Annotated in this window: 106 protein-coding genes and 1 riboswitch (2 of these 107 cut by a window edge); of the genes, 51 read left to right on the top strand and 55 right to left on the bottom strand. The window is 60.3% G+C overall.

Going from position 1 to position 112,327, the window contains the following annotated elements:
• Both CKW16_RS02440 and CKW16_RS02445 read left to right on the top strand, forming a co-directional pair.
• A protein-coding gene (locus CKW16_RS02440) for a TetR/AcrR family transcriptional regulator (protein WP_095127066.1) crosses the window boundary here: on the top strand, positions 1-432 show its 3' portion. Its footprint begins 240 nt before the window's first position; the window shows 432 of its 672 coding nt (coding positions 241-672); the start codon falls outside the window, past its left edge; the stop codon is at positions 430-432.
• Positions 433-465: 33 nt separating this feature from the next.
• Positions 466-1,320, top strand: coding sequence for a sulfurtransferase (locus CKW16_RS02445; RefSeq protein WP_095127067.1), 855 nt, complete (start codon positions 466-468; stop codon positions 1,318-1,320).
• Between the two features lie 135 nt (positions 1,321-1,455).
• Here CKW16_RS02445 and CKW16_RS02450 read toward each other — a convergent pair whose 3' ends face one another.
• The 5 genes from CKW16_RS02450 to CKW16_RS02470 all read right to left on the bottom strand — a co-directional run bounded on the left by CKW16_RS02450 (position 1,456) and on the right by CKW16_RS02470 (position 6,811).
• The gene (locus tag CKW16_RS02450) at positions 1,456-2,295 is read right to left on the bottom strand and encodes an AraC family transcriptional regulator (RefSeq protein ID WP_095127068.1); all 840 of its coding nucleotides are present in this window, start codon (positions 2,293-2,295) and stop codon (positions 1,456-1,458) included.
• 4 nt (positions 2,296-2,299) lie between these two features.
• The gene (locus CKW16_RS02455) at positions 2,300-3,298 is read right to left on the bottom strand and encodes a hydrolase (protein ID WP_095127069.1); all 999 of its coding nucleotides are present in this window, start codon (positions 3,296-3,298) and stop codon (positions 2,300-2,302) included.
• A gap of 63 nt (positions 3,299-3,361) precedes the next feature.
• Positions 3,362-3,973: a 16S rRNA (guanine(966)-N(2))-methyltransferase RsmD gene (gene rsmD / locus CKW16_RS02460; protein WP_033060498.1), complete on the bottom strand. Its 612-nt coding sequence runs from the start codon at positions 3,971-3,973 to the stop codon at positions 3,362-3,364.
• Positions 3,973-5,463, bottom strand: coding sequence for a pitrilysin family protein (locus CKW16_RS02465; RefSeq protein WP_095127070.1), 1,491 nt, complete (start codon positions 5,461-5,463; stop codon positions 3,973-3,975). Before CKW16_RS02465 ends, rsmD begins: the two co-directional genes overlap by 1 nt.
• A complete protein-coding gene (locus tag CKW16_RS02470) occupies positions 5,456-6,811 on the bottom strand; it encodes a pitrilysin family protein (RefSeq protein ID WP_095127071.1) in 1,356 nt (451 codons plus the stop codon). The genes CKW16_RS02465 and CKW16_RS02470 overlap by 8 nt, the downstream gene beginning before the upstream one ends.
• 344 nt (positions 6,812-7,155) lie before the next feature.
• Between CKW16_RS02470 and ftsY the strand changes: the two genes are divergently transcribed.
• The 4 genes from ftsY (at position 7,156) to rpoH (ending at position 11,334) form a co-directional block, all read left to right on the top strand.
• Positions 7,156-8,679 (top strand): signal recognition particle-docking protein FtsY, encoded by a 1,524-nt coding sequence (ftsY, locus tag CKW16_RS02480; RefSeq protein WP_095127072.1) that lies wholly within the window; start codon positions 7,156-7,158, stop codon positions 8,677-8,679.
• A complete protein-coding gene (gene ftsE / locus CKW16_RS02485) occupies positions 8,676-9,347 on the top strand; it encodes a cell division ATP-binding protein FtsE (RefSeq protein ID WP_056738938.1) in 672 nt (223 codons plus the stop codon). Before ftsY ends, ftsE begins: the two co-directional genes overlap by 4 nt.
• A complete protein-coding gene (gene ftsX / locus CKW16_RS02490) occupies positions 9,344-10,366 on the top strand; it encodes a permease-like cell division protein FtsX (RefSeq protein WP_008152652.1) in 1,023 nt (340 codons plus the stop codon). The genes ftsE and ftsX overlap by 4 nt, the downstream gene beginning before the upstream one ends.
• Before the next feature lie 113 nt (positions 10,367-10,479).
• Entirely contained in the window at positions 10,480-11,334 is an 855-nt protein-coding gene (gene rpoH / locus CKW16_RS02495; protein WP_007897890.1) for an RNA polymerase sigma factor RpoH, read from the top strand.
• Between the two features lie 190 nt (positions 11,335-11,524).
• Here the strand turns inward: rpoH and mtgA are convergent, their stop codons facing one another.
• Positions 11,525-12,247 (bottom strand): monofunctional biosynthetic peptidoglycan transglycosylase, encoded by a 723-nt coding sequence (mtgA, locus tag CKW16_RS02500; RefSeq protein ID WP_095127073.1) that lies wholly within the window; start codon positions 12,245-12,247, stop codon positions 11,525-11,527.
• Between the two features lie 74 nt (positions 12,248-12,321).
• Here mtgA and CKW16_RS02505 point away from each other — a divergent pair, with 74 nt between their 5' ends.
• The 4 genes from CKW16_RS02505 to trmB all read left to right on the top strand — a co-directional run bounded on the left by CKW16_RS02505 (position 12,322) and on the right by trmB (position 14,574).
• Positions 12,322-12,693, top strand: a complete 372-nt coding sequence (locus CKW16_RS02505) for a DUF423 domain-containing protein (protein WP_074871674.1) — start codon at positions 12,322-12,324, stop codon at positions 12,691-12,693.
• A gap of 90 nt (positions 12,694-12,783) precedes the next feature.
• Entirely contained in the window at positions 12,784-12,984 is a 201-nt protein-coding gene (gene thiS, locus CKW16_RS02510; protein ID WP_008026157.1) for a sulfur carrier protein ThiS, read from the top strand.
• Between the two features lie 60 nt (positions 12,985-13,044).
• Complete coding sequence (locus CKW16_RS02515) at positions 13,045-13,839, top strand: thiazole synthase (RefSeq protein WP_095127074.1); 795 nt, start codon at positions 13,045-13,047, stop codon at positions 13,837-13,839.
• Positions 13,840-13,848: 9 nt separating this feature from the next.
• Positions 13,849-14,574: a tRNA (guanosine(46)-N7)-methyltransferase TrmB gene (trmB, locus tag CKW16_RS02520; RefSeq protein WP_095127075.1), complete on the top strand. Its 726-nt coding sequence runs from the start codon at positions 13,849-13,851 to the stop codon at positions 14,572-14,574.
• 132 nt (positions 14,575-14,706) lie between these two features.
• Here trmB and CKW16_RS02525 read toward each other — a convergent pair whose 3' ends face one another.
• The 10 genes from CKW16_RS02525 to CKW16_RS02570 all read right to left on the bottom strand — a co-directional run bounded on the left by CKW16_RS02525 (position 14,707) and on the right by CKW16_RS02570 (position 21,700).
• Positions 14,707-15,030: a DUF3392 domain-containing protein gene (locus CKW16_RS02525; RefSeq protein WP_046045220.1), complete on the bottom strand. Its 324-nt coding sequence runs from the start codon at positions 15,028-15,030 to the stop codon at positions 14,707-14,709.
• A gap of 22 nt (positions 15,031-15,052) precedes the next feature.
• Positions 15,053-16,258 (bottom strand): radical SAM family heme chaperone HemW, encoded by a 1,206-nt coding sequence (hemW, locus tag CKW16_RS02530; protein WP_095127076.1) that lies wholly within the window; start codon positions 16,256-16,258, stop codon positions 15,053-15,055.
• Positions 16,255-16,851 (bottom strand): RdgB/HAM1 family non-canonical purine NTP pyrophosphatase, encoded by a 597-nt coding sequence (gene rdgB, locus CKW16_RS02535; protein ID WP_095127077.1) that lies wholly within the window; start codon positions 16,849-16,851, stop codon positions 16,255-16,257. The genes hemW and rdgB overlap by 4 nt, the downstream gene beginning before the upstream one ends.
• Positions 16,848-17,282 (bottom strand): DUF4426 domain-containing protein, encoded by a 435-nt coding sequence (locus CKW16_RS02540; RefSeq protein ID WP_095127078.1) that lies wholly within the window; start codon positions 17,280-17,282, stop codon positions 16,848-16,850. The genes rdgB and CKW16_RS02540 overlap by 4 nt, the downstream gene beginning before the upstream one ends.
• Positions 17,283-17,308: 26 nt before the next feature.
• The gene (gene metW, locus CKW16_RS02545) at positions 17,309-17,929 is read right to left on the bottom strand and encodes a methionine biosynthesis protein MetW (RefSeq protein ID WP_008152632.1); all 621 of its coding nucleotides are present in this window, start codon (positions 17,927-17,929) and stop codon (positions 17,309-17,311) included.
• Between the two features lie 7 nt (positions 17,930-17,936).
• On the bottom strand, positions 17,937-19,076 hold the full coding sequence (locus CKW16_RS02550; RefSeq protein WP_095127079.1) for a homoserine O-acetyltransferase: 1,140 nt from the start codon (positions 19,074-19,076) through the stop codon (positions 17,937-17,939).
• A gap of 187 nt (positions 19,077-19,263) precedes the next feature.
• Positions 19,264-19,554: a DUF167 domain-containing protein gene (locus CKW16_RS02555; protein WP_095127080.1), complete on the bottom strand. Its 291-nt coding sequence runs from the start codon at positions 19,552-19,554 to the stop codon at positions 19,264-19,266.
• A gap of 4 nt (positions 19,555-19,558) precedes the next feature.
• Complete coding sequence (locus tag CKW16_RS02560) at positions 19,559-20,149, bottom strand: YggT family protein (protein ID WP_095127081.1); 591 nt, start codon at positions 20,147-20,149, stop codon at positions 19,559-19,561.
• A 10-nt stretch (positions 20,150-20,159) separates the two neighbouring features.
• Positions 20,160-20,978 (bottom strand): pyrroline-5-carboxylate reductase, encoded by an 819-nt coding sequence (proC, locus tag CKW16_RS02565; RefSeq protein WP_095127082.1) that lies wholly within the window; start codon positions 20,976-20,978, stop codon positions 20,160-20,162.
• Between the two features lie 35 nt (positions 20,979-21,013).
• Positions 21,014-21,700 carry a YggS family pyridoxal phosphate-dependent enzyme gene (locus tag CKW16_RS02570; RefSeq protein ID WP_095127083.1) on the bottom strand — a complete coding sequence of 229 codons (687 nt, stop codon included), beginning with the start codon at positions 21,698-21,700 and terminating at the stop codon, positions 21,014-21,016.
• 55 nt (positions 21,701-21,755) lie between these two features.
• Here CKW16_RS02570 and CKW16_RS02575 point away from each other — a divergent pair, with 55 nt between their 5' ends.
• A complete protein-coding gene (locus CKW16_RS02575) occupies positions 21,756-22,790 on the top strand; it encodes a type IV pilus twitching motility protein PilT (protein WP_095127084.1) in 1,035 nt (344 codons plus the stop codon).
• A 122-nt stretch (positions 22,791-22,912) separates the two neighbouring features.
• Here CKW16_RS02575 and CKW16_RS02580 read toward each other — a convergent pair whose 3' ends face one another.
• On the bottom strand, positions 22,913-23,533 hold the full coding sequence (locus CKW16_RS02580) for a C40 family peptidase (RefSeq protein ID WP_095127085.1): 621 nt from the start codon (positions 23,531-23,533) through the stop codon (positions 22,913-22,915).
• A 250-nt stretch (positions 23,534-23,783) separates the two neighbouring features.
• Between CKW16_RS02580 and CKW16_RS02585 the strand changes: the two genes are divergently transcribed.
• On the top strand, positions 23,784-24,215 hold the full coding sequence (locus tag CKW16_RS02585) for a TM2 domain-containing protein (RefSeq protein ID WP_095127086.1): 432 nt from the start codon (positions 23,784-23,786) through the stop codon (positions 24,213-24,215).
• A gap of 109 nt (positions 24,216-24,324) precedes the next feature.
• Here the strand turns inward: CKW16_RS02585 and CKW16_RS02590 are convergent, their stop codons facing one another.
• The 7 genes from CKW16_RS02590 to gshB all read right to left on the bottom strand — a co-directional run bounded on the left by CKW16_RS02590 (position 24,325) and on the right by gshB (position 30,333).
• Positions 24,325-25,596, bottom strand: coding sequence for a dihydroorotase (locus CKW16_RS02590; protein ID WP_008152614.1), 1,272 nt, complete (start codon positions 25,594-25,596; stop codon positions 24,325-24,327).
• On the bottom strand, positions 25,593-26,597 hold the full coding sequence (locus CKW16_RS02595; protein WP_007897943.1) for an aspartate carbamoyltransferase catalytic subunit: 1,005 nt from the start codon (positions 26,595-26,597) through the stop codon (positions 25,593-25,595). Before CKW16_RS02595 ends, CKW16_RS02590 begins: the two co-directional genes overlap by 4 nt.
• 27 nt (positions 26,598-26,624) lie before the next feature.
• Positions 26,625-27,128: a bifunctional pyr operon transcriptional regulator/uracil phosphoribosyltransferase PyrR gene (gene pyrR, locus CKW16_RS02600; RefSeq protein ID WP_033060467.1), complete on the bottom strand. Its 504-nt coding sequence runs from the start codon at positions 27,126-27,128 to the stop codon at positions 26,625-26,627.
• A gap of 84 nt (positions 27,129-27,212) precedes the next feature.
• Positions 27,213-27,650, bottom strand: a complete 438-nt coding sequence (gene ruvX / locus CKW16_RS02605) for a Holliday junction resolvase RuvX (protein ID WP_005792259.1) — start codon at positions 27,648-27,650, stop codon at positions 27,213-27,215.
• Positions 27,650-28,222: a YqgE/AlgH family protein gene (locus CKW16_RS02610; protein WP_046045231.1), complete on the bottom strand. Its 573-nt coding sequence runs from the start codon at positions 28,220-28,222 to the stop codon at positions 27,650-27,652. Before CKW16_RS02610 ends, ruvX begins: the two co-directional genes overlap by 1 nt.
• Positions 28,223-28,402: 180 nt before the next feature.
• Positions 28,403-29,302, bottom strand: coding sequence for an energy transducer TonB (locus tag CKW16_RS02615; RefSeq protein WP_095127087.1), 900 nt, complete (start codon positions 29,300-29,302; stop codon positions 28,403-28,405).
• A gap of 77 nt (positions 29,303-29,379) precedes the next feature.
• The gene (gene gshB / locus CKW16_RS02620) at positions 29,380-30,333 is read right to left on the bottom strand and encodes a glutathione synthase (protein ID WP_095127088.1); all 954 of its coding nucleotides are present in this window, start codon (positions 30,331-30,333) and stop codon (positions 29,380-29,382) included.
• 234 nt (positions 30,334-30,567) lie between these two features.
• Here gshB and pilG point away from each other — a divergent pair, with 234 nt between their 5' ends.
• The 6 genes from pilG to CKW16_RS02650 all read left to right on the top strand — a co-directional run bounded on the left by pilG (position 30,568) and on the right by CKW16_RS02650 (position 40,532).
• Positions 30,568-30,972 carry a twitching motility response regulator PilG gene (gene pilG / locus CKW16_RS02625; protein WP_008152601.1) on the top strand — a complete coding sequence of 135 codons (405 nt, stop codon included), beginning with the start codon at positions 30,568-30,570 and terminating at the stop codon, positions 30,970-30,972.
• Between the two features lie 57 nt (positions 30,973-31,029).
• Positions 31,030-31,395 (top strand): twitching motility response regulator PilH, encoded by a 366-nt coding sequence (pilH, locus tag CKW16_RS02630; protein WP_008068134.1) that lies wholly within the window; start codon positions 31,030-31,032, stop codon positions 31,393-31,395.
• Positions 31,396-31,405: 10 nt separating this feature from the next.
• A complete protein-coding gene (locus tag CKW16_RS02635) occupies positions 31,406-31,939 on the top strand; it encodes a chemotaxis protein CheW (RefSeq protein ID WP_095127089.1) in 534 nt (177 codons plus the stop codon).
• A gap of 125 nt (positions 31,940-32,064) precedes the next feature.
• Positions 32,065-34,122 (top strand): methyl-accepting chemotaxis protein, encoded by a 2,058-nt coding sequence (locus CKW16_RS02640; protein ID WP_095127090.1) that lies wholly within the window; start codon positions 32,065-32,067, stop codon positions 34,120-34,122.
• A gap of 52 nt (positions 34,123-34,174) precedes the next feature.
• A complete protein-coding gene (locus CKW16_RS02645) occupies positions 34,175-40,081 on the top strand; it encodes an Hpt domain-containing protein (RefSeq protein WP_095127091.1) in 5,907 nt (1,968 codons plus the stop codon).
• Complete coding sequence (locus CKW16_RS02650) at positions 40,074-40,532, top strand: chemotaxis protein CheW (protein WP_095127092.1); 459 nt, start codon at positions 40,074-40,076, stop codon at positions 40,530-40,532. The genes CKW16_RS02645 and CKW16_RS02650 overlap by 8 nt, the downstream gene beginning before the upstream one ends.
• Before the next feature lie 68 nt (positions 40,533-40,600).
• Here the strand turns inward: CKW16_RS02650 and CKW16_RS02655 are convergent, their stop codons facing one another.
• Positions 40,601-40,975, bottom strand: coding sequence for a DUF6124 family protein (locus tag CKW16_RS02655; protein ID WP_095127093.1), 375 nt, complete (start codon positions 40,973-40,975; stop codon positions 40,601-40,603).
• A gap of 793 nt (positions 40,976-41,768) precedes the next feature.
• On the opposite strand from CKW16_RS02655, the gene mdcA reads away from it, so the two are divergent.
• The 9 genes from mdcA (at position 41,769) to madM (ending at position 49,030) form a co-directional block, all read left to right on the top strand.
• Positions 41,769-43,439: a malonate decarboxylase subunit alpha gene (gene mdcA, locus CKW16_RS02665; RefSeq protein WP_046053657.1), complete on the top strand. Its 1,671-nt coding sequence runs from the start codon at positions 41,769-41,771 to the stop codon at positions 43,437-43,439.
• Entirely contained in the window at positions 43,439-44,314 is an 876-nt protein-coding gene (locus CKW16_RS02670; RefSeq protein WP_095127095.1) for a triphosphoribosyl-dephospho-CoA synthase, read from the top strand. Before mdcA ends, CKW16_RS02670 begins: the two co-directional genes overlap by 1 nt.
• Positions 44,314-44,613 carry a malonate decarboxylase subunit delta gene (locus CKW16_RS02675; protein WP_046045241.1) on the top strand — a complete coding sequence of 100 codons (300 nt, stop codon included), beginning with the start codon at positions 44,314-44,316 and terminating at the stop codon, positions 44,611-44,613. Before CKW16_RS02670 ends, CKW16_RS02675 begins: the two co-directional genes overlap by 1 nt.
• Positions 44,606-45,460 carry a biotin-independent malonate decarboxylase subunit beta gene (locus CKW16_RS02680; RefSeq protein ID WP_095127096.1) on the top strand — a complete coding sequence of 285 codons (855 nt, stop codon included), beginning with the start codon at positions 44,606-44,608 and terminating at the stop codon, positions 45,458-45,460. Before CKW16_RS02675 ends, CKW16_RS02680 begins: the two co-directional genes overlap by 8 nt.
• Positions 45,457-46,260, top strand: a complete 804-nt coding sequence (gene mdcE / locus CKW16_RS02685; RefSeq protein ID WP_095127097.1) for a biotin-independent malonate decarboxylase subunit gamma — start codon at positions 45,457-45,459, stop codon at positions 46,258-46,260. Before CKW16_RS02680 ends, mdcE begins: the two co-directional genes overlap by 4 nt.
• On the top strand, positions 46,254-46,874 hold the full coding sequence (locus CKW16_RS02690) for a malonate decarboxylase holo-ACP synthase (protein WP_095127098.1): 621 nt from the start codon (positions 46,254-46,256) through the stop codon (positions 46,872-46,874). The genes mdcE and CKW16_RS02690 overlap by 7 nt, the downstream gene beginning before the upstream one ends.
• Complete coding sequence (mdcH, locus tag CKW16_RS02695; protein WP_095127099.1) at positions 46,871-47,782, top strand: malonate decarboxylase subunit epsilon; 912 nt, start codon at positions 46,871-46,873, stop codon at positions 47,780-47,782. The genes CKW16_RS02690 and mdcH overlap by 4 nt, the downstream gene beginning before the upstream one ends.
• A gap of 65 nt (positions 47,783-47,847) precedes the next feature.
• Positions 47,848-48,264, top strand: a complete 417-nt coding sequence (gene madL / locus CKW16_RS02700; protein ID WP_095127100.1) for a malonate transporter subunit MadL — start codon at positions 47,848-47,850, stop codon at positions 48,262-48,264.
• A gap of 1 nt (position 48,265) precedes the next feature.
• Positions 48,266-49,030 carry a malonate transporter subunit MadM gene (madM, locus tag CKW16_RS02705; protein WP_095127101.1) on the top strand — a complete coding sequence of 255 codons (765 nt, stop codon included), beginning with the start codon at positions 48,266-48,268 and terminating at the stop codon, positions 49,028-49,030.
• A 111-nt stretch (positions 49,031-49,141) separates the two neighbouring features.
• Here madM and CKW16_RS02710 read toward each other — a convergent pair whose 3' ends face one another.
• Complete coding sequence (locus CKW16_RS02710) at positions 49,142-50,056, bottom strand: LysR substrate-binding domain-containing protein (RefSeq protein WP_046045248.1); 915 nt, start codon at positions 50,054-50,056, stop codon at positions 49,142-49,144.
• Positions 50,057-50,194: 138 nt separating this feature from the next.
• Between CKW16_RS02710 and CKW16_RS02715 the strand changes: the two genes are divergently transcribed.
• Entirely contained in the window at positions 50,195-50,812 is a 618-nt protein-coding gene (locus tag CKW16_RS02715) for a hemolysin III family protein (RefSeq protein WP_095127102.1), read from the top strand.
• A 5-nt stretch (positions 50,813-50,817) separates the two neighbouring features.
• Here CKW16_RS02715 and CKW16_RS02720 read toward each other — a convergent pair whose 3' ends face one another.
• On the bottom strand, positions 50,818-51,726 hold the full coding sequence (locus CKW16_RS02720; protein ID WP_095127103.1) for a LysR family transcriptional regulator: 909 nt from the start codon (positions 51,724-51,726) through the stop codon (positions 50,818-50,820).
• A 107-nt stretch (positions 51,727-51,833) separates the two neighbouring features.
• Here CKW16_RS02720 and CKW16_RS02725 point away from each other — a divergent pair, with 107 nt between their 5' ends.
• Genes CKW16_RS02725 through CKW16_RS02735 form a run of 3 tightly spaced genes read left to right on the top strand, consistent with a single transcriptional unit; the run spans position 51,834 to position 54,374 of the window.
• Positions 51,834-53,075: a D-amino acid dehydrogenase gene (locus tag CKW16_RS02725; RefSeq protein ID WP_095127104.1), complete on the top strand. Its 1,242-nt coding sequence runs from the start codon at positions 51,834-51,836 to the stop codon at positions 53,073-53,075.
• Positions 53,076-53,093: 18 nt separating this feature from the next.
• Positions 53,094-53,444 (top strand): RidA family protein, encoded by a 351-nt coding sequence (locus CKW16_RS02730; protein ID WP_095127105.1) that lies wholly within the window; start codon positions 53,094-53,096, stop codon positions 53,442-53,444.
• Positions 53,445-53,471: 27 nt separating this feature from the next.
• On the top strand, positions 53,472-54,374 hold the full coding sequence (locus CKW16_RS02735; RefSeq protein ID WP_095127106.1) for a transporter substrate-binding domain-containing protein: 903 nt from the start codon (positions 53,472-53,474) through the stop codon (positions 54,372-54,374).
• A gap of 104 nt (positions 54,375-54,478) precedes the next feature.
• Here the strand turns inward: CKW16_RS02735 and CKW16_RS02740 are convergent, their stop codons facing one another.
• Positions 54,479-55,198, bottom strand: coding sequence for a 16S rRNA (uracil(1498)-N(3))-methyltransferase (locus CKW16_RS02740; protein WP_095127107.1), 720 nt, complete (start codon positions 55,196-55,198; stop codon positions 54,479-54,481).
• A gap of 83 nt (positions 55,199-55,281) precedes the next feature.
• Complete coding sequence (locus CKW16_RS02745; protein WP_095127108.1) at positions 55,282-56,688, bottom strand: adenosylmethionine--8-amino-7-oxononanoate transaminase; 1,407 nt, start codon at positions 56,686-56,688, stop codon at positions 55,282-55,284.
• 223 nt (positions 56,689-56,911) lie between these two features.
• On the opposite strand from CKW16_RS02745, the gene CKW16_RS02750 reads away from it, so the two are divergent.
• The 3 genes from CKW16_RS02750 (at position 56,912) to CKW16_RS02760 (ending at position 60,122) form a co-directional block, all read left to right on the top strand.
• A complete protein-coding gene (locus tag CKW16_RS02750; protein ID WP_095127109.1) occupies positions 56,912-58,681 on the top strand; it encodes a flavin monoamine oxidase family protein in 1,770 nt (589 codons plus the stop codon).
• 263 nt (positions 58,682-58,944) lie between these two features.
• Entirely contained in the window at positions 58,945-59,496 is a 552-nt protein-coding gene (locus CKW16_RS02755; RefSeq protein ID WP_095127110.1) for a cytochrome b, read from the top strand.
• Positions 59,496-60,122 (top strand): YceI family protein, encoded by a 627-nt coding sequence (locus CKW16_RS02760; RefSeq protein WP_176471502.1) that lies wholly within the window; start codon positions 59,496-59,498, stop codon positions 60,120-60,122. The genes CKW16_RS02755 and CKW16_RS02760 overlap by 1 nt, the downstream gene beginning before the upstream one ends.
• Positions 60,123-60,368: 246 nt before the next feature.
• On the opposite strand, the gene CKW16_RS02765 is transcribed toward CKW16_RS02760, so the two are convergent.
• The 5 genes from CKW16_RS02765 to ahcY all read right to left on the bottom strand — a co-directional run bounded on the left by CKW16_RS02765 (position 60,369) and on the right by ahcY (position 66,884).
• Positions 60,369-62,255 (bottom strand): DEAD/DEAH box helicase, encoded by a 1,887-nt coding sequence (locus CKW16_RS02765; RefSeq protein ID WP_095127111.1) that lies wholly within the window; start codon positions 62,253-62,255, stop codon positions 60,369-60,371.
• Positions 62,256-62,478: 223 nt separating this feature from the next.
• Entirely contained in the window at positions 62,479-63,294 is an 816-nt protein-coding gene (locus CKW16_RS02770; protein WP_095127112.1) for an ABC transporter substrate-binding protein, read from the bottom strand.
• An 88-nt stretch (positions 63,295-63,382) separates the two neighbouring features.
• On the bottom strand, positions 63,383-64,465 hold the full coding sequence (locus CKW16_RS02775; RefSeq protein ID WP_095127113.1) for a hypothetical protein: 1,083 nt from the start codon (positions 64,463-64,465) through the stop codon (positions 63,383-63,385).
• A 74-nt stretch (positions 64,466-64,539) separates the two neighbouring features.
• Entirely contained in the window at positions 64,540-65,385 is an 846-nt protein-coding gene (metF, locus tag CKW16_RS02780) for a methylenetetrahydrofolate reductase [NAD(P)H] (protein WP_095127114.1), read from the bottom strand.
• An 89-nt stretch (positions 65,386-65,474) separates the two neighbouring features.
• Positions 65,475-66,884, bottom strand: coding sequence for an adenosylhomocysteinase (gene ahcY / locus CKW16_RS02785; RefSeq protein WP_046045260.1), 1,410 nt, complete (start codon positions 66,882-66,884; stop codon positions 65,475-65,477).
• Positions 66,885-66,907: 23 nt separating this feature from the next.
• Positions 66,908-67,010: riboswitch (S-adenosyl-L-homocysteine riboswitch) on the bottom strand.
• Between the two features lie 198 nt (positions 67,011-67,208).
• Between ahcY and CKW16_RS02790 the strand changes: the two genes are divergently transcribed.
• Positions 67,209-67,610 (top strand): acyl-CoA thioesterase, encoded by a 402-nt coding sequence (locus tag CKW16_RS02790; RefSeq protein ID WP_008152010.1) that lies wholly within the window; start codon positions 67,209-67,211, stop codon positions 67,608-67,610.
• Positions 67,611-67,727: 117 nt separating this feature from the next.
• On the top strand, positions 67,728-68,615 hold the full coding sequence (locus CKW16_RS02795) for a formate/nitrite transporter family protein (protein ID WP_095127115.1): 888 nt from the start codon (positions 67,728-67,730) through the stop codon (positions 68,613-68,615).
• Here the strand turns inward: CKW16_RS02795 and CKW16_RS02800 are convergent, their stop codons facing one another.
• The gene (locus CKW16_RS02800; protein ID WP_095127116.1) at positions 68,616-69,881 is read right to left on the bottom strand and encodes a sodium:proton antiporter; all 1,266 of its coding nucleotides are present in this window, start codon (positions 69,879-69,881) and stop codon (positions 68,616-68,618) included.
• Between the two features lie 68 nt (positions 69,882-69,949).
• The gene (locus CKW16_RS02805; protein WP_095127117.1) at positions 69,950-71,119 is read right to left on the bottom strand and encodes an MFS transporter; all 1,170 of its coding nucleotides are present in this window, start codon (positions 71,117-71,119) and stop codon (positions 69,950-69,952) included.
• A 286-nt stretch (positions 71,120-71,405) separates the two neighbouring features.
• On the opposite strand from CKW16_RS02805, the gene CKW16_RS02810 reads away from it, so the two are divergent.
• Positions 71,406-72,239, top strand: coding sequence for an EamA family transporter (locus CKW16_RS02810; RefSeq protein WP_095127118.1), 834 nt, complete (start codon positions 71,406-71,408; stop codon positions 72,237-72,239).
• Positions 72,240-72,279: 40 nt separating this feature from the next.
• Positions 72,280-72,663: an MAPEG family protein gene (locus CKW16_RS02815; protein ID WP_095127119.1), complete on the top strand. Its 384-nt coding sequence runs from the start codon at positions 72,280-72,282 to the stop codon at positions 72,661-72,663.
• Between the two features lie 45 nt (positions 72,664-72,708).
• On the opposite strand, the gene CKW16_RS02820 is transcribed toward CKW16_RS02815, so the two are convergent.
• Positions 72,709-73,881, bottom strand: coding sequence for a murein transglycosylase A (locus CKW16_RS02820; RefSeq protein WP_095127120.1), 1,173 nt, complete (start codon positions 73,879-73,881; stop codon positions 72,709-72,711).
• 128 nt (positions 73,882-74,009) lie between these two features.
• On the opposite strand from CKW16_RS02820, the gene CKW16_RS02825 reads away from it, so the two are divergent.
• Positions 74,010-74,459, top strand: coding sequence for a cytochrome c (locus CKW16_RS02825; RefSeq protein ID WP_095127121.1), 450 nt, complete (start codon positions 74,010-74,012; stop codon positions 74,457-74,459).
• A 147-nt stretch (positions 74,460-74,606) separates the two neighbouring features.
• Here the strand turns inward: CKW16_RS02825 and CKW16_RS02830 are convergent, their stop codons facing one another.
• The 4 genes from CKW16_RS02830 to CKW16_RS02845 all read right to left on the bottom strand — a co-directional run bounded on the left by CKW16_RS02830 (position 74,607) and on the right by CKW16_RS02845 (position 79,150).
• Positions 74,607-75,002: a DUF1090 domain-containing protein gene (locus CKW16_RS02830; RefSeq protein WP_095127122.1), complete on the bottom strand. Its 396-nt coding sequence runs from the start codon at positions 75,000-75,002 to the stop codon at positions 74,607-74,609.
• A 99-nt stretch (positions 75,003-75,101) separates the two neighbouring features.
• The gene (ligB, locus tag CKW16_RS02835) at positions 75,102-76,775 is read right to left on the bottom strand and encodes an NAD-dependent DNA ligase LigB (protein ID WP_095127123.1); all 1,674 of its coding nucleotides are present in this window, start codon (positions 76,773-76,775) and stop codon (positions 75,102-75,104) included.
• Between the two features lie 170 nt (positions 76,776-76,945).
• Positions 76,946-78,136 carry a methionine adenosyltransferase gene (gene metK / locus CKW16_RS02840; RefSeq protein ID WP_046045269.1) on the bottom strand — a complete coding sequence of 397 codons (1,191 nt, stop codon included), beginning with the start codon at positions 78,134-78,136 and terminating at the stop codon, positions 76,946-76,948.
• Positions 78,137-78,154: 18 nt separating this feature from the next.
• Positions 78,155-79,150 carry a metalloregulator ArsR/SmtB family transcription factor gene (locus tag CKW16_RS02845; protein ID WP_095127124.1) on the bottom strand — a complete coding sequence of 332 codons (996 nt, stop codon included), beginning with the start codon at positions 79,148-79,150 and terminating at the stop codon, positions 78,155-78,157.
• Positions 79,151-79,423: 273 nt separating this feature from the next.
• Between CKW16_RS02845 and tkt the strand changes: the two genes are divergently transcribed.
• The 6 genes from tkt to fba all read left to right on the top strand — a co-directional run bounded on the left by tkt (position 79,424) and on the right by fba (position 85,788).
• Positions 79,424-81,421: a transketolase gene (gene tkt, locus CKW16_RS02850; RefSeq protein ID WP_095127125.1), complete on the top strand. Its 1,998-nt coding sequence runs from the start codon at positions 79,424-79,426 to the stop codon at positions 81,419-81,421.
• A 150-nt stretch (positions 81,422-81,571) separates the two neighbouring features.
• Positions 81,572-82,633, top strand: a complete 1,062-nt coding sequence (gene epd, locus CKW16_RS02855) for an erythrose-4-phosphate dehydrogenase (protein ID WP_095127126.1) — start codon at positions 81,572-81,574, stop codon at positions 82,631-82,633.
• 25 nt (positions 82,634-82,658) lie between these two features.
• A complete protein-coding gene (locus CKW16_RS02860) occupies positions 82,659-83,822 on the top strand; it encodes a phosphoglycerate kinase (RefSeq protein WP_095127127.1) in 1,164 nt (387 codons plus the stop codon).
• Between the two features lie 34 nt (positions 83,823-83,856).
• Positions 83,857-84,078, top strand: a complete 222-nt coding sequence (locus tag CKW16_RS02865) for a hypothetical protein (protein WP_095127128.1) — start codon at positions 83,857-83,859, stop codon at positions 84,076-84,078.
• A 56-nt stretch (positions 84,079-84,134) separates the two neighbouring features.
• Complete coding sequence (locus tag CKW16_RS02870; protein WP_095127129.1) at positions 84,135-84,467, top strand: MliC family protein; 333 nt, start codon at positions 84,135-84,137, stop codon at positions 84,465-84,467.
• A 256-nt stretch (positions 84,468-84,723) separates the two neighbouring features.
• On the top strand, positions 84,724-85,788 hold the full coding sequence (gene fba, locus CKW16_RS02875; protein ID WP_046045276.1) for a class II fructose-bisphosphate aldolase: 1,065 nt from the start codon (positions 84,724-84,726) through the stop codon (positions 85,786-85,788).
• A 206-nt stretch (positions 85,789-85,994) separates the two neighbouring features.
• Here fba and CKW16_RS02880 read toward each other — a convergent pair whose 3' ends face one another.
• On the bottom strand, positions 85,995-86,663 hold the full coding sequence (locus CKW16_RS02880; protein WP_095127130.1) for a polysaccharide lyase family 7 protein: 669 nt from the start codon (positions 86,661-86,663) through the stop codon (positions 85,995-85,997).
• 324 nt (positions 86,664-86,987) lie between these two features.
• On the opposite strand from CKW16_RS02880, the gene CKW16_RS02885 reads away from it, so the two are divergent.
• From CKW16_RS02885 to CKW16_RS02895, 3 genes are read left to right on the top strand one after another with little or no spacing between them, the layout of a single operon-like run.
• Positions 86,988-89,111 carry a bifunctional diguanylate cyclase/phosphodiesterase gene (locus tag CKW16_RS02885; RefSeq protein WP_095127131.1) on the top strand — a complete coding sequence of 708 codons (2,124 nt, stop codon included), beginning with the start codon at positions 86,988-86,990 and terminating at the stop codon, positions 89,109-89,111.
• Between the two features lie 45 nt (positions 89,112-89,156).
• On the top strand, positions 89,157-89,648 hold the full coding sequence (locus CKW16_RS02890) for a M48 family metallopeptidase (RefSeq protein WP_008151965.1): 492 nt from the start codon (positions 89,157-89,159) through the stop codon (positions 89,646-89,648).
• Between the two features lie 31 nt (positions 89,649-89,679).
• A complete protein-coding gene (locus tag CKW16_RS02895; protein WP_008151963.1) occupies positions 89,680-89,976 on the top strand; it encodes a helix-turn-helix domain-containing protein in 297 nt (98 codons plus the stop codon).
• A 123-nt stretch (positions 89,977-90,099) separates the two neighbouring features.
• On the opposite strand, the gene CKW16_RS02905 is transcribed toward CKW16_RS02895, so the two are convergent.
• Positions 90,100-90,552, bottom strand: coding sequence for a GNAT family N-acetyltransferase (locus CKW16_RS02905; RefSeq protein ID WP_095127133.1), 453 nt, complete (start codon positions 90,550-90,552; stop codon positions 90,100-90,102).
• Positions 90,553-90,809: 257 nt separating this feature from the next.
• On the opposite strand from CKW16_RS02905, the gene CKW16_RS02910 reads away from it, so the two are divergent.
• Positions 90,810-91,547, top strand: a complete 738-nt coding sequence (locus CKW16_RS02910; protein ID WP_095127134.1) for an ABC transporter substrate-binding protein — start codon at positions 90,810-90,812, stop codon at positions 91,545-91,547.
• Positions 91,548-91,683: 136 nt separating this feature from the next.
• Here CKW16_RS02910 and yccS read toward each other — a convergent pair whose 3' ends face one another.
• The 9 genes from yccS to betI all read right to left on the bottom strand — a co-directional run bounded on the left by yccS (position 91,684) and on the right by betI (position 105,575).
• Positions 91,684-93,867, bottom strand: coding sequence for a YccS family putative transporter (gene yccS / locus CKW16_RS02915; protein WP_095127135.1), 2,184 nt, complete (start codon positions 93,865-93,867; stop codon positions 91,684-91,686).
• Between the two features lie 234 nt (positions 93,868-94,101).
• Positions 94,102-95,280 (bottom strand): NAD(P)/FAD-dependent oxidoreductase, encoded by a 1,179-nt coding sequence (locus tag CKW16_RS02920; protein ID WP_095127136.1) that lies wholly within the window; start codon positions 95,278-95,280, stop codon positions 94,102-94,104.
• A 159-nt stretch (positions 95,281-95,439) separates the two neighbouring features.
• Positions 95,440-96,777, bottom strand: a complete 1,338-nt coding sequence (gene dbpA / locus CKW16_RS02925) for an ATP-dependent RNA helicase DbpA (RefSeq protein WP_240056880.1) — start codon at positions 96,775-96,777, stop codon at positions 95,440-95,442.
• Positions 96,778-97,007: 230 nt separating this feature from the next.
• Positions 97,008-98,435 (bottom strand): multidrug transporter subunit MdtD, encoded by a 1,428-nt coding sequence (gene mdtD / locus CKW16_RS02930; protein WP_095127138.1) that lies wholly within the window; start codon positions 98,433-98,435, stop codon positions 97,008-97,010.
• Positions 98,436-98,492: 57 nt separating this feature from the next.
• Entirely contained in the window at positions 98,493-99,830 is a 1,338-nt protein-coding gene (locus tag CKW16_RS02935) for a TldD/PmbA family protein (RefSeq protein WP_095127139.1), read from the bottom strand.
• The gene (locus CKW16_RS02940; RefSeq protein ID WP_095127140.1) at positions 99,830-101,272 is read right to left on the bottom strand and encodes a TldD/PmbA family protein; all 1,443 of its coding nucleotides are present in this window, start codon (positions 101,270-101,272) and stop codon (positions 99,830-99,832) included. Before CKW16_RS02940 ends, CKW16_RS02935 begins: the two co-directional genes overlap by 1 nt.
• Before the next feature lie 269 nt (positions 101,273-101,541).
• Positions 101,542-103,245 carry a choline dehydrogenase gene (gene betA, locus CKW16_RS02945; RefSeq protein WP_095127141.1) on the bottom strand — a complete coding sequence of 568 codons (1,704 nt, stop codon included), beginning with the start codon at positions 103,243-103,245 and terminating at the stop codon, positions 101,542-101,544.
• A 155-nt stretch (positions 103,246-103,400) separates the two neighbouring features.
• Complete coding sequence (betB, locus tag CKW16_RS02950) at positions 103,401-104,873, bottom strand: betaine-aldehyde dehydrogenase (protein WP_095127142.1); 1,473 nt, start codon at positions 104,871-104,873, stop codon at positions 103,401-103,403.
• A 108-nt stretch (positions 104,874-104,981) separates the two neighbouring features.
• Positions 104,982-105,575 carry a transcriptional regulator BetI gene (gene betI, locus CKW16_RS02955; protein WP_033060362.1) on the bottom strand — a complete coding sequence of 198 codons (594 nt, stop codon included), beginning with the start codon at positions 105,573-105,575 and terminating at the stop codon, positions 104,982-104,984.
• 379 nt (positions 105,576-105,954) lie between these two features.
• Between betI and CKW16_RS02960 the strand changes: the two genes are divergently transcribed.
• Positions 105,955-107,904 (top strand): BCCT family transporter, encoded by a 1,950-nt coding sequence (locus tag CKW16_RS02960; RefSeq protein WP_256580440.1) that lies wholly within the window; start codon positions 105,955-105,957, stop codon positions 107,902-107,904.
• A gap of 197 nt (positions 107,905-108,101) precedes the next feature.
• Here the strand turns inward: CKW16_RS02960 and choV are convergent, their stop codons facing one another.
• The 3 genes from choV to CKW16_RS02975 form a co-directional block, all read right to left on the bottom strand.
• The gene (gene choV, locus CKW16_RS02965) at positions 108,102-109,280 is read right to left on the bottom strand and encodes a choline ABC transporter ATP-binding protein (RefSeq protein WP_095127144.1); all 1,179 of its coding nucleotides are present in this window, start codon (positions 109,278-109,280) and stop codon (positions 108,102-108,104) included.
• Complete coding sequence (gene choW, locus CKW16_RS02970; RefSeq protein ID WP_064680189.1) at positions 109,277-110,122, bottom strand: choline ABC transporter permease subunit; 846 nt, start codon at positions 110,120-110,122, stop codon at positions 109,277-109,279. The genes choV and choW overlap by 4 nt, the downstream gene beginning before the upstream one ends.
• Before the next feature lie 66 nt (positions 110,123-110,188).
• Complete coding sequence (locus tag CKW16_RS02975; protein WP_095127145.1) at positions 110,189-111,136, bottom strand: choline ABC transporter substrate-binding protein; 948 nt, start codon at positions 111,134-111,136, stop codon at positions 110,189-110,191.
• 435 nt (positions 111,137-111,571) lie between these two features.
• Between CKW16_RS02975 and CKW16_RS02980 the strand changes: the two genes are divergently transcribed.
• On the top strand, positions 111,572-112,327 hold the 5' portion of the coding sequence (locus tag CKW16_RS02980) for an L-serine ammonia-lyase (protein ID WP_046045295.1). 621 nt of this gene lie beyond the right edge of the window; 756 of the gene's 1,377 nt are visible here — the first part of the coding sequence; the start codon lies at positions 111,572-111,574; its stop codon lies off the right edge, out of view.

Consider the following 112,327-nt stretch of genomic DNA (forward strand, 5'->3'; position numbering starts at 1 on the left):
GACAAGCGCTTCTACCTTCAGGAATTGCTGGCCGCCATGTGGCGCTACCGGTTTTTGCACCGCGACCTGGAACATTTGCTCGACAGTGATCCGGAGCTGGCCGCCCGTTATCGGCGCTTTTCCCAACGCTGCCTGATCCATGGCACGCACATCTACGCGGGCTTCGTCGAGGCCGGCATCCTGCAAATGGACAAGGTTCAGATCGAATCCCTGACGCTCAATGCCTGGATCATCCTGACGTCCTGGGTGCGTTTTCTGTGCACCACGCGTGAAAATTCCAATCACCTGAGCGAGCAAGCCATCAAGCGAGGCGTGTATCAGGTGCTGGTGCTGGAGGCCGGTTTCGTCACGGATCAATCTCGCGCCGCGGTAAACGCGCTGTTCGAGGAGTTTTACGTGCCGCTGGCCCAAGCGCTGGAAGAAGTGCAGTAGGATTCAAAACAGACTTAATCACAGGAGCCCGTTATGCCCATTGCGCAACTGATCAGCCCGCAAGCGTTGGACCTGAAAAAGGAGCAGCCGGGGCTGGTGATTCTGGATTGTCGTTTTGCCCTCGAAGACCCGGATTACGGTCAACGCAGCTATGCCGAAGGGCATATCGCAGGGTCGAGCTTTGCCGATCTTGAGCGTGATTTGAGCGGGACAGTGGTCAAGGGTGTGACCGGGCGGCATCCGTTGCCTGAACCTGAAGAGTTGATCGAACGTCTGCAAGCCTGGGGCGTCAACGCCGACAGCGATGTGATTTTGTACGACGACGGTCCGGGTGCGTACGCGGCGCGGGCCTGGTGGTTGCTGGCTTGGCTGGGCAAACGTGACGGCGTGTTCATTCTGGATGGCGGGCTCAAGGCCTGGCACGCGGCCGGGTTGCCCCTGAGTCTTGATGCGCCGCAGATTGAGCGTGGCACCTTCACGGGGGCGCCGGACAACGCGCTGGTCTTGAGCGCCGAACAGCTCCAGAAACGTCTCGGCCAGCCTGCGCTGACCCTGCTCGATGCCCGCGGCTTGCCGCGTTTCAAGGGCGAAGTAGAACCGATCGACCCGATTGCCGGGCACATCCCTGGCGCGCAATGTGCGGCGTTCACCGACAACCTGGGCAGCGACGGGCGTTTTCTGCCGGCAGATCAGCTCAAACAGCGTTTTGCCGAGAAGCTTGGTGATCGTTCGCCGACCGATCTGGTGGCGTACTGCGGTTCTGGCGTGACGGCCTGTCACAACCTGTTCGCGTTGTGCCTGGCGGGTTATCCGTTGGGCGCGTTGTATGCCGGTTCATGGAGCGAATGGATCAACGATCCTGCGCGGGGCGTCGCCAAGGGCGAGTAAACCTCAACCCAATGTGGGAGCGGGCTTGCTCGCGAATGCGGTGGGTCAGTCAACATAAGTTTCGACTGAAGCACCGCTTTCGCGAGCAAGTCGAATCGTCGCACCGCCGCTCCCACATTTGGATCGTCGTCGTCATCAAAGTCCGGGGAGTTGCCGGGCGCTGCGATACGCGCCCGGGCCCACGCCGTAAACCTGCTTGAACTGCCGACTCAGATGACTCTGGTCAGCAAACCCCAGCTGCGTCGCCACTTCAAGCGGCAAACAACCGCTCTGTAACAGCGCCCGCGCCCGAGCGATGCGCTGCTGCATCAGCCAGGTGTGCGGCGGCATGCCCGTGGCGCGGCGGAACACCCGGGCGAAGTGGAAGGGCGAAAGATTGACTGCCGCTGCCAGTTCTTCCAGCGAAGGCGGCGTCGCCAATTGTGCTTGCAGCAGATCCTTGGCCAGTGTCACCGCGCGATGTTCCTTGCCCGGCTTGCCGGCAATCGGCACGGCTGCGTGCCGTTGCAACAGCGACAGCATCATTTCCCGCCAGACCGTTTGTTGTTGCAGGGCCGTGGACGGACTCTCCAGCAGATGATGCAGTTGGCAGAAACCCTTCACCAGATCCGGATCGCGATACAGCGTGGCGCCAAATGCTGGCAAGTCGTTGGTCGGCAGTTCCAGTTCATCGAGTAGCGACAGAATCTGACCGCTGTCCGGATAGAACGCCCGATACAACCAACCCTCCTCAGTACCTTTATGGCCGGTGTGCAGTTCGTCCGGATTGATCAGCACCAGCGTGCCGCTACCGGCCAGGTGTTCGGCACCGCGATAGCGATAGCGTTGGGCGCCCGCCATGATCATGCCGATCACGTAACCGTCATGCACATGGGGCGCGAAACGGTGATCGATGTAGCGCGCGGACAATAACTCGACGCCGGCCAACGGCGCTGTTTGCCAGAATCGGATCGACTCGCCCTGATCGACGTCCATGGCCTTACTGACGACCCACGGCGGTCAGCCACTGCGGGATGCGGCGTTCCAGGTAGTAACCCGGTTGCCTGAACGAACCATCGACGAAGCCGACATGCCCACCCTTGGTCTGTAACTCGAATTGAGTGCAGGCGGACAATTCGTCGGCGTGCGGCAGGCTATGAGGAAATATAAACGGGTCATCGGTCGCTTGAATGATCAGGGTTGGCGTACGAATTTCGCCAAGGAAATAGCGACTTGAGGCGCGGTCATAGTAATCCTTGGCATCGGCAAAACCGTTCAGCGGCGCGGTGACTCGGCCATCGAAATCCCAGAACGTGCGCATGTTCTCCAGCGAGCCCAGCGCGGCCAATGCCGCCAGTCCTTCCTCGCGCCCATCGTGCTGGAACTGGCGCTGCTTGTTTTTAATGTAGGCCACCATCTCGCGCATGAAATGCGCCTGATAGACCTTGGAGAAACCCTGGCCGATACGGTCGGCGCATTGATCGAGACGAAACGGCACCGACACCGCCACCGCACCGACCACGCCACTATTGCTGCCGGATTCGCCCAAGTGCTTGAGCAACACATTGCCGCCCATGGAATAGCCGACCGCATACAACGGCGCGAGCGGTCGTTGGGCCTTCAGGTGTTTGATGGTTTCGGCCAGGTCTTCACTGGCGCCGGAATGGTAGCTGCGCGGCAACAGATTTGGCTCGCCGGAACAGCCGCGCCAGTTCAGTGCGACGCTGGCCCAGCCTTGGGCACCCAGTGCTTTCTGCACCCCGGCCACGTAAGGCGAATTGGAAGAACCAGTCAGGCCGTGCAACACCAGTACCAGTGGTGCCTCGGCGTTGTGCGGGCCGTGCCAGTCGAGATCGAGAAAGTCGCCATCCTCAAGCCACAAGCGTTCGCGCTGGCGTTCGATGTGCGTGGTTTTGCGCCACAGCGGTCCCCACAAGGTTTGCAAGTGCGGGTTGCCGAGGCCGAAGGCGGGGGTGAAGCGTTCTGGCGTTTGGGGCACGATGGTTCTCGATGCAGCGGTGCGAGCCTCGCTTGAGGCGCGCACCTTTTTCAGGCCGGTTGGTTAACCGGCAATCTCTGCCATACGTTGCCACAACGCGTAATACACCCGCCCGGATTTCTGCTCCCGGTGCAGGCGCCAGTTGCCTGGTAAGCCAAGGCTCGATGGCGCATTCTCGCTTTCAGTGTAGATCCATGCTTCGTCGGCCAGCCACTGACGCTCTTCAAGTAATGCGCAAACGCCCGGCAACAGGTTCTGGTTGAACGGCGGGTCGAGGAACACCAGGTCGTAAGCAGTCGCCGTCTGGGTTTCCAGGTAGCGCAGGGCATCGGCGGTCTGAATCTGGCCGGTGGTGCAGCGCAGCGTGCCCAGATGTTCCTTGATACTGGCGACCGCGATGTTACTGGCGTCCAGCGCCTGACCCATGGCCGCGCCACGGGACAAGGCTTCGAGGAACAACGCGCCGCTGCCGGCGAACGGGTCCAGAACCTTGGCGCCAGCGACATAAGGCGCGAGCCAGTTGAACAGGGTTTCACGCACCCGGTCCGGGGTAGGGCGCAGCCCCGGTGCATCCGGGAAACTCAGCTTTCGGCTGCCCCATTCGCCGCCGATGATGCGCAGTTGGTTCACGCCGTTATGGACGTTGTGAACAGGTTTTTTAGGACGAGTGGCCATTAATGCTCCGGAACCCCGAGCGGTTGCTCGGCAGGTTTATCAGTTGGGGCCGGTAACGGCTTTTGCGGCACGGTCGGGCCAGCGCTGACGATGACCATTTTGTCCGTGCTCAAGTGTTTGTTCAGTGCGGTTTTGACCTGCTCGACCGTCAGGCTCTGGGACTCGCGCATAAAGTCATCCAGATAACTCAGCGGCAGGTTGTAGAAACCCATGGCGCCGAGTTGGCCGACGATATCGGCGTTGCTGGCGGTGGACAGCGGGAAGCTGCCGGCCAGTTCACGCTTGGCGTCGTCGAGTTCTTTCTGGGTCGGGCCGGTTTTAAGGTAGTCGGCGAGCACGTCCTGCACCAGTTTCAGCGTGCCTTCGCTCATCTCGGCGCGGGTTTGCAGGTTGATCATGAACGGGCCGCGAGCCTGCATCGGGGTGAAGCCCGAATACACGCCATACGTCAGGCCGCGCTTCTCGCGCACTTCGCTCATCAACCGCGTGCCGAAGCCACCGCCGCCAAGAATCTGATTACCCATGGACAGTGCCGCGTAGTCCGGGTCGTCACGGTCGATGCCCAATTGCGCGAGCATCAGGTTGGTCTGCTTGGACGGAAACTCGATGTGACCGATGCTGGCTTTCGGTTCCTCCGGTTGCGGGATTTTCGCCAGCTCCGGGCCTTTTGGCAGCGCGCTGGAGACTTGCGCAGCAATCGCCTCCGCCTCGGCACGAGACAGGTCGCCCACCAGCGCAATCACCACGTTGCCAGCCGCGTAGGCTTTCTCATGGAACGCTTTCAGTTGAGCCAGTGTGATCGCTGGAACGGTTTTCGCCGTGCCATCGCTGGAGTGCGCGTACGGGTGATCGCCGTACAGGCGGTTCATCAGCTCCAGGCTCGCGAGTTTGCCCGGGTTCTGCTTCTGGTACTCGAAACCGGCGAGCATCTGGTTCTTGATGCGTGCAAAGGAATCGGCAGGGAAGGTCGGTTTGCCGATGACTTCAGAGAACAACTTCAGGGCCGGTTCGCGTTTGTCCGCGGCGCTGAGGCTGCGTAGGGAAGCCAGTGCCATGTCTTTAAATGCGCCGTTGCCAAAGTCTGCGCCCAGGCCTTCGAAGCCCTGAGCAATGGCGCCGACATCTTTGCCGGCCACACCTTCGTTGAGCATGGCGTTGGTCAGCACGGAGAGGCCAGGTGCGTCGCCGTCCTGGCTGCTGCCGGCGGCGAAGATCAGGCGCATGTCGAACATCGGCAGCTCCCGGGCTTCAACGAACAGCACCTTGGCGCCCTCGGCGGTTTTCCAGGTCTGCACGTCCAGGGTGCGGTGGCTTGGCGCTTTGCCGTCGAGTTCGGCCAGCGATTGCAGCTTCTGACTGGCCTTGGCCTTGTCGAGGGCTTCGCTGGCCTTGGATTCGTCGGTCTTTGAAAAGTAAAACGCGGCAGACCCGATCAATGCGACAGCGATCAGGCCCATCAGGACCAGGCGCGGTTTTTTACGCTCACTCATGAGTCGTCTCCTCCGGCAATACATGGGCGACGCTGAGACGTTCGCGGGTGAAATACAGCTTGGCGGCTTTCTGAATATCTTCCGGAGTCACGCTTTCCAGCTCGGCGAGTTCGGTGTCCATCAGCTTCCACGACAGGCCGACAGTTTCCAGTTGGCCAATAGCGGTGGCCTGGCTGGTGATCGAGTCACGCTCGTAAACCAGGCCGGCGATGACCTGCGCGCGGACTCGCTCCAGTTCTTCAGCGGACGGCGCGGTGGTTTTCAGCTGTTCGAGCAGCTTCCACAGGCCCGCTTCGGCCTGGGCCATGGTTTTCTTTTTCTGGGTATTGGGCGTTGCCGACAAGGTGAACAGGCTGTCGCCACGGGTATAGGCGTCGTAACTCGACGAACCGCCGGAGACCAGCTCTTCGCCGCGCTCCAGTTGTGTCGGGATACGTCCGCTGTAGCCGCCGTCGAGCAGGGCGGAGATCAGGCGCAAGGCGTTGACCGAGCGTTTGTCTTCAGCGGTGGCGATGCTTGGCACGTTGAAACCCAGCATCAGGCTCGGCAATTGGGTCTTCACATGCAGGGTGATCTGCCGTTCGCCGGGTTCGGCCAGTTCCAGCGGTATTTTCGCCGATGGCACGTCACGTTTGGCGATAGGGCCGAAGTAACGCTGGGCGAGGGTTTTGACCTCGTCCGGGGTCACGTCACCGACCACCACCAACGTGGCGTTGTTCGGCACGTACCAGGATTGGTACCAGTGGCGCAGCTCTTCGACTTTCATGCGGTCCAGGTCAGCCATCCAGCCGATGGTCGGCGTGTGGTAACCGCTGGCCGGGTAGGCCATGGCCTTGAAGCGTTCGTAGGCCTTGGACATCGGCTTGTCGTCAGTGCGCAGGCGACGCTCTTCTTTAATGACTTCGATCTCGCGGGCGAACTCGTCGGCCGGCAGACGCAGGCTGGCCATGCGGTCGGCTTCCAGCTCGAAGGCCACGCCCAGACGGTCGCGGGCCAGCACCTGGTAATACGCCGTGAAGTCATCGCTGGTGAAAGCGTTCTCTTCGGCGCCGAGGTCGCGCAGGATCAGCGACGCTTCGCCGGGGCCGACTTTCTCGCTGCCCTTGAACATCATGTGTTCCAGAGCGTGGGACAAACCGGTCTGACCCGGGGTCTCGTAACTAGAGCCGACCTTGTACCAGACTTGGGAAACCACCACCGGTGCACGATGGTCTTCGCGCACGACGACCTTCAGGCCGTTATCGAGGGTGAATTCGTGAGTGGGTTGTGGATCGGCAGCCAGGGCCGAGAGGGGCAGACAAACTGTGCTGAGCAGCAGGCCTGCAGCGCGGCGGGCTAGAGCATTCATTCGTTTTTAAACCTTTGGGGCTGCCCGCTTGGTCTTAGCCTAGGCGGGCGAGGAGGTGCTAGGATACTGATCCGTTTTACTGGCGGCCACGCCTATCAGGCCTTTGATCGGTCAGCAGGTTGTTTGGGGTTACGGCGGTAGCTTTGAGTTTGTCAGCTAAACTCTGCGTTTTCGCCGACGATGCCGTTCCAGTCCTTCGTATTAGTCGACCTTTGAGGTGCTGTTTGCACCTCGACAAAATGTTGCGCGTGAACAAGCTGGGTCAATCGCAGTCTGTTCTGCATCGAATATTTATTTGCCGAGGCGCCCTTTGGCGCGTCGCTACCGTGAGATAGCCGTCCTCCATGTTTGGTTCCAACGACGACAAGAAAGCCCCAGCTGCGGCTGGTGAGAAGAAAAGCCTGTTCGGATGGCTGCGCAAAAAGCCGCAGGAACCCGTCGTCGAACAGCCACAGCCACTTCCTGAGCCCACGCCTGCGCCGGTAATAGAAGAACAGCCCGCGCCGGTTGTCCTGCCGATCGCCGAGCCGGTGCTGCAAACGGCCATCGAGCCTGAGCCTGATGTTGTCGCCGAAGTCGTGACCCAGGTGCCATTGACGCCCATTGCCGAGCCATGGCTGACGTTGCCCGTGGCGGAAGAGCCGGTGGCATTGGTCGTAGATGAGCTGGCGCCGCACGTTACACCGCCGATTCCAGCGCCGACTGCCTTCGCTCCTGAGCCCGTTCAAGCGCCAGTGGTTGAGCCGGTTGTCGCGCCAGTGGTGGTGGCCGAGCCTGAACCGGTTGTTCTGGAACCTGTAGTGCCCGCTTTTGTTGCTCCGGCTGCTCCGGTTGTCCAAGCGCCGACTCCGGTAGCCGCTCCCGTCGCCCCTGTTGCCGCTGCACCTGTCGTTCCCGTCGAAGCGCCTGCCGAGCCTGTGCGTACAGAAGAAACCAAAGCCGGTTTCTTCGCCCGCCTGAAGCAAGGTTTGTCCAAGACCAGCGCCAGCATCGGCGAAGGCATGGCCAGCCTGTTCCTGGGCAAGAAGCTCATCGATGACGAGCTGCTCGAAGACATCGAAACCCGCCTGCTAACCGCCGACGTGGGCGTCGAGGCGACTTCGGTGATCATTCAGCGTCTGACCCAGAAGGTCGCTCGCAAAGAACTGGCCGATGCCGACGCGCTGTACAAGTCCCTGCAAGCGGAACTGGCGGCGATGCTCAAACCCGTCGAGCAACCGCTGAAAATCACTTCGCAGAACAAGCCGTTCGTGATTCTGGTCGTCGGCGTCAACGGCGCCGGCAAGACCACCACCATCGGCAAACTGGCGAAGAAGCTGCAGCTCGAAGGCAAGAAAGTCATGCTCGCGGCCGGCGATACCTTCCGCGCCGCCGCCGTCGAGCAATTGCAGGTCTGGGGCGAGCGCAACAAGATCCCGGTCATCGCTCAGCACACCGGCGCTGACTCGGCTTCGGTTATCTTCGACGCCGTGCAAGCCGCCAAGGCCCGTGGCATTGACGTGCTGATCGCCGACACCGCCGGTCGTTTGCACACCAAAGACAACTTGATGGAAGAGCTGAAGAAGGTTCGCCGGGTGATCAGCAAGCTCGACGCCGACGCGCCGCACGAGGTGCTGTTGGTGCTCGATGCCGGCACTGGCCAGAACGCGATCAGCCAGGCCAAACAATTCAACCAGACCGTCGAACTGACCGGCCTGGCGCTGACCAAGCTCGATGGCACCGCCAAAGGTGGGGTGATTTTCGCCCTCGCCAAGCAGTTTGGCTTGCCGATTCGCTACATCGGCGTCGGTGAAGGCATCGATGATTTGCGTACTTTTGAAGCAGAACCCTTTGTCCAGGCACTGTTTGCCGAGCGGGAGCGTTCATGATTCGTTTCGAACAGGTCGGTAAGCGCTACCCGAATGGTCATGTCGGCTTGCATGAGCTGAGCTTTCGAGTCCGTCGGGGCGAGTTTTTGTTTGTGACCGGCCACTCTGGCGCCGGTAAAAGCACCTTGTTGCGCCTGCTGCTGGCGATGGAGCGTCCGACCACCGGCAAATTGCTGCTGGCCGGGCAAGACCTGAGCACCATCAGCAATGCACAGATCCCGTACTTGCGGCGGCAGATAGGCGTGGTGTTCCAGAATCACCAGCTGTTGTTCGATCGCACGGTGTTCAACAACATCGCGCTGCCCTTGCAGATCCTTGGGCTGTCCAAGGCCGAGATCACCAAACGCGTGGATTCGGCCCTGGAGCGCGTGGCGCTCTCGGACAAGACCGATTTGTACCCTGGCGACCTGTCCACCGGTCAGCAGCAGCGCGTCGGCATCGCCCGCGCCATCGTTCACCGCCCGGCCTTGCTGCTGGCGGACGAACCGACCGGTAACCTCGATCCACGTCTGGCGGCAGAAATCATGGGCGTGTTCGAAGACATCAACCGTCTGGGCACCAGCGTGCTGATTGCCAGTCACGACCTGGCACTGATCGCCCGCATGCGCCACCGCATGCTGACCCTGCAACGCGGCCGATTGATCGGTGACGGGGAGGCCGGCGTATGAGTGCGACACGCAGCCCCAAGGTTTCCGAGCGCGTGGCTCCGAAGGCCGCCGATCAGCAACCGCAGAAGAAAAAACGCGACGATGATGACGGCCCGGATTTCGCCACACTGTTCCGTGCCTGGGTCGAGAGTCATCGCGCCAGCCTGCTCGATAGCTTGCGTCGTTTGGGCAAGCAGCCAATCGGTAGCTTCTTCACCTGCATGGTGATGGCGGTTGCCCTGAGTTTGCCCATGGGCCTGTCACTTTTGCTAAGTAACGTCGAGCGTCTCGGCGGTTCCTGGCAGCGTGCGGCGCAGATTTCCCTGTACCTGCAAATCGAGGCCAGCCCCGCTGAAGGCGAGTCGTTGCGCGAGCAGATCAAAGGCATGCCTGGGGTAGCTGATGCTGAATATGTCGGCCGCGATCAGGCGCTGGAAGAGTTCCAGCAGCAGTCAGGTCTGGGTGAGGCGCTTAAGGAACTGCCGGAAAACCCGCTGCCGGGCGTGGTTTTGGTGACGCCGAACGAGGTCGATAAGCCCGCGCTTGAAGCATTACGACAAAAACTTTCCGAGCTGCCGAAGGTACAACAGGCGCAACTTGATCTAGTCTGGGTCGAGCGTCTGGCAGCCATCCTCAAGCTGGGTGACCGTTTTGTCTTCGGTCTGACCGTGCTTCTGGTTTCTGCATTACTTTTGGTGATAGGCAATACCATTCGTCTTCATATTGAAAACCGCCGCACAGAGATAGAAGTGATTAAACTCGTCGGCGGCACTGACAGCTATGTGCGCAGGCCCTTTCTGTATATGGGCGCGCTTTATGGCTTCGGTGCGGGGATTCTTTCCTGGGGCGTATTGGCGTTCGGCCTTGATTGGCTGAACGACGCGGTGGTTGGGCTGGCCGGTCTGTATGGCAGTGATTTTGCGCTGGCCGGAGTGCCAGTTGCCGACGGTCTGTCTCTCTTGCTTGGCGCGGTGCTGTTGGGGTATATCGGTGCATGGATTGCAGTCGCACGCCACCTGCGGGAGCTTGCGCCAAAGTAATATCATTTTGCTCGTATTGACCTTTCAGCGTTTATGGGAACTTGTCTTTCGGTTTCCGGTCAATTTTCGCAGTGCTGAACTGCACGAGTTATGTAAGTCGGAGGTTTTTTCGTATGACCAATTCTTTGCAACCTGCATATGCTCTGGTCCCGGGTGCGAACCTGGAGGCCTATGTGCACACCGTGAACAGCATTCCATTGCTGACGCCGGAGCAGGAGCGTGAACTGGCCGAGAGTCTCTATTATGAGCAGGATTTGGGGGCGGCTCGGCAGATGGTGCTCGCCCACCTGCGTTTTGTTGTACATATCGCCCGTAGCTATTCCGGCTACGGTCTGGCTCAGGCTGACCTGATCCAGGAAGGCAACGTCGGCCTGATGAAGGCGGTGAAGCGCTTCAACCCGGAAATGGGTGTGCGCCTGGTTTCGTTCGCTGTGCACTGGATCAAGGCGGAAATTCACGAGTTCATTCTGCGCAACTGGCGCATTGTGAAAGTCGCGACCACCAAGGCCCAGCGCAAGCTGTTCTTCAACCTGCGCAGCCAGAAGAAACGTCTGGCGTGGCTGAACAACGAGGAAGTTCACCGTGTGGCGGAAAGCCTCGGTGTAGAGCCTCGGGAAGTGCGTGAGATGGAAAGTCGCCTGACCGGCCATGACATGGCCTTCGACCCGGCCGCGGAAGCGGACGACGACAGTGCTTTCCAATCGCCGGCCAACTATCTGGAAGACCACCGGTATGATCCGGCCCGTCAGCTGGAAGATGCCGACTGGAGCGACAACTCCAACCACAACCTGCACGAAGCGCTTGAAGTGCTGGACGACCGCAGTCGTGACATCCTCTACCAGCGCTGGCTGGCAGAAGAAAAAGCCACGCTGCACGACCTGGCGCAGAAGTACAACGTGTCGGCCGAGCGTATTCGTCAGCTCGAGAAGAGCGCGATGAACAAGCTCAAGTTGTCGATTGCCGCCTAACCGCAGCTCAGGCATAAAAAAACGCCCCGATCATTGATCGGGGCGTTTTTGTTTGTATCCAATATTTCCGCCATACCACAAACCCCTGTAGGAGCAAGGCTTGCCCGCGAAGGCGGTGTGTCATTCAGCAGTGATGTCGGCTGGCACACCGCCTTCGCGGGCAAGCCTTGCTCCTACAGAGTGCGTCGAGTTAGGGAGCCCAAGGTACGCGGCGTGAATCATTGATTCCTACAAGGTAGCTATCGCCACCGAGCTGACTCATCTGCTGTCGAATCCATCCCGCTCGCCGTGCGACGTAGTTAGTTGGATGACTGGCACTCCACACTCGTGGGTTAGGCAGCACCGCAGCCAGCAAACTGGCCTGCTGCCGGGACAGCGAGCGAGCGCCGACGCCAAAGTGATGTCTGGCGGCTGCTTCAGCGCCAAACACACCGTCATCCCACTCAACGCTGTTGAGGTACACCTCGAGAATTCGCTGCTTGGGCCAGAACACTTCGATCAGCCCGGTAAACCAGGCTTCCAGGCCTTTGCGCAACCAGCTGCGGCCGGACCACAGAAACAGATTCTTCGAGACCTGCTGGCTCAGGGTGCTGGCGCCGCGAATCGTTCCGCCGAGTTCGTTGTGGGCCAGTGCGGCCTGGATCGCGCCAAAGTCAAAGCCCCAATGCTCCGGGAATTTCTGATCTTCGCCGGCAATCACCGCGACTTTCAGGTCGTCAGAGATTTCATCCCAGGGTTTCCAGGTGCGTTGCAGGTCGATGGGCTCGCCGTCGAACCAGGATTCGACCTTGCGCTCGACCATCAGCGCGGTTCCCGGTGGCGGTACCACGCGAAAGATCAGCACCAGCAATACGCTGCCACCCGCGAACCAGAGCAGGGCCTTCGTGAATCGTCGCAAAAATAAACGCAGCATAGAGATGGCTTGGCCGAACCCGTTGAGCGGGCCATTATACAGACCCTGTGGATCGAGTCTGACTGGAGTTCTTCATGCTGCGTGGCTTTCTGATGCTGGCCGCTTTCTTCGGCTTCACCGGCGTTGCCCTTGGCGCGTTCGCCGCCCATGGCTTGAAAAGCCGTCTGACGCCCGAGTACCTGGCAATTTTCCACACCGGCGTGACCTATCAGTTGGTGCACACATTGGCCTTGCTGGGCGTTGCACTGCTGGCCACGCAGATTCCCGGTCGCCTGATCACCTGGGCGGGAGCATCGTTTGTCGTCGGCATCCTGCTGTTTTCCGGCAGTCTGTACCTGTTGACCATGACCGGCGTCAGCAAGCTTGGGATCATCACCCCCTTCGGCGGGCTGGCATTTCTAGTCGGCTGGTTGTGCCTGGGGCTTGCCGCCTGGCGGTTGAGCTGACCGGGTGGTCCATTTCATGACGAATGGCTTGGGTCGCCAAGACTGATCGGGCTAGAATGCCAGCCCCTAAAAATGATGGCGGCATTCGGCATGCGCATTCAGTTGAACGGCGAATCCCTTGAACTGCCCGACGGCGAAACCGTTGCGGCCCTGCTGACCCGTCTGGAACTGACCGGGCGCCGGGTGGCGGTCGAACTCAATCTGGATATCGTCCCGCGCAGCCAGCACGCCGACACCACGCTGAACGACGGCGATTCGGTCGAAGTCGTTCACGCTATCGGCGGCGGCTAGTCGTCCGGCCCGCAAGGGCACAGAATTCTGCAAGAACCTCACCCCTACAGAGGATTTCCCATGAGCATCGTTCGTAGCGACAAGCCCTTCGTCCTGGCCGGTCGTACTTACCAGTCGCGTTTGCTGGTAGGCACTGGCAAGTACCGCGACATGGAAGAAACCCGCCTGGCCATCGAAGCCTCGGGTGCCGAGATCGTCACCTTCGCCGTGCGCCGCACCAATCTCGGCCAGAACCCGGGCGAACCGAACCTGCTCGAAGTCCTGTCGCCGGATCGCTACACCTTCCTGCCTAACACTGCCGGTTGCTTCGACGCTATCGAGGCTGTGCGCACCTGCCGCCTGGCCCGTGAGCTGCTCGGCGGCCACAACCTGGTGAAGCTGGAAGTGCTGGCGGATCAGAAAACCCTGTTCCCCAACGTGATCGAAACCCTCAAGGCCGCCGAAGTGCTGGTCAAGGAAGGCTTCGACGTGATGGTTTACACCAGCGATGATCCGATCATCGCCCGTCAACTGGCGGAAATCGGCTGCATCGCGGTGATGCCGCTGGCCGGTCTGATCGGCACGGGCCTGGGGATCTGCAACCCGTACAACCTGCAGATCATCCTCGAAGAAGCCAAGATTCCTGTGCTGGTGGATGCCGGTGTCGGTACCGCCTCCGACGCCACCATCGCCATGGAACTGGGTTGCGAAGCGGTGCTGATGAACTCGGCCATCGCCCACGCCCAGCAGCCGATCATGATGGCTGAAGCCATGAAACACGCCATCGTGGCAGGTCGCTTGGCCTACCTCGCCGGCCGCATGCCGAAAAAACTCTATGCCAGCGCCTCCTCGCCGCTGGATGGTCTGATCAAGTAAGAGCCATTGATGACTGAATCAAACGAAACGCCTATCCAGCCGGAAGAAGGCGAAGAGCGCCAACACCGCCGCATCAAGAGTTTCGTGATGCGCGCCGGGCGCATGACTGAAGGCCAGCAAAAAGGTCTGGAGCAGGGCACGCCGCTGTTCGTGTTGCCTCTGGCCGATGCGCCGGTGGACTTCGATCAGGTGTTCGGTCGTTCGGCACCGCGCTCGCTGGAAATCGGTTTTGGCATGGGCCATTCGCTGCTGGAAATGGCCGCGGCCTCGCCGGAGCAGGATTTCATCGGCGTGGAAGTGCACCGTCCGGGTGTTGGTGCGCTGCTCAATGGCGTGCTGACTCAGGGCCTGACTAACCTGCGGGTCTACGATTGCGATGCGATCGAAGTTCTCAACCGCTGCGTGGCCGACAACAGCCTCGATCGCCTGATGCTGTTTTTCCCGGACCCATGGCACAAGAGCCGCCACCACAAGCGTCGCATCGTTCAGGCGTCGTTCGCTGAACTGGTGCGCAGCAAGTTGAAGGTCGGCGGTGTGCTGCACATGGCCACCGACTGGGAACCGTACGCCGAGTACATGCTGGAAGTGATGAACGTCGCGCCGGGTTATCGCAACCTGGCCGAAGACGGCAACTGCGTCCCGCGCCCGACCGAACGCCCGATCACCAAGTTCGAACGCCGCGGCGAACGTCTTGGACATGGCGTGTGGGACCTGAAGTTCGAAAAACAGTCTTAAGCCGTTACGCAATACCAAATGTGGGAGCGGGCTTGCTCGCGAAGGCGTCGTATCAGTCAACATCACTGTTGAATGATCTACCGCTTTCGCGAGCAAGCCCGCTCCCACATTTGTTTTGTGTTGTGGTTGGAGTCAGCGGCGGTCGGCTACGACGCCAATCAACACCAGCACCACCAACAACACCGGCGCCAGGCTGTAGTTGTTGAACTGGCTCAGGCCTTTGATGATCCACGGCGTGGCGTAAATCAGCGCGACGCCGCTGCCGATCATGCACAGCAGGGCCATCAGCGGGACGCGCAAGGCGCCGGCGATGCTGCCCAAACGTTGGTCGACCCAGCCTTTGATATCGGCGCCAAACAACACCAGCAGGCAGCCCACCAGTGCCAGAGCGATTTCAGACAGGTTGCTACGGCTCCAGCGGGACGCGGTGGCGAGCAGGTCGAGTATCAAATCCATTCGTTTTCCCTTAAGGCTGAAATCAGCTCAAAAATGTCTGCAGCAAGTCATTGAGGAAGAGTTGTCCGCGCTCGGTGGCCGCCAGACGTGACGGTTCGACCTGCAACAAGCCGCTTTGTTCGGCTTCGCGGCGGTGTTCGGCGAGGCTTTCCAGGGTCATCCCGGTGCGTTCCGGATACAGCCGCGATTCCACGCCCTCGGTCAGGCGTAGCGCGTTCATCAGGAACTCGAACGGCATCTCATCATTGGTCAGCGCTTTCTCGCCGGCCTTGAAGCTTTTGGCCGGGTTGAGGTAGTCCTTCGGCAGACGGGTCTTCCAGGTACGGACGATGCGCCCGTCCGGGTGGCTGAGTTTGCCGTGAGCCCCGGCGCCGATGCCGATGAAGTCGCCGAAACACCAGTAATTCAGGTTATGCCGCGCCGGACGGCCGGGCTGGGCATACGCCGAGACTTCGTATTGCGCGTAACCGTGCTCGGCCAACAGCGCCTGCCCGGCCTCCTGAATGTCCCACAATGTGTCGTCTTCCGGCAGCGTCGGCGGCTGGTTCCAGAACACCGTGTTCGGCTCCAGGGTCAGCTGATACCAGGACAAATGGGTCGGCTTCAGGGCGATGGCCTGGCGCAGGTCGCTCAGGGCGTCGTCCAGGGACTGATCGGGTAAACCGTGCATCAGGTCCAGATTGAAGTTGTCGAACCCGGCCTGACGGGCCATGCCGGCGGCACGTACCGCTTCGTCACCGTTGTGAATCCGCCCCAGCGCCTTGAGTTTCTCTTCCTGAAAGCTCTGGATGCCGATCGACAGGCGATTGATGCCCAGCGTCCGGTAGGCGACGAACTTCTCTTGCTCGAACGTCCCCGGATTGGCTTCCAGGGTAATTTCGATGTCGCTGGCAAACGGGATGCGTTGCTCGACGCCTTTGAGCAAACGGCCCAGGGCTTCAGCGCTGAACAGACTCGGCGTGCCGCCCCCAAAGAAGATCGAACTCAGCTCTCGGCCGTAAACCGCATGCAGGTCCTGATCGAGGTCGGCCAGCAGCGCGTCCACATACTCTTCTTCCGGCAACACCGGGCTGGCGGTGTGGGAATTGAAGTCGCAATAAGGGCATTTGCGCACACACCACGGGATGTGGATGTACAACGCCAGGGGCGGCAGTACCGGCAGGGCGGCCCGAGGCGATTGGGCATCGCCGCCGAAGATCAGCGGCGATGCGGATGAGTCATGGATCATTTCAGGCCCAGACGCTGGCGCAGCAGATCCATTGCACGGGCGCGGTGGCTGATGAGGTTCTTGTCGCTCGGGCTCAACTCGGCACTGGAGCAATCGCGCTCCGGCACCCAGAACAGCGGATCGTAACCGAAACCGTGTTCGCCGCTGGCTTCCGGCAGGATGCGCCCGTGCCACAGGCCTTCGCAGATAATCGGCAACGGATCGTCGGCATGACGCACCAGCGCCAGCACGCAAACGAACTGCGCACTGCGCTCGGCTTCCGGCACGTCTTTCAATACGTCGAGCAGCTTGGCGTTGTTCGCCGCATCGCCCTGACCGTCGGCATAACGAGCCGAGTAGATACCCGGCGCACCGCCGAGGAAATCCACTGCCAACCCCGAATCGTCGGCCAGCGCCGGCAGGCCGGAGATGCGCGCGGCATTGCGGGCCTTGAGGATGGCGTTTTCGACGAACGACAGGCCGGTTTCTTCAGGTTCGACGCTGCTGAACTCGCCGATCGAGCGCAGTTGCACCGATTCGCCGAGCATGGCCTGAAGTTCCTTGAGTTTGCCGGCGTTGTGGCTGGCCAGTACGAGTTGCGTGAAGTTGATCATTCGCCGGGGAAGAGCTCTTGGTTGAAATTGATGGTGTTGATTTTATCGCCGTTCTGCACCTTGATGTCGAAGGTCCGGATTTCCTGCTGATCGACCGGGAACTGGGCGATGTAGTAGATCGCGCCTTGTTCGGTGATCTGTTTGAACTTCAACGGTACGATCTGGCTGGTGAGGTCTTTCACCGATCCGCTGACTTCAGCGGTCAGTGGCTTGCCATCCTTGAGCACGGAGACGTTTATCACACCCTGGTTCTTGCTCCGCGTCAGCCCGGCCGCTTTGGCGATGTCGGGTGTCAGGAAGGTGGAGTTGAAGGTGTTGTAGTGCACCGTTACATCGCCAAAGGTTTCCTTGCGCTCGCCTTTGATGACATCGGCGGCCATGGCGGTGACGCTCAGGCAGGCAGTGAGTAAAAACAGCGCTAGACGACCCATGTTCGTTCTCCTTGGAATGTCGTGGTTCAGACAGCGACCTTGTGATCCTGCAGCCCGGGGCTGCTGACACGGTAAATACCGATCTCACCTAACAGATTAGGCCATAGCTTACTGGCCCACCCGTGCCGATGCTGTTGATCCACGGCAAGCCGATCAATGACCCTGGCTTCACGTTCGCGACATAACGCTTCAAAGTCTTCGAAGGTGCAAAAGTGGATGTTCGGCGTGTTGTACCAGGTGTACGGCAGAAAATCGGACACCGGCATCCGGCCCTTGCTCGCCAGGTACCAGCGGCAGCGCCAGTGACCGAAGTTGGGGAAGGTGATGATGCACTGGCGACCGACGCGCAGCATTTCGTCGAGGATCTTGTCCGGGTAGTGCACGGCTTGCAGCGCCTGGGTCATGACCACGACGTCGAAGCTGTTGCTGGCGAAGTTGCCCAGGCCCTTGTCCAGGTCCTGCTCAATCACGTTGATGCCCTTGGCCACGCACTCGGCGATGTTGTCCGGGTCGTTTTCCAGGCCATAGCCGGTGACTTGCTTGTTATCGCGCAGCCAGGTCAGCAATTCGCCATCGCCGCAACCGAGGTCGAGCACGCGGCTGCCGGCGGGGATCCATTCCTGGATGATTTCCAGATCAGCTCTCATGGCTTTCTCACAACGTAATGCGGTTCATGTAATTGCTGAATGCCTGCAAGTAGCGCAGGATCGGAATCAGGAAGGCGTCGTGGCCTTGCGGAGCGTCGATCTCGAGGTAGCAGACGTCTTTCTTGGCCGCCATCAGCGCGTCCACCAGTTCCCGCGAGCGGGCAGGGGAGAAGCGCCAGTCGGTGGTGAAGGACATCACGCAGAACTTCGCTTGGGCGTTGGCGAAGGTTTTCGCCAGGTCATCGTCGAAGTTCGCCGCCGGATCGAAGTAGTCCAGCGCCTTGGTCATCAGCAAGTACGTGTTGGCATCGAAGCGCCCGGAGAACTCTTCGCCCTGATAACGCAGGTAGCTTTCGACCTGGAACTCGACGCTGTGGAAGTCGTAGTTGAGCTTTTCGCTCTTCAGGCCCCGGCCGAATTTCTCGCCCATGGAGTCGTCGGAAAGGTACGTGATGTGCCCGACCATCCGCGCCAGCATCAAGCCACGCTTGGGGATCACGCCCGCTTCCTGGAACGAACCGCCGTGGAACTCGGGGTCGGTCAGGATCGCCTGGCGCGCCACTTCGTTGAAGGCAATGTTCTGCGCCGACAGCTTGGGGGCCGAGGCGATGGCCAGGCAGTGGCGAATGCGATCCGGGTAGGTGATGCTCCACTGCATCGCCTGCATGCCACCGAGACTGCCGCCAATCACGGCGGCCCATTGGCCGATGCCGAGCAGGTCAGCCAAGCGCGCCTGGCTGTGAACCCAGTCTTCCACGGTCAACACCGGGAAATCGGCGCCGAAGGGCTTGCCGGTTTCCGGATTGACGCTGCTCGGGCCGGTGGAACCGTTGCAACCGCCGAGGTTGTTCAGGCTGACCACGAAGAATTTGTTGGTGTCGATCGGTTTGCCAGGCCCGATGCAGCTGTCCCACCAACCGGGTTTGCGGTCGTCGGGGCTGTGGAAGCCGGCAGCGTGATGGTGACCCGACAAGGCGTGGCAGATCAGCACGGCGTTGCTCGCCGCGGCGTTCAGCGTGCCGTAGGTTTCGTAGATCAGGTCATAAGCTGGGAGCGAACGGCCGCAGGCCAAGGCCAGGGGTTCACTGAAGTGCGCCACTTGCGGCGTCACCAGACCAACAGAATCGGGGGGAAAGGCAGCTGGCATCGACCCTGCTCTCGTTGAAATGAGGCGTAAGTCTAAAGACCGCTGACCCTAGCAGCAAGCTAACTTCCCTGTCGCTAACGATCGTTCCCACGCTCTGCGTGGGAATGCCTCACTGGACGCTCCGCGTCCGCTTCGGCAGGGACGCGGAGCGTCCCGGGCTGCATTCCCACGCGGAGCGTGGGAACGATCAGGGTGGGGTCAAGTCAGGTAACTCCGGCAGCTTCTTCGGCGAACAAATGCGAACGCGTTTCTGCCGATTCAACTCGCCGCTGATCAAGCTCACCTGACTCTTGGACACCCCAAACGCCTTGGCCAAAAACGCTTTCAAATACGCATTGGCCTTGCCTTCAACCGGCGGTGCCGTCAGGCGAATCTTCAATCGATCACCATGCAGCCCGCAGAATTCATCGCTGCGGGCCGCCGGTTGCAGGTGACATTCCAGAATCAGGTCGTCACCGTCCCAGCGAAAGTAGCTCACCGGGTCAGATCAGCAGACGCAGGATTTCCGGCATCATCGTCATGGCGGCGAGGTTGTTGATCACCAGCATGTCGATCAGCTTGAGTGCCATGAACGCCAGGATCGGCGAGATATCCAGGCCGCCGAGGTTCGGCAGGATCTTGCGGAACGGCGCCAGGGCTGGTTCGCAGATCTGGTTCACCAACTCGGCGCCAGGGTTATGGCTGCCCGGTGCGACCCAGGACAGGATCACGCTGATGATCAGGGCAAAGAAGAAAATCTTCAGGAACAGCGCGGTCACGCCGATCAGCGACCAGATCAGCAATTGCAGCGGGTTACCGATGGTGCCGTAAGTCAGCAGCAGGGTCAGGGCCATCAGCGCCAGTTGCACGAGGATCGCCAGCACCAGCGAGGACATGTCCAGGCCGAACATGCTCGGGATGATCCGACGCAACGGCTTGAGCAGCGGCTGGGTGGCTTTCACGGCGAACTGGCAGAGCGGGTTGTAGAAGTTTGCGCGTACCAGTTGCAGCACAAAGCGCAGCAACACGATCAGCAGGTACAGGCTGCCGAGGGTTTGCAGCACGTAGACCGCTGCAGTGTTCAATCCAATCATGTAAGGCTCCTTATTGACCCAATTGTTCGGCCATCTCGGCCGAGCGGTGCGCAGCGGCGCCGAGTGCTTTTTCTACCAGGGCTTCGAAGCCGCCGGCCTGGAACGACTTGATCGCCGCTTCCGTCGTGCCCGCAGGCGAGGTCACGCGGCGACGCAGTTCCGCAGCGTCGACGTCACTGGCCACGGCCATGTGAGCAGCGCCCAAAGCGGTTTGCAGGGTCAGTTGTGCAGCGATGTCTGCTGGCAGACCGAGCTTCACGCCAGCGGCGGTCATGGCTTCGATCAGCAGGAAGAAGTACGCAGGGCCCGAGCCGGAGACGGCGGTGACCGCGTCCAGTTGTTGCTCTTCATCCAGCCACAGTGCGATGCCGACGGCGGACAGCAGTTCTTGCGCCTGTTTACGTTGCTCGGTGCTCACTTCAGCGGTGGCGAACAAACCACTCACGCCCTGGCGCAGCAGCGCCGGGGTGTTGGGCATGCAACGCACGATCGGTTGGGCGCCGAGCCAGTTGTTCATGCTGGCGCAGGTGATGCCGGCCGCAATCGAGACCACCAGTTGATTCGGCTTGAGGCTTGGGCGAAGCGCTTCGCAGACGGCTTTCATCGCTTGGGGTTTGACCGCCAGCACGATCACGTCCACGCCCTGAATGGCGTCGGCGTTGTCGGCGAACACCTCGATACCGTGTTCAGCGTTCACGCGAGCGCGGGTTTCGGCGCCCGGATCGCTGGCGCGGATCTGCGCGGCGTCCAGACCTTTGGCGCGCAGGCCGCCGATCAGGCTGGCGGCCATGTTGCCGGCTCCGATAAAGGCAATACGAGTCTTGCTCATGTCAGGTCCTTATAAAGAGAGGAGTCAGCCATTTTTCAAGGCTGACCATAGTCGCGGGCGCCAAACAGGGCCGTACCGATACGGACCCAAGTGGCGCCCATGGCGATGGCCGACTCGAGGTCGTGGCTCATGCCCATGGAAAGTGTGTCGAGCGGCAGGTTCAGGCTGGCTTGCAGGCGCTGCACGGCAGCAAAAGCGGCATCCTGAGCAGCGCGATCTTCAGTCGGCTCGGGGATTGCCATCAGCCCACGCAGCTTGATGCGCGGCAGTTCGCTGATGGCATTGGCCAGCGCCGGAAGATCAGCCGGGGTGCAGCCGGACTTGCTGGCTTCACCGCTGACGTTGACCTGGATGCAAATGTTCAGTGGCGGCAAATCGGCAGGACGTTGTTCGGACAGGCGTTGTGCGATTTTCAAACGATCCACGGAATGCACCCAGGCGAAGTGCTCGGCGATAGCGCGAGTCTTGTTCGATTGAATGGGGCCGATGAAGTGCCAGATCAAGGGCAGGTCGGCCAATTCGAGCTGTTTGCTCAGGGCTTCCTGCAGGTAGTTCTCGCCAAAGTCGCGGAGGCCGGCGGCGTACGCTTCGCGCAGGGCCTCGGCCGGCTTGGTCTTGCTCACGGCCAGCAACTGGACGCTGTCTGTGTCGCGTTTTGCGGCGACGGCAGCGGCGTGGATGCGTGAACTAACCTGAGCAATGTTGTCTGCTATCGTGGACATCAAGAGGCGCCGGCGGCTGAAGGTTCGCGGCATTCTACTGGAATTGAGGAACGCTATGGATATCACTGAGCTGCTGGCTTTCAGCGCGAAACAGGGCGCGTCCGACTTGCATCTGTCTGCCGGCCTGCCACCGATGATTCGGGTCGACGGCGATGTGCGGCGCATCAACCTGCCGGCCCTGGACCACAAACAGGTGCAGGCGCTGATCTACGACATCATGAACGACACGCAGCGGGTGGACTTCGAGAAGCACCTGGAAACCGACTTCTCCTTTGACGTGCCCGGCGTGGCGCGTTTTCGGGTTAACGCGTTCAACCACAATCGCGGCGCTGGCGCGGTGTTCCGGACCATTCCGTCCAAGGTCCTGAGCATGGACGACCTCGGTATGGGGGAAGTGTTTCGCAAGATTACCGAAGCGCCGCGAGGGCTGGTGCTGGTGACCGGTCCGACCGGTTCCGGCAAATCCACCACCCTGGCAGCGATGATCGATCACCTGAACACCCATCGCCATCAGCACATCCTCACCATCGAAGACCCGATCGAGTTCGTCCACGAGTCGCGCAAATGCTTGATCAACCAGCGTGAAGTCCATCGTGATACGCGCAGCTTCGCCACGGCTCTACGCTCGGCCCTGCGAGAGGACCCGGACGTGATTCTGGTGGGGGAGATGCGGGATCTGGAGACCATTCGACTGGCGTTGACCGCCGCCGAAACCGGTCATCTGGTGTTTGGCACGCTGCACACGACATCGGCGGCGAAAACCATTGACCGGGTGGTGGACGTGTTTCCGGGGGACGAGAAATCGATGGTCCGTTCGATGCTGTCCGAGTCGTTGCTGGCGGTGGTATCGCAGACGTTGGTCAAGAAGATCGGCGGCGGGCGGATCGCGGCCCACGAAATCATGCTCGGCACGTCAGCGATCCGTAACCTGATCCGCGAAGACAAGGTGGCGCAGATGTACTCGTCGATTCAGACCGGGGGAAACCTGGGGATGCAGACGCTGGATATGTGCTTGAAGGAGCTGGTGAGCAAGGGATTGATCAGCCGCGAGCATGCGCGGGAGAAGGCGCGCACGCCGGATGGTTTTTGAGGGGGAGTCGATCGTTCCCACGCTCTGCGTGGGAATGCCTCAATGGACGCTCTGCGTCCGCTTCGGCAGGGACGCGGAGCGTCCTGGGCTGCATTCCCACGCAGAGCGTGGGAACGATCAGGTTAGCGCTGAACAACCTGCAGGGTGTTCTTCTCTTTCGGCATAACCCGCTTGGCAACCACGTAGTGGCTTTCCCAGTAGGGTTTCTTCAGCGTATCGATGGTCACCGACTTGCCACGACGTGGTGCGTGGATGAAGCGGTCGTTGCCCAGGTAGATGGCAACGTGATTGACCCGACGGCTCTTGATGTTGAAGAAAATCAGGTCGCCAGGCTTCAGATCCTTGCGATCGACTTTCTCCCCATGACCGCTGGCCATGGCGTTGGAAGTGCGCGGCAGGTCAAAGGTGGCGTCGTTAAACGCGTATTTCACCAGGCCACTGCAGTCGAACCCTTTACTTGGGCTGCTGCCGCCCCAACGGTACGGAGTACCCAGGACGTTTACGGCACGGCTCAGCACGTCGCTGCTTTCCTTGCTCGCCATTGGCGGTACAAGGCTGCTTTTGCTGCTGCTCAACTGGGGAGCGCGTTTTACGGTCTGTTTGTTTTTGCTCGAAGGAGCAGAAACATGGGATTTTTGGGTGTAACCATTAACGTTAGGAAGACGTTGCTCACGATTGGTGGCGTGGGCGGCCAGTGGCATCAAAAGGCAAATGGTTAGCCATGTCTTGAAAAATGGACGCATTAGGCAGGGCTCATATAAGTTAGCGCGCAACTTTATAACAGCTTTTTTGGCCCTTCCGAGGCCGTTGGTCGATTCAACCTTGGGGTCAACGGAACCAAATAAGCGGAAAATAGACGCGATTGTCGGACACAACGCCTGTGCTACAAGGCTTTGACGGGACACAAGGTAGCATTTGCCATACGTCGGCCACCTGTAAAAAAGTCACAAAGATTTAAAGAATATTTATCTATCGTGTGAATCGAGGACCTTCATGAACACCTATCAACAGCCTGTCTCGCATCAAGACACGCACAGCAAAGTGATTGGTTACCTGCTGTGGATTTTCGGTTTTACCGGCGCTCACCGCTTCTATTACGGCAAGCCGGTGACGGGGACGATCTGGTTCTTCACCTTCGGTTTGTTGGGGATCGGTTGGCTGATCGACCTGTTTCTGATCCCGGCCATGGATCGTGAAGCGGACCTGCGTTTTACCGCGGGGCCCATTGAGTACAACGTGGCGTGGATTCTGCTGACGTTTCTGGGGATATTCGGCGTACACCGGATGTATCAGGGGAAGTGGATCAGCGGATTGCTGTACCTGGTGACGGGCGGGTTGCTCTTTCTGGGGGTGCTGTATGACTTCTGGACGCTGAATGATCAGGTGTCGATTCGCAATGCTCAGAATCGAGGTGCCTTCCAGTAAGTCTTCGCGAGCAAGTCGAATCGTCGCACCGCCGCTCCCACATTGGATTTGCGTCGTTCACAGAACCAATGTGGGAGCGGGCTTGCTCGCGAATGCAGACGACGCGGTCTTACGCCTGGTGGCTAATGCGTCCATCCACCAGGGTGTAACGCACCACGCCCGGCAGGCTGTGCCCAATGAACGGGCAGTTTTCGCCTTTGGACAGCCAGGTCTCACCAGCCACGGTCGAAGCCGCCGGATCGAACAGCACGATGTCCGCCGGGCCACCTACCGCCAGTTTGCCCGCCGGAAGGCGCAACGCTTCGGCAGGTCCGGTGCTCAAGCGCGCCAACAGCGTTGGCAGGTCCAGCAAACCATCTTCCACTAGCGTCATTGCCAACGGCAGCAGCAGTTCAACGCTGCTGATGCCCGGCTCGGTGGCCCCGAACGGCGCCAGTTTGGCGTCCCGCTCGTGGGGTTGGTGATGGCTGGAGATGGCCGAGACCACACCCGATTTCACCGCTTCACGCAGGCCATCGCGGTCGGCGCGGGTGCGCAGCGGCGGCTGGACGTGATAGAGGCTGCTGAAGTCGATCAGCGCTTCGTCGGTCAGGATCAGTTGATACAACGCCACATCGGCCGTCACCGGCAGGCCGCGAGCCTGGGCCTGAGCGATCAGGGCCACGCCACGGGCGCTGGTGAGCTGGCTGAAGTGCGCGCGCACGCCACTTTGCTCGACCAGCAGCAGATCACGGGCCAAAGCCACGGTTTCGGCGGTTTCGGGAATGCCCGGCAAACCGAGGAAGCTGGCGGTCGGGCCTTCGTGGGCCAAGCCACCTTCGGCCAGGTCATGGTCCTGAGAGTTGAAAATCACCGTCAGGTCGAATGTCGCGGCGTATTCCAGCGCCCGGCACAGCGTGCGGGTGTTGCGGAAGCTGTCCAGGCCGTTGCCGAAGGCCACGCAACCGGCATCGCGCAAGGCGACCAGTTCGGCCAGCTGTTCGCCGTCCAGGCCTTTGCTCAGGGCGCCGATCGGGAACACCTTGGTGTTGCCGGCCTCGCGGGCGCGGTCGAGGATCAGTTCGGCCACGGCCGAGGTGTCCAGCACCGGTTTGGTTTTCGGTGGGCAGCACAGGCTGGTGACGCCACCGGCTGCGGCGGCGCGGGTTTCGCTGACGATTGAACCTTTACGGCTGTAGCCCGGCTCGCGCAGGGCGACGTTCAGGTCAACCAGCCCAGGGGCGGCGACCAGGCCTTTGGCGTCGAGGGTGTCGACGGCGACAAAACCGGCCGGCGCGGCGCCAAGGGCAATGATCTTGCAGGCTTCAATATGGATATCGGTAACTTGATCCAGGCCGCTGGCCGGATCGATGACGCGGGCGCCGAGAATGCTGAGCTTCACTGGGCGTTCTCCTGCTCGAATTGGCGCTGGGCAGTCTGCCCGCTCATGGCCATGGACAACACGGCCATACGAATCGCAATACCGTAGGTGACCTGGTTGAGGATCACCGAGTGCGGGCCGTCGGCCACCGCCGACTCAATCTCCACGCCGCGGTTGATCGGCCCCGGGTGCATGACGATGCAATCCGGTTTGGCCCCGGCCAGGCGCGCGGTGGTCAGGCCGAACAGGCGGTAGAACTCGCCTTCGCTCGGCAGCAGGCCGCCAGTCATGCGTTCACGCTGCAGGCGCAGCATGATCACCACGTCGACGTCTTTCAGGCCTTCGGTCATGTCGGTGTAAACCTTCACGCCGTATTGCTCGATGCCGATCGGCAGCAGGGTTTTCGGCGCGATCACGCGGATGTCCGGGCAGCCGAGGGTTTTCAGCGCAAGCATGTTCGAGCGCGCTACCCGCGAGTGCAGGATGTCGCCGACGATGGCTACGGAAAGGTTCTCGAAGCCGCCCTTGTGCCGACGGATCGTCAGCATGTCGAGCATGCCCTGGGTCGGGTGGGCGTGACGGCCGTCGCCGCCGTTGATGATCGCCACTTGCGGGCAGACATGTTCGGCGATGAAGTGCGCCGCGCCGGAGTCACCGTGACGCACGACGAACATGTCGGCGGCCATGGCTTCCAGGTTGCGCAGGGTGTCGAGCAGGGTTTCGCCCTTGCTCGCCGACGATGTGGACACGTTCAGGGTGATCACGTCCGCCGACAGCCGCTGGGCCGCCAGTTCGAAGGTGGTGCGGGTGCGGGTGGAGTTCTCGAAGAACACGTTGCACACGGTCTTGCCGCGCAGCAACGGGACCTTCTTCACCGCCCGGGCGCCGACTTCGAGGAACGAGTCGGCGGTGTCGAGGATTTCCGTCAGCAGCTCGCGGCGCAAACCGTCGAGCGAGAGGAAGTGGCGCAGCTGGCCCTGATCATTGAGCTGCAGCGGGCGCTTGGTTTCTAGAGGCGTCATCGCGAGGGGGACTCTCAATAGGGCGAATTAAAGGGCGAGGTCTTGCAGTTCGAGCTTGAGTTCCGGGCCGGACAGTTTCACCCGTTCGTGGGCGGCCAGCGACAGGGTCGCGCCGACCACATTCGGGCGAATCGGCAGCTCGCCGGCGTCCAGGTCCAGCAGGCACACCAATGTCACGCTGGCCGGGCGGCCGTAGTCGAACAGCTCATTGAGGGCGGCGCGGATGGTCCGGCCGCTCATCAATACGTCGTCGATCAGCACCAGGTGCTGGCCTTCGATCTCGAACGGCAGGGCGGACGGGCGCACTTGTGGGTGCAGGCCGTTCTGACTGAAGTCGTCGCGGTAGAAGGAGACGTCCAGGGTGCCGAGGGGCGAGTCGCTGCCCAGTTCATCGAGCAACGCCTGGGCGACCCAGACGCCACCGGTACGAATACCGATGTAGCGCGGTTCGCTGATGCCACGTTTGGCCAGATAGGCGTCAAGCCGGGTCGCCATCTGGCTGATCAGTTCAACGGGATTGGGCAGGCTCATGGTTGCTCCTTCTTGGGCCCGAGCCGGGTTCTGCTGGAGAGGTGGCTCGGGTTGTAGCTAAGTAGAGACGCTTGTTGCGGCTCTTCAGGATTCGAACAGTGCGGTGTTTTCGTCGAGCCAGCCTTGCAGCAGCAGGGCGGCGGCGATGGCGTCCACCGGGTTGTCGCGGTAGCTGCCCTTTTGTCCGCCACGATCACGTCGTTCACCCTTCGCTTCGAAGGTGGTCAGGCGTTCATCGTGGGTATAGAAGGGCAGGTTGTAGCGGCCGTTGAGGCGGCGGGCGAATTTCTCGGCGCGCAGGCACATGTCGCTCGGCGTGCCGTCCATGTTCAAGGGCAGGCCAACCACCACGGCATCGGGTTTCCACTCTTTAATCAGGGCTTCGACCTGATTCCAGTCGGGAATACCGTTTTGTGCCTTCAAGGTGCACAGCTCGCGGGCCTGGCCGGTAATCACCTGGCCGACCGCAACGCCGATCTGTTTGGTGCCGTAGTCGAAACCCAAAATCAGGCGCAGGGCCATCAGGCGTGTCCCGCTTGGCTGGTCAGCAGGCTGAGGTTGACGCCCAGGTGCTTGGCCGCTGCTTCCAGGCGCAATTCGCTGCTGGTGTTGAACAAAATATCGGCATCGAACGGGCAGGTCAGCCAGGCGTTCTGAGCCAGTTCGGCTTCCAGCTGCCCGGCTTCCCAGCCAGCGTATCCGAGGGCGATCAGGCTTTTCGCCGGACCGACGCCATCGGCGATGGCGAACAGCACGTCCTGGGAGGTCGACAGGGCCAGTTTCTCATCGAGCTCAACGGTGGCCTGATAGCTCTGCCCCGAGGGGTGCAGAACAAAACCGCGATCGGTCTGCACCGGGCCGCCGATGAAGATCGGCACATGCTGGCAGAGCACCGGCGGTTCGATGTCGGGGCGCAGTTGTTCGAGGATATCGGCCAGGTTGAGGTCTTGCGGACGATTGACCACCAGACCCATGGCACCATTGGCCGTGTGCTCGACGATGTAGGTCAAAGTGTGCGCAAAGTTCGGGTCGACCATGTGAGGCATGGCGATCAGGAATTGATGCTTGAGGTAGCTGGGGCTGACGTTCTTCATGAGCGCTAGTGTGGCGTTGGAGGGGCGAACTGACAAGCTGAGGATGGCGCAATTTGGCAGTCGGCACAGGTCAAATGTGGGAGCGGGCTTGCTCGCGAAGGCGTCGTGTCAGTCGACATCAATGTTGAATGATTGACCGCATTCGCGAGCAAGCCCGCTCCCACAGGGATTTGTGGGGTGTCAGTTGCTGGAGAGTCTGTCGCCGCGGGCAAACTTCCAGGTCCGGATGATTTCCAGACGATCGATATCCGACAAATCCCCGGTAAACGGTGAAAACGGTGCCGCCAGCCGCACGATGCGCTGCGCCGCCTGATCCAGCAGCGGTTGCCCGGACGACTCCAGCACCAGCACTTCAAAGAGCGAGCCGTCACGGTTGATCGAAACCAAAAGGCGCAAATTACCGTAGATCTGCTTGCGTCGCGCTTCGTCGGGGTAATTCAGGTTGCCGATGCGCTCGACCTTCTTGCGCCACTCGTCCTTATACCAGGCGCCCTTGTCGCGCATGGTCGACGCGGCGCTCAGGCGATGGATACGCGGGCGCTTGGCATACAGCTGTTGTTCGTTGGCCAGCTCCGCTTCCAGGCTGGCGATGTCGCTGGACAGCTGTTCACTGTCGAACGTCGGCGCGGCGACTGCGGGTTTGGTGACGGGTTTGGGTTCTTCGGTTTTGGCTGCGGCTTTTTTCGGCTTGGGCGCGACGGTCGTCACGGCTGCCTTCGGTGCGGCTTCCTTCAGTTCAGGCTTGGCCGCTGGCGGTGGCGTGACTTTCTGCACCTTGTTGTCCTGGAAAGGCGCGACCTCGGTGGTCTTGGGAATTGCCTTTTTATCCAGGGTGCCGCTGCCTTCCTGATTCTCTTGAGCAAGAAAATCGGCTTTTTCAGGCTTCTTTTCGCTTTTAAAGGTGGCGAGGGTAATTTCCAGGGTTTTGCTGATTTGCTTGGGTTCGACCATCGTAAAGCCGACGCCCAACAGCAAGGCCAGGTGAATCAGCGCCGCGAGAAACAGGGTAAAACCGAGGCGATCAGCCGGGCGCACGCCACGATGGGCGAGTTCAGCGGGCAGATCGGACGGGAGCGTCATGACAAAAAAACCAACATCGCGTTTTTCACAGGCCGCGGATGATAACGCAATGTTGGTCGTTTCTTGGCTGTTCTATATCAACGGGCCTTGAGCTTCTGATCGATGGCATCCATCAGCAGGCCGCCGATGTCGGTGCCAAACGCGTTATCAATCTCGCGAATGCAGGTCGGGCTGGTGACGTTGATTTCCGTCAGATGCTCGCCGATCACGTCCAGACCGACGAACAACAGGCCTTTTTCGCGTAAGGTCGGGCCGACTTGTGCGGCGATCCAGCGATCTTTCTCGGTCAGCGGACGGGCTTCGCCACGGCCACCGGCGGCGAGGTTGCCACGGGTTTCGCCAGCAGCCGGAATTCGTGCCAGGCAGTAATCCACCGGCTCGCCGTCGATCATCAGGATGCGCTTGTCGCCATCGATGATTGCCGGCAGGTAACCCTGAATCATGATCTGCTGTTTGCCATGCAAGGTCAGGGTTTCGAGGATCACCGACAGGTTCGGGTGGCCAGCGGTGTGACGGAAGATCGACGAACCGCCCATGCCGTCCAGCGGCTTGAGGATCACGTCGCCGTGGTGATCGGCGAATTCACGCAGTACGTCCGGGCGACGACTGACGATGGTCGGCGGCGTGCACTGCGGGAACAGCGTGGCGAACAGCTTTTCGTTGCAGTCGCGCAGGCTTTGCGGCTTGTTGACCACCAGCACGCCAGCGCGTTCGGCTTGCTCCAGCAGGTAAGTGGAGTAGACGAATTCCATGTCGAACGGCGGATCCTTGCGCATCAGGATCACGTCCAGATCGCTCAGCAGCGCGTCGGTCTCGGCGTCGAGTTCGAACCATTTTTGCGGGTTGGCGAAGACTTTCAACGGACACATCCGCGCCCGTGCTTCGCCTTCGGCCTGGTACAAATCGCCCTGTTCCATATAGAACAGTTCCCAGCCGCGCTTCTGTGCGGCCAACAGCATGGCCAGCGAGCTATCCTTTTTATAGGAGATGCTGGCAATAGGATCCATGACAATCCCGACGCGAACGCTCATGGGTTTTTCCTCGAAATTGGGTGGTCCGAATGGACACGAAAAAGTGGCGTCAGAGTGGCGCTGAGTGTGTTCCCGGTCAAGGAAAAACCACTCCGCAGGTCGGCCGATAGATTGGTGTTAGAGACTGTGCTAAAAAGGCTGCCATATCGCGCTGGCCCTTGAACATCAAGGGTTTCGAGCCTCCGGTTATCGGAAATGGACAATTTGATTCGCAAAGGCGACGGCAGAGCATTTATGGAACAGCATTCCAGCGCCTTGAAGGTCATGGTGATCGACGATTCGAAAACGATTCGCCGCACCGCCGAAACGTTATTGAAGAACGTGGGTTGTGAAGTGATCACCGCCATCGATGGTTTCGATGCTCTGGCCAAGATTGCCGACAATCACCCCGGCATCATCTTTGTCGACATCATGATGCCGCGTCTGGATGGTTATCAGACCTGCGCTTTAATCAAGAACAACAGTGCGTTCAAGTCCACGCCAGTGATTATGCTGTCGTCCAAGGATGGGCTGTTCGACAAGGCCAAGGGGCGCATCGTCGGCTCCGACCAGTTTTTGACCAAGCCTTTCAGCAAGGAAGAACTGCTGAACGCGATCCAGGCCCATGTACCGGGCTTCGCCGCCGTTTTGCCGCAGTAGGACACGCACAGTGACGCTCGGCCAGCGGGCCCGGCGTCGACAAGAATGGGGAAGACCATGGCACGTATTCTGATCGTCGATGATTCGCCGACCGAAATGTACAAACTGACCGGCATGCTGGAAAAGCACGGTCATGAAGTGTTGAAAGCCGAAAACGGCGCCGACGGCGTGGCCCTGGCCCGTCAGGAAAAACCCGACGCGGTGCTGATGGACATCGTCATGCCTGGCCTCAATGGTTTCCAGGCGACCCGTCAGCTGACCAAAGACCCGGAAACCGGGCACATTCCGGTGATCATCATCACCACCAAGGATCAGGAAACCGACAAAGTCTGGGGCACGCGCCAGGGCGCCAAGGATTACCTGACCAAACCGGTCGACGAAGAAACCCTGATCAAAACCCTGAACAACGTGCTGGCCGGTTGATCGTCCAGCCATGACCGAGTCGCTGACGGCTTTCGAACTGCTGCTGCAGATCGACCAGCGTTGTCGTCTGCTGGCGGCTGACTTGCCGTCCCAGCCGACCCGACAAGACAGTTGGAGCGGCATCGGTTTTCGCTTGGGCGAGCACTGGTACGTCGCGCCGATGGGCGAGGTCAGCGAAGTGTTGCACGAGCCGAGGTGTACCCTGCTGCCGGGGGTCAGACCCTGGGTCAAGGGGGTGGCCAATCTGCGCGGGCGCCTGTTGCCGATCATCGACTTGTGCGGCTTCTTCGGGCATGAGCTGTCAGCCGTGCGCAAGCAGCGCCGGGTATTGGTGGTGGAGCATAACGAGGTGTTCACCGGGTTGATGGTCGATGAAGTCTTCGGCCTCCAGCACTTTGCCCAGGACAGTCTTGAGCCGGTAGATACCTTGAGCGGCCCGATTGCACCGTTCATCAAAGGCCGGTTTCAGCGCGAGCAGACCTGGCAGGTGTTCAGCCCGTTTGCGTTGGTGCAGTCCCAAAGCTTTATGCACGTAGCGCTGTAATCCTTGTAGGAGCAAGGCTTGCCCGCGATGCAGGCGACGCGGTCTTGCAGGCACACCGCGTTATCGTTCATCGCGGGCAAGCCTTGCTCCTACAGGTACTCATTCAGCTGTTCAGGCGAGGACCGATGATAAAAGCAAAAACAGGCAAGCCAGAAGGGTCGCGCAGCCGGTCACAGATCATCGCGCTGTTCATCGCGCTGATCGTCTTCATCATGCTGCTGTTCGCCAACTTCGCGTACCTCAACACCCAGGCCACGTACGACAAACAGTACATCGGCCATGCCGGTGAGCTGCGCGTGCTGTCCCAGCGCATTGCCAAGAACGCCACCGAAGCTGCTGCCGGCAAGGCGGCGGCGTTCAAGCTGCTGAGCGACGCGCGTAATGACTTTGCCCAACGCTGGGGCTATCTGAAGAAAGGCGATCCCTCCACCGGCCTGCCGCCGGCGCCGTCCACCGTGCGCCCGGAAATGCGAGCCGTGCAACTGGACTGGGAACGCTTGCTGAAAAACACCGACGCGATCCTCTCCAGCGAACAGACCGTGCTGTCGCTGCATCAAGTCGCCGCGACCCTGGCCGAAACCGTGCCGCAGTTGCAGGTCGAGTACGAAAAAGTCGTCGAAACGCTCCTCCAGCGCGGTGCCCCGGCCGCGCAGGTGGCCATGGCGCAGCGCCAGTCGCTATTGGCTGAGCGGATTCTCGGTGCGGTGAACACCGTGCTGTCCGGCGATGAAAATTCGCAGCAGGCCGCCGACGCCTTCGGTCGTGATGCGGCGCGATTCGGCCAGGTGCTCAACGGCATGCTCCAGGGCAATCCGTCACTGAAAGTCAGCCAGGTTGAAGACCGCGATGCTCGCGCGCGGTTGATCGAGATTTCCGAGCTGTTCGAATTCGTCTCGGGTTCGGTGGATGAAATCCTCGAAACCTCGCCGGAGCTGTTCAAGGTCCGCGAATCGGCGACCAATATTTTCACCCTGTCGCAGACCCTGCTCGAAGAAGCCTCGCACCTGGCCGGCGGTTTCGAAAACATGGCTGGCGGGCGCAACACCGACACCATTGGCGGCTACGTGCTGGGCCTGTCGGCGCTGATGTCGATCATCCTCATTGGCCTGGTGATGGTCCGTGAAACCAATCGTCAACTGCGTGAAACGGCCGAGAAGAACGAGCGCAACCAGAACGCGATCATGCGCCTGCTCGACGAGATCGAAGACCTGGCGGACGGCGACCTCACCGTGACCGCCTCGGTGACCGAAGACTTCACCGGGACCATCGCCGACTCGATCAACTATTCCGTGGACCAACTGCGCGATCTGGTGGCGACCATCAACCTCACCGCTGGCCAGGTCGCTGCCGCCGTGCAGGAAACCCAGGCCACCGCCATGCACCTGGCCCAGGCTTCGGAGCATCAGGCGCAGCAGATTGCCGAAGCCTCCACCGCGATCAACGACATGGCCCAGTCCATCGATCAGGTCTCGGCCAACGCCGCCGAATCGTCGGCGGTGGCCGAGCGTTCGGTGGAAATCGCCAACAAGGGCAATGAGGTGGTGCACAACACCATCCACGGCATGGACAATATTCGCGAGCAAATTCAGGACACCGCCAAGCGCATCAAGCGCCTCGGTGAGTCTTCTCAGGAAATCGGCGACATTGTCAGCCTGATCGATGACATTGCCGACCAGACCAACATCCTTGCGCTCAACGCGGCGATTCAGGCCTCCATGGCCGGTGATGCCGGGCGCGGTTTTGCGGTGGTCGCCGATGAAGTCCAGCGGTTGGCCGAGCGCTCGTCCGCCGCCACCCGGCAGATCGAAACCCTGGTGCGGGCGATTCAGACCGACACCAACGAAGCAGTGATTTCCATGGAGCAGACCACCACCGAAGTGGTGCGCGGCGCGCGTCTGGCGCAGGATGCCGGAGTGGCCCTGGAAGAAATCGAAGGCGTGTCGAAGACTCTCGCCGCGTTGATCCAGAGTATTTCCAACGCAGCGCAGCAACAGACGTCTTCGGCCGGTCAGATTTCCCTGACGATGAACGTGATCCAGCAGATCACCACGCAGACCTCGTCCGGCTCCACCGCCACCGCCGAGAGCATTGGCAACCTGGCGAAAATGGCCAGTCAGCTGCGGCGTTCGGTGTCCGGTTTCACCTTGCCGGCCGCCAAGGCTGAGGTTGCGGATAAAGTGTGAAACGCCTGCGAGCGAATGCTTTTTTTGAGTAGAGCAGTGATTTGGAGTGGTTATGGGTGATCGGCACGACTATGTGGCCCTCGAGTGGGTCAAAGGCGAGATTGCCGAAACGCTGAAAGTGGCTCACCAGGCGATTGAAACGTTGCTTGATGACCCGCAGGCGACGCACGCCCTCAGTGAATGCCTGGCATGCGTCCATCAGGTTCACGGCAGTTTGCAGATGGTCGAGTTCTACGGCGCGGCGCTGCTCGCCGAAGAGATGGAACATCTGACCACTGCCTTGCAACAGAACCGCGTCAGTCATCGCGATGAGACGCTCCACCTGTTGCTGCAAGCCCTTGGGCAGCTGCCGATTTACCTCGACCGGGTGCAAGGTGCGCGCCGCGACTTGCCGCTGGTCGTGTTGCCACTGATCAACGATCTGCGCAGCGCCCGTGGCGAAAGCCTGTTGTCGGAAACCAGCCTGTTCAGCCCGCAATTGCCGGACCTGCCGCCACTGGACGAAGAGTCGCTGGCGCTGCTGGAGCCAGCGGATTTACCGAATGTGCTGCGCAAGTTGCGGCAGATGTTGCAGATGGCCCTGGTCGGATTGCTGCGTGAGCAGGACGGCGAAACCAATCTCGGTTACCTGACCAAAGTTTTTGCGCGCCTCGAAGGGCTGTGCGGCAACGCACCCCTGAGCCCGTTGTGGCAAGTCGCCTCGGCGCTGGTCGAAGGCATGCGCGGCGGCTCGATTGCTAACAGTCCGGCGTTGCGCAGTCTGTTTAAGGAGGCCGATAAAGAACTGAAGCGCCTGCTCGAACAGGGCATGCCCGGAATCAATCAGCCGGCGCCGCTGGAGTTGCTCAAGAGTTTGCTGTTCTACATTGCCAAGGCCGAACATCCCACCGGGCAGATGCTGACCATGAAAGATCGCTACGGACTGGACGACGCGCTACCTGACAGCGCGATGGTCGACGAAGAACGAGCACGGCTGGCCGGTCCCGACCGCGATGCCATGCGCTCGGTGTTGGCCGCTTTGTGTGAAGAGCTGGTGCGGGTCAAGGAGCGCCTGGACCTGTTCGTGCGCAGCGACCGCCAACACACCTCGGACCTCGAAAGCCTGCTGGCGCCGCTGCGGCAAATCGCCGACACCCTGGCGGTGCTCGGTTTCGGCCAGCCACGCAAGGTCATCATCGATCAACTGGCCGTGGTATTGAGCCTCGCCCAAGGCCAGCGAGAGCCCAACGACGCGATCCTGATGGACGTCGCCGGTGCCTTGCTCTACGTCGAAGCGACCCTCGCCGGCATGGTCGGCACCGTCGAGCCGGAAAGCCAGGAAGACAGCCGCCTGCCGACCACCGACCTGACACAGATCCATCAGATCGTGATCAAGGAAGCGCGCATCTGCCTGCAACAGGCCAAGGACATGATCGTCGACTACATCGACGCCGACTGGGATCGCCAGCACTTGCAGCCATTGCCGGCGTTGCTGACCCAGGTGCGCGGTGCGCTGGCGATGATCCCGTTGAGCCGTGCGGCGAGCCTGATCGAAACGTGCAACCACTTCATCCGCGAGCACCTGCTGCTGGATCCGGATCATCCCGGCTGGCAGGAACTGGACAGCCTGGCCGACGTCATCACCAGCATCGAGTATTACCTGGAGCGCCTCAGCGACGACCCCGAAGCACCGGGCGAAAAGTTGCTCGACGTCGCGGAAAAAAGCCTGGCCGCACTCGGCTTTTTCCCCATCGAGCAACAGGTGCCGGTGCTTGAAGATGTGCTTAGCCCGAGTGAAGCGCAGGTCATGCAGGATCTGCAGGAACTGGATGACCCTGAGACCGTCCAGTCACTGGCCGATGTATTGGCCAGCCCCGTGTCCTCCGTCAACCCGCCCGCCCTGACGACCCCGGGAAGCCTGTTGCCGCCGCCCACTGGTGAAGAACCGGTGGACGATGAGCTGCGGGAAGTGTTCCTCGAAGAAACCGATGAAGTCCTGGAAATCCTCCGGGAGTACCTGCCGCGCTGGTCGGCCGATCCCGAGAGTAAGTCGGCCCTGAGCGAACTGCGCCGGGCCTTCCATACGCTCAAGGGCAGTGGCCGGATGGTCCGCGCTTTGGTGCTGGGCGAACTGGCCTGGGCGGTGGAAAACCTGCTCAACCGCGTACTGGAACGCAGCGTTCCGCCGGGGCCGGCGGTGCAACAACTGCTGGGCGATGCGCTGAATCTGCTGCCGGAACTGGTGGCCGAGTTTGCCCACCATGCCCAGCGCCAGCGCAACGATGTTGACCAATTGGCCGCACGCGCCCACGCCTTGGCCAAGGGCAATGAGCCGATACCCGACGAGGACGCACAAGACGTCGCCGCCCTCGATCCGCTGCTGCTTGAGATCTTCCGCAACGAAGCCGAAACCCATTTGGGCAGCCTCAACCGTTTCCTCGATCAAGCCGCCGAGCACGTGCCATTGCAGGCCAGCGACGAGTTGCAGCGGGCGCTGCACACCCTCAAGGGCAGCGCCTCGATGGCTGGCGTATTGCCGATCGCCGAACTGGCGAAGCCACTGGATCATCTTACCCGGGAGTACAAGGCGCACCTGATCGCCCTGGACCTGGACGAAGTAGAACTGTTGCTGGAAGCCGAAGGACTGTTCCGTCTCGGGTTGCGACAGCTCAAGACTGATCCACTGGCGGAGATTCCCGGCGCCCGCTCCTTGATCGAGCGAACCCAGGCGTTGCTGGCCGAGCGTCTGGAAACGCTCCTGAGTTCACCGAACACCGGGTTGCGCATCAAGCGTGATCCGCAACTGATCAACAACTTCCTCGCGCAAGGCATGGACATCCTGCTGGACGCCGAAAGCCTGTTGCAACGCTGGCAGCAACATCCCGGCGAGCGGCAGGAACTCAGCGCATTGCTGGACGAATTGACCACCCTCGGCGAAGGCGCGCACCTGGCTGATCTGCATCCGGTGGATGAACTCTGCGAAACCTTGCTCGACCTCTACGGCGCGGTGGAAGAAAGCAGCCTGGCGGTCAGCGAGGCGTTTTTCCATGAGGCGCAAAGTGCCCATGAAGCGCTGATCAACATGCTCGACGAACTGGCCGCCGGCCAGGAAGTCAGTCCGCAACCGGAGCGCATCCGGGCCTTGCGCGGCTTGCTCGATGAGAGCCTGGATCCGTCGGCGATGGGGCTGATTCGCAGCGATGGCAGCCGCACGTTGAGCATCCGGGAACTGGGCAGTGCCACCGCCGAACTGGAACAGACCGCGACCCAGGTTGAGCTGGACGATGAGATCGTTTCGATCTTCCTCGAAGAGGCGGTGGATATCCTCGAAAGCGCCGGCCAGGCCTTGCAACGCTGGCTGAGCGACCCGGACAACGCCGCGCCGTTGTTGTCATTGCAGCGAGATTTGCACACCCTCAAGGGTGGTGCGCGGATGGCCGAGGTCGAGCCGGTCGGTGATCTGGCTCATGAACTGGAAAGCCTTTACGAAGGGCTGGTGGACCGCCGTTACGCCTACAGCGAAGCCTTGGCGCACCTGCTGCAACACAGTCATGACCGGCTCGCGCAGCTGCTTGATCAGTTGCAGAACCAGCGGCCATTGGGCGATCCGGGTGAGCTGATCGAGGCCATTCGCGAGTTTCGCCAGGGCAATGCCAGCGCTGTTGAAACGGTCGAACCGGCACGGAACGAGGATTCCCCAGGCCATGATCCGGAGCTTCTGGAAATCTTCCTCGAGGAAGGTTTCGACATCATCGAAAACTCCGGCGCGGCGCTGGTGCGCTGGCAGGCCGAGCCGTCGAATCGTCAGGAAGTGGAAACCCTGTTGCGTGACCTGCACACCCTCAAGGGTGGCGCGCGGATGGTGGAAATCGCGCCGATTGGCGACCTCGCCCATGAGCTGGAATTTCTCTACGAAGGCCTCTCGGCTGGCGTACTGCAACCCACCGCCGCGTTGTTCGGCTTGTTGCAAAGCAGCCACGACCGACTGGCGCAGATGCTCGACGCGACCCGTGCCGGTCAGCCATTGCCGCCCGCCGATCAACTGATCGACGCGATCAAGAACTTCAGTCATCCGGCAGTGCCCGAAACACCGGCACCGGCCGTGGTGTCCGCAACGCCGAAAATCGAGACGCCCGCAGCGCAACCCGATGCTGGCGCGGACATGGTCAAGGTCTCGGCAGAACTGCTCGACGATTTGGTCAACCTGGCCGGCGAAACGTCGATCTTCCGTGGCCGGATCGAACAACAGGTCAACGATGCGCGCGTGACCCTGAGCGAGATGGAGACCACCATTGAGCGCATGCGCGACCAATTGCGCCGGCTCGACACCGAAACCCAAGGGCGGATTCTCAGCCGGCAGCAAGTCGAAGCCGAACGCCTGGGCTACGAAGAATTCGACCCGCTGGAAATGGACCGCCACTCACAGTTGCAGCAACTGTCGCGCGCACTGTTCGAATCCGCCTCCGACCTGCTCGACCTCAAGGAAACCCTCGACCGACGCAATCAAGACGCGGAAAACCTGCTGCAGCAGCAGGGCCGCATCAACACCGAATTGCAGGAAGGCCTGATGCGCACGCGCATGGTGCCGTTCGAGCGGATGCTGCCGCGCTTGAAGCGGATCGTCCGTCAGGTCTCAAGCGAGCTGGGCAAGGACGTCGAATTCATCGTCGGCAATGCCGAAGGCGAGATGGACCGCAACGTCCTCGAACGCATGGCCGCGCCGTTGGAACACATGCTGCGCAACGCCGTGGATCATGGCTTGGAATCGGCCGAGGTGCGTATCGCGGCGGGTAAGCCGGCTCAGGGTCGAATCACCCTCGACCTGTCGCGAGAGGGCGGCGACATCATTTTCGACATCCGCGACGACGGTGCCGGTGTGCCGCTGGATGCGGTGCGGCGCAAGGCGATCAAGCGTGGGTTGCTGGCGCCGGACAGCGACATCAGCGACCGCGATGTCCTGCAATTCATCCTGCAACCGGGGTTCTCCACCGCCGAGAAAATCACCCAGATTTCCGGACGCGGCGTCGGCATGGACGTGGTGCATGAAGAGGTCCGGCAGCTCGGTGGCAGCATGAGCATCGACTCTGTGGCCGGGCAGGGCGTGCACTTCCGGATTCGACTGCCGTTCACCGTTTCGGTCAACCGGGCGCTGATGGTGCAGTGTTTTGATGATCAGTACGCGATCCCGCTGAACACCATCGACGGCATCGTTCGCGTGCTGCCCAATGAGCTTGAAGGGCATTACCGGCTCGATCCGCCGACCTACAAATACGCCGGGCAACACTATGAACTGTGCTACCTCGGCGAACTGCTGAAAACCAGCCACCGCCCGAAACTGCTGGGCCAGAGCCTGCCGTTGCCGGTGTTGCTGGTGCAGTGCAACGAGCGGCACATCGCGGTGCAAGTCGACTCCATGGCTGGCACTCGCGAGATCGTGGTCAAAAGCCTCGGCCCGCAGTTTGCAGCGGTGCAGGGTTTGTCCGGGGCCACGATTCTCGGCGATGGGCGGGTGGTGCTGATTCTCGATTTGCTGGCACCGATCCGTGCGATGCAGGCCCGCGTGCCGCAACAGTCAGCGACTCAGGAGGCGGAGGTCGAGCCGCACAAGCCACTGCTGGTGTTGGTGGTCGACGATTCGGTGACGGTGCGCAAAGTCACCAGCCGTCTGCTGGAACGGCACGGCATGAACGTGCTGACTGCCAAGGACGGTGTCGACGCGATGCTGCTGCTTGAAGATCACATGCCTGACCTGATGCTGCTGGACATCGAAATGCCGCGCATGGACGGCTTCGAAGTCGCGACCCAGGTACGCGCCGACGAACGTCTGCAGCACCTGCCGATCATCATGATCACCTCCCGCACCGGACAGAAACACCGCGACCGCGCCATGGCCATCGGCGTCAATGACTACCTCGGCAAGCCGTACCAGGAATCGGTGCTGCTCGAAAGCATCACCCTGTGGAGCAAAACCCATGCTTGAGCACCGCACCAGCAACCTCACCGGCCTGCTGCTGCCCTTGGCTGACCGCAACCTGATCCTGCCCAACGTCGCAGTTGCGGAGCTTATTGATTACCAACCCAGCGCCTTCGACCTCGACACTCCGCCGTGGTACCTCGGGCGGGTCATGTGGCGGAACCGGCAGATTCCGTTGCTGAGTTTCGAGTCGGCGTGTGGGCAGAAAATCGTGATCGGTGAGCGGGCGCGGATTGTCATCCTCAATGCTCTCGGTGGGCGACCTGATTTGAAGTTCATTGCGTTGCTGGTGCAGGGGATTCCGCGGTCTTACAAGCTTGATAGCCAGTTGAGCTATGTGGATGTGCCTTTATGTTCGCTGGAACAGGCGGCGGTGCAGGTTGGGGAGCAGGTGGCCAAGGTGCCTGACTTGCTGGCGCTGGAGGAGTTGCTCGTAAAGGCCGGTTTAGCCAATTGATCGCTGACTGGCCCTAACTGATCGTTCCCACGCTCCGCGTGGGAACGATCATGACAAGGGTTTCTGCGCTAAACCCCGGCCCGAATCTTCATCTGCAACGACTCATGATGATCCAGCGCCCGCTCCACCAACAACTGCACCCCATCCGCCATGCGGCTGAGCGCCAAGGCTACAGAGCGGCGTGAGCCTTCCACATCGTCCGCCAGATCGGCAGCAATGGCGCTGATGGACAGCAGGTCTTCGGAAGCATTGGTCAGAAGGGCTTCGGTGTCGATATCGGGGGAAACGCTGAAGAGGTGATGTTTGCGGCGCTTGCCCGGTTTTTCATGGGGTGGGAAGTAGTAGGAAAAGACGCGGTCGGCGGCTTCCTTGAGTTTTTCGGCTTCGAGGGATGCTTCGGAACCGGTGTCGGTTTCCGGCGGGTTGGGAGTTGGTTTGAACATGGCAAAGATCCTTGTAGTGATGGAGCTGCCGTTTTTCGTTTTCCAGACGAAAAGGGTGGCAGCTGTACGCGGACTGGAAAAACCGAGAAAGGATCAAACCCGGCAGACCCGAAGGTCTCCCACGCACAGCCGCCATAACTTAGAACTACGGAGCAAAAAAAGCGCCGCATTATGTCATGTGCATTGATCCTGTTCTTCGGGTTTTCCAGGCCCGGTCGCTGAATTGGCAGCGACACACAAACGATAAAGATCAACGCAAAACCGCACCAGTCAGCGGGTTCCGGCATTGCTGTAGGCAGCGACGTCAGACTGCGTAGCCTCACACCATTCCTGCGGACAAACTTTTAAACACAAAACCCCATTTGACTGGCGAAGGTTGAAGAGTCCCAAAAAGGGACCGATCGGTCCTATTTTGGGACTTATCGATCATTGCACTCCGGCATTGAAACCGGCGGGGATTGCTCTGGCCCCATCGCGAGCAGGCTCGCTCCCACAGGGGTGACGCGTTCCAATGTGGGAGCGAGCTTGCTCGCGATGGCGTCGGCACGGCCAACCATTAACTTCCTGATCGTTCCCACGCTCCGCGTGGGAATGCAGCCCGGGACGCTCCGCGTCCCATTCGAGAGCTGGAACGCGGAGCGTCCCTTGAGGCATTCCCACGCGGAGCGTGGGAACGATCGGGGCGGTGTTCGATCGTTACGGTCAGCGTAACGATCCGTCTCTCTGCTTGATTGATGCCCCCCACCCAACACTCCTAAGGTGACTCCCACGACAGCGAACCCGTGGAGTGGTCATGACAACAACAATATCCCCCGACTCGCGATGGACGCGGCGGCGCAGCGAAAAGCAGCGGCGTCTCGAGCTGGTACGGGGTCTCGCCGACGGTGTGGTCTTACCCACCGACAAAATCGTTGCGGCACTAGAGGCGTTGATTCTGCCCGGCGACCGTGTGGTGCTGGAGGGCAATAACCAGAAGCAGGCGGATTTCCTCTCCCGCTCCCTGGCCAAGGCTGATCCCGCGAAGCTGCATGATCTGCACATGATCATGCCCAGCGTCGGACGCTCCGAGCATCTGGACCTGTTTGAACGCGGCATCGCCCGCAAGCTCGACTTCTCTTTCGCCGGCACCCAAAGCCTGCGCATCAGTCAGTTGCTGGAAGATGGCCTGCTGGAAATCGGTGCGATTCACACCTACATCGAGCTCTATGCTCGGCTGGTGGTCGACCTGATTCCCAACGTCGTGCTCTCGGCCGGTTTCATGGCCGACCGCGCCGGCAACATCTACACCGGCCCAAGCACCGAGGACACCCCGGCATTGATCGAACCGGCCGCCTTCAGCGACGGCATCGTCATCGTTCAGGTCAATCAACTGGTGGACGATGTCAGCGAGTTGCCCCGCGTTGACATCCCGGCCTCCTGGGTCGATTTCGTGGTGGTGGCCGACAAGCCGTTCTACATCGAACCGCTGTTCACCCGCGACCCGCGCCACATCAAGCCTGTGCATGTGTTGATGGCGATGATGGCGATCCGCGGGATCTACGAAAAACACAACGTCCAGTCCCTGAACCACGGCATCGGTTTCAACACCGCCGCCATCGAATTGATCCTGCCGACCTACGGCGAATCCCTCGGCCTTAAAGGCAAGATCTGCCGAAACTGGACGCTCAATCCGCACCCAACCCTGATCCCGGCGATCGAAAGCGGTTGGGTCGAAAGCGTGCATTGTTTCGGCACCGAATTGGGCATGGAAAACTACATCGCCGCTCGGCCCGACGTGTTCTTCACCGGTCGCGATGGCTCCCTGCGTTCCAACCGGATGTTCTGCCAACTGGCCGGGCAATACGCGGTGGACCTGTTCATCGGCGCCACCCTGCAAGTCGACGGCGACGGCCATTCCTCCACCGTGACGCGCGGCCGTCTCGCCGGTTTCGGTGGTGCGCCAAACATGGGCCACGACCCGCGCGGCCGTCGTCACGGCACACCGGCCTGGCTCGACATGCGTCACGACGATGCGCCCGAAGCGCTGCTGGAACGCGGCAAGAAACTCGTGGTGCAAATGGTCGAGACCTTCCAGGAGGGCGGTAAACCGACCTTCGTCGAAACCCTCGACGCGGTGGAAGTGGCGAAGAAAAGCGGCATGCCGCTGGCGCCGATCATGATCTACGGCGACGACGTCACCCACCTGCTGACCGAAGAAGGCATTGCCTATTTGTACAAGGCGCGTTCGCTGGAAGAACGTCAGGCGATGATCGCGGCCGTGGCCGGAGTGACCGTCATCGGCCTGCGCCACAACCCGAAAGACACCGCGCGCATGCGCCGCGAAGGCCTGATCGCCTTGCCCGAAGACCTCGGCATCCGCCGCACCGACGCCACCCGCGAACTGCTTGCGGCGAAAAGCGTGGCTGATCTGGTCGAGTGGTCCGGTGGCCTCTACAACCCGCCCGCCAAGTTCAGGAGCTGGTAATGCACGCATTCAACCTGCAACCGAAAACCCTGTCGTTGGCTGAGCAGTTGGCGGATCTGGCCGTCGATGCGCTGATCGACGAAGCGGACCTGTCGCCGAAACCGGCGCTGGTCGACCGTCGTGGCAATGGCGCTCACACCGATTTGCACCTCGGGTTGATGCACGCTTCGGCGCTGTCCCTGTGGCCTGCGTTCAAGGAAATGGCGGAAGCCGCCATCGAAATCGGCGAAGTCGGTGTGCCGCTGCGTGAAGCCATTGGCCTGATCGGTCGTGAAAGCGAGGAAGTGATGCTCGCCACCACGAACGGGGTGAACACCCATCGCGGCGCCATCTGGGCCTTGGGTCTGTTGGTCGCTGCTGCCGCGCTGGAATCCACGAATACCAAGGCAAGCGCCGTGACGTTGCGCGCCGCACGTCTGGCCTTGCTCGACGACCGTTACGCGCCGCGTCCTCTGAGCCACGGTGCGCAAGTCGCCCAGCGTTACGGCGTCCGCGGTGCCCGCGAAGAAGCCCAGCTCGGCTTCCCGGCAGTGATCCAGCGCGCACTGCCGCAACTCAAACTCAGCCGCGCCGCCGGTCATGGCGAGCAGAACGCTCGCCTCGATGCCTTGCTGGCGATCATGACGAATCTGGCCGACACCTGCGTGCTCTACCGCGCAGGCGAACAAGGCCTGCAGACCATGCAACTCGGCGCCCAAGCCGTGCTCGATGCGGGCGGCAGTGCCAGCCTCGCCGGTCGCCGCCGTTTGCATGAGCTGGACCAACAACTCATCGCGTTGAATGCCTCGCCCGGCGGTGCTGCCGACTTGCTCGCAGCCTGCCTGTTCATCGACCGCATCGAGTCTGGCGACGGCCTCATCCAGGGAGCTTTCTGATGGAAACCTTATCTTTTGAATTCCCCGCCGGGCAGCCGCCACGCGGCCGGACGCTGGTGGGCTGTGTCGGCTCGGGCGATCTGGAAGTGCTGATCGAACCGGGACAGGCCGGCAAACTGACGATCAAGGTGCAGACCTCGGTCAACGGCGCCGAACAACGCTGGCAGCATCTGTTTGCGCGGATGTTCGACGGTCAGACACCGCCGGCGATGGCGATCGATATCCACGATTTCGGCGCCACGCCGGGCGTGGTGCGCTTGCGTCTGGAACAAGGCTTTGAGGAGATCGGCCATGAGTGATCTTCTGCGGCCATCCCTACAAAGACGTAGCTTCGTCGAACTCGGCGCCCGGCAACGGGCGAAAGCCTTGCTCGACGCCGGCACCTTCCGCGAATTGCTCGACCCGTTTCAACGCGTCATGTCGCCGTGGTTGTCGCGCCAGGGCGTGGTGCCGCAAGCCGATGACGGTGTGGTGATCGCCAAGGGCAGCATCGGTGGTTTGCCGGTGGTGATCGCCGCCATCGAAGGCGCATTTCAGGGCGGCAGCCTCGGTGAGGTCGGCGGGGCGAAGATTGCCGGTGCGCTGGAGCTCGCCGCCGAAGACAACCGCAATGGCATTCCCACTCGCGCCGTGTTGCTGCTGGAAACCGGCGGCGTGCGTTTGCAGGAGGCCAACCTTGGGCTGGCGGCGATTGCCGATATTCATGCGGCGATTGTCGATCTGCGCCAATACCAGCCGGTGGTTGGTGTGGTGGCCGGCAGCGTTGGCTGCTTTGGCGGGATGTCGATTGCCGCCGGGTTGTGCAGCTATTTGCTGGTGACTCAGGAAGCACGGCTTGGCCTGAATGGTCCGCAAGTGATCGAACTGGAAGCCGGGCTTGAGGAATACGACTCCCGTGATCGTCCCTTCATCTGGAGCCTGACCGGTGGCGAGCAACGTTTTGCCAGTGGTTTGGTGGATCGTTTTGTCGCTGACGACGTGGCGCAGGTTCAGCAGCAGGTCAGCGAATTGCTTAAGCAAGGTTTGCCGGAACAGCACCGCAGCCGTCAGGCCGAGCTGTTCCTGCAACGGCTGGCCCGTCTGGACGCCGAGCCGCAAATCGAGCCGGCGACGGTTCGCGATCTGTATCAAGGAGAGCGCTCATGAGTTCGTATTCCCTGAGAGGTTTGAACTGGTTCAACGCCTTGAGTGCTGGCGCGAAACCGGTCGACGGTTTGCCCGCTTCATTGAAGGTGGCCGACGGTGTCTTGGGTGACCAGCCCGTTCGTTTTATCGCGGTGGTGGCTGATCCTGACAACCGTTTCGTCCGCGCCCGCAATGGCGAGGTCGGTCTGCTGGAAGGCTGGGGGCTGGCCAAAGCTGTGGACGAAGTCATCGCAGCGGATCTGGATAAACCGCAGAAACGCGCCTTGATCGCCATCGTCGACGTGCCGAGTCAGGCCTACGGTCGGCGTGAAGAAGCACTCGGCATTCATCAGGCCCTAGCCGGCGCGGCAGACAGTTATGCCCGCGCCCGACTGGCCGGCCATGCCGTGATCGGTTTGCTGGTGGGCAAGGCGATGTCCGGGGCGTTTCTGGCTCATGGGTATCAGGCCAATCGGCTGATCGCCCTGCGCGATCCGGGCGTGATGGTTCATGCGATGGGCAAGGCTTCGGCGGCGCGGGTGACGTTGCGTAGCGTCGAAGAACTCGAAGCACTGGCCGCCAGCGTGCCGCCGATGGCGTATGACATCGACAGCTACGCGAGCCTTGGCTTGCTCTGGGAAACCTTGTCGGTGGAACAGATCGAGCAGCCGACAGCGGCGGATCTGACGCGGGTGTCTGAATGCCTGACCCAGGCGATTGGCGATGTCGCCACCAGTGGCCGAGACCTGAGCAGCCGCTTGGGCGCAAGCAACCGTGCGGCGTCGAGTCAGGTTCGCCAATTGCTGAGAGAGCAGTGGTGAACACGCTTCTGGCCCACGACCTGCTCTGGGGGCTGACTCCGGAGCAGTTGCCTGCGGATGCACCTTCGTGGGTGATCGAGTCGATCAGTGCGGGTCAACCGGTGGTGGTTCGGCGTGCGTTGAGCGCGGCGGATCACATCGCGGTCGGGGTGCGTGGGCGCTTGCGTGAGCAGCGTTTTGCAACGGTGATGTCGGTCGATGCGATCCAGCGTCAAGTTCGGCCAGAAGCGCTTTGCCATGTCTCGATTGATCGGGATTTGCCGGCAGTGCGCGCCCTCAATCAACTGCGGCCGATGCTCGATTCCTGTGAGTGGGTTTGGGGTGTCAGCGGCAGCGCCGGGTTTGAATTGGCCAGCGGTTTTCAGGCGTTGCATGAGGGCAGCGATCTCGACTTGATCCTGCGTACACCGCAGCCGTTGGATCATGCACAGGCGCAGGAACTGGTGAAACTTCTCGATGCTGCTGTCTGCCAGGTGGACATGCAGTTGCAGACTCCATTCGGTGCAGTCGCCTTGCGCGAATGGGCCGGCTCTGCACGTCGGGTTTTGCTGAAAAATGCGAGCCAGGCTGTTCTGGTGATTGACCCCTGGAACCCGCAGGAGCAAGCAGCGTGAGCAGTTTGCTGGTGTTCCCCGGCCAGGGCGCGCAGCAGCCGGGCATGCTCCATCGTTTGCCTGTGGAAACAGTGATCGAGGCAAGTGAAGTCCTCGGGGAAGACGCTTTTCTTCTGGATTCTGCCGAAGCGCTGAAGTCGACAAGAGCGGTTCAGCTCTGCCTGCTGATCGCCGGCGTCGCGGCTTCACGACAGTTGTTAATGACGGCGGATTACGTGGCGGGATTGTCTATCGGTGCCTATCCGGCAGCGGTGGTCGCCGGCGCCTTGAGTTTCAGCGATGCGTTGCATCTGGTCAGCCTGCGCGGCGAGCTGATGCAACAGGCTTATCCACAGGGCTACGGCATGACCGCGATCATCGGCCTGGATCTGGCCACGGTGGAAAGTTTGCTGGCGCAAGTTCACAGCGTCGACACGCCGGTTTACCTGGCCAACATCAACGCCGATAACCAGGTGGTCATTGCCGGCAGCGATGGCGCGATGAACGCGGTGGCCGAGTTGGCGAAAGGTCGCGGTGCAGGTCTGGCCAAACGTCTGGCCGTCAGCGTCCCGTCTCACTGCCTGCTGCTGGAAACACCCGCGAAAACCCTGGCCGAAGCCTTCGCCAAGGTGCAGCTGAAAACACCGACGCTGGGCTACCTGAGCGGCAGTCGCGCCCGGCCCGTTATCAACACGGAAGCCTTGCGCGACGACCTGGCGTTCAACATGTGCCGCGTGGTGGATTGGCGCGGCACGGTACAAAGCGCCTACGAGCGCGGCGTACGTCTACAGATCGAACTGCCGCCCGGTGCGGTGCTGACCGGGCTGGCGCGCCGGGTGTTCGAGCAGGGCACCGTGATTGCCTTCGACGGTGCGCGGGTCGATACCTTGCAGGCGCTGTTGCGTGAGGAGGGAAGCCGCCAACCCTAGAACACCGACTCAGGCCTTCGAACAACAAAAACAACATTCGACGATGCACTTTGAGGACAACAACAATGATTATTTACGGTGTGGCGCTGTTGGCGATTTGTACGCTGGCAGGGGTGATTGTGGGCGACATGCTCGGCGTGTTGCTGGGCGTGAAATCAAACGTCGGTGGCGTCGGGATCGCGATGATCCTGCTGATCTGCGCGCGGTTGTGGATGCATAAACACGGCGGCATGACCAAGGATTGCGAGATGGGCGTCGGTTTCTGGGGCGCCATGTACATTCCGGTAGTGGTCGCGATGGCCGCGCAACAAAACGTCGTCACCGCCCTGCACGGCGGCCCGGTGGCGGTGCTCGCGGCAATCGGTTCGGTGGTGATCTGCGGCTGCACCATTGCCCTGATCAGTCGGACTCACAAAGGCGAACCGTTGCCCGATGAACCGACGGACATAACGCCGGTTGGCACTCCAGTAGGAGGTCGCTGATATGTGGGATCTCATTGAAAAAGGTCTGGAGCATAACGGTCTGGTGACGGCGTTCGCGTTCGTTGGCGTGATCATGTGGGTGTCGGTGGTGTTGTCCAAGCGCCTGACGTTTGGGCGGATTCACGGTTCGGCGATTGCCATCGTCATCGGGCTTGTTCTGGCCTGGGTCGGCGGCACGATGACGGGCGGGCAAAAAGGCCTGGCGGATCTGACGCTGTTTTCCGGCATCGGTCTGATGGGCGGCGCCATGCTGCGGGACTTTGCGATCGTCGCCACGGCATTCGAAGTGCAAGCCACCGAAGCGAAAAAGGCGGGTTTGATCGGTGTGATTGCGCTGCTGCTGGGCACGATTCTGCCGTTCATTGTCGGGGCGAGCATGGCCTGGGCGTTCGGTTATCGCGATGCGATCAGCATGACCACCATTGGCGCGGGTGCGGTGACCTACATCGTCGGGCCGGTGACCGGGGCGGCGATTGGTGCCAGTTCGGATGTGGTGGCGTTGTCGATTGCCACCGGGTTGATCAAGGCGATTTTTGTGATGGTCGGCACACCGATGGCGGCACGCTGGATGGGGCTGGATAACCCGCGCTCGGCGATGGTGTTTGGTGGGTTGGCCGGGACGGTGAGTGGTGTGACGGCGGGGTTGGCGGCGACGGATCGGCGGTTGGTGCCTTATGGCGCGTTGACGGCGACGTTCCACACCGGGCTTGGGTGCTTGCTGGGGCCTTCGTTGTTGTACTTCATTGTTCGTGGGATTGTCGGTTAAGCCTGGATTTGTATCGCCGGTGATGGCCTCATCGCGGGCAAGCCATGCTCCTACAGGATGTGCGCGCTCTCTGTAGGAGCAAGGCTTGCCCGCGATGCAGGCGCCGCGGTCTCAAGCATTGCGGTTGGCGTACATCCGGCACTCAGCCAGCAACGCCAGCAGATTCGGATCCCGCTCCTTGGCCTTCAAAAACACCACCCCAATGTGCTGCTGCAACCGATACTTTTCCTGCAACGGAATCAGCTTCACCCGGTTCTCATATACCGCCGCAATCCGCCCCGGCAGCAACGCATAACCCACGCCCGAGCTGACCATGCTCAGCAAGGTGAAGATGTCGTTGACCTGCATCGCCACCTTCGGTTCGAACCCCGCCTGCTTGAACACCCGATTACCGTCCTGGTGCGTGGCAAAGCCCTGGGTCAGCGTAATGAATGTCTCATCGCGCACTTCGGCGAGATCAACTTCGGTCCGTTGGGCAAACTTTGAATCCGCCGGTGTGGCGAGAAAGATGTCGTCGGAAAACAGCGGAATCTGCTCGCAGTCCGGGTCGTTGACGCTCTCGTCCAGCGACACCAGGATCGCGTCGACTTCCATGTTCTTGAGCTTGTACAGCAGGTCGAAGTTCGAGCCGAGGATCAGGTCGATATTGAGTTCGCTGCGGCGGATCTTCAGGCCCATGATCAGCTGCGGCACGGTCTTCACCGTCAGCGAATACAGCGAGCCGAGCTTGAAGCGCTCGGCGGAGAACCCGGCGGCTTCGCGGGTCAGGCGCACGGTTTCGACCACGTCCTGAATCAGCTTCTGTGCTCGTTCTTCCAGCACATAAGCGCTTTCCAACGGCGTGAGATTGCGGCCTTCGTGCTTGAACAGCGGGCAGCGCAGGGCGCTTTCCAGGGAGTGGATCGCCCGGTGCACGCTGACGTTGCTGGTCTGCAACTCGGCGGCGGCACGGGCCAGGTTGCCGGTGCGCATGAAGGCCAGGAACACCTCGAGTTTTTTCAGGGTCAACTCTTCATCGATCAGCATGATGCAGACTCTTATTCGAATGGCTCGATTGTGCACGTATGTGGGTTCTTCGGGGATTTGTGTTTTGAAACATTGCGCTTTTAACCTTCAGGCCTGAGCCTTGCGCGATGTTGCAACGAATCTTGAGGTGAGCAACACATGTATCACGGGGAAAGATTGAACGCCTGGACGCATCTGGTCGGGGCGGTGGCAGCGGTTGTTGGAGTGGTGTGGATGCTGGTGATCGCCGGCATGGACGGCAGCCCGTGGAAGATCGTCAGCGTGGCGATTTACGGGTTTACCTTGCTGGTGCTTTACAGCGCGTCGACCGTTTACCACAGCGTGCGTGGGCGCAAGAAAGCGATCATGCAAAAGGTCGATCACTTTTCGATCTACCTGCTGATTGCCGGCAGCTACACACCTTTTTGTCTGGTGACATTGCGCGGGCCGTGGGGCTGGACGCTGTTCGGGATTGTCTGGGGGTTGGCGCTGATCGGCATCCTGCAAGAGATCAAACCGCGTTCGGAAGCGCGGATTCTGTCGATCGTGATCTATGCGGTGATGGGCTGGATCGTACTGGTGGCGGTCAAACCGTTACTGGCGGCGTTGGGCAGTACAGGTTTCGCCTGGCTGGCGTCGGGCGGCGTGCTGTACACCGTGGGCATTATCTTTTTTGCGCTGGATAGTCGTTTGCGCCATGCCCACGGGATCTGGCATCTGTTCGTGATCGCCGGGAGTCTGCTGCACTTCGTGGCGATTCTGTTTTATGTCCTTTGAGGCCGCTACGGGATCAAGCGATCCAGTTGCGCCTGCGCCCGTCGGCTGAACACCTGCAACAAGTCGCTCAAGGTATGGGGCGGCGGTTCGTCGGCGCGGGTGACGGCATACAGGGTAATCGGTAGTGCTGGCGCCAGAGGTCGAATCGCCGTGGTGGCGGGGGATGCGCCGAGCGCGGTAAACGGGTCGATCACTGCCAGCCCGGCACCGGATTCAACCATCGCCCGCGCCAGCGAATAGGTCTGTACGGCGATGCGAACCCGTGGCGGCGGATCGACCGCCTCAAGGTAGCTGTCGAGTCTGGCCGCCAACGGGTCGGCGCTGGACAGACCGATCAGCGGCGCACCGGCCAGTTCGATCAATGGCAACGGTTGGCTCAAGGCGTCGTCGGTCCAATAGCCCAACGGCGCCAGCGCCACCAAAACACCGCAGGCCAGGGCTTGCGCCTTCAGGCCCGGATGATCCGGCGGTTGCAAGGTCAGCGCCACATCCACTTCGCGCATCAACAGGTTCTGCATCAGCTCACGGCTGTGGGCGCTGGACAGTTCGCAGACGATGTCCGGGTAGCGTTGCGTCCACTCGTTGATGGCCGGCGGCAGCAGCGACAAGGCCAGCGCCGGGATTGCACCGATCCGTACGCTGTGACCCGGCTCGCGACGCAAGCTCTGGGCCAGACGTCGCACGCCTTGCAGGCTTTCTGTGACCTTGTCGACCTCGCGCTCAAGCTCCAGCGCTTCGGGCGTAGCCTGCAATTTACCGCGCACCCGCAGGAACAACGGAAAGCCCAGTTGCTGCTCGGCGTGTTGCAGCACTTTGCTCACCGCCGGCTGCGATACGTGCAGCAACTGCGCGGCGCCACTGACCGAACCGGTCTGGCGAATAGCCTGGAAAATCTCGATGTGTCGCAGTCGCATGGCAAGTCCATAACCTTTGTTTATGGGTCAGGCATCTTTAAGCATTGTTCAAGGTCTGTCACCTGGTCCTAACCTGAAGCCTGTTTCAATAACGGTTAAGGACAGACATGGCTCAGCGGGTTTGCATCATCGGTGGTGGCGTCATCGGGCTGACGACAGCTTACGCACTGGTTCGCGACGGCATCGACGTGACGCTGATCGAGGCCCGGGATTCGCTGGGCAGCGAGACCAGTTTCGCCAACGGCGGCCAGTTGTCCTACCGTTACGTCGCGCCACTGGCCGATGCCGGCGTACCGTTGCAGGCGCTTGGCTGGATGCTGCGCGGTGACTCGCCGTTGAAGCTGCGCCCGCGCCTGGACCCGGCGCAATGGCGCTGGATGGCATCTTTCCTGGCGGCCTGCCGTCGTTCGGTGAATCAGCGCAACGGTGCACACCTGCTGCGTCTGGCGTTGCTGAGTCAGTCCACGCTGCAAGGTTGGCGCGACGAAGATCGCCTCGACGGTTTCGACTGGCGGCGCAACGGCAAACTGGTGACGTTTCGTGAAGCCGCGAGTTTTGAGCATGCGCGCCATGGCCTGGCCGATCCGCAACAGCAGCACGTGCTGTCGCGGGCCGAATGCGCGCAGCTGGAGCCTGCACTCGCCGAGGCGCCGTTTGTGGGCGCGATTTATACGCCTGACGAAGAGGTCGCCGATTGCCATGCTTTCTGCCAGCAACTGCAGGCTCGACTCCAGGCGTCGGGGCGTTGCGAGTTTTTACTCGGCCAAAAGGTCACCGGCATTCGCCACGCGGATGGCGCGGTGCAGGCCGTAGAAATGGGTTCGCAAGTGCTGCCGGTCGAGCAACTGGTGATTGCCGCCGGCCATCGCAGTCCGGCGCTGGCGCTGCCGGGCATGAACCTGCCGCTGTATCCGCTCAAGGGCTACAGCCTGACCTTGCCGATCCGCGCCGAACATCGCGCGCCGGAGCTGAGCATCACCGATTACAACCGCAAGATCGTTTACGCCCGCATCGGTGAACAATTGCGCGTGGCGGCGATGGTCGACATTGTCGGTTTCGACCCGGCGCTCGACCCCAAACGCCTGGCGCTGATCAAGCGTCAGGCGCAGGAAACCTTACCGAATGCCGGCGATTACGACGCCGCCATCGAATGGGCCGGCATGCGCCCGGCCACCCCCAGCGGCGTGCCATTGATCGGGGCCACGGCGTACCGCAACCTGTGGCTTAACCTCGGCCATGGCGCCTTGGGTTTTACCCTGGCCTGTGGCAGCGCCCGAGTGCTCAGCGAGTTGATCGCCCGGCGCACACCTTCAATCGAAATGCAGGGCCTCGCCCCCCGCGTCGCCTGACTTGAAAAGGAAAAACCGATGAGCATCAACCGTATCAACAGCAACAGCCGACTCTCTGGCGCGGTGACCTTTGGCGATCTGGTGTTTCTCTCGGGACAGGTTCCGGGTGACAGCTCCGACGTCACCGGCCAAACCGCCGAGGTGCTGGCGAAGATCGACGCGTTGTTGGCCGACGCTGGCAGCGACAAGGATCATCTGCTCAACGCGACCATTTACCTGAACGACATTGGCCGCGATTTCGCTGCCATGAACGAGGTCTGGTCGCAGTGGCTGTCACCGGGCAACGCGCCGACCCGCACCACTTTGCAGGCGCAACTGGCCCGTCCAGAGGTTCTGGTGGAAATCACCGTGATCGCCGCCCGCCGCTAATCGCTCTACCCACAACGGAGAATAACAATGCAAAAAATCACGTTGATCGGCTGCACCCTCGGCCTGCTGCTTGCCAGCCAGGTCCAGGCCAACGAAGCGCCACTGACCGGCACGCTGAACAAGGTCGCCAATGCCAAGAGCATCACGCTGGGTTATCGCGACGCGTCGGTGCCGTTCTCCTACGTGGGTGATCACACGGGGCAGCCGATGGGCTATTCGGTGGACCTGGCGAGCAAGATTGTCGAGCGCATCAAGCAAAAGCTTGAACTGCCGGATCTGCAAGTGAAGTACAACCTGGTGACCTCACAAACGCGCATTCCACTGGTGCAGAACGGCACCGTCGACCTTGAGTGCGGCTCCACCGGCGTGACCGCCGAGCGTATGCAGCAAGTGGCGTTTTCCTACGGGTTTATCTACGTGAAGGGTCAGTTGCTCACGGCGAAGGACAGCGGCATCAAGAGCTTCGCCGACCTGCGCGGCAAGAACGTCGTGACCACCGCCGGCACCACCAACGAGCGGTTTCTGAAGAGCTACAACATCGATCACAAGATCGATATGTTTGTGATCAGCGCCAAGGACCACGGCGAAGCGTTCCAGATGCTGCAGTCAGGTCGGGCGGCGGCGTTCTACATGGATGATGCGCTGCTCTACGGCGAACGCGCCAAGGCCCGCGATCCGCATAACTGGGTCGTGGTGGGCGAAGAGCAGTCACGGGAAATCTACAGCTGCATGGTGCGCAAGGATGATCCGCAGTTTCTTGCGTTGGTGAACTCAACCCTCGCCGATCTGTACAGCTCGGGCGAGATCAACGGCATCTACCAGCGCTGGTTCCAGCAGCCGATTCCGCCGAAGGGCTTGAACCTTGAGTTCCCGATGACCAGCGAACTCAAGGCGATCATTGTCAAGCCGACGAGCGATCCGGTTCAGTAGCAGCCAGATCGATCGCTAGACTGCGTCGCGGCCAATCGCGAGCAGGCTCGCTCCCACAGGGGAATGCATTTCAATGTGGGAGCGAGCCTGCTCGCGAAAGGGCCCTAGAAGTCGCCCCAAAGTTGTTGCGCTACCGCCAATGCCACGACGGGCGCGGTTTCGGTGCGCAGCACGCGAGGGCCGAGGCGGGCGGCGTGAAAACCGCCAGCCTTGGCCTGCTCCACTTCAGCGTCGGACAATCCGCCTTCCGGGCCAATCAAAAACGCGAGCGTCGCCGGTTTCGCATGGCTCACCAATGGTTCGGCCACCGGATGCAGTACCAGTTTCAATTCGGCCTCCGTCTGCTTCAACCAATCCGCCAACAGCAGCGGCGGATGAATCACCGGCACCCGTGAACGCCCACACTGCTCGCACGCGCTGATCGCCACCTGGCGCCAGTGCATCAGGCGTTTGTCGGCGCGTTCATCCTTCAGCCGGACTTCACAGCGGTCGCTGAAAATCGGGGTGATTTCAGTCACCCCCAGTTCGGTGGCTTTCTGAATCGCCCAATCCATCCGCTCGCCACGGGACAAGCCCTGGCCGAGATGGATCGACAATGGCGACTCGACCTGCCCGGCGAAGCTTTCATCGATCTGCACCACGACGCGCTTCTTGCCGACCTCCACCAGCGTGGCGCGAAACTCATGGCCCGAACCGTCGAACAGTTGCAACGCATCACCCTCGGCCATGCGCAACACGCGGCTGATGTAATGGGCCTGGGCCTCGGGCAACTCGTGTTCGCCAGTGCTCAAGGGGGCGTCGATAAAGAAGCGGGACAGTCTCATCTTGGGTCTCTGAAAAGGGTGTTAATCATCTGAATCATTGTCGGCTTCTGTGCACTCCCACATGGACCGCATCGTTCGATGCATCAGCCGGGATCGCGGAAGCCCGGATGGAAGTCTTTCGGCACCGACACGCTAACGCTGTCACGAGTGGCGATGTCGATGCCTTCGCTGGCCACTTCGGCCAGAAAGTCGATCTGATCAGGCGTGATCACGTACGGCGGCAGGAAGTACACCACGCTGCCCAGCGGTCGAAGTAAAGCACCACGCTCCAACGCATGCTGGAACACTTTCAAGCCGCGACGTTCCTGCCACGGATAAGCTTCCTTGGTGGCCTTGTCCTTGACCATCTCGATGGCCAGCACCATGCCGGTCTGGCGCACTTCCGAAACGTTCGGGTGATCGGCCAGATGCGCGGTGGCGCTGGCCATGCGCTGAGCCAGCGCCTTGTTGTTCTCGATGACGTTGTCTTCTTCGAAGATATCCAAAGTCGCCAAGGCTGCCGCGCACGCCAGCGGATTGCCGGTGTAGCTGTGGGAGTGCAGGAAGGCGCGCAGGGTAGGGTAGTCGTCGTAGAACGCGCTGTAGACATCTTCGGTGGTGACGCAGGCCGCCAACGGCAGGTAACCGCCGGTCAGGGCCTTGGACAGGCAGAGGAAGTCCGGGCGGATGCCGGCCTGTTCGCAGGCGAACATCGTCCCGGTGCGGCCGAAGCCGACGGCGATTTCGTCGTGGATCAGGTGCACGCCATAGCGGTCGCAGGCTTCGCGCAGCAGTTTCAGATAAACCGGGTGGTACATGCGCATGCCGCCGGCGCCCTGGATCAGCGGCTCGACGATCACTGCAGCGACGGTGTCGTGATTCTCGGCCAGAGTCTGTTCCATGGCGGCGAACATGTTGCGCGAGTGTTCTTCCCAGCTCATGCCTTCCGGGCGCAGGTAGCAATCGGGGCTCGGCACCTTGATGGTGTCCAGCAGCAGGGCCTTGTAGGTTTCGGTGAACAGCGGCACGTCGCCCACCGACATCGCCGCCATGGTTTCGCCGTGGTAGCTGTTGGTCAGGGTGACGAAGCGCTTCTTGTTCGGCTGGCCGCGGTTGAGCCAATAGTGAAAGCTCATTTTCAGCGCGACTTCGATGCAGGACGAACCGTTATCGGCGTAGAAGCATCGGGTCAGGCCTTCCGGCGTCATTTTCACCAGGCGCTCGGACAACTCGATCACCGGCTGATGACTGAAACCAGCAAGGATTACGTGCTCCAGCTGATCAACCTGGTCCTTGATGCGCTGGTTGATCCGCGGGTTGGCATGACCAAACACGTTGACCCACCAGGAGCTGACGGCGTCGAGGTAGCGTTTGCCTTCGAAGTCTTCCAGCCAGACACCTTCACCGCGTTTGATCGGGATCAGTGGCAGCTGTTCGTGGTCTTTCATCTGGGTGCAGGGATGCCACAACACCGCGAGATCGCGTTGCATCCACTGATTATTCAGGCCCATTTTCAGTCTCCTCGAGGCGGCTCGCGACGTGCGCGGGCAAACAATCGCGCAAGCCTATGCAATGCGTGACGTGGGGACAACCCATTGTGTGGATTGAGCTACTTTGTATAGGTGGATAGACGTCGCTGGCGGCCTTTTGATGCCTGACGTATTCTTCGCGGTTCTTTGAGCCGTCTGGCTCGCAAAACCGCTATTTCCTACGTGTATTTCCGGAGTTCGCTGAATGTCTGCTGGTTGGCTGCGCGCCTGTGCGCTGGTGATGTTGGGGCTGTTCAGCGTGTCTGCGCTGGCCAAGGATAAAACGGCGATCGTGATCGGCGGAGGGCTGTCTGGCCTCACCGCGGCTTACGAACTGCAAAACAAGGGCTGGCAGGTCACCCTGCTGGAAGCCAAATCGAGCATGGGCGGTCGCTCCGGCATGGCCACCAGTGAGTGGATCGGCAACGACAAGACCCAACCGGTTCTGAACAAGTACGTATCGACCTTCAAGCTGAGCACCACGCCGGCCCCAGAGTTCGTGCGGACCCCGAGTTACCTGATTGATGGTGAGTATTTCACTGCCGCCGATCTGGCCACCAAGCAACCGGCCACCGCCGAAGCGCTCAAACGCTACGAAAAGACCCTGGACGATCTGGCGCGCTCGATCGAAGACCCGCAGAACCCGGCGGCCAACAGCACACTGTTCGCCCTGGACCAGATCAACGTGTCCAACTGGCTCGACCGTCTGAATCTGCCGGCCACGGCACGTCAGTTGGTGAATCAGCAGATTCGTACCCGTTATGACGAACCGTCGCGCCTGTCGCTGCTGTACTTCGCACAGCAAAGCCGCGTTTACCGTGGCGTTGCCGACCGTGACCTGCGTGCTTCGCGCCTGCTCGGCGGTAGCCCGGTGTTGGCTCAGGCGTTCGTCAAACAACTGAAAACCATCAAGACCAGCTCCCCGGTCTCGGCGATCACCCAGGACAAGGACGGCGTGACCGTCAAAGTCGGCAGCGTTGGCTATCAGGCTGACTACGTCGTCGTGGCCGTGCCATTGCGCGCACTGAACAAGATCCAGATGACTCCGTCGCTGGATGCCCAGCACATGGGCGCGATCAAGGGCACCAACTACGGCTGGCGCGACCAGATCATGCTGAAGTTCAAGACGCCAGTGTGGGAAAGCAAGGCGCGGATGACCGGCGAGATCTACAGCAACACCGGTCTGGGCATGTTGTGGGTTGAGCCGGCGCTGAAGGGCGGCGCCAACGTTGTGATCAACCTGTCCGGCGACAACGCGCGCGTGATGCAGGCCTTCGGCGACAAGCAGATCGCCGATCAGGTGCTGATCCGTCTGCACGCCTTTTATCCACAGGCACGCGGTTCGTTCACCGGTTATGAGATCCGCCGTTACAGCAACGACCCATCGATGGGTGGCGCTTACCTGGCCTTCGGCCCTGGCCAGATCAGCAAGTACTGGCGTCTGTGGGAGCGTCCGATTCAGCGTGTAGCCTTTGCCGGCGAACACACTGACACCTTGTACCCAGGCACTCTGGAAGGCGCACTTCGCACCGGTCAGCGGGCAGCCAGTCAGGTAGAAGACCTGGCGGCCGGCAAGTCGTTTGAACCGGCGAAAGTTGTTCCGGCGGCGACGGCTGTTGCGGCCGGTGCAGTGGCGGCGAAGAAAGGTAACTTCTTCACCAACCTGTTCGGTGGTTCTGACGACAAACCGGCACCGGTCAAGGCGCCAGAGCCAGTGGCTCCGGTTGCTCCGGCTCCAACACCTGCTCCGGCTCCAACACCTGCGCCGGCCCCAGCGCCAACTCCGGTCGAAGCGCCGAAACCAGTGACCCCGGTGAAAGCCGAGCCCGCCAAAAAAGCCCCGGCAAAGGCAGCGGTGAAAAAACCTGCGGCCAAAGTCGAGGCTAAAAAGGCCCCGGTGAAAAAGGCTGAACCGGCGAAGAAAGTAGCGGCCAAGCCCGCTGCGACTCCGGCGACGGATACCAAAGTGCAGTAAGCTTTGGGACTAAAAGAACGTGGCAGAAATGCCGCGTTTTTTTATGCCCGAAGAAAACCACTATCAGGAATCGAATAAATCCTGGGGCGCAGGTGTTCTTTAGTTGGACTTCATTTTTTCTTACACATGGATCTTTAATCTTTCCTTAACTCACCTATTTCAGACTCTTGATCGTATTTCTCGATATTTCAAAGCGAAATTTTCCGCTTTAACTCGATAGATAACTCGATAGTCTTGGTCGCAGTTCTCACAGGATTTGGGCAATGCAGCTACGTAATTCTTCTTCGCGCTACGGTTGGGTCAGCATCTTTATGCACTGGGGCGTGGCGCTGGCGGTCTTCGGTCTGTTTGCGTTGGGCTTGTGGATGGTCGGTCTTGACTACTACAGCACCTGGCGCAAAGACGCGCCCGACTTGCACAAGAGCATTGGCCTGGTGTTGTTAGCCGTCATGGTTCTACGGGTGCTGTGGCGTTTCATCAGCCCGCCGCCGCCAGTACTGGAAAGCTATAACCGCATGACGCGCATTGGCGCCACATTCGGTCACTCGTTCCTGTACCTCAGTCTGTTCGCTGTGATGATTGCCGGTTACCTGATTTCCACCGCAGACGGTGTCGGGATTCCGGTGTTTGGCCTGTTTGAAGTTCCTGCACTGATATCCGGACTACCGGACCAGGCAGACACAGCCGGTGTGATTCATTTGTACCTGGCCTGGGCGCTGGTAATTTTTTCCGGTCTCCATGCGTTGGCAGCACTGAAACACCACTTTATTGATCGTGATGCGACCCTGACGCGAATGCTGGGACGCAAAGCCTGATGTTCAACCTCGACTCCAAAGGAAAAGAAAGCATGTTGAAAAAGACGCTCGCCGCTCTGGCAATCGGTTCTGCCCTGCTGTCCGCCAACGTGATGGCAGCTGACTACGTTGTCGACAAGGAAGGCCAGCACGCCTTCGTTGACTTCAAGATCAGCCACCTGGGCTACAGCTTCATCACCGGTACCTTCAAGGACATCGACGGCAAATTCAGCTTTGACGCTGCCAAGCCTGAAGCCAGCAAGATCGAGTTCAACGTGAACACCGCCAGCGTGTTCACCAACCATGCCGAGCGCGATAAGCACATCGCCAGCGGTGATTTCCTGAATGTGAGCAAATTCGCCAAAGCCACGTTCGTGTCCACCAGCGTCAAATCCACCGGCAAAAACGCCGCGGGTAAAGACACTGCTGACGTGACCGGTGACCTGACCCTGCTGGGCGTGACCAAGCCAGTCGTGGTCAAGGCCACTTTCCTGGGTGAAGGCAAGGATCCATGGGGCGGCTACCGTGCCGGCTTCGAAGGCACCACCAGCATCAAGCGTTCCGATTTCGGCAAGCAGAAAGACCTGGGTCCAGCGTCCGACGCGGTCGAGTTGTACGTAACGTTTGAAGGTGTGAAAGCGAAGTAACTTTCGCCGCTAAAACAAAAACGCCCCCGATCTCACGGTCGGGGGCGTTTTTTTATGCCTGGCGCAATCCTCAACAACGACACGGAACCCTGTAGGAGCAAAGCTTGCTCGCGATGGCGTCATCAGCCACACCACACACCGAGGTGAACCAATCGCGAGCAAGCTTTGCTCCTACAGGTTTTTGGTGATGCATAAAAAAATGCCCCGAATCTCGCGATACGGGGCATTTTTTATGGCTGCGTTAAATCAGCGATTGCGGGTCAGCAAGGCTGGTTTCTCGCCGCGCGGACGGCCTGGCAGTTGATCAAGTTGCTCAGGAGTCGGGAAACGATCGGTTTTCGACTCCTTGTGAATGATCTTCGGTGCCGGGCCGCGCGGGTTTTGCACGGCCGGTTCCGAACGCGGCTGATCGTCACGAGCCGGGCGGCGGTTGCGGGACTCTTCGCGACGGGCCTGGCCGTCACGTGGAGCACCGTTGCGTGGGCCGCTGCGCTTGGCCGGCGGAGTGCCGGTGGTGGCGCCATCGCTGCTGCGTGGGCCGCTTTGACGACCCTGAGGCTTGGCGCCGCCGGTGCGCGGAGCACCTGCGCCAGCGCCGGCTGCCGTGCCTTGTGCCGGAGCACCCGGACGGCGGCCACGGCCCTGAGCCGGTTTGGCTTGAGGAACGTAGTCGACGCGGTTACCGAAGTTATCGATATCGTCGTCCAGGAACTCGTCCGGAGCACGGTCTGCAGCAGCAGCGCGTGGCGCTGGACGCTGTTGCTCGCGAGCCGGAGTGCCTTCGCGTGGCTTGTGTTCACGCGCCGGGCGATCACCACGGCCAGTGGCTGCAGGTTTTTCCTTGCCGCCCTTGTCCTTGCCTTTGTCTTTACGACCGCCGCCACCGCCGGTGCCGTTCGGACCGTCGCCGCGCGGGCCACGTGGGTTGCGCGGGTTACGCACATCCGGACGCTCGCGGACTTCAGGTTTCTCGGCTTCTACAGCGCTGGAATCGAAGCCCATCAGGTTGCCGTCGGCAATCTTCTGCTTGGTCATGCGTTCGATGCTTTTCAGCAGTTTTTCTTCGTCCGGAGCGACCAGCGAGATCGCCTCGCCCGAACGACCGGCACGGCCGGTACGGCCGATACGGTGAACGTAGTCTTCGTCGACGTTTGGCAATTCGAAGTTGACCACGTGTGGCAACTGATCGATATCCAGACCGCGAGCGGCGATGTCGGTGGCGACCAGGATGCGCACTTCGCCGGCCTTGAAGTCGGCCAGGGCTTTGGTGCGAGCGTTCTGGCTCTTGTTACCGTGGATCGCGACGGCGCTGAGGCCGTGTTTGTCCAGGTACTCGGCCAGACGGTTGGCGCCGTGCTTGGTGCGGGTGAACACCAGAACCTGTTCCCAGGCGCCTGCGGTGATCAAGTGCGCCAGCAGCGAACGTTTGTGGTTGGCTGGCAGACGGAATACGCGCTGTTCGATACGCTCGACCGTGGTGTTCGGCGGCGTGACTTCGATGCGTTCCGGGTTGTGCAGCAGCTTGCCGGCGAGGTCGGTGATGTCTTTGGAGAAAGTCGCCGAGAACAGCAGGTTCTGGCGTTTGCTCGGCAGACGGGCGAGGACCTTTTTCACGTCATGGACGAAGCCCATGTCGAGCATGCGGTCAGCTTCGTCCAGCACGAGGATTTCCACGTGGGACAAATCGACGCTGCCTTGGCCGGCGAGGTCGAGCAGGCGGCCGGGGCAGGCCACCAGCACGTCAACACCGCGGGACATGGCCTGAACCTGTGGGTTCATGCCGACGCCGCCGAAGATGCAGGCGCTGACGAACTTCAGGTCACGGGCATAGACCTTGAAGCTCTCGTGTACTTGAGCCGCGAGTTCGCGGGTAGGGGTCAGGACCAGTACGCGCGGTTGGCGCGGGCCGTGACGCTGGGATTTGTCCGGGTGACCGTTGGGGAACAACCGCTCCAGAATCGGAAGGGCGAAGCCGCCGGTTTTACCAGTACCTGTCTGAGCCGCGACCATCAGGTCGCGACCTTGCAACACGGCGGGAATGGCCCGCTGTTGCACCGGAGTAGGCTCGGTATAGCCCGCTGCCTCGATGGCGCGGACTAAAGCCTCGGAGAGACCGAGGGAAGCAAAGGACATGAGTAATCCTGTTTTAGTTAGGGCTTGGCCCAATGGGAGTCTTGCCTGGCGCGAATGGCGTTTAAGAGGAACGCAATCCCGTCCGGTCCTGCTGGGCCAAGAAGGCTCATCTGGAGTGCTCGCGCGGGCTGAAAAGCTGCGCTGTAGCGGGGTCGAGATGCCTTGAACAAGTCCGAGCGTCCGGGCGTGAGCCTGGCGGGAAGGCCGGAGTATAACAGAGCAATCACTGCGCGCCGCTTTCCTGCTGCTCAACGGTTTTTCCGCTGGCGGCGGTGGCTCTGGTGGCTTTGACCTCGGCAGCCGGATCGGCGCCATAACGGGCGCTCAATTCAGCGTACGCAGGCTCGCGCTTGAAGCGTTTGAGTTCGGCGCCGAAGCGCTGCACCAACAAGTCCATGCCGGCGTTGCGGCGTACTGCCAGGAACTGGCTCTGGTGGCTGATGACGGTCGGGTTCTCGGTAATCTTGTCGCGGATGCCCAATGCGTCGAGCAAGTGCTGTCCGACCCGGCGATCAGTGATCAGCAGGTCGATCCGCCCGCGCACCAGTTTGCCGAAGTTGGCTTCATGGGTCGGCGCCGGTTCGCGAGTGAACAGGGTCGATTCGCTGAAGTCCTGGCTGTACAGATAGCCTGGGGAAGTGCCGATGGTCAGTCCTTTCAGGTCGGCCAGGGTGCGAAAAGGGTGGGGCCGTTCATTGGCGTAGAACATCACGAACTCCACTTCCGAGAGCGGCTCGCCGGGGTAGAGCAGGGTGGCGTCGCGCTCATCGCTGTGGAAGATGTCCAGCGCGCCGTCTGCCTGGCCCGTTTCGAGCATCGACAGGCAGCGTTTCCACGGCAGGAACTGCCATTCCACTTCGATGCCCAAGCGCTTGAAGACGATGGCGGTGGTTTCGTAGTCCAGTCCCAGGGATTTGCCGTTTTCCTCATACACGTACGGCGCCCAGGGTTCGGTGACAATGCGCAGCTTCTCGCCCCGAGCGGCGAAGCTCAGGCAAGTAAAAAGCAGAACTGTCAGCAACTGGGCAATTACGGGCATGGCCTGAGGTTAGTACTCTAAAGGCCTAATGAGAAGCTCTGGCGAGCATGTTTAGCACTGTCCTTGAGGTAGATTGCGCGCAAGGCCTCTATTTATCGGGCGAATTGAGCAGGTGGTCTTGGATAGCTTTGCGTCGACCGCCCAGGATCAGTCGTACCAGTTCCCTGTTGAACCAGCGTTCGAGCAAGTGCTGAGTGACTGGCTTGCCGAGGCGCTCTTCCTGGTTTTGCAGCGCCTTGTCCCACCACACCGGCCCACAGGCATTGTCGAACTCATTGTGGTGTTCATAGCAGCCATAGAGGATTTCGCGGATGAACTGACGCAGATGTTTGGGCAGTGCCAAGGTGATAAGTTTGTAGAGCATTCGCTGGACTCGTGGCGGTCGTGGCAGGTGAGCTGACACGCGGCGAGTATCGTCCAATGCCGCCTGGCTGGTTGGGTTCTTGGCGTGTTTGACGACCCAGGCGTTAACCTTGGCCCTGAACAGCTGCTTGCGGCTCCAGTAGTGATGGATCAGGTCCGGGCACTTATTGACCTTCATCGTGCGATAGACCGCGACCGACAGGCAGAACTCTTCAAGGGTATAAGCCCCCTGTGCCATGGGAAACAATTCGTCGATCAATGCAATGGAGTGATCAAGCACCTGCGCGTCCTGCTGGTGCAACCCGATCACGCCGGAGTTGAGCAGCAACATCTGATCATCAGCCAGGCCTTTGCTCAAAAGCGTACTCGACAGCGCACTGTAGAGCACGTTCTCCTTATTGGTGCCGTATTGGGTGTAGTAGTCGTTGCACAGCAGAGTGCCAGGTTGCACGCGGTTGAACAGTTCGACGGGTGAACAATGGAAGAACGTGTCGGTGTCGATCAGCAATGCGACTTCCGACTCCTCAAGCACCGTGCGCAACGCCACATGCTTGGCTCGAAAGTGATAGCCATGGGGTTCGTTCCAGCGGCGACGAGTAGGCTCGTCGAGGGGGCGCACTCGTACCGGTAGGTGTTCGTAGGGCTGCGGGTTGTCACTGAAAACCTGGATGTCGAGGTCTGCGTGGGGCGTTTCACGCAGCCAGGCCAATGCACTGGCGATGCTGAACACCGCTTCCTGGTGGTACGTCTGGGAGCCGAAAACCAGATAAACCAGTTGAGGGCGTGGTGGCGAGGTCTCAGTCGTCATTGGAAACAACATTCCATGGGCTTTGTATATAAAAGGCCCTCAGAAGAGGGCCTTGGGATGAGGCATGGAGTCTATCAGCGCGGTAGCTTCAGATTGTTCCACACGGCCAGGCTCGCTTCGGCCTGGTTCAGGGTATAGAAATGCAACCCCGGTGCTCCACCCTGCAACAAACGTTCACACATCTCAGTAATAACCTGCTCACCGAAACGCTGAATGCTTGAGGTGTCGTCGCCGTAGGCTTCCAGCTGCTTGCGGATCCAGCGCGGGATTTCCGCACCGCAGGCATCGGAGAAACGCGCCAGCTTGCTGTAGTTGGTGATCGGCATGATCCCCGGAACGATCGGGATGTTCACGCCCATCGCCCGTACACGCTCGACGAAGTAGAAGTAGCTGTCGGCGTTGAAGAAGTACTGGGTGATCGCACTGTTGGCGCCAGCGTTGGCCTTGCGCACGAAGTTGGTCAGATCGTCTTCGAAATTGCGCGCTTGCGGGTGCATTTCCGGGTAGGCGGCGACTTCGATGTGGAAATGATCGCCAGTTTCTTCACGAATGAATTCAACCAGGTCATTGGCGTGGCGCATTTCACCACTGGCCATGCCCATGCCGGAAGGCAAGTCACCGCGCAGGGCAACAATACGGGTGATGCCGGCCGCCTTGTATTGGGTCAGCAGGCCGCGCAAGTCATCCTTGCTGTCGCCAACGCAGGACAAATGCGGTGCGGCAGGGACTTTGACTTCGCTTTCGAGCTGCAACACGGTGTTGAGGGTGCGATCACGGGTCGAACCACCAGCGCCGTAGGTGCAGGAGAAGAAGTCAGGGTTGTAGGTCGCCAGATGACGGGCAGTGGCGATCAGTTTTTCATGCCCAGCGTCGGTCTTCGTAGGGAAGAACTCAAAGCTGTAGCGACGGTCTTCGGACATGGGAATACCCTTTGCAATCGCAAAAGGCGGGCCGGTGATGGCCGGTCCGCCTGGTCAGGATCGGCGGGCGCAAAGCCCGCCGGGTCCAATCAGTAGCGGTAAGCGTGCGGCTTGAACGGACCTTCAACGGTCACGCCGATGTAGTCGGCCTGGGTCTTGGTCAGTTGAGTCACAACACCGCCGAAACCGCGGACCATTTCCAGGGCCACTTCTTCGTCGAGTTTCTTCGGCAGTACTTCAACGGTCAGGCGCTCGGCTTTCTGGGCTGGCGACAGGTCGGCGTACTTCTGGCCGAACAGGAAGATCTGGGCCAGAACCTGGTTGGCGAACGAACCGTCCATGATGCGGCTTGGGTGACCGGTTGCGTTACCCAGGTTAACCAGACGGCCTTCGGCCAGCAGGATCAGGTAGTCGTCGTTCTGAGCGTCGAATGCGCCAGGGCCGGTACGGTGGATCTTGTGAACCTGTGGCTTCACTTCTTCCCATGCCCAGTTCTTGCGCATGAAAGCAGTGTCGATTTCGTTGTCGAAGTGACCGATGTTGCAGACAACGGCGCGCTTCTTCAGGGCTTTGAGCATGTTTGCGTCGCAAACGTTGACGTTACCGGTGGTGGTCACGATCAGGTCGATCTTGCCCAGCAGCGCTTTGTCGATGCTTGCTTCAGTGCCGTTGTTGATACCGTCGATGAACGGCGAAACCAGCTCGTAGCCGTCCATGCAGGCTTGCATGGCGCAGATCGGGTCGACTTCGGAAACTTTAACGATCATGCCTTCCTGACGCAGGGACTGGGCCGAACCCTTGCCCACGTCACCGTAACCGATGACCAGCGCTTGCTTGCCGGACAGCAGGTGGTCGGTACCGCGCTTGATCGCGTCGTTCAGGCTGTGACGGCAGCCGTACTTGTTGTCGTTCTTGCTCTTGGTCACCGAGTCGTTGACGTTGATGGCCGGGATTTTCAGCTCGCCCTTGGCCAGCATGTCCAGCAGGCGGTGAACGCCAGTGGTGGTTTCTTCGGTAACGCCGTGGACGCGGTCCAGGATCGCCGGGTATTTCTTGTGCAGCAGCTCGGTCAGGTCGCCGCCGTCGTCGAGGATCATGTTGGCATCCCAAGGCGCGCCATCTTTGAGGATGGTTTGCTCCAGGCACCACTCGTACTCTTCTTCAGTTTCGCCTTTCCAGGCGAAAACCGGGATACCGGCAGCGGCGATAGCGGCAGCAGCCTGGTCCTGAGTCGAGAAAATGTTGCAGGACGACCAACGTACTTCGGCACCCAGGGCAACCAGGGTTTCGATCAGCACGGCAGTCTGAATGGTCATGTGGATGCAGCCGAGGATCTTCGCGCCTTTGAGCGGCTGCTCACCGGCGTATTTGCGGCGCAGACCCATCAGGGCTGGCATTTCGGATTCGGCGATGATGGTTTCGCGACGGCCCCAGGCAGCCAGGGACATGTCGGCAACTTTGTAATCGTTAAAATCTGCAGGCGTGATAACAGCGCTCATGATGAGCCTCCATTCGTAATGTATGCGAATGGGCGCCGTTGTGCGTTTAGTGTCTGACCGATGACGGTCAAGCAACGCCCCATCCGAGCCTGACAGGTCGAACCTGCTGCAGCGCCCCTCGGACAGGTGGCGGGAAAACGGTATCAACCGAAGATGACCGTTTTGAAACGGTGGCGATTATAGCCGTGTGAGCGATACTTCCAAAGCGTTTCTGTTGGTCAATGTCTGAACGGTAATCGAGACCATAGTCGATGCTTGATAGAGCTCTAGGTCGGGCTCTGCCATGATGCCCACCATCATTCGGCAAGACGCTCAGGAGTGAATATGAATTTCCACACCCGCAAATGGGTAAAACCCGAAGACCTCAACCCCAACGGCACGCTGTTCGGCGGCAGCCTGTTGCGCTGGCTCGACGAAGAAGCGGCGATCTACGCCATCGTCCAGCTGGGCAATCAGCGTGTGGTCACCAAGTACATTTCCGAGATCAACTTCGTCAGCGCCTCGCGCCAGGGCGACATCATCGAACTGGGCATCACCGCCACCGAATTCGGTCGCACCTCCATCACCCTGAAGTGCGAAGTGCGTAACAAAATCACCCGCAAAAGCATCCTGACGGTGGAGAAGATTGTTTTCGTCAACCTGGGTGAAGACGGTTTGCCCGCGCCGCACGGCCGGACCGAGATCACGTACGTCAAAGACCAGTTCAAGGATGACATCGCCCCGTAGGAGCAAAGCTTGAAGATCGTTCCCACGCAGAGCGTGGGAACGATCTTCTGAGGGCAGTGAACAGCTCCGAACCCTGCGTGTCGTACCTACATGACACGCCACAGGTTCAGGAGCTTTATGGACGCGCAAAAAGACGGCAAGACCCCGAACCTCTCGCCTGAAGAACAGCACGACGTCGAAAAGAGCCAGCCGCCACGGGCGGCGGTGCTGCACGAAATCATCCGCACGCAGGGCGATCAGGAACTCGAGCGCAGTGTCGCCGCCTTGTGGTGGTCGGCGTTGGCAGCCGGCCTGACCATGGGCCTGTCGCTGATGGCCATGGGGCTGCTCAATTCCCGTCTGCCGGACGGCGAAGGCTTCAAGGTGATCGCCAGTTTCGGTTACTGCGCAGGCTTTCTCGCGGTGATCCTCGCCCGTCAGCAATTGTTCACCGAGAACACCCTGACGGCGGTGCTGCCGATCATGACCAAGCCCACGCTGAGTAATTTCGGTCGATTGCTACGCCTGTGGTCGGTGGTGCTGGTGGGCAACCTCTGCGGCACGTTGCTGGTGGCGTATGTGATGCTGAATCTGCCGATTTTCGACAGCAAGACCGACCTGGCCTTCCTCGATATCGGGCGCAAGATCATGGAGAACAGCGCCAGTCAGATGTTCGCCAAAGGCATTGTGTCAGGCTGGATGATCGCCACCATGGTCTGGATGATCCCGTCCATGGAGAGCGCGAAGATGTGGATCATCATCCTCATCACCTACCTCATGGCGCTGGGGGATTTCACCCACATCGTGGTCGGTTCGGCCGAGGTCTCGTATCTGGTGTTTGCCGGCGAGTTGCCCTGGAAGGATTTCTGGCTGGTGTTCGCCGGGCCGACGCTGGTGGGGAACATCATCGGCGGCAGCTTCATCTTCGCGCTGATCAGCCATGCGCAGATTCGCAGCGAGAGCGGCCCGCCGAAGAAGTCTACGGATCAAGGCCTGGAGCCCGACCCGCAGAAGACCAAAAAGTAGTCAGTGATGCTCGGCCTGTGCCGCTGGCGCAGGCTCATCCTTGGTCACGTGCTTGACCAGTTTGCCAATGCTCAAACCCTGCAACAGGATCGACGACAGCACCACGATGTAGGTGATGCTCAGCAGCAAGTCACGCTCCGGACCCAGCGGCAAGGCCAGGGCCAGTGCTACCGAAACACCGCCGCGCAAACCACCCCAGGTCAGAATCCGGATCGTCCCGCGCGGGACCGTACGCCAACGCCGAAGCAGCACGATGGCTGGCGCCACGGTCAGCAGGCGCGAGAGCAGAATCGCCAGCGCCAGCAAACTCGCCGCCAGCACATGCAACCAGTTGAACGGCAGCAGCAACAACTCCATGCCGATCAGAGCGAATAGCAGCGCATTGAGCATGTCATCGAGCAATTCCCAGAAACCGTCCAGGTACTTGCGAGTCATGTCGTTCATCGCCAGATTGCGGCCCAGGTTGCCGATGATCAGGCCCGCGACCACCATCGCGATCGGAGCGGAGACGTGCAATTCCGACGCCATGGCCGAGCCTCCGATGACCAGCGCCAGGGTCAGCATCACCTCGATCTGATGCTGCTCAATGCTCTTGATCATCAGGTACACCAAATAGCCGATCAGCCCACCAAACAGCACACCGCCAATCGCCTCGTGGGCGAACAGCATGGCCGTGGCGCCGACGGTCGGTGTTTCGCCGAGTTGCGCGATGCCCAGCAACACGGTGAACACCACCACAGCGGTGCCATCGTTGAACAGCGACTCGCCGACGATGGTGGTTTTCAGAGGCTTGGAGGCGTTGGCGGTCCGCAACACACCGAGCACCGCGATCGGGTCGGTGGGGGAAATCAGCGCGCCGAACAGCAGGCAATAAAGGAAGCTCACGTGCCAGCCGAGCAGGGCAAAAATGTAATAGGCGAGGCTGCCGATCACGGCGGTGGCGATCAACACGCCGAAGGTCGCCAACAAACCGATGGGCCAGCGATGGCTGCGCAGGTCATTCAGGTTGACGTGCAGGGCGCCGGCAAACAGCAGGAAGGACAGCATCCAGTTCATCAGCAGGTCGCCGAAGTCGATCTGGCCGATCAGCTGTTGCACACGTTCTTCGAGACCGGGGTAGCCGATGAAACTCAAGCCTTGCAGCAGCAGGGAAAACATCAGCGCGGTGACCATGACGCCGATGGTCGGGGGCAGGCCGATGAAGCGGAAGTTCACGTAGGTGAGGAGCGTGGTGAGGCAGATAAACGCAGCGACAAGTTCAAGCATCCGGGGTCCTTTGGATGGGAAGGTAGTAAGAATGCGCGGCGTTGACCGCGCAAGGGAATCAGGGTTATTCAGCCGGACACATTGACCGCAGCAGCATCGCGGCGTTGCAGATAGATGTAGAAAAGGGCCGTCAGCACCGTCAAGCCACTGACCAGCGCGCCGGTCCACGGTAAATCCGCCAGATCCGCACCACTGGCGACGACCAGTCCACCAATCCACGCACCTGCCGCGTTGCCGAGGTTGAACGCGCTCTGGTTCAACGTTGAACCCAGATTCGGCGCTTCATGGGCCTGATCGATGATCAGTAATTGCAAAATCGGACACAGGGCAAACGCGAAGATGCCCCACAACACCAGCGTAATTGCTGCCGGGATCACCGAGTGACTGGTCTGTGTGAACGCGGCCAGCACGACCAGCACGGCCAACGCCATGCCCACCAGCGACGGCAGCAATCGACTGTCAGCCAGGCGACCGCCGAGCATGCTGCCCGCGGTCAATCCGACCCCGAATAGCAGCAGCATGATGGTCACGCCATGCGGGCTGACGCCGGTGATGTCTTGCAGGATGGGGGCAATGTAAGTGAACACGCTGAACAGGCTGGTCGACGCCAGCACACTCATGCCCAGCGCCAACAACACGTTGACCTTGCCCAGCACTTTGAACTCGCTGGCGAGGTTGGCCTTGTCCATCGCGATGTCCTTCGGCAGCCAGACCCACTGCGCAATCGCAGCAATCACGCCGATTACCGACACCGCCCAGAACGTCGAGCGCCAGCCGGCGTATTGCCCGAGCGCGGTGCCCAAAGGCACGCCTAGCACGTTGGCCAGGGTCAGGCCAGTGAACATCATCGCAATCGCTTGGGCGCGTTTGTTGGGTGCCACCAGTCCAGCGGCAACCACCGAACCGATGCCGAAGAACGCGCCGTGGCAGAGCGCGGTGACCACTCGCGCGGCCATCAGCGTGGTGTAGTTCGGCGCCAATGCGCAAAGAATGTTGCCGAGGATGAACATCAGGGTCATGCCCAGCAGCGTGGCTTTGCGCGGCATGTTGGCGGTGCCGACCGCAAGGATCGGCGCACCGAACACCACGCCCAGGGCGTAGCCGGTGATCAGCAGGCCCGCGTGGGGGATGCTCACGGCGAGGTCGCGGGCGACATCGGGCAGCAAGCCCATGATGACGAATTCAGTGGTGCCGATGCCGAACGCGGCAACAGCGAGGGCAAGCAAGGCGAGTGGCATGCGCAAGGTCTCTGTCGGTAGTCTTGACGCTCTGATCAGGCATGCGCATGCCGACGCCCGTTCTCGACGAGAGCGGGCGGTGGCAAAAATTTATTGGAATTAGTCTGTGCGCAACTGAGTGCGGCGTGGTCGCTTGCAGTATAAACAGCTGCTGACATATGGCGAATCAATTATCTCCCCCGCTTCATGTAGGAGCACGGCTTGCCGGCGATGGCGTTCTTGAGATCGCCATCGCCGGCAAGCCGTGCTCCTACAGGGGAGGGGCGGTCAACAAAAGGAGTGTGCCGTGCTTGCAACAGCACTGGTGTTAGTAGCGGCGCTGTTGCACGCGGCGTGGAATACCCTGATCAAATTCAGTGCGGAACGGCTGCTGGTGGTGGCCTGCATGGACAGCGTTGCAATGCTGTTTGTCGCGCTGATGCTGCCGTTCGTGGCACTGCCACCCCTGGACATCTGGCCGTGGATTCTGGCGTCGGCGGCGTTCGAGTTGCTCTATCGCTATTTGCTGATCCAGGCCTATCGGGTTGGTGATCTCGGACTGGTCTATCCGCTGATGCGTGGCTTGTCGCCGCTGGTGGTGCTGGCACTGACGCTGATCTTTGCCGGGGAGGTGCTGACGAACCAGCAGATCTTCGGGATTCTACTCATCCCGTTCGGCATGCTGTGCCTGCTCTGGCAGGGCGGCGGTGGTGCGCGATTGCCGTGGTCGATGCTGCCGGTAGTGGCGTTGATCGGCCTGTGTATCGGCTGCTACACCTTCATCGATGGCCAGGCGTTGCGGCGCTGGTCGCATCCGCTGGATTACCTGGTGTGGGTCACGTTGCTCAGCGCCTGGCCGTTCCCGTTACTGGCGCTGGTGCGTAAGCGACCGGCCTTCATGTTGTTCTGGCGTGAACAATGGCGACTGGGGTTGGCGGTCGGGTTTTGCGTGTTGTTCAGCTACGCTCTGGTGCTGTGGGCCATGCAGCTGGGCTCGATTGCCGAAGCGGCGGCATTGCGCGAGATCAGCGTGATTCTGGTGGTGCTGTTCGGCATGCGTTACCTGAAAGAACCTTTCGGCAGGCCACGGCTCTTAGCCTGTGGGCTGGTGCTGATCGGCATACTGGTGATGAAGTTTTGACTGGAGCTCGACTCTTGAGACTTGAAGAAGGGATTGCGTTATGACGGTTGCTCTGTGGTGCATTTTGATCGCGATTGTCCTGCCCTATATTTGCACGGGCATCGCCAGGGTCAGTGGCGGGTTCAGGCCGAAAGACAATCATGATCCCCGTGACTTTCTTGAATCTCTGAATGGTTTTGGCCGACGCGCGTATGCGGCGCATCTGAACGGTCTCGAAATGATACCCGCGTTCGCGGCGGCGGTGATCGTTGCGCACCTGGCCGGCAATGCCGAACTGGTGACGATCAATGTGCTGGCGGTGTTGTTCATCACCAGTCGGCTGCTGTACATCATTTGCTACTTGGCGGACTGGGCGATTTTGCGGTCGCTGGTGTGGTTGGTGGGGATGGGGTTGATCGTCAGTTTCTTTGTGGTTTCTGTTTAAGAGCAAGCTCAAAAGATCGCTGGCTAAGCCAGCGATCTTTTGACTTTAAAGCTTGTCGGTCACTTGCGGCACTTGAGGCAGGGCTGCGCCTTTAGGCCAGAGCATCCAGATTTGCCCCTGCTGTTTCATGTCGCCGGCCAATTGCCCGGCCGCCTCACCTGTGCCCCAGAACAGGTCCGCACGGACTTCGCCGGCAATTGCGCCGCCGGTGTCCTGAGCGGCAACCGGGCGTACCAGTGCGGTACCGTCCGGTTTAGTGGTCGATAACCACAACAGACTGCCCAGCGGAATCACTTTGCGATCCACCGCCGCGCTATAGCCTGCGGTCAGCGGTACGTTCAACGAGCCGCGAGGTCCTTCGTTGCTGTCCGGATTGCGGGTGAAGAATACATAGCTGGGGTTGCTGCCCAGCAGTTCCGGAATGCGCATCGGATTGGCCTTGGCCCAATTGCTGATGGCGCCCATGGTCACTTCTTCTTTTTTCAGCTCGCCCTGGTCCACCAGCCAGCGGCCGATCGGTCGATACGGGTGACCGTTCTGGTCGGCATACGCAATGCGCAACTGGCGGCCATCATCGAGCTGGATACGACCCGAGCCCTGGATTTGCAGGAATTGCAGGTTCATCGGATCGGTCAGCCAGGCGACAACCGGTGCCTTGACCCCTTTGGTTTCAATCGTGGCCGCATCGTCGTAAGGCTTGAGCACGCGACCTTCGAGTCGTCCGCGCAGGCGTTTGCCTTTGAGTTCCGGATAAATGCTGTCCAGAGAGACGATGATCATGTCCTCGGGCACACCGTACACCGGGATGTTCGCCACTTCAGTCTGGGTCAGGCTGCCGGGGTAGACCGGCTCGTAATAGCCGGTGATCAAGCCGTTGGGATTGTCATTGGCGGCGCGCAGGCCGTAGACGTCGAGGTTCTGCTTGAGGAAGCCGCGAATGTCGCTGGCGGTTTGTGGCACGTTGGCGGCAGCCGCACACGTCGAGCCCCAGACCGGGTCGGCCTTAAGTCGGGTGCAGGCGCTGCGCCACGAACCGAAGCCGGCGACCAGGTCGTTGTCGGACACCGTCGGAAGTGCTTCCCACGTGGCGCTGGAGTAGGTCGCCAGGGCGTGGGTTTTCGGTTTGTTGTTGTCGCCACCGGTGCAGCCCGCAAGCACGGCCACCATCGGAAGGGTCCAGGCGAGGTTGTGACGCCATGCCTTGAAACGGCTGTTCATGGAGTAATTCCTTTGTCGGTTGCCTGAGTGCTCCATGCGCTCAAGCAACCCGTATTGATAATAGGGCTATTGGTCTTTGCCGATGACGCGAGGATACTGGCCGCCGTTTCCCGTGACCTGAAGCCACCATGACTCTTAAAAGACTTTCTGTTGTATTGCTGGCCTGCCTGACGTTGTCTGCCTGCGGTGGCGTCGATCCCAACTCGCCGCTGGGCCAGCGCAAGGCGATCTTCAAGCAAATGCTCAAGACCGGCGAAGACCTGGGCGGCATGTTGCGTGGCCGCATCCCGTTTGACGGTCCGAAATTCGCTGACGGTGCCGTGAAGCTCGATGCGTTGTCCCGTGAGCCCTGGAAACATTTTCCGCAGGTGCGCGAAGAAGATCACACCAGCGCCAAGAGCGATGTCTGGCAGAAGCAGGAACACTTTCAGGACATGGCTCGCACCCTTGAAGCCGCCACCGGTGAGTTGGTGATTGCCAGCAAGGTCCAGCCTTACAAGGTCAGTAACCTTGGGCCAGCGGTGCAGAAGGTCGAAGATGCCTGCAGTGCCTGCCATAAAGAGTTCCGGGATCACTGATTCCTGAGCTGATCGATCGTTCCCACGCTCTGCGTGGGAATGCCTCTAGGGACGCTCCGCGTCCAGTGACGCGGAGCGTCACGGGCTGCATTCCCACGCAGAGCGTGGGAACGATCACCACCAGAGCTCCGTCGCTCAGCCGGGGACTTACTTATCCAGCTCATCGAGTGCGTTCTGCAGTTCCTTGCGGGACTCGGCGAGTTTGTCTTTGCGCTTGTTGATCTTCTCGGCGTCGCCTTTCTTCATGGCCTTGTCCAGATCAGCCTGACGCTTGCTGACGTCGTGCTTGGCATCGAGCACCTTGTTCTCCCGTTCTTTCTTCAGGGAAGCATCGGTGCAATGAGCAGTGACTTCGCTCAGGGCCGTTTCAAGGCCTGCCTGCTGATCGGCGTTACCGTGAGACTTGGCCAGTTCAATCTGATTGATGATGCCTTGCTTCTTTGCGGCGCAGCCGGTCAGGCCCGGAGCTTCTTCGGCGGCCATCAGTGGAGCGGCCAGCACGCTGCAAAGGGTCAACAGGGCGAGCGGTGAAAGAAGTTTCATAAAAGCTCCATGTGAAAAAGCGATCGGGTCGATGTGACGATGGGGTGTTTGAGCCCAGCGGCACCATTGGGTTCCCGGGTTGGCGGGCATCGCCGACCGCTAAAAGCCGTCAATCCCCGCAACACGTAATGTTTCACTCAATGCCAGGACCTGCGGGTCGCGGAAAAATGCGCTCAATTGCGCTGCGCGTCCCGGGCCGATGCCGGCTTCTGCCTGCCATTGTTCGATATTTCGTTGTGCCAGTTCCTGCCATGAGTCGGCAAGCCGCGCCTGACCGGTCGGCGGTAAACCCAGGGCTTTGAGCCAGCGTGTGAAAGGGCGTTGTCGGGCACTGTTGAAACTGTTTAAAAGACGAGCGCTGCTGCGTTCGCCGAAGCCGTCAATGTTAGCAAGCTCTTGAGCATCGAGGGTCAACCAATCCAGCAGGCTATTCAGACGGCCTGTTTCGAAAAGTTTCTCCCAAGTGCCAGGACCGACATGCGGCAAGGCCAGTCCCTGCTTGCCGCTGAGCCAGGTCAGTCGGGCGAGGAATTGGCTTTCGCACCCCGGTGTCGGCTGCCAGCAACTCAAATGATGAAAGTCCTCCGCCAGCGGTACGCTCAATTCAGCGCGTTGGGTGCTGCGCAGCATGACACCGTCAAGCCTGGGAATGGTCAGGCCTGCCAGGCTGATGGCGACCTGATCTCCGGGCCGGATATCAAGTGCTTCCCAGCGTTGCAGTGAACTCACACTGACTCGCTTGATCTGCCGGTCATCGAGCATCACCGGTGTCAGTTCCAGCACCGGGGTGATTCGTCCGGTCCGTCCAATCTTGAAATGGACTTTGCGCACCTCGGCCAGGGCCTGGGCAAAAGGGAATTTCCAGGCGACGCTCCAATAAGGCGGTTTAGCCTGCCAGCGCTCGGCGGATGGGCGCTGATCCTGGCGCAGGACGATGCCATCACTGGTGAAGGGCAGGGGCGAGCGATACCAGTGATCGCGCCAGCGTTCAGCGTCGGCAAATTCCTTGATCGAGTGGCTGTAAGCTGCGGTGCTCGGGAAACCCAATTCATCCAGGACTGCGATGCGGGCGGGCAAACTGGCCGGGCCTTGGGGCCAGTCCCAGACAAACAGGCCGATCCCGGCGGCTTGCTCAGTGCTTAACTTTTTGCGGGCCATCAAGCCGGCCACTGTGGCGCGTGCATTGAGGCTGCCGGCACGGGCCTGTACGTGGTCGGTCAGGCGCCAATAGAGTTCACCTTGCAGCAGCAGGTCCAGCGGCTCTGGCAATTGTTGGGGGATGGTGGCGATCTGGCGCGCCGAAGCCGTCCAGTCCTGGCCATTTATTCCGTCACCGCGGCTGATTGCCTGAGTCAGCAGGCCTTTGCGGTAGATCAGCGTCACCGCTACGCCGTCGATCTTGGGCTGAATCCAGACATCACTCCGTCCTTTTAGCCAGGCTTCGATGGCGCGACCATCGCGGAGTTTTTCCAGGCCTGTGTGGGCGATGGGATGAGGCATCGTGCCGCCCGCGGTACGTAGCGGTTCTGCGGATGGGTCCAGGTCGAAGCATGTGCGCCATTCGGTCAATCGTGCACGGGACTGATCGTAGAGTTCATCGGCGACCAATGAACGGCCGCCCCGGTGATAGCTGTCGTCCCAGAGGTCGATTTGTTTTTGCAGTGACGTGATTTCGTCCAGGGCGCGTGCGGGTGGCCAGTCGGGGCACTCGGTAGCGTTTGAACTCAGGCAAAGAAAGGTCAGGAAAAAACAGAAAAACAGGCGCAGAAGCATCGTGAGCGTCCTTGCTCAGGGAGAATACTTTCAAGGTTAGTCAGCATTCGGGTGTCGGTAGCGAGGATGTTTTTCGGTGTGTTTCGAGAGGCTGCGATCTTTCGATTTTCGCGCAATAAAAAGCCCCGCACGGCGAACCGTGCGGGGCTTTTGGTACCGCCGGGGAAGTCTTACAGGCCGGCAGCAGCGCGCAAGGAATCGGCGCGGTCGGTCTTTTCCCAGGTGAAAGTGGTGAAGGTGTCTTCGCCCACAGTCTTGGTGGCCGGGGTGCGACCGAAGTGGCCGTACGCAGCGGTTTCCTGGTACATCGGGTGCAGCAGGTCGAGCATGGTGGTGATTGCGTATGGACGCAGGTCGAATACTTCGCGAACCAGTTTGACGATTTTGTCGTCGCTGATTTTTCCGGTGCCGAAGGTATTCAGCGAAATCGACGTAGGCTGAGCAACACCGATCGCGTAGGAAACCTGAATCTCGCAACGCTCGGCCAGGCCGGCCGCCACGATGTTCTTGGCTACGTAACGACCGGCGTAGGCGGCCGAACGGTCAACCTTCGATGGATCTTTACCGGAGAACGCGCCGCCGCCGTGACGGGCCATGCCGCCGTAGCTGTCGACGATGATCTTGCGACCGGTCAGGCCGCAGTCGCCTACCGGGCCACCGATGATGAACTGGCCAGTCGGGTTGATGTGGAACTGGGTGTCTTTGCTCAGCAGTTCGGCAGGCAGTACGTGCTTGACGATCAGCTCCATCACGCCTTCGCGCAAGTCTTTGTAGGACACGTCAGGGTTGTGCTGGGTCGACAGTACAACGGCGTCGATACCGACAACCTTGCCGCCTTCGTAACGGCAAGTCACTTGCGACTTGGCGTCCGGGCGCAGCCAAGGCAGCAGGCCGGATTTACGGGCTTCGGCCTGACGCTGAACCAGCTGGTGCGAGAAGGTGATCGGTGCTGGCATCAGCACGTCGGTTTCGTTGCTGGCGTAGCCGAACATCAGGCCCTGGTCGCCGGCGCCTTGATCTTCAGGCTTGGCACGGTCGACACCCTGGTTGATGTCAGGGGACTGCTTGCCGATGATGTTCATCACGCCGCAAGTGGCGCCGTCGAAGCCGACATCGGAGCTGTTGTAGCCGATGTCGAGAATGACGTTACGCACGATCTCTTCCAGGTCGACCCAAGCCGACGTGGTGACTTCACCTGCGATAATTGCAACGCCGGTTTTTACCAGGGTCTCGACCGCTACACGGGCGAATTTATCTTCAGCAATGATGGCGTCCAGCACCGCATCGGAAATCTGGTCGGCGATTTTGTCCGGATGTCCTTCGGACACGGACTCGGAGGTGAAGAGGGAGTATTCGCTCATCTCGATTTTTTCCTGAATTTACCGATGGTGAGTGTCGCCAGCCGGTCGCTGAAAATGGCGGACCTGGATCTGGAAACCATTACGTAAGCCTACATAGAGGCTTTCCCCGGGAACGAGTCCCGCAGCGGTGGCCCAACGGGCCAAATCGTCCTGTTCAAACCCCAACCAGAGATCACCGCAGGCCTCCCTGGCCCAACTCTGGTTGTGGCTACATAACTCTGTCACGAGCAGGCTACCGCCCGGTTGCAGCAAGTCGGCCATGTGCTTGAGTGCTTCGGCCGGCGCGGCGAAATGGTGCAGCACCATGTTCAGTACAACGCAGTCAGCCTTGAGGCGGACACCGTTCAATGCATCGGCCAATTGCAGGCTGACGTTAGCCAGCGTTTCACGTTCGCAAACCTGGCGCGCCAGTTCGAGCATCGCCGGGCTGTTGTCCAGCGCCGTGACCTGGGTGAAGCGGCGCGCCAGTTCCGGCAGAAAAGCGCCGTCGCCGGGGCCGACTTCGATGGCCGTGGCGCCTTCGCTGAAACTCAGCTTGTCGAGCAATGCCACCACGCTTTCGCGGTATTGCGGCAGACCGGCGATCAAGTCTTGCTGGGCGCGAAACTTCTCCGCGACCCGTGAGAAAAAGTCCTGGCTGGCCGCCGCTCGTTGCCCATGGACCTGAGCGATCCGTGACTGCACCTCGGCAGGCAGGGTCAGGTTGTCCACTTCTTCCAGTAGCGCGGCATGCAGCTTGCCACCCAGCAGGTCGGTGTGGGGCAGGGCGCGACGGTAGAAAATCGCGTTGCCTTCACGGCGCGTCGCCACCAGTTCAGCCTGGGCCAATACCTTGAGGTGATGACTCATGCCGGACTGACCGATGCCAAAGATCTGCGCCAGCTCCAGTACGCCAAACGAATCGTTGGCCAGCGCGCGCAATACATTCAGCCGCAGAGGATCGCCGCCGGCCTTGCACAGGGCCGCCAGCTCATCGCAATCGTCATGTCGAATGGAAGGCACACGTAAATTCATAAGGCCAGCAGTCTAGTGACGGTCAGAAAACACCGCAAGAGCAATATCAAAAAGTTTTGATATTGCTCGATAGATGGCACTTCTCGGGGAAAGGGTCACTCTACAAATCGTCAGCGGAAAGGTTTCATCAGGCGAATGCGACTTTATCCACCGGAAAAACGCCTTCAGATGACTATCTGTCATTGCCCCGAGGCGGGTGGGTGAGGGAAAATGCTCGCCTTTTTTCCGTTTCGTTTTATTCACTCTCGATTCAATATCCGCAGGAGAACAGCGATGCCCAGCCGTCGTGAGCGTGCCAACGCCATTCGTGCCCTCAGCATGGATGCCGTGCAAAAAGCCAACAGCGGCCATCCCGGTGCCCCTATGGGTATGGCGGATATCGCCGAAGTACTTTGGCGTGACTACCTGAAGCACAACCCGAGCAATCCATCGTTCGCCGACCGTGACCGCTTCGTGCTGTCCAACGGTCACGGCTCGATGTTGATCTACTCGCTGCTGCACCTGACCGGCTACGATCTGTCGATCGAAGACCTGAAGAACTTCCGCCAGCTGCACAGCCGCACCCCGGGTCACCCGGAATTCGGCTACACCCCGGGCGTTGAAACCACCACCGGTCCACTGGGCCAAGGCCTGGCCAACGCTGTTGGTTTTGCCCTCGCAGAAAAAGTCCTGGCGGCGCAGTTCAACCGTCCGGGCCACAACGTTGTCGACCACCACACCTACGTGTTCCTGGGTGATGGCTGCATGATGGAAGGCATTTCCCATGAAGTCGGCTCCCTGGCCGGTACTTTGGGCCTGAGCAAACTGATCGCCTTCTACGACGACAACGGCATCTCCATCGACGGCGAAGTCGAAGGCTGGTTCACCGACGACACGCCTAAGCGTTTCGAAGCTTATAACTGGCTGGTGATCCGCAACGTTGACGGTCACGACCCTGAAGAGATCAAGATCGCGATCGAAACTGCGCGCAAAAGCGATCAGCCAACCCTGATCTGCTGCAAGACCACCATCGGTTTCGGTTCGCCGAACAAGCAAGGCAAGGAAGACTGCCACGGCGCCCCACTGGGTGACGCGGAAATCGCTCTGACCCGCGCTGCGCTGAAATGGAACCACGGTCCGTTCGAAATCCCGGCCGACATCTACGCCGAGTGGGACGCCAAGGAAACCGGTCGCGCGGCCGAAGCCGAATGGGATCAGCGTTTCGCTGCCTACTCTGCAGCCTTCCCTGAGTTGGCCAACGAGCTGATTCGTCGTCTGAGCGGCGAACTGCCGGAAGACTTCGCTGAAAAAGCCTCGGCTTATATTGCTGAAGTCGCCGCCAAAGGCGAAACCATCGCCAGCCGTAAAGCCAGCCAGAACGCATTGAATGCCTACGGCCCGCTGCTGCCTGAACTGCTGGGCGGCTCCGCTGACCTGGCCGGTTCCAACCTGACCCTGTGGAAAGGTTGCAAAGGTGTTACGGCTGAAGACGCCAGCGGCAACTACATGTACTACGGCGTTCGCGAGTTCGGCATGAGCGCGATCATGAACGGCGTGACCCTGCACGGCGGTCTGGTGCCTTACGGCGCGACCTTCCTGATGTTCATGGAATATGCCCGCAACGCAGTGCGCATGGCCTCGCTGATGAAGCAGCGTGTCGTGTTCGTCTACACCCACGACTCCATCGGTCTGGGCGAAGACGGCCCGACTCACCAGCCGATCGAGCAACTGACCAGCTTGCGCAGCACGCCGAACCTCGATACCTGGCGCCCAGCCGATGCCGTTGAATCGGCGGTGTGCTGGAAAATGGCTCTGGAACGCAAGGACGGCCCTTCGGCGCTGATTTTCTCGCGTCAGAACCTGCAGCACCAAACCCGCAATGCGTTCCAGATCGCCGACATCGCCCGTGGCGGTTACGTGTTGAAGGATTGCGACGGCGAGCCTGAGCTGATCCTGATCTCTACCGGTTCCGAAGTCGGTCTGGCGGTTCAGGCCTACGACAAGCTGACCGAGCAGGGTCGCAAGGTGCGTGTTGTTTCGATGCCTTGCACCAGCGTGTTCGATGCTCAGGACGCCGGCTACAAGCAAGAGGTTCTGCCGCTGCAGGTCAGTGCCCGTATCGCTATCGAAGCCTCCCACGCGGACTACTGGTACAAGTACGTGGGCCTGGAAGGTCGCGTGATCGGCATGACCACCTACGGCGAGTCGGCGCCTGCGCCTGCCTTGTTCGAAGAGTTCGGTTTCACCCTGGAAAACATCCTGGGTCAGGCTGAAGAGCTGCTGGAAGACTGATCCAGAAGTTGCTTTGTCTGGACTGCCGCTTTCGCGAGCAAGCCCGCTCCCACATTGGAATGCGTTCTCCTGTGGGAGCGGGCTTGCTCGCGAAGGCGTCGGTCCGACCAACACTGCAATAACGGATTCACCACGGTAATCGAGAACCCCATGCCTCAACCGCGTCCTTACAAAGTTGCACTCAACGGCTACGGCCGGATTGGTCGTTGCGTCTTGCGTGCGTTGTTTGAGCGAGGCGATAAGGCCGGGTTTGAAATTGTTGCGATCAACGATCTGGCTGACATGGCCAGCATCGAATACCTGACACGCTTCGACTCCACTCACGGGCGTTTTCCCGGGGAAGTGAAGGTCGACGGCGATTGTCTGCATATTAATGGCGACTGCGTGAAGGTCCTGCGCAGTGCCACCCCCGAAGGCATCGATTGGGCGTCGCTGGGCGTCGATCTGGTGCTGGAGTGCTCCGGCGCTTACCACACCCGTGAAGACGGCCAGCGTTTCCTCGACGCTGGCGCACCGCGGGTGCTGTTTTCCCAGCCGATGGCCAGTGAGGCTGATGTCGACGCCACCATCGTCTACGGCGTGAACCAGGATTGCCTGACCGGTGATGAGTTGCTGGTGTCCAACGCGTCCTGCACCACCAACTGCGGTGTGCCGCTGTTGCGCCTGCTGGATCAGGCCATTGGTCTGGAATACGTGTCGATCACCACCATTCACTCGGCGATGAACGATCAACCGGTGATCGACGCCTACCATCACGAAGACTTGCGCCGCACCCGTTCGGCGTTTCAGTCGGTGATTCCGGTGTCCACTGGTCTGGCGCGCGGCATCGAACGCCTGTTGCCGGAACTTGCCGGGAGAATTCAGGCCAAAGCCGTGCGGGTGCCGACGGTTAACGTGTCTTGCCTCGACATTACGATGCAGACCGTGAGCGATACCGACGCCACCGAGGTCAACCGGATTTTGCGCGAGGCCGCCACCACTGGCCCGCTCAAAGGCTTGCTGGCCTACACCGAGTTGCCTCACGCCAGTTGTGATTTCAACCATGACCCACATTCGGCCATCGTCGATGCCAGTCAGACCCGAGTTTCCGGCCCACGGCTGGTAAACATCCTGGCCTGGTTCGACAACGAATGGGGTTTTGCCAATCGAATGCTGGACGTTGCAGAACACTATTTGCAAACAGCTGCACCACAACCAAAACCTGCTCTCTAAAACAGCTATCCAGGAAATGCGACCCATGACCGTGTTGAAGATGACCGACCTCGATCTGCAAGGTAAGCGCGTACTGATCCGCGAAGACCTCAACGTCCCAGTCAAGGACGGTGTTGTCACCAGCGATGCGCGAATCCTGGCCTCGCTGCCGACCATCAAGCTGGCCCTGGAAAAAGGCGCGGCCGTGATGGTCTGCTCGCACCTTGGCCGTCCGACCGAAGGCGAGTTCTCGGCCGAGAACAGCCTCAAGCCAGTCGCTGACTACCTGAGCAAGGCTCTGGGGCGTGAAGTGCCGCTGGTGGCCGATTACCTGGGCGGCGTTGACGTGAAGGCCGGCGACATCGTGCTGTTCGAAAACGTGCGCTTCAACAAAGGCGAGAAAAAGAACGCTGACGAACTGGCCAAGCAGTACGCCGCCCTGTGCGACGTGTTCGTGATGGACGCCTTCGGCACCGCTCACCGCGCCGAGGGTTCGACCCATGGCGTGGCCAAGTTCGCCAAAGTCGCGGCCGCTGGCCCGTTGCTGGCCGCCGAACTGGACGCACTGGGCAAAGCCCTGGGCGCCCCGGCTCAGCCAATGGCTGCCATTGTTGCCGGCTCCAAGGTCTCGACCAAACTCGACGTGCTGAACAGCCTGAGCCAGATCTGCAACCAGCTGATCGTCGGCGGCGGCATTGCCAACACCTTCCTGGCCGCTGCCGGTCACCCGGTCGGCAAGTCCCTGTACGAGCCGGACCTGCTGGACACTGCTCGCGCCATCGCCGCCAAGGTCAGCGTGCCGCTGCCGGTCGATGTCGTGGTTGCCAAGGAATTCGCTGAAAGCGCGACCGCTACCGTCAAGCTGATCGCTGATGTGGCCGCAGACGACATGATTCTGGACATCGGCCCACAGACCGCGGCGAATTTCGCCGAGCTGCTGAAGTCGTCCAAAACCATCCTGTGGAACGGCCCGGTGGGCGTGTTTGAATTCGACCAGTTCGGTAACGGCACCAAGGTCCTGGCCCAGGCCATCGCCGAAAGCTCGGCATTCTCCATCGCGGGCGGCGGCGACACCCTGGCCGCCATCGATAAATATGGCGTTGCCGATCAGATCTCCTACATTTCTACCGGTGGCGGCGCGTTCCTCGAGTTCGTCGAAGGCAAGGTTCTGCCGGCCGTTGAAGTCCTGGAAAGCCGGGCCAAGGCCTGAGGCCGCCCATTTGACCAGGCGAAGGAGTGTTCAGATGGTCAAAACGTTAGCGCTGTTGATTATCGCGGGGTCGCTGGCAGCTTGCGGGAGTAACCCGAAAGCTCCGAAGGTGCCCGAGACGCCTGAACAGGGCAAAGGCTGCTACCAGGCCGACTGGCAGGCCGAAACCAACCCGGTGATCAACAAGCGTTCCGGGCCTGATGGCCTGGACAAATACGAGACACAGACCCCGGCCAAGGAACATGGCTGCCCTTGACGGGTCTGACACTTTACTCAGGGCTGGCGGCGTGCGCCGTCAGTCGAGGAACATGGATGAAAGGTTTTATCGCCGTTACGGCGCTGGCTCTGCTGGCAGGTTGCGCTAATTTGAACCTGTTCAAGCCTGCCGAATCGACGGACAGCTGGACCACCTGGACCTGCGACAGTCAGGCCAGAGTGCTCTGGCGCTACACCGACGAAAGCCGCAAGGAAGTCGACGTTCGCCTGGGCGGTGCCGATCAGGTCTACCGCTTGAAGCATGAGCCGGGCGCCGAAGGTTCGCTGTACAGCAACGACATGCTGGCGTTTCACGTAAAAGGTGAGGAAGGCCTGGTGTACTGGGTCGCCACCAATGATTTGATCGGCCGCGGTTGTAAAGCGCAGTAATACGCGAGGCCGACGCTAAACCTGTAGGAGCCGAGCTTGCTCGCGATGAGGCCCGCACATTCAACACATGTGTTGGCAGTTAAATCGCTATCGCGAGCAAGCTCGGCTCCTACAGGGGTTAGCGTCAGTTCTCAGGATTTTTGTTGTACCGAATTGGCAGGCCGGGGCAACCCCCGATCTGCAATAACTTGAATAGCCGCCGCCGCTACGGCAGGCTGGCACGATTAACGACCCTCAACCGGGAGATACACACACAATGGCACTTATCAGCATGCGCCAGATGCTGGACCACGCAGCCGAGTTCGGCTACGGCGTTCCAGCCTTCAACGTCAACAACCTTGAGCAGATGCGCGCCATCATGGAAGCCGCTGACAAGACTGACTCCCCGGTGATCGTCCAGGCTTCGGCCGGTGCTCGCAAATACGCCGGCGCACCGTTCCTGCGTCACCTGATCCTGGCGGCAATCGAAGAATTCCCGCACATCCCGGTGTGCATGCACCAGGACCACGGCACCAGCCCTGACGTCTGCCAGCGCTCCATCCAACTGGGCTTCAGCTCGGTGATGATGGACGGTTCCCTGGGCGAAGACGGCAAGACCCCGACCGACTACGACTACAACATCCGCGTCACCCAACAAACTGTAGCCCTGGCTCACGCCTGTGGCGTATCGGTAGAAGGCGAGCTGGGCTGCCTGGGTTCGCTGGAAACCGGCATGGCCGGTGAAGAAGACGGCATCGGCGCCGAAGGCGTTCTGGATCACAGCCAAATGCTGACCGACCCGGAAGAAGCCGCTGACTTCGTAAAACGCACTCAAGTCGACGCCCTGGCCATCGCCATCGGCACCAGCCACGGCGCGTACAAGTTCACCAAGCCGCCTACCGGCGACGTGCTGGCCATCGACCGCATCAAAGAAATCCACAAACGCATCCCGAACACCCACCTGGTGATGCACGGTTCGTCTTCGGTTCCGCAAGACTGGCTGGCGATCATCAACCAGTACGGCGGCGACATCAAAGAAACCTACGGCGTACCGGTTGAAGAAATCGTCGAAGGCATCAAGCACGGCGTGCGCAAGGTCAACATCGACACCGACCTGCGCCTGGCGTCCACCGGTGCGATGCGTCGCCTGATGGCCACCAACCCGAGCGAGTTTGATCCGCGTAAATTCTTCGGCGCGACCGTGACTGCGATGCGTGATGTGTGTATCGCACGTTATGAAGCGTTTGGTACTGCGGGTAATGCTTCGAAGATCAAGCCGATCTCGTTGGAAGCGATGTACCAGCGTTACCTGAAAGGTGAGTTGAACGCTAAGGTCAACTAAGCCTTCAGCGTTACTACCGGTATTAAAAAACCCGCAGAGATGCGGGTTTTTTATTGCCTGAAAATTGACTACTGACTCTTTCAGATCGTTCCCACGCTCTGCGTGGGAATGCCTCAACGGACGCTCCGCGTTCGGCTCTGGATGGGACGCGGAGCGTCCCGGGATGCATTCCCACGCAGAGCGAGGGAACGATCAGAGTGAGGAGGCTACTTATCGTGATCAATATCCAGCTTGCTGAACGTCACTTTTCCGCCTTCACTGGTGTACCCGGTGTTGTCCTGCACATAAGCCCCTGCCTTGAAGTACAGCGGCTTGACGCTCCAGGTCTTGCTGATTTCGGTGTTCCACTGGTAGCCCGCCGCACTGATGCCCAGCGCGCCGCCCGGGCTCAGGTGGATGAGGTAGTTGAACTCCCGATCCAGTTTCACCCCGGTAGCAATGGTGATTATCCGTGCGTCATCGTCATCAGGGCGCATACGCACCTTGGCGACGAGGTTGCCTGACTGCGTAGTGGTGCTGTACTGATACTCGAGCTTCACCATGGGCTTCTGGCTTTCATAGGCGTGGATCTGGCCAATGACGATCTTGCCCGAGGTCGGTACCTGGTTCACGGCCAGGGTGGCACGCAGGGTATTGTCGGCGTCCGGGTAGAGCCAGTTTTTCAGGGTGCCATTGCTGTAGGTTTCGCGAAGTTCGGTGCGGGGATACTTTGCGTTTTCAGTGGTAGAACCGGTGACCGGGGTCCAGAAAAACAAGGTGCCGGTGTCGGAGTGGAAGTATTGGTCCTTGAAGCCATCCACCAGTTTTGACGTTTCAACGGTGTACGGCGGATTGCCGACAGGAACGCTGAGGTTCCAGGTTGCGAGATCGATCATAGACAAAAGCTTCCACGGATTTTTTACTGCACGTACGTGCCAGAAGCTCTAGCACGCGACTTGGAGGGCTGTCTTTATAAGCGTAGAAGGCATGTTTGTTAATGCCCGTCTGGCAGATCGTTGACGCCAACATCCTGTCGAAATGCCATCTTTCCCGGTTTTAGAGGGCTGTGGCGCCGACCGTTAGTCGGCAAATGGACGCTTTGGTTAAATGATGGCGTACTGATAGCTTCTGCTTTTGCGGAACCCGGTCTAGAGTGAAGGCTTAGTATTTGTCCGGTTTTCACGAGAAACCGGCCTGACGTCCCGCATAAGAGAAGCAGCATGGAATGCGCGCAACCCACGCCAGCTGAAACCAACTCAATTCTTTTAATCGTTGATGATTACCCTGAAAACCTGATCAGCATGCGCGCGTTGTTGCAGCGCCAGGACTGGCAGGTCATCACCGCCGCCTCGGGCTTCGAGGCGCTGAGTCTGTTACTCGAACACGATGTCGACCTGGTGCTGCTGGATGTGCAGATGCCGGACATGGACGGTTTTGAAGTGGCACGCCTGATGCGCGGCAGCCAACGAACCTGCCTCACGCCGATCATTTTCCTTACCGCCAACGAACAGTCCCAGGACGCCGTGATCAAGGGCTATGCCAGCGGCGCGGTGGATTACCTGTTCAAACCGTTCGACCCGCAAATTCTCAAGCCCAAAGTCCAGGCGCTGCTCGAGCATCAGCGCAATCGCCGTGCGTTGCAGCGCCTGAGCCACGATCTGGAGGTCGCGCGCGCGTTTAATGCCTCGGTGCTCGACAATGCCGCCGAAGGCATCCTGGTGGTCGGTGAGGACGGTCTGATCCGCTTTGCCAATCCAGCGATGTCGCGGCTGCTCAATGCCACGTTGCAAGACCTGCAAGGCAAAGAGTTCCTGGATTTCCTGCAAAATCCGCACATCCCGATCTGGGCTGACTCCGAGCTGCTCGCCGGTTACAAACGCGGCGAAATCCTGCGCCTGCATGATGCATTGCTGCGTACGGCGCCCGGCCAGCAGGTGCCCGTGGCGCTGTCCTGCGCGCCGTTGCCCAGCGAGCAACATGCGATGGTGGTGACGGTGCTGGACATGTCGGTGGTGCGCCATCTGCATCAGCAACTGGAGTTCCAGGCCGTCACTGACCCATTGACCGGGCTGCTCAATCGTCGTGGCTTTTACCAGACGGCGGAAAACCTGCTGTTGCGTGGCGACCGCTCCGATAGCGCCTGGGTGCTGCTGTATCTGGACCTCGACGGCTTCAAACGGGTCAACGATTCCCTCGGTCACGATGTTGGCGACCGGGTGCTGCGTTGGGTGTCCGAGCAGTTGAAGGCCTGTCTGCGGCCCTTCGACATTCTGGCGCGCATGGGCGGTGATGAGTTCACCGCTTTGCTGGATCTGGAGTTTCCCGAGCAAGCGGCAAAGATTGCCGAGAAGCTGATTGAGCGGGTGTCGATCTGTCAGCAGATCGATGGTCTGGATATCGCGTTGGGCGCCAGCATCGGCATTGCGACGTACCCGGATTGCGGCTCCAATCTTGACGGTTTGTTGCGCGCATCTGACATCGCCATGTACGAAGCCAAGCGCGCCGGTCGTCAGCAATATCGTTTCTACGATCACGAAATGAACGGCCGGGCGCGCTCGCGGCTGATGCTCGAAGAAAGTGTGCGCGCGGCGATCGAGAACCGTGATTTCAATTTGGTGTATCAACCTCAGGTGGCGATTGCCAGTGGGCAGATTCGCGGGTTCGAAGCGCTGATCCGCTGGCAGCACCCGAGCGTCGGCGATGTACCACCGGGGCTGTTTTTGCCATTGCTGGAAGAGGCGCGGTTGATCAGCCACCTGGGCAGCTGGATCTATCAACAAGGGGCGAGCCAGCGAAAAGCCTGGGAAACCGTGTTTGCCGACGACCTGGTTCTGGGCGTCAGTTTGAGCAGCACGCAGTTCGGCATGCCCAATCTGGTCACCGAGTTGCGCCAGGTGCTGGAGCGCCATGGTTTGCAGGCGCGCCATCTGGAAGTCGAGGTCACAGAAGAGGCCTTGATGCAAAACCCCGAGGAAACCCGTAAACAGCTGCGCCTGCTGCGTAACCTGGGTGTGCGAGTGGCCCTGGATGACTTTGGTTCCGGGCCGTGTTCGCTGTCTCATCTGCGCGATCTGGAGTTGGACACGCTCAAGTTCGACCGGCATTTGATTGCCCGGCTTCTGGAGTCCTCACGCGATGCGGTGCTGGTGCGCAATGTGATCGAGCTGTGCAAGCAGTACGGGATGCTGGTGATTGCCGAAGGGGTGGAAACCGTTGCGCAATATCGATGGCTGCAAGCCAATGGTTGCGAGTACGCGCAAGGGTTTCTGGTCGCACGGCCGATGATGGCCGAGGACGTCGGCGACTTCGTGCAGCCGTTCGACTGGAACACGCTGACCGGCTGAATTCGCTACACTGGCGACCTTTTCGTGAATCGTGTTGCCGCCCCAATGACCGCGTTGAAATACCTCCAGGCCTATCCCGCCGCGCTGCAGGACCAAGTGCGCCAGCTGATCGCCGACGGTCGTCTGGGCGACTACCTGAGCCAGCGTTACCCGGAAAAACACCGGGTACAGAGCGACAAGGCGTTGTACACCTATACGCTGGACCTCAAGCAGGAATACCTGCGTAACGCCCCGGCCATCGATAAGGTGTTGTTCGACAACCGCCTCGACCTGACCCACCGCGCCCTCGGTTTGCACACCGCGATATCCCGAGTGCAGGGCGGCAAGCTCAAGGCCAAGAAAGAAATTCGTGTTGCGTCATTGTTCAAGGATGCACCTGCCGAGTTTCTGAAAATGATCGTGGTGCATGAACTGGCGCACTTCAAAGAGTCGGATCACAACAAGGCGTTCTACAAGCTTTGCGAACACATGTTGCCGGGGTATCACCAGGTGGAGTTCGATGTGCGGGTGTACCTGACGTGGCGGGATATGCAATAGAGATCAAAATATCGCAACCGGGAGTGTTTAGATGGATGTAAGCAAGACCAAGAGCAGCTTCTATCGTCGGTTGTACGTGGCGTACCTGATTGATAGCGGGCTGGCCAGTAGCGTCCCGGCGTTGACCGAAGTCACCGGCATGCCCCGGCGTACGGCGCAGGACACCATCGCAGCGTTGGCGGATCTGGATATTGTTTGCGAGTTCCAGCAGGAAGAGGGTGCGCGCAATCATGCCGGGCGCTATCGGATTCGCGAGTGGGGGGCGATAGATCGGGGGTGGATCGAGCGTAATCTTCGGCAGATCAAAGCGGTGCTTGAGTACCCCTGAATTACCGACCCCGATCGTTCCCACGCTCTGCGTGGGAATGCCTCAATGGACGCTCTGCGTCCGCTTCGGCAGGGACGCGGAGCGTCCCGGGCTGCATTCCCACGCAGAGCGTGGGAACGATCATTACGGACGGCGCATCCCGATATGCGGAATGTCATCTTCGAGAAATTCCTCGCCCGCCACCACAAATCCGTATTTAGCGTAATACCCCTGCAAATGCGCCTGGGCCGAGAGATAGATCGGTACTTCAGGCCAGCGCTTTTCAACCTGTTTCAGCGCCTGTGCCATCAACTCATGCCCCAGCCCTGTGCCGCGCGCTTGAGGGGCAATGATCACCCGCCCGATGACCACGTCGCCACCCTGCAACTCCGGGTCGAGTAACCGCAGGTACGCCACTAGCCGATCCCCGTCCCAAGCCATTAAATGGCAGGTGTCACCTTCCAGATCCTGGCCATCGATGTCCTGATAGACGCATTTCTGCTCAACGACAAACACCTCTGCACGAAGCTGCAGAATGGCGTACAGCTGTTCTTTACCCAGATCGCTGTGGTGTTTGCAGACCCAATCGATTGTCATCTTCACACTCCTTGAACTTCGTCGCTCCGATACTAAGCGCCCAGGCGAAAGATGTCTGTATGGCAGAGAAATCTGTGACAAAGGCCAAAATGCCATCATTCATTTCGCGCGGCCTTGTCTTGTTTGTGTAATCTGAGATGAAGCGCTGTGCAGTGGCTTCGATGAGCTGATGTTGGTACCAGGGTTTGGCAGTACGGGGGCCTTGGAGTTTTGGCTGAAAACACGTCGGGCGTCCCGCCCGCTAAGGATTTTCTAGCATGCCGCGATTGCATCGAGCCTTTGCTTTGATTGGATTGCTGTTGCTGACTCAAAGCGCGACAGCGGAAAAGCTGCGATTGGTAGCCGATGCCTGGCCGCCCTTTACCGACGCCACGCTGGTCAACGGTGGCTTGGCTACGGACATCGTCAGCACAGCACTGGCCCGGGCCGGTTATGCCAGTGACTTTGAACAAGTGCCTTGGGCGCGGGCCTTGCTGGGGGTTGGCGAGGGTCGATACGACGTGTTGGTCAACGCCTGGTACACCGACGATCGTACGAAGCTTGGCCAGTTTTCCGGCGAATACCTGCTCAACCGGGTGCGCTTTCTCAAGCGCAAAGATACGCCGATCGAATACAACAACCTGGAACAACTGCATGCCTACCCGATTGCGGTGGTGCGCGGTTATGCCTATTCGACAGAGTTCGATGACGACGTAGCGCTGCAGAAAGTCCCGGTGCACAGCTTCTCCATGGCGGTGCGCATGGTCGCCGCCAACCGGGTCAAATTGACGCTGGAAGACGAATACGTCGCGCGTTATTACCTGGCTCGGGAATCATCCAAGGTGCGCAATGCCGTGGAGTTTTTGCCCAAGCCATTGAGCGAGAACAGCCTGCACATCCTGGTCAGCCTGAAGAACCCCAGGCATGAACAGATCGTCGCCGGTTTCGACCGCGAGATCGCGGCAATGAAAGTGGATGGGAGTTATCAGCGGTTGATGAAACAGCACGGACTGTAAGGTGTGGTTGATGGCCCCTTCGCGAGCAAGCCCGCTCCCACATTTGATCTGCAGTGGGTACAGATTTTGTGTACGACAGAGATCTAATGTGGGAGCGGGCTTGCTCGCGAAGAGGCCCGCTCAGCCATCACACATCTCAATCCTCACTCGTTTCCTTGATGAGGTGCGCTGCCAACGTCCGCAATGGCCCAAGCTGACGGCACATCAATGCCAATTGCGTCTGCACCAGCCGTTGGCCTTCATCAAGTTCGTCCGGCATCTGTTCAAGCGTGTTGGCCAGTGCCTCTTCCTCATCGCTTTGAATCGCAATCGGCAGTTTGCTCGCCAACCCTTGGGCAATTTCATCGATGCTGGCGGCCAGTTTCACGCCGGCACCGTCGATCAAATGCTCGCGCACGTCGGGCGGTAGCTGGGTTTCCCGGTGTGCGCCCAGTCCGGACAAATAACTGAGCAAAGTGTGCGACAGCACCAGGAAGCGGAACCCGACATCCGCTTCCTTACGGAAATGCCCCGGTTCCATCAGCATGTTGGCGAGCGTCGTCGACAGTGCCGCGTCGGCGTTGTGCGCATTGCGTCGGGCCAGGCGATACGCCAGGTCGTCGCTTTTGCCAGCGGCGTATTGCTGCATGATTTGGCGCAGGTAAATGCTGTTGCACGTGAGGGTGTTGGCCAGCACTTTGTTCAGGCGTCGGCCCTGCCAGTCCGGCAGGAACAGGAACACCGCCAGCCCGGCGATCAGGCTGCCGAGCAAGGTATCGAACAACCTCGGCAGGAACAGCCCGTAACCATCCCCGACCTGGTTGAAGCAGAAGAGCACCATCAAGGTGATCGCGGCCGTCGCCAAGGTGTAGCGGGTGGTGCGATTGATAAAGAACACCACCCCGGCGGCGATCGCAAAGCATGACTGGACCAAGGGATTAGGGAACAGATCGAACAGCGCCCAGGCCACGGTCAGGCCGATGGCGGTGCCGATGATTCGTTGGCCGAGTTTGCGGCGGGTGGCGCCGTAGTTTGGCTGGCAGACAAACAGTGTGGTGAGGATGATCCAGTAACCCTGAGACGGGTGGATCAAATGCACCATCCCGTAGCCGATGCTCAAGGCCAGGGGCAAACGCAGTGCGTGACGGAACAGCAATGACGTCGGTGTCAGCTGCGTGCGTAACCGAATCCACACATCCTTGAGGCTACGGGGCGAACGGTCGAGCAGGCTGCTGTCGGTGGCGTCGGCCAAGGCATCGGGGTTGCTGGCGTCGCTGAGCAAACGATCGAGCGTGCCGAGGTTGGCCGCCAATGCCCGCAACGAACGCAGCAATCCGCGCCACGCCGGGTTGCTCTGAATGCGCAAATGTTCGAGGGAGGCGTGCAGGTCGCTCAGGGCTTCGGCGAAGCTCGCGTCATAGATGAACGGCTGGCGCATCTGAATCGACTCGGCCAGCGCCCGGCAGGCCTTGCCTTGTTGGCGCAGCAAGCGCTGACAGCGGAACATCACGTCGCTGTGAAAGAAGGCATCGGCGAGGGCGTTGTAAGGGTAGTGCGAGGAACTGGCGCGCTCGTGGATGTCCTGAGCGAGGAAGTACAGCTTCAGGTAACGGCTGAGTTTCGAGCCCGGTCGACCGTTGCCGACCCGGTGCAGGATGATTTCCTTGGCGGCGTTCAGTGCGGCCACGACACGGCCGTTTTGCTGCGCCAGTTCCAGTCGACGCGCTTCCACGTCCATCTGCCGGATCGGCTCGAACAGCGACGATTTCAGCTTCAGGTAAAAACCCAGTTCACGGAACAACCGCGCCAGGCTTTGCTGCACCGGCTGATTGGAAAACATCGCCTGCCACAGCACCGAGAGCAAACCGTACCAGGCCGCACCGGCCACCAGCAGCACTGGCTCGTGCCAGAAATCGGTGACTGCACCGCCGCGCTGGTCCACGCCGATCATGGTATAGACCGACAGAATCAACGTTGCCGAGGCAATCGCGCCATAGCGTTCACCCAAGGCGCCGAGCATGGTCAGGCCGAAACTGGCCAGGGCCAGGGCGATGACAAAAATGATGGGGTAGGGGAAGAGCAACTCGACGGAGAGGGCGGCGACGCTGAAGCACACCAGCGTCACGGCCAGTGCGTTAAGGCGGCCTTGCCAACTGTCGTCGGTCTCGGCCAGGGCGCTGGCGATGATCCCGAGGAACAGCGGGATCAGCAGCCCCATTTCATCCTTGTACCAACACAGCGCCATGCTGCCGGTCAGGGCGATGAATACCCGCACGCTGTAGCTGAATTTATCCAGCGCCCAGAGGCGACGCAGAGACTGACTTAAGGGGGTCGATGACATGAAGTGCGAGGGCCTTCCGAGGCAATGACGCTAAATTGAGCCAGTAATGACGCCGACGCAATGGCGCCGATCACATCTGACAGCAAAATCTGTTCCTTCCCTGGCGAGCCTTCCCTAAATGTAGGAGCTGAGCTTGCTCGCGATGACGGATTAACATTCAACAATGATGTTGGCGGTCAGACCGCTATCGCGAGCAAGCTCGGCTCCTACAGGGGGAAAAGATAACGCGGTCGATCAGACGAATTGCGCGGCAGCGTAGCCGGAGGCCCAGGCCCACTGGAAGTTGAAACCACCCAGATGCCCGGTGACGTCGAGCACTTCGCCGATGAAATACAGGCCGGGGCTTTTCAGCGATTCCATGGTCTTGGACGACACCTCGTTGGTATCGACGCCGCCCAATGTCACTTCAGCGGTGCGATAGCCTTCAGTACCGGCCGGCACCACTTTCCAGCTTGCCAGTTTTTCGGCGATGTCGGCAATTTCCGCGTGGGTGTACTGCTTCATCGGTTTGGAGACGAACCAGTTGTCTGCCAGCAGGTTGGCCATCTTCTTGGTGAAGATTTCCCCGAGCAGGGTTTTCAGCTCGCTGTTCGGACGTTCGGCTTGCTGCTGTTGCAGCCAGCTCGGCACGTCGTGGTCCGGCATCAGATTGATCTCAACCGTATCACCGGATTCCCAGAACGAAGAAATCTGCAAAATCGCCGGACCACTGAGGCCGCGGTGGGTGAACAGGATGTTTTCGCGGAAACTCTGGTCATTGCAGCTCACCAGGCAATCCACCGACGTACCGGACAGTTCGGTGCAAAGCTCCTTGAGCTGATCGGTAATGGTGAACGGCACCAGCCCGGCGCGGGTCGGCAGCAAGTCGTGGCCGAACTGCTTGGCCACCTGATAACCGAAACCAGTGGCGCCCAGCGTCGGGATCGACAAGCCGCCAGTGGCGATCACTAACGATTCGCAGGTGATCTGATCGAGGGTGGTTTGCAGCAGGTAGCCGCTTTCCATTTTCTCGATGTGCTGGATCGAGGTGTCCAGATGCAGGCTGACGCCGACCTGATCGCACTCGTTGAGCAGCATTTCAAGGATGTCGCTGGATTTGTTATCGCAGAACAGCTGGCCGAGTTTTTTCTCGTGGTACGGCACGCCGTGTTTGGCGACCATGCCGATGAAATCCCACTGGGTGTATCGAGCCAGGGCGGATTTGCAGAAGTGCTCGTTCTGCGAGAGGAAATTGCTCGGTTCGGTGTACATGTTGGTGAAATTGCAGCGGCCACCGCCCGACATCAGGATTTTCTTGCCGGCCTTGTTCGCATGGTCGAGCAACATCACCTTGCGCCCGCGCCCGGCGGCGGTCAGCGCACACATCAAACCTGCGGCGCCAGCGCCAATGATCACGACTTTGGTAGAGCGCAAAACGGTGTCCTCACACAAAATTCAAATTCACCGACAAACCAATGTGGGAGCGGGCTTGCTCGCGAAGGGGCCAGAACATTCAACATGGATGTTGTCTGTCAGTCCGCCTTCGCGAGCAAGCCCGCTCCCACATTTGATCTCTGTCAGCCAGACGATCTCTTACAGGATCCGCACGCGCAGCGAACGGCCTTTGATCTTGCCGTCATTCAGGCGCTGCAAGGCTTGCTTGGCGATCCCGCGTTCCACAGCCACATAAGCCTGGAAATCGAAAATCGCGATCTTGCCAACCTGAGCGCCCGGAATGCCAGCATCACCGGTCAATGCGCCAAGAATGTCGCCCGGACGCACCTTGTCTTTACGGCCAGCGCCGATGACCAGCGTGCTCATCACCGGCAGCAGCGGTGCGCCGCCCTGGGATTTGAGGTTGTCCAGCTGATCCCAGCTCAACGGCGACTTCTGCAGTAGCTCGATGGCTTGGGCGCGGTGCGCTTCGGACGGTGCGACCAGGCTGATCGCAATACCTTTCTCACCAGCACGACCGGTACGGCCAACACGGTGGATGTGGATTTCCGAATCACGGGCCAGTTCGACGTTGATCACCATGTCCAGCGCATCGATGTCCAGGCCGCGAGCGGCGACGTCGGTAGCAACCAGCACCGAGGTGCTGCGGTTGGCGAACATGGCCAGTACCTGGTCGCGGTCACGCTGTTCCAGATCGCCGTGCAGGCCGACGGCGGAGATGCCTTTGGAGGTCAGGTGATCAACAGTTTCCTGAACCTGCTGCTTGGTGAAGCAGAAGGCGACACAGGAGGCCGGACGATGATGCCCGAGGACTTTGACCACGGCGTCCATGCGCTCTTCCGGGGAAATCTCGTAGAAGCGCTGCTCGATCTGCGTGTCGTCGTGGAACGCCTCGGCCTTCACGATCTGAGGGTTGCGCATGAACTTCGCGGCCAACTGCTTGATGCCCGTCGGGTACGTGGCGGAGAACAACAGGGTCTGGCGACGCTCTGGGCACTGGGCAATGATTTCTTCGATGGAATCGTAGAAACCCATGTCGAGCATGCGGTCGGCTTCGTCGAGGATCAGCGTGTTCAGGCCATGGAGAATCAGCGAACCCTTGCGCAGGTGCTGCTGAAGGCGGCCCGGGGTGCCGACGATGATGTGCGCGCCATGCTCCAGAGAGCCGATCTGCGGGCCGAAGGACACGCCGCCACACAAGGTCAGGATCTTGATGTTGTCTTCGGCTCGGGCCAAACGACGGAGTTCCTTGGCGACCTGGTCAGCCAGCTCACGTGTCGGGCAAATGACCAGCGCCTGGCAACCGAAGAAGCGCGGATTGATCGGGTTCAGCAGGCCGATACCGAAGGCGGCGGTCTTGCCGCTGCCGGTCTTGGCCTGGGCGATCAGGTCCATCCCCTTGAGGATCACCGGCAAGCTTTGCGCCTGGATCGGCGTCATCTCGGCATAACCCAAAGAGTCGAGGTTAGCCAGCATGGCGGCGGACAGCGGCAAAGTATTAAAAGCGGTGGCGATGGTGGTCACGGGACTGGCCTGCAAAACAAAATGTCGCGCAGTGTACCAGCCTCGCTCTCTCTACCTGCAAATTCTGGACGAATAGTCGTAGCAGCTGTCGAGGCACGAGGCTGCGTTGGGCTGCGAAGCGGCCCCCGGGGGCGGTCCTGCGGACACGCAACGCAGCCTCGTGCCTCGGCAGCTGCTACAAATCAGTGCTCTATATCGTGCTCGCGGCTGACCATCCGTCGGCCATCCTTTGGTGAAAGCTGCGAGAAGATCGTCGCGGCCAGCATCGCCATGATCCCGACCGTTACAAAGGTCAGCTGGAACGCGCCCAAAACCGTGTTCACGCCGTCGTTGCCAACTTCTGCGGTGAATCCACCAAGCAAGGCGCCGGCACAGGCAACGCCAAGGCTCAGGGACAATTGCGCGACCACCGACAGCAAGCTGTTGCCGCTGCTGGCGCTGGCGTCGTCGAGGTCGATCAGGGTTACGGTGTTCATTGCGGTGAACTGCAAGGAGTTGATCGCCCCCAGAATCGATAGCATCACCAACAGCAGCCAGTACGGCGTTTGCTCGCTGACCAGGCCCATGCTCGCCAGCATTAGCCCCAGCGCCAACGTATTGCCGGTCAGCACGATGCGATAGCCCAAACGTTCGATCAGCGGTCGCGCCACCGACTTGGCGACCATCGCTGCCGCCGCCAGCGGCAACATGCTCATCCCGGCCTGGGACGGCGAGTAACCCAGCGCCACTTGCAGCAGCAACGGCACGAGAAACGGCAGGGCGCCGCTGCCCAGTCGGGCGAACAGGTTGCCGAGGATGCCCACGGCAAACGTCCGGGTCTTGAACAACGACGGTGCGAACAGCGGATTTTCGATGTGCCCGGCCCGCAACCAATACGCCGCCAGACAGGCCATGCCGGCGAACAGCAGCAGCATCACGCGCAAGTGCGGCAGGTGTAATTCGCCGAGACCTTCCATGGCGATGGTGATCAGCACCATCGCCGCGCCGAACAGTAAAAACCCCAGGCTATCGAAGCGGGTGCGTTCGGTGCCGCGCAGGTCGGGGATAAATCTCCACACCGCGTAACAACCGACGGCGCCCACCGGCAGGTTTATCAGGAAGATCCAGTGCCAGGTCAGATATTCCACCATCCAGCCGCCCATGGTCGGGCCGATCAACGGGCCGAGCAATCCGGGAATGGTGATGAAGCCCATGATCCGCACCAGCTCCGAGCGAGGGTAGGCGCGCAACACTACGAGTCGCCCGACCGGCAACATCAGCGCACCGCCCAGGCCCTGAATCACCCGTGCCCCAATCAGCAGGCTCAGGGTGCTCGACAGTGCGCAGAGCAACGAGCCGAGGCTGAACAGCAGGATCGCGCTGAAGAAGATTTTCTTGGTACCGAAACGGTCGGCGATCCAGCCCGAGGCAGGGATCAGCAAGGCGACGGTGAGCATGTAGGCGATGATCACGCCCTGCATGCGCAACGGGTCTTCGGCCAAGTCTCGGGCCATGGCGGGCAGGGCGGTGTTGAGGATGGTCCCGTCGAGGGATTGCATGAAGAACGCGATGGCGACGACCCACGGCACCCAGCGGGCGGTGACAGCGTCGAGAGGCGGGCGGTTGGGCATGGGACCTCTTGTTGTTGGAGATGATCGTTCCCACGCAGAGCGTGGGAACGATCAGGGTCAGAGGGTCAAGGTCAGTTTGCTGACGAGCGCCCCCGGCAATAACGCCGACGCTGTGGCCCGCTGGCTGTAGGTACTGGCCGACAACATCAGCTCGCGCTCCTCGGTCAACGCTTCCAGCTGCGACCCAAGCAAACTGTACGCACTGTCATCAAACCGCATCGTACTCACCGGCGCCTGAATCTCGCCGTTCTCAACCCAGAAGGTCGCAAACCGCGTCATGCCGGTCAGGCGTGCCGCCGGCTGATCCGAGTAGTTCAGGTACCAGAGGTTGCTGATGTACAGCCCCGTGCCCAGTTGCTTGAGAATCTCTGCATCAGGCAACGTACCCGCCGCCATGTTCACTGCGCTCGGCATTTCACCACCGCTGGCGCCGTTGGCGGTCAGGCCGTATTCGGCCGCACTGCGTGAACTGACCATCTGTGCGCCGGCCTTGCCGTTGACGATCAACCCCAGATCGCTGCGCGGATAACCTTCGCCGGAGAATGCCGGGCTCAATGAACCGCTGACCTTTTCATCCACCGACACCAACGGGCTGAACGCACTGTCGCCCGCGTAAAGCTTCTGCAGTGGGCTGTTTTTGCTGGCAATCGACTGCGCCGAGAAACCGCCCCAGCCCAGCATGTCCATGATTTCCCCCAGGGCTGCCGGTGCCAGATAGGCGCGGTACTGACCCGGCGCCAGGGTGTGTTGCGGTCTGCCGAGAAACGCCAACTGCTCGCGCGCCTGCGCAAAGCGCTTGGCAAACCCTTCGCTGTTCCAGTCGTGCCCGGCGTAACTGGCTTTCACTGCTTGGCCGTTTTCATGGACCAGACTGAAATCAAAGTTGAAGCTGTTGGCCTGATGCCAGCCGAACGCGCCCGAAGAACTGGCGAAACCACGACTGATCGGGCCGGCGGCGTAGAAACCCACCAGGTCCAGCCCTTCGGCGGCCTGGGTGATTTCAGCGACCACCTGCTCGGTGTCCGGCAGCGGGTGATCTTGAACATTCTTGCTCTGCCAACCGTTGTAGTTGAGCAGCAGGTACGGATCCTGCGGCAGCAGCGGCAAGGTTTCGCGCAATTGTTGCAGACCTTCGGCCAGACGCTGAACGTCGACTTCCGCATCACCGGAAAGGGTAATGTTCAGGTCGGCATGCCGACCGTCGTTGATCAGTTTGAAACCGACGCTCGCCTGCTGCACTTGACCGGCCTGACGCACCTTGGCGTGGTTGAAGCGCACGAAGGCCGACGATTCCGCGGCGTAACTGAGGGTGAACTGTTCCGGCTCGTGAGTCGCCTCGCGCAGCCAGTTGACCAAGGCCTTGAACGCATCGGCCTGACTTTTTGAAGTACTCATCAGGCATCTCCCCCAAACACATCCACATTGCTGAATACACAGGCCGGCGACGCATGGCCGACGCGGATCACCTGGTTCGGTTCGCCCTTGCCGCAGTTCGGTGTGCCCAGGACCTTGACGGAGTTGGCATCGCCAACGGCGCTGAGGCTTTTCCAGAACTGCGCGGAGATCGCCCGGTAGTTCGGGTTCTTGACCACGCCTTTGAGTTCGCCGTTTTCGATCAACTGAGCCCATTCGCAGCCGAACTGGAATTTGTTGCGCGCATCGTCGATGGACCACGAGCGGTTGGTGCTCATCAAAATCCCGTGCTCGATGTTGCCGATCATCTGCTCCAGCGGTTGATCGCCGGCCTCGATGTTCAGGTTGGCCATGCGATCGATCGGCGGACGGTTCCAGCTGCAGGCGCGGCTGTTGGCAACGCCGTCCATGCCGGCACGGAATTGCGACAGCGCGCCGCCCAATGGGCGCAGCAGCAAGCCTTCTTTGATCAGGAATTGTTTGCTCGCGGCGGTGCCGTCGTCGTCATGCCCGTAGCTGGCGAGTTGTTCGGGGATGTCCGGGTCGAAGGTCACGTTGAGCAGTTTGGAGCCGTATTGCAGGCTGCCGAAGTCTTCTGCCTTGACGAAACTGGTACCGGCGTAATTGCGCTCGTCACCGAGGATGCGGTCCAGTTCCAGCGGGTGACCGATGGACTCGTGGATCTGCAGCATCATCTGGTCCGGCATCAACAGCAGGTCACGCGGGCCTTGCGGGGTGTTCGGCGCCAGCAGCAATTGCAGCGCCTGATCGGCGACTTTCGGGCCGGCACCGACCAGGCCGCAGCGGCTGATCACATCAAAGCCGCCTTGTTGGCCGAAATTTTCGCGGCCCAAAGTACGGGTCTGGCTGTCATTGCCGTCGTAGGCGGTGACGTCCACGCTCGGGTAGACGAAACGCTGGGCCTGGCGCAGTTCGGCGCCGGCGCTGTTGAGGTAAATCTGCTCGACGTTAGTGATGCCGATGCTCACCTGCCAGTTCACCAGTCGCTCGTCCTTGGGCACGGATGCGGATTCGGCGCCGAGCAGTTGGTAGCAATCACTCAGGGACGGGAAGGGCTGGTCGAGGCTCGGCGAAAAGTAATCGGCGCGGTCGCTGGAAACGGCTTGCTCGCGCAGGTCGAGCAGGGCGTGGGGCTTGAGTCGGCGGGCTTGCTGCTCGGCTCGCTCCAGCGCGGCTTGCAGGCCGGATTGGGACAGGTCGTTGGTCGCGGCGTAGGCTTCGACGCCGTTGACCCGAACGGTCAGCATCGCGCCTTCGTCACGGCTCAGGCTCGGAGGTTCGGCGACATTCTTGCGCACCGACAGGTACTGACCGGACTCGCGCACATAACGCAACGAAAAGAATTCAGCGCCCGTGCGCAAGGCAGCGAAGCGCTGCTTGAGCTGGGGATGGAAATCGAACATTCGGGAACCTCCTTGGTATGGAGTGGCGGTGTATCGATGTTGCGAGGGGGGTGAAACGTTTGCGTGGCGCTAGATTAGGCCTGCGTGGGGGGTAGGATCAAGCACGGAGCGGTGTAGGAAAGGATTACCGGGAGAGGTGTAGTGTTTGTTAAGGCCCCATCGCGAGCAAGCTCGGCTCCTACGGTTCGAGGTGAGTCACATTTTTGTGATCACCCCAATCCCGTAGGAGCCGAGCTTGCTCGCGATTGGCCGCGCCTCGGTGTTACGACTTACTGAGCGGTAAGGCTCACATCCCGCAACGGCTTGCCACGCACCGGTGCATCACCGGCCACGAAGTAAGCAGCCTTGCTACGCGGCAATGTCTTGCGACCACGGATCTTGTCGGCGATTTTCTCGGCGATCATGATCGTCGGCGCGTTCAGGTTGCCGGTGGTGATGATCGGCATGATCGAGGCATCGACCACACGCAGGCTCTGCATGCCGTGCACACGACCTTCAGCGTCAACCACCGCCATTTCGTCGGTGCCCATCTTGCACGAGCAGGACGGGTGGAACGCGGTTTCGGCGTGTTCGCGGATGAACTTGTCGAGCTGCTCATCGGTTTGCACGTCGATGCCCGGGCTGATTTCGCGGCCACGGAAAGCATCCAGTGCAGGCTGTTGCATGATTTCACGAGTCAGGCGGATGCCGTCGCGGAATTCCTGCCAGTCCTGCTCGGTGGCCATGTAGTTGAACAGGATGCTCGGGTACTCGCGCGGATCCTTGGACTTGGCCTGGATGCGACCACGGCTTGGCGAACGCATGGAGCCCATGTGCGCCTGGAAGCCGTGCTCTTTCACACCGTTGCTGCCGTTGTAGTTAATCGCGACCGGCAGGAAGTGGTACTGGATGTTCGGCCAATCGAATTCCGGACGGGTACGGATGAAACCACCGGCCTCGAACTGGTTGCTGGCGCCGATGCCGGTGCCTTTGAACAGCCACTCGGCACCGATGGCCGGTTGGTTGTGCAGCAGTAGCGAGGGGTACAGCGAGACCGGTTGAGTGCACGCGTATTGCAGGTACAACTCGAGGTGATCCTGCAGGTTTTCACCCACGCCCGGCAGATCGTGGACCACCGGAATGTCGAGTTTTTTCAGCAGCTCGGCCGGGCCGACGCCGGAGCGTTGCAGAATCTGCGGCGAAGCGATGGCGCCGGAGCACAGCAGCACTTCTTTGCGGGCGCGGGCTTCAACGCGCTCTTCAGCGGCGCCGATCAGGTAACGCACGCCGACTGCACGCTTGCCTTCGAACAGAATCTTGTCGGTCAGGGCGTGGGTGACGATGGTCAGGGTCGAGCGCTTCTTGGCGATGTCCAGGTAACCGCGAGCGGTGCTGGCGCGACGGCCGTTCGGCGTCACGGTACGGTCCATCGGACCGAAACCTTCCTGCTGGTAACCGTTCAGGTCTTCGGTACGCGGGTAACCGGCTTGCACGCCGGCTTCAACCATCGCGTGGAACAGCGGGTTGTTGCCGGCTTTCGGCGTGGTCACGCTGACCGGACCGTCGCCACCGTGGTAGTCGTTCGGGCCGATGTCACGGGTTTCAGCCTTGCGGAAATACGGCAGGCAGTTCAGGTAGTCCCAGTCTTCCAGACCTGGCAGTTTGGCCCAGTTGTCGTAGTCCATCGCGTTGCCGCGGATGTAGCACATGCCGTTGATCAGCGAAGAACCACCCAGGCCCTTGCCGCGACCGCATTCCATCCGGCGACCGTCCATGTGTGGCTCTGGATCGGTTTCGTATCCCCAGTTGTAGCGACGACCTTGCAGCGGGAACGCCAAAGCGGCCGGCATTTGCGTGCGGAAATCCATACGGTAGTCCGGGCCGCCAGCTTCGAGCAGCAGGACGGTGACGCCTTCGTCTTCAGTCAGACGGGTCGCCAGGGTGTTACCGGCCGAGCCGGCACCGATGATGATGTAATCGAATTCTTGGGACATTGAATGCACCCTCTTTGAAGTTGGTCAGGTCGCCTGTAGCAGCTGCCGAGGCACGAGGCTGCGTTGGGTCGCGCAGCGACCCTCTGAGGGCGGTCCTGCGGACACGCAACGCAGCCTCGTACCTCGGCAGCTGCTACAGGGTTTTCAGCCGGGGCTTAGAACACCGAGGCGTAATCGCCCAGTTCGACCTGTACCGATTTGATGCGTGTGAAGTTGTTCAGCGAGCTGATGCCGTTCTCACGGCCCACGCCCGACTGCTTGTAGCCGCCGACCGGCATCTTGGCGTCGGATTCGCCCCAGGCGTTGATCCAGCAGATACCGGCTTCCAATTGATGAATCACGCGGTGAGCGCGGTTCAGGTCTTTGGTGACGACGCCAGCGGCCAGACCGAACTCGGTGTCGTTGGCACGACGGATCACTTCTTCTTCGGTTTCGTAAGTCAGGATGCTCATCACCGGGCCGAAGATTTCTTCGCGCACGATGGTCATCTCGTCGGTGCAGTCGGTGAACACGGTCGGTGCCACGAATGCGCCTTTGGCGAATTCGCCTTCAGTCAGACGGCTGCCGCCGCACAGAACGCGAGCGCCTTCTTCCTTACCTTTGGCGATGTAACCCAGCACGCTTTCCATGTGGGCGAAGCTGACCAGTGGGCCGAAGTTGGTGTTCTCGTCTTCCGGGTTGCCGACGCGGATGCGCGCAACGCGTTCAACGATCTTGGCTTCGAAAGCGGCTTTCAGGTGGCTTGGCACGAACACGCGAGTGCCGTTGGTGCAGACCTGACCGGAGCTGTAGAAGTTGGCCATCATCGCGGTGTCGGCGGCGCGATCGAGGTCGGCGTCGTCGAAGATGATCAGCGGGGACTTGCCGCCCAGTTCCATGGTCACGTCTTTCAGCGACGAAGCGGAAGCGCTGGCCATCACCTTCTTGCCGGTGTCGGTGCCGCCGGTGAAGGAGATTTTTTCGATGCGTGGGTGCTCGGTCAACCAGGTACCGACTTCACGGCCGCTGCCGGTCAGCACGTTGAACACGCCAGCCGGAACGCCAGCTTCGGTGTAGATCTCGGCCAGTTTCAGCGTGGTCAGGGAAGTGACTTCGCTTGGCTTGAAGATCATCGCGTTACCAGCCGCCAGGGCCGGTGCGGATTTCCACAGAGCGATCTGGATCGGGTAGTTCCACGCGCCGATACCGGCCACGACGCCCAGCGGCTCGCGACGGGTGTAGACGAACGAAGTGGTGCGCAGTGGAATCTGCTCGCCTTCGATGGCCGGCACCAGACCTGCGTAGTACTCCAGCACGTCAGCGCCGGTGACGATGTCGACGTACTTGGTTTCGGAGAACGACTTGCCGGTGTCCAGGGTTTCCAGGGCAGCCAGTTCATCGTTGCGCTCGCGCAGGATGTCGACGGCACGACGCAGGATGCGCGAACGCTCCATGGCGGTCATCGCGGCCCAGATTTTCTGGCCCTTTTCGGCGCTGACGACGGCGCGTTCAACGTCTGACTGGGTCGCACGTTGTACGGTTGCGAGGACTTCACCGTTAGCCGGGTTGATGGCTTCGAAGGTGGCGTCGCTGCTGGCGTCACTGTAGCCGCCATCGATGTAGAGTTTTTGCAGTTCGAAACGGGCCATATAGTCCTCGCAAGAGCATAAGTTGGTTGGCGGTAACCACTGGGCGTGCCTTATAGCTTGGGCAACGCTGGTCAGTGGCGGTTCAGGTGCTGAGCGGTTCTGTGTGCTCTAACTCACCTGCTTGGCCAGTTGGAAATCCATGTATTCGTAAGCGATCTGGTGCGCCTGCCCGGTGTCGAAAGCATCTCCCGACAGCGCGCCGCGCAACCACAAACCGTCAATGAGGGCTGCCAGGCCGCGGGCTGCACTGCGCGCGTCATCGAGCGGCAATACACGGCGGAACTGGCAGCACAGGTTGGAATACAGACGGTGATCGTTGATCCGCTGCAACCTGTGCAAAGACGGGTGGTGCATGCTGGTGGCCCAGAAGGCCAGCCAGGTTTTCATTGCCGGGCCATTGACCTGGCTGGCGTCGAAGTTGCCTTCGATAATCACCTGAAGGTGCGCCCGTGGGCTGCTGTCTTCCAGCGCCTGACGACGCGCGGTGACGTTCTCGCTGAGGACACTCATCAGATACTGCGCCGTGGCAGCGATCAGGCCGTTCTTGTCCTGAAAATAGTGACTGATGATGCCATTCGAGACACCGGCCAAACGGGCGATCAGCGCAATGCTGGCGTCCCCCATTCCGACCTGATCTACCGCCTGCAATGTGGCTTCGATCAACTGCTGGCGGCGGATGGGTTGCATACCGACCTTGGGCATCTTGCACATCTCCTTAGGCCTTCCGGCGGACGTGAAACGTCTATCGGATTGAAGGCCAGTCTATTTTGTTTTGATTGAACGTTCAATCAACAAAGAATAAGATCTGCGACAATTCGTCGCTGCCTACAGGTTTTTCCTACATGTAGTTGGCGGAAAAACGACATCCGAAAACGCTCGAAACCCACGCGCATTGGCGCTCCCGGGCTTCGGGCTTTTTTCGGGCTGTCTTTATATCACCCGCTGGTCGGCTGCCAACTAAGCGATTGGTCGGGTAACGCGTTGCCTTGTGTTTTTCTCTCGCACTGCCTGGAGCATCTGTGCCATGAGTTCTGCCTCTCTAATAAAGACCCCACCCGAGAAGGTGACGGTCAACGGTTGGGTGTTCTACACCTCTACCGCGTTGATCCTGTTGTTGACCGCCATTCTGATCATTGCCCCGCAAGAGGCCGGCAGATTGCTCGGTATTGCCCAGGCCTGGTTGTCCCGCAGCTTCGGCTGGTACTACATGGTGGTGATCGCCGCTTACCTGGTGTTCGTGGTCGGCCTGGCGTTTTCGTCCTACGGCAAGCTCAAACTGGGCAGCAAGGACGACACCCCGGACTTCAGCTACGGCGCTTGGGCGGGGATGTTGTTCTCCTCGGGTATCGGCATCTCGCTGCTGTACTTCGGTGCTTCCGAGCCGCTGGACCACTACTTCAATCCGCCCGAAGGCGTGGCTGCCAGCAACATGGCCGCCCGTCAGGCCGTTCAGCTGACGTTCCTGCACTGGGGCCTGCATGGCTGGGCGATCTACGCATTGGTCGGTCTGGCCGTGGCCTATTTTGCTTACCGTCATAACCAGCCGCTGGCGTTGCGTTCGGCGCTGTATCCGCTGGTCGGCGAGCGTTGGGTCAAAGGCGCGGCCGGTCATGCGGTAGACGGCTTCGGCATGTTCGTGACCCTGCTGGGTCTGGTGACGAACCTGGGGATTGGTTCGCTGCAAGTGTCGTCGGGGCTGGAAAACCTGTTCGGCATGGAACACAGCAACACCAACCTGCTGATCGTGATCATCGTGATGAGCACCGTGGCGACCATCGCTGCGGTGTCGGGTGTGGAAAACGGCATTCGCCGTCTGTCCAACCTGAACATCGTGCTGTTCAGCGGCCTGTTGATTTTCGTGCTGCTGTTCGGCCCGACCCTGCACCTGCTCAACGGCTTCGTGCAAAACGTCGGCGACTACCTGAACGGCGTGGTGCTGAAGACCTTCGACCTCTATGTGTACGAAGGTGATAGCGAGAAGTCTGACCGCTGGTTGGGCCTGTGGACCCTGTTCTACTGGGCCTGGTGGATTTCCTGGGCCCCATTCGTCGGCATGTTCATCGCGCGTATTTCCCGTGGTCGCACGGTGCGTGAACTGGTAGCCGGTGTGTTGCTGATTCCGCTGGGTTTCACCCTGGCGTGGCTGTCGATCTTTGGTAACTCGGCCCTGGACCTGGTGATGAACCATGGGGCGGTGGAACTCGGGAAGACGGCGCTCGAACAGCCGTCGATGGCGATTTACCAACTGCTTGAGCACTACCCGGCGTCGAAAATCGTGATCGGCGTGTCGATCTTTGTCGGTTTCGTGCTGTTCCTGACCCCGGCGGATTCCGGGGCGGTGATGATGGCCAACCTTTCCTGCAAGGGCGGTAACGTCGACGAAGACGCCCCGCACTGGCTGCGGATCTTCTGGTCGGCGGTGATCACGCTGGTGACCATCGGCCTGCTGTTCGCCGGTAACTTCGAAGCCATGCAAACCATGGTGGTGCTGGCCGGTCTGCCGTTCTCGGTGGTGCTGGTGTTCTTCATGTTCGGCTTGCACAAGGCGATGCGCCAGGACGTGCAGATCGAACAGGAGCAAGCGGAGCTCGCAGCCCGCGGTCGTCGTGGTTTCAGCGAGCGTTTGACGCAGCTGGACTTGCAGCCTAACCAGTCGATTGTTCAGCGTTTCATGGACAAGCAAGTCAGCCCGGCGCTGGAAGATGCGGCTGTGCAATTGCGTGCTCAGGGTCTGGATGTGCAGACGTTGCTGGGCAAGTCGAAACGCTGCATGGGCGTGCGGATCGAGATGGAAGAGGGCAACCCTTTTGTCTACGAAGTGAGCCTGGACGGCTATCTGGCAGCGGCGAGCGACACGGTGTCGGCTGAAAGTGCTGATGAACCGCGTGCACGTTACTACCGCGCCGAGGTGTACCTGCACAACGGCAGCCAGGACTACGACTTGATGGGCTTCACTCAGGATCAGATCACCCGTGACGTGCTCGATCAGTTTGAAAGCCATCGGCAGCTCCTTGGCCGGGTTTATAGCTGAAACATGAGGTGATGCGGTGTTTCAGTGACACCGCGTCGCGTTCATCGCGGGCAAGCCTTGCTCCTACAGGAACGGCGCAACACCTGTAGGAGCTGAGCTTGCTCGCGATGGGGCCGCCAGGGTCGATACACAATCGACCCGATATCCCATAAACAAAAACGCCGCGATCCTCTCGCGGCGTTTTTGTGTGTGTTGCCTTACCCCAGGTTCTTGCCGAGCAGTGCGTGATACAACTCACTGTCCCCGAGAATCCCGACCACTTTGTTGTTGTCGTGCAGCACCAGCTTGTTACCCGTCTGATATCGAATCTGCAGCGCGTCGCGCATGCCGATGTTCGAATCCACCAGTGTTGGCCGACGACCCAAGCCTTCAACCGCTTGCCCTGGGATCCAGTTCTGCAGATCCAGGCTCGCGCCGTTCTGGCGTGCGCCTTTGATGGTGTTGCCTTCGGCCAGGTCCAGCCAGGAATCGCCGCCCGGATCGAGGCATACCGAACCGTTGATGCGTTTGCAGTTGTCCAGGGTGCGCATCAGGCTGCGACCGCACAGTACGTTCAGCGGATTGGTGTGGGCGACAAAGGTCCGCACGTAATCGTCCGCCGGGTTCAACACGATCTCTTCAGGTTTGCTGTACTGAATGATCCGACCGTCTTTCATGATTGCAATACGGCTGCCGAGCTTCAGGGCTTCATCGAGGTCGTGGCTCACGAAAACGATGGTCTTGCTCAGCTTGCGTTGCAGTTCCAGCAGTTCGTCTTGCAGGCCTTGGCGGATCAGCGGGTCAAGGGCCGAGAACGGTTCGTCCATCAGCAGGATGTCGGCGTCCATCGCCAGGGCACGGGCCAGGCCCACGCGTTGTTGCATACCACCGGACAGCTCGTTGGGTTTCTTGTTGCGCCATTGGGTCAGGCCCACCAGCTCAAGCTTTTCATCCACCAGTTTGCGGCGTTCTTTCTCAGGGCGACCCTGCATTTCCAGACCGAAACTGATGTTCTCGCGCACCGTCAACCAAGGCATCAGGGCGAACTTCTGGAACACCATCGCAATGCGCTTGGTGCGCATCATTTTCAGTTCCGCCGGGGTGCAGGAAGCGATGTCGATCTGCTTGCCTTCGTGCTCGACGAACAACTTGCCGCGGCTGACGGTGTTGAGGCCGTTGATGCAGCGCAGCAGACTGGACTTGCCGGAGCCGGAAAGGCCCATCAGTACGCAGATTTCACCTTTTTCGACGTCCAGGCTGGCCTTTTCGACCCCAACGATCTGCCCGGTCTTTTTCAGGATCTCGTTACGGGTCATGCCTTGATCCAGCAGCTTGAGTGCCTCGCGTGGATCCTTGGAGAAGATTACGTCGACGTTTTCGAAGCGAATAATGCTCATGCGTCACCCCCTACTTTGGCTTCGGGTTGTTTGCAGATACGGTCGAGCATGATCGCCAGCAGTACGATCGCCAGGCCTGCTTCGAAGCCCAGAGCGATATCAGCAGTGTTCAGTGCGTTGACCACGGGTTTGCCCAGGCCATCGGCGCCCACCAGTGCCGCGATCACCACCATCGACAACGACAGCATGATGCACTGGGTGATACCGGCCGCGATGCTTGGCATGGCGTGGGGCAGTTCGATTCGCGAGAGCAGCTGACGTCGCGAGCAGCCAAAGGCCTTGCCAGCGTCCATCAATTCTTCCGGGACATCGCGAATACCCAGGTAAGTCAGGCGGATAGGTGCGGCAATCGCGAACACCACCGTAGAAATCAGACCCGGGACCACACCCAGACCGAAGAGGGTCAGGGTAGGAATGAGGTACACGAAGGTCGGCACGGTCTGCATCAGATCGAGCACCGGCCGCATCACTGTGTAGAACATCGGTTTGTGCGCGGCGACGATGCCCAACGGCACGCCGATCAACACGCACACCAGGGTGGCGAACAACACCTGGGCAAGGGTTTCCATGGTTTCCTGCCAGTACCCCAGATTGAGGATCAGCAGGAAGGAGGCGATGACAAAAACGGTCAGGCCCCACTTTCGTTGAATGAAGTGTGCCAGTAGCGCGATGAGGCCGATCAATGCCAGCGGGTTGAACCAGGTCAGCGCAAAAGTCACGCCGTGGATCATCGTTTCCAGTGACACGGCGATTGCGTCGAAGGTGCTGGCGCCGTTTTGCGTCAACCATTCAACGAAGCCCGCGATGTACTGGCCTAAAGGTATTTTCTGATCAATCAGCATGGTAGTGAACGTCCGCATGCAAGGAAATAAACAGCCCGGGCGAGCGAACTCGCCCGGCGTAAGCGATTACTGCGCGAGCTTGGCTTTCACGGCCTCCAGGCCAGGTTTACCGTCAATGGTGGTCACGCCAGCGAGCCAGGTATCGAGGACCTGTGGATTCTTTTTCAGCCAGGCCTTGGCGGCCGCGTCAGGCTTCATTTTGTCGTCCAGGACGTTGCCCATCAGCGTGCTTTCCATGTCGAGGGTGAATACCAGGTTTTTCAGCAACTGGCCCACGTTGCTGCATTCCTGCGCATAGCCCTTGCGGGTGTTAGTGAAGATGGTCGCCTGACCGAAGTTCGGGCCGAAAAAGTCGTCGCCGCCAGTCAGGTACTTCATCTTGAAACGAGTGTTCATCGGGTGCGGTTCCCAGCCCAGGAACACCACGGCGGTGTTGCGGCGCTGGGCGCGATCGACTTGCGAGAGCATGCCTGCCTCGCTGGACTCGACCACCTTGAAGCCGGCGTCTTTCAAGCCGAAGGCGTTCTTGTCGATCATGCTCTGGATCAGGCGGTTGCCGTCGTTGCCTGGTTCGATACCGTAGATCTTGCCGTCGAGTTCTTTCTTGAACTTGGCGATGTCGGCGAAATCTTTCAGACCTTTGTTATACAACTCTTCGGGGACGGCGAGTGTGTATTTTGCGTTCTCCAGGTTGGCGCGCAGGGTCTCCACGGTGCCGGCATCGCGGTAGGCCTTGATGTCGTTTTCCATGGTTGGCATCCAGTTACCCAGGAATACGTCCATGTTCTTGCCGTCGGCCAGGGACTTGTAGGTCACCGGAACGGAAATCATCGTGGTTTTGGTCTTGTAGCCGAGGGCATCGAGAACGACGCTGGTGGTGGCGGTGGTGACGGTAATGTCAGTCCAGCCGACATCGGAGAAGTTTACGGTGCTGCACTGAGCGGGTTCTGCGGCTTGAGCCAGTAACGGCAGACTCAGCATGGCGGCCAACAACAACGACGGGGAACCTTTCATGGATGGACTCCTTGGTGTTTTTTTTGGCAGTGTTCCGACTGGACCACCGCACTTATAGGTTGCGGTTGGATGGCGTTTTGGAGACATCTCTACCACGGCGCCTTGCAATCGAGTCGATACGATCATGTACCACTGAAAATCTGACGCCTACAGGGTGCGTCGTATCCAGTACAGGGATGGTCGCATCCAGTGTCGGTGACGTCGTTTACAGATTTTTTCGGCCCTCTTTGCCCCTCTGATCCGCAAAAAAACGGCGAAAACGCGACGTAAAAGACACGCGGCGTTAGTGGGCATGAGTGCGTCGGTGTGAGACGTCGAACGACATGACAAAAGCCTGATGATGCGGCCATCTCGGCGGATTGCAGCTTGAGCGTAGCAGCTCCGTCACTGGGCGCTTTTGCGTCTGGAGTTGGCACATCCAGGAGTTCGGCAGTAATGGCTATCAGTGTTTTCGACCTGTTCAAAATCGGCATCGGCCCTTCCAGTTCGCACACCGTGGGACCTATGCGGGCCGCGGCGTTGTTCGTGCAAGGTTTGCGTGAGCAGGGTCTTTTGGAACAAGTACGGCGCGTCGAAGTTCAGCTTTATGGTTCGTTGTCGGCCACCGGCATCGGTCACGGCAGCGACAACGCAGTGATCATGGGCCTGATGGGCGAGTGGCCGGACGCGATCGATCCGTCGCAAATCGGCATCCGCATCGAAACCCTGCGCGAAACCCACACGCTGTTGCTCGACGGTCGTTTGTCGGTCCCGTTCATCTGGGCCCGGGACATGCGCCTGATCGACGAGAACCTGCCGTTCCACCCCAACGCCATGACGTTGATCGTCGAAGGCGATGACGGCGAGCTGCATCGCGACACCTACTATTCCATCGGCGGCGGCTTTGTCGTTGATGAGGCACAGGCTTCCAGCGGTGTGGTCGATCTGGACCGCACCGTGCTGCCGTACGATTTCTCCAGCGCCGCCGAACTGCTTAGCCTCTGCAAGCAGCACAATTTGCGCGTCGCCGAATTGATGATGGCCAACGAGAAGGTCTGGCGCAGCGAAGAGGAAATCCGCGCTGGCCTGATGACACTCTGGCGCGCCATGCAGGATTGCGTGGAGCAAGGCCTCAAGCACGAAGGCATTCTGCCCGGTGGCCTGAATGTGCGTCGTCGCGCGGCCAAACTGCACCGCAGCCTTCAAGAACTG

The sequence above is a fragment of the Pseudomonas sp. Irchel s3h14 genome, from assembly GCF_900187425.1.
Classification (GTDB): domain Bacteria; phylum Pseudomonadota; class Gammaproteobacteria; order Pseudomonadales; family Pseudomonadaceae; genus Aquipseudomonas.

What these genes read in the sequence shown, in the direction of transcription:
- CKW16_RS02445 (WP_095127067.1), top strand. Translation starts at nt 466, where the DNA reads ATGCCCATTGCGCAACTGATCAGCCCGCAAGCGTTGGACCTGAAAAAG.
- CKW16_RS02450 (WP_095127068.1), bottom strand. Translation starts at nt 2,295, where the DNA reads ATGGACGTCGATCAGGGCGAGTCGATCCGATTCTGGCAAACAGCGCCG.
- rsmD (WP_033060498.1), bottom strand. Translation starts at nt 3,973, where the DNA reads ATGGCCACTCGTCCTAAAAAACCTGTTCACAACGTCCATAACGGCGTG.
- CKW16_RS02465 (WP_095127070.1), bottom strand. Translation starts at nt 5,463, where the DNA reads ATGAGTGAGCGTAAAAAACCGCGCCTGGTCCTGATGGGCCTGATCGCT.
- CKW16_RS02470 (WP_095127071.1), bottom strand. Translation starts at nt 6,811, where the DNA reads ATGAATGCTCTAGCCCGCCGCGCTGCAGGCCTGCTGCTCAGCACAGTT.
- ftsY (WP_095127072.1), top strand. Translation starts at nt 7,156, where the DNA reads ATGTTTGGTTCCAACGACGACAAGAAAGCCCCAGCTGCGGCTGGTGAG.
- ftsE (WP_056738938.1), top strand. Translation starts at nt 8,676, where the DNA reads ATGATTCGTTTCGAACAGGTCGGTAAGCGCTACCCGAATGGTCATGTC.
- ftsX (WP_008152652.1), top strand. Translation starts at nt 9,344, where the DNA reads ATGAGTGCGACACGCAGCCCCAAGGTTTCCGAGCGCGTGGCTCCGAAG.
- rpoH (WP_007897890.1), top strand. Translation starts at nt 10,480, where the DNA reads ATGACCAATTCTTTGCAACCTGCATATGCTCTGGTCCCGGGTGCGAAC.
- mtgA (WP_095127073.1), bottom strand. Translation starts at nt 12,247, where the DNA reads ATGCTGCGTTTATTTTTGCGACGATTCACGAAGGCCCTGCTCTGGTTC.
- CKW16_RS02505 (WP_074871674.1), top strand. Translation starts at nt 12,322, where the DNA reads ATGCTGCGTGGCTTTCTGATGCTGGCCGCTTTCTTCGGCTTCACCGGC.
- thiS (WP_008026157.1), top strand. Translation starts at nt 12,784, where the DNA reads ATGCGCATTCAGTTGAACGGCGAATCCCTTGAACTGCCCGACGGCGAA.
- CKW16_RS02515 (WP_095127074.1), top strand. Translation starts at nt 13,045, where the DNA reads ATGAGCATCGTTCGTAGCGACAAGCCCTTCGTCCTGGCCGGTCGTACT.
- trmB (WP_095127075.1), top strand. Translation starts at nt 13,849, where the DNA reads ATGACTGAATCAAACGAAACGCCTATCCAGCCGGAAGAAGGCGAAGAG.
- CKW16_RS02525 (WP_046045220.1), bottom strand. Translation starts at nt 15,030, where the DNA reads ATGGATTTGATACTCGACCTGCTCGCCACCGCGTCCCGCTGGAGCCGT.
- hemW (WP_095127076.1), bottom strand. Translation starts at nt 16,258, where the DNA reads ATGATCCATGACTCATCCGCATCGCCGCTGATCTTCGGCGGCGATGCC.
- rdgB (WP_095127077.1), bottom strand. Translation starts at nt 16,851, where the DNA reads ATGATCAACTTCACGCAACTCGTACTGGCCAGCCACAACGCCGGCAAA.
- CKW16_RS02540 (WP_095127078.1), bottom strand. Translation starts at nt 17,282, where the DNA reads ATGGGTCGTCTAGCGCTGTTTTTACTCACTGCCTGCCTGAGCGTCACC.
- metW (WP_008152632.1), bottom strand. Translation starts at nt 17,929, where the DNA reads ATGAGAGCTGATCTGGAAATCATCCAGGAATGGATCCCCGCCGGCAGC.
- CKW16_RS02550 (WP_095127079.1), bottom strand. Translation starts at nt 19,076, where the DNA reads ATGCCAGCTGCCTTTCCCCCCGATTCTGTTGGTCTGGTGACGCCGCAA.
- CKW16_RS02560 (WP_095127081.1), bottom strand. Translation starts at nt 20,149, where the DNA reads ATGATTGGATTGAACACTGCAGCGGTCTACGTGCTGCAAACCCTCGGC.
- proC (WP_095127082.1), bottom strand. Translation starts at nt 20,978, where the DNA reads ATGAGCAAGACTCGTATTGCCTTTATCGGAGCCGGCAACATGGCCGCC.
- CKW16_RS02570 (WP_095127083.1), bottom strand. Translation starts at nt 21,700, where the DNA reads ATGTCCACGATAGCAGACAACATTGCTCAGGTTAGTTCACGCATCCAC.
- CKW16_RS02575 (WP_095127084.1), top strand. Translation starts at nt 21,756, where the DNA reads ATGGATATCACTGAGCTGCTGGCTTTCAGCGCGAAACAGGGCGCGTCC.
- CKW16_RS02580 (WP_095127085.1), bottom strand. Translation starts at nt 23,533, where the DNA reads ATGCGTCCATTTTTCAAGACATGGCTAACCATTTGCCTTTTGATGCCA.
- CKW16_RS02585 (WP_095127086.1), top strand. Translation starts at nt 23,784, where the DNA reads ATGAACACCTATCAACAGCCTGTCTCGCATCAAGACACGCACAGCAAA.
- CKW16_RS02595 (WP_007897943.1), bottom strand. Translation starts at nt 26,597, where the DNA reads ATGACGCCTCTAGAAACCAAGCGCCCGCTGCAGCTCAATGATCAGGGC.
- pyrR (WP_033060467.1), bottom strand. Translation starts at nt 27,128, where the DNA reads ATGAGCCTGCCCAATCCCGTTGAACTGATCAGCCAGATGGCGACCCGG.
- ruvX (WP_005792259.1), bottom strand. Translation starts at nt 27,650, where the DNA reads ATGGCCCTGCGCCTGATTTTGGGTTTCGACTACGGCACCAAACAGATC.
- CKW16_RS02610 (WP_046045231.1), bottom strand. Translation starts at nt 28,222, where the DNA reads ATGAAGAACGTCAGCCCCAGCTACCTCAAGCATCAATTCCTGATCGCC.
- CKW16_RS02615 (WP_095127087.1), bottom strand. Translation starts at nt 29,302, where the DNA reads ATGACGCTCCCGTCCGATCTGCCCGCTGAACTCGCCCATCGTGGCGTG.
- gshB (WP_095127088.1), bottom strand. Translation starts at nt 30,333, where the DNA reads ATGAGCGTTCGCGTCGGGATTGTCATGGATCCTATTGCCAGCATCTCC.
- pilG (WP_008152601.1), top strand. Translation starts at nt 30,568, where the DNA reads ATGGAACAGCATTCCAGCGCCTTGAAGGTCATGGTGATCGACGATTCG.
- pilH (WP_008068134.1), top strand. Translation starts at nt 31,030, where the DNA reads ATGGCACGTATTCTGATCGTCGATGATTCGCCGACCGAAATGTACAAA.
- CKW16_RS02635 (WP_095127089.1), top strand. Translation starts at nt 31,406, where the DNA reads ATGACCGAGTCGCTGACGGCTTTCGAACTGCTGCTGCAGATCGACCAG.
- CKW16_RS02640 (WP_095127090.1), top strand. Translation starts at nt 32,065, where the DNA reads ATGATAAAAGCAAAAACAGGCAAGCCAGAAGGGTCGCGCAGCCGGTCA.
- CKW16_RS02645 (WP_095127091.1), top strand. Translation starts at nt 34,175, where the DNA reads ATGGGTGATCGGCACGACTATGTGGCCCTCGAGTGGGTCAAAGGCGAG.
- CKW16_RS02650 (WP_095127092.1), top strand. Translation starts at nt 40,074, where the DNA reads ATGCTTGAGCACCGCACCAGCAACCTCACCGGCCTGCTGCTGCCCTTG.
- CKW16_RS02655 (WP_095127093.1), bottom strand. Translation starts at nt 40,975, where the DNA reads ATGTTCAAACCAACTCCCAACCCGCCGGAAACCGACACCGGTTCCGAA.
- mdcA (WP_046053657.1), top strand. Translation starts at nt 41,769, where the DNA reads ATGACAACAACAATATCCCCCGACTCGCGATGGACGCGGCGGCGCAGC.
- CKW16_RS02670 (WP_095127095.1), top strand. Translation starts at nt 43,439, where the DNA reads ATGCACGCATTCAACCTGCAACCGAAAACCCTGTCGTTGGCTGAGCAG.
- CKW16_RS02675 (WP_046045241.1), top strand. Translation starts at nt 44,314, where the DNA reads ATGGAAACCTTATCTTTTGAATTCCCCGCCGGGCAGCCGCCACGCGGC.
- CKW16_RS02680 (WP_095127096.1), top strand. Translation starts at nt 44,606, where the DNA reads ATGAGTGATCTTCTGCGGCCATCCCTACAAAGACGTAGCTTCGTCGAA.
- mdcE (WP_095127097.1), top strand. Translation starts at nt 45,457, where the DNA reads ATGAGTTCGTATTCCCTGAGAGGTTTGAACTGGTTCAACGCCTTGAGT.
- madL (WP_095127100.1), top strand. Translation starts at nt 47,848, where the DNA reads ATGATTATTTACGGTGTGGCGCTGTTGGCGATTTGTACGCTGGCAGGG.
- madM (WP_095127101.1), top strand. Translation starts at nt 48,266, where the DNA reads ATGTGGGATCTCATTGAAAAAGGTCTGGAGCATAACGGTCTGGTGACG.
- CKW16_RS02710 (WP_046045248.1), bottom strand. Translation starts at nt 50,056, where the DNA reads ATGCTGATCGATGAAGAGTTGACCCTGAAAAAACTCGAGGTGTTCCTG.
- CKW16_RS02715 (WP_095127102.1), top strand. Translation starts at nt 50,195, where the DNA reads ATGTATCACGGGGAAAGATTGAACGCCTGGACGCATCTGGTCGGGGCG.
- CKW16_RS02720 (WP_095127103.1), bottom strand. Translation starts at nt 51,726, where the DNA reads ATGCGACTGCGACACATCGAGATTTTCCAGGCTATTCGCCAGACCGGT.
- CKW16_RS02725 (WP_095127104.1), top strand. Translation starts at nt 51,834, where the DNA reads ATGGCTCAGCGGGTTTGCATCATCGGTGGTGGCGTCATCGGGCTGACG.
- CKW16_RS02730 (WP_095127105.1), top strand. Translation starts at nt 53,094, where the DNA reads ATGAGCATCAACCGTATCAACAGCAACAGCCGACTCTCTGGCGCGGTG.
- CKW16_RS02735 (WP_095127106.1), top strand. Translation starts at nt 53,472, where the DNA reads ATGCAAAAAATCACGTTGATCGGCTGCACCCTCGGCCTGCTGCTTGCC.
- CKW16_RS02740 (WP_095127107.1), bottom strand. Translation starts at nt 55,198, where the DNA reads ATGAGACTGTCCCGCTTCTTTATCGACGCCCCCTTGAGCACTGGCGAA.
- CKW16_RS02745 (WP_095127108.1), bottom strand. Translation starts at nt 56,688, where the DNA reads ATGGGCCTGAATAATCAGTGGATGCAACGCGATCTCGCGGTGTTGTGG.
- CKW16_RS02750 (WP_095127109.1), top strand. Translation starts at nt 56,912, where the DNA reads ATGTCTGCTGGTTGGCTGCGCGCCTGTGCGCTGGTGATGTTGGGGCTG.
- CKW16_RS02755 (WP_095127110.1), top strand. Translation starts at nt 58,945, where the DNA reads ATGCAGCTACGTAATTCTTCTTCGCGCTACGGTTGGGTCAGCATCTTT.
- CKW16_RS02760 (WP_176471502.1), top strand. Translation starts at nt 59,496, where the DNA reads ATGTTCAACCTCGACTCCAAAGGAAAAGAAAGCATGTTGAAAAAGACG.
- CKW16_RS02765 (WP_095127111.1), bottom strand. Translation starts at nt 62,255, where the DNA reads ATGTCCTTTGCTTCCCTCGGTCTCTCCGAGGCTTTAGTCCGCGCCATC.
- CKW16_RS02770 (WP_095127112.1), bottom strand. Translation starts at nt 63,294, where the DNA reads ATGCCCGTAATTGCCCAGTTGCTGACAGTTCTGCTTTTTACTTGCCTG.
- CKW16_RS02775 (WP_095127113.1), bottom strand. Translation starts at nt 64,465, where the DNA reads ATGACGACTGAGACCTCGCCACCACGCCCTCAACTGGTTTATCTGGTT.
- metF (WP_095127114.1), bottom strand. Translation starts at nt 65,385, where the DNA reads ATGTCCGAAGACCGTCGCTACAGCTTTGAGTTCTTCCCTACGAAGACC.
- ahcY (WP_046045260.1), bottom strand. Translation starts at nt 66,884, where the DNA reads ATGAGCGCTGTTATCACGCCTGCAGATTTTAACGATTACAAAGTTGCC.
- CKW16_RS02790 (WP_008152010.1), top strand. Translation starts at nt 67,209, where the DNA reads ATGAATTTCCACACCCGCAAATGGGTAAAACCCGAAGACCTCAACCCC.
- CKW16_RS02795 (WP_095127115.1), top strand. Translation starts at nt 67,728, where the DNA reads ATGGACGCGCAAAAAGACGGCAAGACCCCGAACCTCTCGCCTGAAGAA.
- CKW16_RS02800 (WP_095127116.1), bottom strand. Translation starts at nt 69,881, where the DNA reads ATGCTTGAACTTGTCGCTGCGTTTATCTGCCTCACCACGCTCCTCACC.
- CKW16_RS02805 (WP_095127117.1), bottom strand. Translation starts at nt 71,119, where the DNA reads ATGCCACTCGCCTTGCTTGCCCTCGCTGTTGCCGCGTTCGGCATCGGC.
- CKW16_RS02815 (WP_095127119.1), top strand. Translation starts at nt 72,280, where the DNA reads ATGACGGTTGCTCTGTGGTGCATTTTGATCGCGATTGTCCTGCCCTAT.
- CKW16_RS02820 (WP_095127120.1), bottom strand. Translation starts at nt 73,881, where the DNA reads ATGAACAGCCGTTTCAAGGCATGGCGTCACAACCTCGCCTGGACCCTT.
- CKW16_RS02825 (WP_095127121.1), top strand. Translation starts at nt 74,010, where the DNA reads ATGACTCTTAAAAGACTTTCTGTTGTATTGCTGGCCTGCCTGACGTTG.
- CKW16_RS02830 (WP_095127122.1), bottom strand. Translation starts at nt 75,002, where the DNA reads ATGAAACTTCTTTCACCGCTCGCCCTGTTGACCCTTTGCAGCGTGCTG.
- ligB (WP_095127123.1), bottom strand. Translation starts at nt 76,775, where the DNA reads ATGCTTCTGCGCCTGTTTTTCTGTTTTTTCCTGACCTTTCTTTGCCTG.
- metK (WP_046045269.1), bottom strand. Translation starts at nt 78,136, where the DNA reads ATGAGCGAATACTCCCTCTTCACCTCCGAGTCCGTGTCCGAAGGACAT.
- CKW16_RS02845 (WP_095127124.1), bottom strand. Translation starts at nt 79,150, where the DNA reads ATGAATTTACGTGTGCCTTCCATTCGACATGACGATTGCGATGAGCTG.
- tkt (WP_095127125.1), top strand. Translation starts at nt 79,424, where the DNA reads ATGCCCAGCCGTCGTGAGCGTGCCAACGCCATTCGTGCCCTCAGCATG.
- epd (WP_095127126.1), top strand. Translation starts at nt 81,572, where the DNA reads ATGCCTCAACCGCGTCCTTACAAAGTTGCACTCAACGGCTACGGCCGG.
- CKW16_RS02860 (WP_095127127.1), top strand. Translation starts at nt 82,659, where the DNA reads ATGACCGTGTTGAAGATGACCGACCTCGATCTGCAAGGTAAGCGCGTA.
- CKW16_RS02865 (WP_095127128.1), top strand. Translation starts at nt 83,857, where the DNA reads ATGGTCAAAACGTTAGCGCTGTTGATTATCGCGGGGTCGCTGGCAGCT.
- CKW16_RS02870 (WP_095127129.1), top strand. Translation starts at nt 84,135, where the DNA reads ATGAAAGGTTTTATCGCCGTTACGGCGCTGGCTCTGCTGGCAGGTTGC.
- fba (WP_046045276.1), top strand. Translation starts at nt 84,724, where the DNA reads ATGGCACTTATCAGCATGCGCCAGATGCTGGACCACGCAGCCGAGTTC.
- CKW16_RS02880 (WP_095127130.1), bottom strand. Translation starts at nt 86,663, where the DNA reads ATGATCGATCTCGCAACCTGGAACCTCAGCGTTCCTGTCGGCAATCCG.
- CKW16_RS02885 (WP_095127131.1), top strand. Translation starts at nt 86,988, where the DNA reads ATGGAATGCGCGCAACCCACGCCAGCTGAAACCAACTCAATTCTTTTA.
- CKW16_RS02890 (WP_008151965.1), top strand. Translation starts at nt 89,157, where the DNA reads ATGACCGCGTTGAAATACCTCCAGGCCTATCCCGCCGCGCTGCAGGAC.
- CKW16_RS02895 (WP_008151963.1), top strand. Translation starts at nt 89,680, where the DNA reads ATGGATGTAAGCAAGACCAAGAGCAGCTTCTATCGTCGGTTGTACGTG.
- CKW16_RS02905 (WP_095127133.1), bottom strand. Translation starts at nt 90,552, where the DNA reads ATGACAATCGATTGGGTCTGCAAACACCACAGCGATCTGGGTAAAGAA.
- CKW16_RS02910 (WP_095127134.1), top strand. Translation starts at nt 90,810, where the DNA reads ATGCCGCGATTGCATCGAGCCTTTGCTTTGATTGGATTGCTGTTGCTG.
- yccS (WP_095127135.1), bottom strand. Translation starts at nt 93,867, where the DNA reads ATGTCATCGACCCCCTTAAGTCAGTCTCTGCGTCGCCTCTGGGCGCTG.
- dbpA (WP_240056880.1), bottom strand. Translation starts at nt 96,777, where the DNA reads ATGCTGGCTAACCTCGACTCTTTGGGTTATGCCGAGATGACGCCGATC.
- mdtD (WP_095127138.1), bottom strand. Translation starts at nt 98,435, where the DNA reads ATGCCCAACCGCCCGCCTCTCGACGCTGTCACCGCCCGCTGGGTGCCG.
- CKW16_RS02935 (WP_095127139.1), bottom strand. Translation starts at nt 99,830, where the DNA reads ATGAGTACTTCAAAAAGTCAGGCCGATGCGTTCAAGGCCTTGGTCAAC.
- CKW16_RS02940 (WP_095127140.1), bottom strand. Translation starts at nt 101,272, where the DNA reads ATGTTCGATTTCCATCCCCAGCTCAAGCAGCGCTTCGCTGCCTTGCGC.
- betA (WP_095127141.1), bottom strand. Translation starts at nt 103,245, where the DNA reads ATGTCCCAAGAATTCGATTACATCATCATCGGTGCCGGCTCGGCCGGT.
- betB (WP_095127142.1), bottom strand. Translation starts at nt 104,873, where the DNA reads ATGGCCCGTTTCGAACTGCAAAAACTCTACATCGATGGCGGCTACAGT.
- betI (WP_033060362.1), bottom strand. Translation starts at nt 105,575, where the DNA reads ATGCCCAAGGTCGGTATGCAACCCATCCGCCGCCAGCAGTTGATCGAA.
- choV (WP_095127144.1), bottom strand. Translation starts at nt 109,280, where the DNA reads ATGAGCATTATTCGCTTCGAAAACGTCGACGTAATCTTCTCCAAGGAT.
- choW (WP_064680189.1), bottom strand. Translation starts at nt 110,122, where the DNA reads ATGCTGATTGATCAGAAAATACCTTTAGGCCAGTACATCGCGGGCTTC.
- CKW16_RS02975 (WP_095127145.1), bottom strand. Translation starts at nt 111,136, where the DNA reads ATGAAAGGTTCCCCGTCGTTGTTGTTGGCCGCCATGCTGAGTCTGCCG.